Genomic DNA, 114,947 nt, shown 5'->3' with positions numbered 1-114,947 from the left:
AAAGTCACAGGCACACTGTGCGCAGAAAAGCAAGTGCTCTCAATGAGAAATTAGTTTTCCGAAAAAAAAAAGAAAACGGCGGGCATAAAAAATGCCGGCAGTCATGCCGGCATTTGAGAGTAAAAACAGAAAAGATTAATGTTTTAATGACTCAATCTTTTCCCGGGTCAGTCCGGTACATTGCATAATAATGTTCAGATCAACCCCCTGTTGTAATAATGAGCGGGCGACTTTTTCAACACCCAGGCCAATACCTTTTTCGATACCTTTTTCGATACCTTTTTCGATACCTTTTTGCTCAAGTTGTTCTGCAATCGTTGTCAGCATCGTTTTATACTCCGGTGACAGTGCAATCAATTGGCTGAAAAAGCGGGATTCATCCAGAATATACCCCTGATAGGCAATATATTCTATCACACTCCTCACCTGGTCAACCGTATTGTGTTGCGAGTTAATTATCTGCGCGATTATCGGCAATACCGCCATTAAACCGTCGCGGGTCCGAATATGTTTCTGAACCAGCTCCAGCAGGGCAATACCCTTGTGTGTCAGGATTTCCTCATCACTGAGCACACTCAAATCCACTAACGGAAACGACCGGGTATACAGCTGCTGAGCCAGCGCCGGATCGGCGAACCCGTCCAGCCAGTTCATGCTGTACGGATAAGGACAAACACTGCCCTGATAAAACAGAAACGGCACCACCAACGGCAGGGTCTTATCCGCCGGCGATTTTTTCAGATGATGCGCTATCGCTGACATCGCATAATGCATCAGACGAAAACCCATTAACCGATCCGGTTTTGACTGGTGCTCGATCAGGCAGTAGATATACCCTTCCCCTTCCGTCATCTGCACGGAATACAGCACATCCGAATGCAGCTGACGTAAACGGCGCTCCACAAAACTGGCCGGCTCCAGGCGCAGTGTACTTAAATCGCACAAAGGCAGGATGTTGGCTGGCAAATGCACCGAGAAAAAATCCCGGGCATTCTCAGGATGCGTTAAAAACTGCTTGAATAACGCATCATGTACCGGTTGTTGTGTATTTTTAGTCACAGCAAACTCCTTATTAATGACTAAAAAGAATCAGCCACATACTCTCTGGATACCGGCTGTTCAGTCTCTGGTGGTGTTGACTGGTGTTTCTCGGCTTTATATACCACTTCTTTACCGATTTTAATCCAGTCAATATTCAGCAGCCTGGCTTTCAGGCTGACCCGCTGTTCTCCGGCATGCTCACCTTTTGTCAGGGTGAAAATATCGGAAGCCAGGTTACTTAATGTAAACCCGGTTAGGACTTTTTTGTCCTCATCCACCGCTTTGATACACCGTCTGACCAGTGAGACCGTATTCTCCCCGACAACGGTCGTATCAAAACGAACATACACAGGGTTATCAGCCGGTCCACTGAGTGCATTAATCACTGCGGTTAAAAACTGCCCTTTAGGGCCGTTAACCTGACGGATATTCGATAAATACCCAATCCCGTTCACATGCAGATTAAAGTATTTATTTTCAGATGTTGTATTATTTTTGCTGGTCATGATGTTTCTCCATCGGATAAAAAAGGTAAAAAAATGAGAAACATCGTCTCGGCAGGAACGTGTTTCCCACCGGGGTCAGTAACAGGAACGCTCCCGAACTGACGACTTGCGTTGTATAAGATGATCCTGATGATAACGCTATTCTGTTATCACCCTCCGTCGATTTCAAGGACGAACGGAGTTCTGTCATCGCCCGTAGGCTCCCGTCTCAGATGACCCGAGGATTGGCAGTGGCAATCACCCGTAGGCGTTCCTCTCAGATTGCCGGAACATTGGCATCGTTGTCACCCGTAGGCGCTTCTCTCAGACAACTGAAGCATTGGCAATGTTGCATTAAGCAACGGTATAAGCAGAATAAGGATTAATCTGCTTTTTTTATTTGTCAAGTAAAAAAGCAGTTCAGAGAGAAAAGGATAAACACAGAAGAATAAAATGGATAACAGAAACAAACTGAAAGTCTGGTTACAGCAACATCATCTGACACAAAAAGACCTGGCTCAACTCATTCAGCAGACAACAGGCAGGCCCTGTTCTGTCAGGGCGGTAAAATCCTGGTTATGCCCACCGGAAAAAAACAGCGCCCGGCCCTGCCCGGACTGGGTGATTCAGGTACTCAGTCACATGGATGAATAACTTTTTTGTCAAATAAAAAAGGCGTTACGGTTAATAACGCCTGACAGTGCCGCCCACTCTGTGATGTTAAAAAGAACCTCAGGAGTTCAACCAGCTCCGGCGCGGTTTTCATGAGGTTGATGCGCCTTAAAGTCTGTCCTGCTGACAGACAGACTTTCTCATTGTCGCCACCGCAGTTGTTCCGCTACGGCTTTGCCGCAATGACGGGGGGCTTTTCCCTAGCGTCAGCTATGCTAACGGTAATTATCACTCAGGTAAAGAGTCCTGTTATGCTCTTCTTCACGGCCTTCTTTCTTTTATTCATCCCCCGGGTAACCCCCTGCATTTTTTCCGGTAATGGTACACTCCCTTAACAATCCGGATAACGCTGACAACTCCAGAAACGGCCTTTACTGCTCTCCCGTAAGACCATCTTTCCATGACACGACGGGCAGGATGGCATCGGTGGCAGATCCAGCGCCAGCGGCATTTCCCCGCCTTTTTTAATGAGATGTGCCAACCAGCTGATTTGCTTTTGCATAAACACATCCAGAGACAGATTTCCCTGTGCAACCTGCTCGAGTGATTGTTCCCATAACGCCGTCATTCCCGGATCTGTACAGGCTGCCGGCAGGGCATCAATCAGCTGACAACCGGTGTCTGTCGCCCGGAGTGTTTTTTTCTGCCTGACAATCAATTTCCTGTTTTCCAGCGTGGTGATGATCCCTGCCCGGGTTGCCTCTGTCCCCAGCCCCGCATTCTCTTTCAGGACTTTTTTTAATGTCGGATCGGTAATAAAGGAGGACGCATTCTTCATGGCCGCAATCAATGTACCATCCGTATACGGTTTCGGTGGTGAGGTCGCCAGTTGTACAACCTTTGCCTCCTGTACCACACAGAATTCACCTTCGTGAAGGGACGGCAATGTTTCTGTTCCGGCTTCCAGCCCGGTTTCTGCCTCTTCTTTTACTGGCGGATCGTCTTCATGTTTCACAAATAATACAGACCAGCCCTTCACTCTTTCGACTTTCCCTTTGGCAACAAATTGTTGTCCGCCTATATCTAAAAACACCTCTGTTGCATCCCATTCCTGATCCGGCAAAAACTGCGCCAGATAATGGGCACGGATAAGTTTATAGACATTCAGTTCAGCCTCATTCATGGCGTTCAAATCAGGTGTCTGCCGGGTCGGTATAATCGCATGGTGAGCCGTAATTTTTGCATCATTCCAGACCCGGGAAATTCGCGCCGGCTGCAATTGTGCCAGCACATTCTGTAAGGCCGGATCGCTTTGTGATAATGCATCTAAAACAACCGGTATGTCGGCACGCATGGACACCGGCAGATACCCGCAGTCCGTCCGGGGATACGTGGTGGCCTTATGTTTTTCATACAGACTTTGCGCGATTTCAAGCACTTTATCCGCAGAATACCCCCAACGCCTTGAGGCCGCCTGCTGAAGTGTCCCGAGATCAAACGGCAACGGCGGCAAGGCTTTTCCTTTCGTTTCATTCACTGTACACACCGTCGCTTTCCCTGCCTGCCGGCACAGTTGCTCTACGGCCTGAGCGGCCTGAACGTGAATACAACGATGTTCATCATCACAATACTGCGAGGCAGGTCGCCAGTGAGCCTGAAAAATGATCCCCTGATGCTGCAACGAGGCGGTCACCCGCCAGAAGGGTTTGGAAACAAAGTGCGTAATTTCTCTTTCCCGCCGGACAATCAGGGCCAGTGTCGGCGTCTGGACACGTCCGACCGACAATATCCCACCAAACCCCAGTTCCCGGGCTTTGAGGGTAAACAGACGCGTCATGTTCATACCGATAAGCCAGTCTGCTCTGGCCCGCCCTAATCCCGCTGAATATAAAGAGGCCGTTTTCTCGCCGGGTAACAGGTTATTTAATGCCTGCCTGATACTCGCCTCATCCAGTGCAGACAACCATAAACGTTGTACCTTTTTCCGGTAATGACAGGCCTCCAGTAATTCACGGGCAATCACTTCCCCTTCCCTGTCCGCATCCGTGGCAATCACCACTTCCGTCGCCTGACTGAGCAACTGTTTTATGGTCTGAAACAACGAAACCGCGTCTTTTTTAACCACCATTTTCCACTGTTCAGGAATAACGGGTAAGGCACTCTGCCGCCAGGGGGCCGCAAACTGTGCGCCATAAGCCTCCGGTTCAGCCTGCTCCAGCAGATGACCTCTTGCCCAGGCGACCTGAACGCCATTTCCCTGAAAAAAATTATCCCGCCGCTGATGAGCGCCGATCACCCGGGCAATATCTTTGGCCTGAGACGGCTTTTCGCACAGAAATAATTTCATTACCCTGTTCTACCTCCTTTTTCCGGCTGCAACGTCATTCGCGGTTTTAAATATTTCCTGAACAAACTCCGGAGTCAGGGTATCACTGTACGAAGCGCTGTAAGTGATATACATGTGTGTTCCCGAACCATTTTTTTCCAGTTCGATGACGATATGTGCCGGCGGGTTACGTTTTCCCATATCCGCCCCCATTTTATAATAACTTCCCGGCGTCACTTCCCATTCCCAGCCCCGGCTTTCTTCTGCAATAGCCGTGGCGGCCCATTGATCACTTTCTTTACCTGACTGACGCAGAGCACGGATTTTGGCATTCACATCCTCAAAACCATAATAACGGCGCAGACGGGCTGCGGCTGTATCAATATCAACAGGGATAACCACGTCATACTCCCGTTGTTCCCGTTTCTGCATACCACCATTCATGGTATGACTGACCTGATGCCCCAGGTCACTGATTTTCTGATTCCATTCTGCGATTTCCTGTGCAGAGCATCCGGTCAAAAGCCATAAAGAAAAGCATAAGGTAAGCAATCCGCTTTTTTTCATTGCAGCTCCTTATTATTAAATAATTAACCCAATATAAATAACATTCGTTATTTTTTTAAAGACGGTAAAAATGACGCACGTTTTCTTCCTGAAATGATATCCGGATCAATTTCACCTAAATAACGGGAAGCCTGTTGATAAGTTTCACTGTTTAAATCAAGGTTATGACGGGTGAGCTCATATTTCCGGTAGTTTACGGCCATCCCTGTCACATGACGAACCTGATAGCCCGCTAATTTAAGGACCTTGTCACGTTGCTGACGGGAAATAAAACCATAATGCTCTCCCTGCAATACACGCAAAGCAAGTTGATCAACCCCGACGAGTAACCAGACACATTTATAACCAACAGGAGATTTACTGAATATCGCCAGGTCAACAGGAGATGTTGATGAGATATCCGAAATAACCGCAACCGCAGGTAACTGAACTAATTGTTGTTCAACCTCTGAAAGTAATTTCTGAATAGTCCGAGTCCCTTGCTCCAGTGCCTGCTCAAGCTGATACAGCCACATTTCTGCATATAAGTATCCCTTCTTTGCATCATCAGTAATATGACCCGCCCGGGAAATAAACATCGGAAGACTGGGGATCATCCATTTACGCTTTTTTTCGTCACCGTCATTCTGAGAGTTGGGTACAACCCGCCCTTCCCATAGCCGGATTGCATAACTGGTATGGAGTTTCAGTGTTAATGTTGACTTTAAAGGGCCAGCCTGAAGTAACTGTTGAGAATGTTTATTTTGTTCCATAACAATACCCTTGCTTTGAGAAATTGACATACCGTACAAATGTCAACCCCCTATGCCAACGATAAATTCAAATTGAAAAAAATAATTTATTATAAAAACGTAGCGTTACTCGTCATCCTACTGAAATGCAGGTTAACCTTTGAGCATTGTTTCCACCGGAAACATCAGTAAATAGTTAAGGGTCTTCCTCTGTTGTAAGGGGAGTAGTACAGTACCTAATTGATTTATAAACACCATACAATGCATTTATGGTGTCTTATTTTAAATAAGAGGAAATTCTTCATGAGTGTGCCACAAACAAAAGCTGAGCTGCTTTTAGCTATTGATAAAAGTTTTAGTAAATTAATTAGTTACCTCAACGCAATCCCGCCAGAAATGACTTCAGATAACTCAATGGATGGACACGCCAAAGGAACGAAGATAAGTGTTCATGACCTTGTTTCATATCTGCTTGGATGGAATGCTCTTGTTGTAAAGTGGATCACTTTTGATGCTAAAGGTCTGCCTGTCGATTTTCCGGAAACTGGCTATAAATGGAATCAACTTAGTCTTCTTGCTCAAAAATTTTACTCAGATTACAGTGAGTTAAGTTATGAATTGTTAGTAGCTGAACTTCAGGCTGTAAAAAATGAAGTTGTGAAACTTATTGATGAGCGTACCGATGATATTTTGTATGGAAGACTATGGTACACAAAATGGACGATGGGGAGAATGATCTCATTTAACACATCTTCGCCTTACGCCAACGCTAATGGAAGATTAAGAAAGTGGGCAAAAAACAATAAGATCAGTTTAAAGTAAATATCAGAGTGAAATTATATGTACGAAAATATCTCTATGCCCATATCGTTAACCAGACTGCTCCATAGCTTGTTAAATTCTTTACTCTCGATGATGCAGATTTCGTTACGGAAAGCGAAATATCGCGTTCCGGACCTTCCTACCCGGATAAGAAAAACCCAATTTTTAAACACTGTTTCCAGTGGAAACACCGGTTAAGTTTTGAGCACTGTTTCCAGTGGAAACACGGGTGATTTATTGAATACGCCTTCATTGCTCATTGGATATCCCTATGAGCGTACGGCGAAAACGCTGAAGGTACTGACGTGCAATATCAGGGGCACCCATCCCCCCCTGAGACGCCTTACTTCTCTCCGTTCTCTCCGGTTTGGTTTGCGTGTGCTGTGATACATCCGGAGTACCTGACATTTTCTGTAAAGACGCACTTTTCATCCCCGTTTCTGCTGGGGAAACGGAGTGATATCGCCCTTCACGGGCTGCCTTTAATAGCTGCAAGGCATACCCCACCGGATTACGTACACTTCCTGTCCTCACCCCCTGTGTCAGTTGCTGCACAATCGATATTGCGGCTTCTTCCGGCAACGCCTGTAACTGTTTTTCCAGCATCTGCCGATCATTCTCATCAATCCACTGATGCAGCCCCTGCACCTGAGTACCCGATAAATATTGCTCTCCCTGATCTACGTACGTATTTTTTACACTCTGTGTAAAAGTATTACGTACGTAACAGTTCGATTTTCGTACCCCTGAATCAGACTGGGTTTGTGTACTCAGTTCGATTTTCGTACCCGGTTTTTTTTCATCATTTTTTTCCCTGAGTTCGATTTTCAAATCCGGTGTTTTACACTGGGCTCGATTTTTTTTATGTTTACCCGGATGAAGTTGTGCCGTCTGCCCATTGAGTATCCGGCGTTGCCTGTCTGCCAGCGCTTCCGGTGTCTGAAGACTTTCAAGCCGCTGCTCAATGAGTTGCATTCTGGTATGCTGATGTCGCATTGACGGCTCGGTTTTCAGGGCAGTCAGCGCAGCGCGGGCCACGCACCGCACACTCTTATTTTTGTGATAACAACTTTTTTCCAGTACATCCATCCAGCGTGGATCTAATGTCTCTGCATCAAATGCATTCACCGGCTCATCATGTAACATATAGATATTTCCTCTGATACGCCCCCGTTTATCCCTGACCCGATGGCATAAACTGAGCCAGCCCGTCAGCCTCAGCATTAACAGTGCCCTGCTGACCGTTTCCCGCGAGGCTTTATCGCTGTGGGGTGTGGCTAACTGGAGTTGTAAGTCATCATAGGTCGGAAATACGGCCCCCTCATTTTGCTGAGCATGAAGGCGGATCATCATCCAGGTCAGTTTATCAACCGGGGAAAGTCGGGATTCCAGCAATAATTGCCGGGGGATTGCATCATGAACATTGCCGGCGTAAATCAATCCACTGCGCAGTGCCGTGCCGGGCTGGCTGTGTTGCCGGTGATGCAGTTGCTGCCGCATTTTTTCTAATGAAAACTGAATAATACTGTCCGGAGGAAATTGCATCTTATGCCCCACACAAAAATAATTTCATGCCTGAATACACTTATAGCTGCCTCCTCCGGTGAAAATACCGCACCGTAAAGAGGCAGTCTCAATATACTGAGGATCATGATGTTGAATATTCTGCCCTTACCGGCTAATCATCTTGTTATAACGTTCATGGCTCATCAGCTTCCAGCTTTGCCCCTGGTCCATACTGAGCAGACGCCAGAATGCACCAATATCAATTTTCAATACCGGGTAAACACCGCCCTTTTTTCCACCGCATTTCACTTTTTTACAAAGTCGTTCTCCCGAAAAATAACGTAGCAATAACCCGTTTGCCTTCCGCTGAATATGCTCCGGAACAGGCGTGACACATTCCGGAAATATCCGGGCGGATTGATGATGACTGATATTCCTGTTATCCGGCATGATATTTCCCCCTGTCAGCTGAATTCAGTATGCCGTCCCGGTGCCATTCCTGAACCGAATTCCATACCGTGGTCAGAGAGACATTCATTTTTTCGGCACAGGACACCATGATCTGAAGACAATCCGGATCATCCGGCTCCGGCATGCCCTCCTCTTTCCAGCGATACCATAATTCCGTTTGCTGCACATCTGACAGCCGCTGTGAACGGCCAGCATTTCCCCGGATCCCGGACAAACGCCGACGGGCTGACACCTCCAGTGACGTCATGCCAAAATACTGATTCAGCAAATCGATGGATGCCCCCAGTCTCAGACAGCGTTCAATCATCTGATTTTGACGGTGAACTTCTTTTGCCCGGGTCAGTAATAACCGTAAATTCTCCCGGTGGATCTGGCAGGTAATAATGGAGACCGGACTTTGAGAAAGATAATGCAGATCTTCAATGGTTAAACTGTTCAGTAACCGGATCTCATTGTCCGTCAGTCCCAGCGCCTCACAACGCCGCAGATTTCCGCTTTTTATTTCCATCACCAGTTCTGTCAGCAGATGATTCCCTGCCTGTGCTAATTGAGTCGCCATTACAGCCTCCTGTATTATTGAAAGCCTGCCAGAGTGTAAGTATCCACTGTAACACGTAATTCCGGTGCCATAACTCACGGGCTTTATTTGAAAGCAATACTTCTGCCCCTGCTTTTTGTCTCATGGTGCGCATATATTTTCGCCACGCCCGGCGCCGGCTCTGATAATACCGGGACCATATAAATCCCAGTAATTCCGCAGACAATTCAGCCTGCCGGCCTTTACCGGTAAAACACACCTCAATATAAGGTTCTCCGGCGGTCCCGGTTTTCCGCAGTGCATAACGGCAACGGCAAATTTCCGCACTGAACAACACCAACCGCCACCAGTCCGCATCCTGATTTTCCGGTGGACGGACAGAAAACCGGAAAACCTTATCATGCTCATATTTCCGGCTCCCGGCCCGGAATAACCGGCAGATATCCATCAGGCGCTGTATCACTTCCTGCTCATAACCGGTCTTTGCCCGCCCCCGGTTCAGGGGCAGATAACACGCCAGCGCCTCCGGCGATAAGGCGGTGCTTTTATTCCCATTCCTCTTCATCATTCACATCCGGATCAACATCTCTTTGTTTGGCATACAAACAACGCAACAAGTACATCAGTTTCATCCATGTCATAAACTGGGTATCATTCAATACCGGCGACATACCGGGCTGATATCCCCCCGTCAGCAGGGCTCTGAGGGCATCCGGAATATCATCATGGGACTCATCAGGTTCTGAGAAAACCGTCATCACACGCCCCAGCACCGAATGTGCTGACAACGTAATAAATCCCGGAGAATGCACCCCGGAAGCCGCCATAAAGGCGGAAGATAAATCCAGCTCATTCCCTAATTCAAACAAAGTACGGTAAATTTGCGTCTGAAGATGTTCAATATCATCCAGATGTGATGCCACCGGCCAGAGATCCTGACACGTCAGTGCCGTCACCGCATGACCGGAGACGGGCGCCTCCACCGGTGTGACATGCTCCGGGTTATTCGTGACAAACAGACTTCCGCCATCGACAGGCTCAATATCCGCCTCGTCGGTATCCCCGCTCAGCACAGGTGCCCCGCCGTATAAATCCGTCTGGATCTCCACAACCGGACGGGATTTTTTCTTTTCAACGACAGGAGATACTGAAGCCTCCTGACCTGAACCAGAAGATAGGGGCTCCGTTAACAAATCCTCTGCCGAAAAACCGGAGGTCATACCGGTAGGTACGGTTTCTGAATGCGCGGTTGTTGTATCACCCTCACTCTCCACCGGCGCAGGCAATTCCGGCTTTGTGCTGCGTCTGCCTTTATTGACCTTCAATTCAAATACCCAACGTTCATAATCCACACCGGCAACAGAACACTCCCTCAGTAGCCGGCCAATCAGTTCATCCAGAAACACGTCATAATCAAAAACATCATGGTTATCTATTTCTGTGCATGTCCTTTCAAAACATCCCAGAAAATCACAGGCTGGATCCGGCCCGTCATACTGAAAAAGAAACGAATCCGCTACCCGTTTTAATGTCGAACGCACGGACAATAATTGCTCAATTTGGGGTCTTCCCAGCCCGTTTTCCAGTAAACGGGGCATATAAGGTAATAAAACAGAAACAGTATCTTCCATCTTACTGATGTGTGAAATGCTGACAGGTAATCCGTCCGCCGTCATGCGCTGAGCGAATGCCCGGAGTGATAATTTTTTCCCCAGCGTTTCCTCATACAGAGAACGCGCCACACAAATCCCTTGTGCTTTTTCCAGAAACGTTAACTCCCCTCTGACTTCATTCTCCGCCAGATGGCCAATCAAACACTGCAAACGCCCCGGCCAGGGTTTAAATAACACATGAAGGCGGAAGAAACGCTCATCCTGTGTCTCCTGCCACAACTCAGAGAGGATCTGATAGCGCGTATTTCCGCCGTCACTGAAGATATAAAACTCACTCCCCGGTGCTTTGGTGACTTTAGGGACACTGTCCAGTCCGCGTGCCCGAATGGAACTCTTGATTTCCTCATAACGCGGGTTTCTGCCCTGACGTGGGTTATCCGGATTTGGCTGAAGTTGCTCAAGTGTTAATATCATCGGCATTTCAGACACCGGATTGACGTGGGCATTATCGGATAACGGGGAACTGACAGGATTTCCTCTGAGAAGTGCCTGACTGAGTTTATGCTGTAAATCTGTTTTCATTCTTCGCCTCTCCCTTAAAAATAATATCCCTGAGGAAAATCACTGAACCGGGTATACATCCCGTTAAACTGCACTTTCACCGTCCCCAGCGGTCCCTGTCGTTGCTTACCGATGATAATTTCTGCCACACCTTTGTCCGGTGAGTGTTCGTGATACACCTCATCGCGGTACAAAAATAAAATCAAATCCGCATCCTGTTCCAGCGAGCCGGAATCCCGTAAATCCCCGTTTGTCGGGCGCTTATCTGCACGTTGCTCCAGTTGCCGGTTTAGCTGGGAAAGGGCCACCACCGGACACCCGAGTTCTTTCGCCAGTGCTTTCAGACTACGGGAAATTTCACTGATTTCCTGCGTCCGGTTTTCCTGTTCAGGACTGCGCATCAGTTGAAGGTAATCCACAATAATCAGTCCCGGCGTACCCACTTTACGGCGGTAACGCCGTGCCCGGGCACGTAACAGGGAAGGTGTCATATTACTGGTATCATCAATCACCAGACGCTCCCCCCATTCGGCAATCTGTGACATGGCACCACCAAGACACTCCCAGTCATTTTCTTCCAGAGACGCACTGCGGATAGCCGTCAGTGAGACATTGCCCAAATCACTGAGTAAGCGCTGCATGATTTGTTCCGCCGGCATTTCCAGACTGAAAAAAAAGACCGGTTTTTCTGCCAGACGCAGGGCATTCTGTGCAACGGTCAGCGCCAGTGCCGTTTTCCCCATCGATGGCCGTGCGCCCAGTAACACCAAATCGCCTGCCTGCAAACCACAGGTTTTTTCATCCAGCTCACTGAACCCCGTTGGCGTACCGGTTATCCCTTTTGCACTTAATGCCTCCTCCAGATGCTGAACAACATTATTTAAAATATCGAGCAACGACGGGGAATAAGCGGGCAGCCCTTTTTCTGACAGCTGAAACAGCCGCTGTTCAGCCTGCTCACATAACGCCGGTATATTTGCCTGAGCCGCCACACTCTGGGTGGCCAGCAGATTCCCGAGCATCATCAGACCACGGGCACGGCTGCGATCCACGACAATCTCCGCATAGCGGACAATATTGGCCGCACTGGGGGTGTTTTTGGATAATTCCGCCAGATAAGCAAAGCCCCCCACCCGCTCAAGCACGCCGTCTTTTTCCAGTACATCACTGAGGGTGATTAAATCTATCGGGCTGTTTATCTGACACAGGGCGGCCATTTTCTTCCAGATTTCCTGATGCGCTCTGGAACAAAAATCCTCCGCCTGTAATAACGGCGCCACTTCATCCCAGCGGTCATTATCCAGCATCAGCCCGCCCAGCACGCTCTGCTCCGCCTCCGGTGAGTACAGAGTTTCAGGTAATACAGCAGAAGAAGACTTTTTATGCATTGAAAAGCCCTCCGTTAATCCGAAATGCCCTGTTCCCACCGTGTAAATAAATTATTTTTTTTGGAATATGAATTGTTGGTGTCGGACGAACAGTCGTCAGAGATAAGCTCCCTGTGACTGCCCGACTATTTTCGGACCGGTAAGTTTGGCGACCCCGGTCTGAACGTACAGGCAGCCTATTTTTATCCATAACACACCTAAAGGAACATTTATGAATACAAACTATCAACTGCCGTCCGACATTGATTACATTGGCATTTTTGACAACAACACCGATACGGGCGAAGCCCGTTTTGACTTGTATGTCAAAACCTTCCGGAGTATGACCATGAAAATGACTGAAGAAAGCAATTCCCGCCAGAGTCTGTTCCGCCTGCAATGGCTGGGTGACTGGCTGGCTGAAATGTATGGCTGGAAAATGCTGAATCCCGATATCACTCCCCTGAATGCTATTCACAGCTATCTTATTCTTCGCGATAACCTGCCGGCAGCTCAGGTGGCAGGCATGACAACAGAACAGATACATCTGGCGCTGACTGAAGAGTGGGGCACATTCAAAGCTCGTAGAGGGGCAAAAGACTTTTTGCGCAGAGTCGAAAAACGCCCGGACTCTCTTGACGATCCTTTCCGGGAAATACATTAATTCTGATCGGGCTGGCAGTATCTGCTGCCAGTCCACGGTTAGACTGAACGGGAAAAAACAGGAGAATACCTTGATATTCATGGACGCACCTCCCGTTTCTGCACATCATCAAAACGGGTTTTCCATTCCGGAAACAGCTCTGAAACAAGATGATGCATAATGACTGCGGCTGCCGGTGTTTTACGCTGAGTCCGGTATTCCAGACGATGCACCGGTTGTCCCTGTGCATGACCATTTTTAAATATTTCCAGTTTGGGAACAGCGGTTTTCAGTAACGAAAGAGAAATCGACTCCGCAAAGGGGTACGCTTTTTGGTCAATAATCTGAGTTAATTCAGTCAGTGTTGCACGATCTAACACCGTATCTTCAACACAATTAGCAAGAATACGTATTGCCGGCAGGGGAATTCCGTAAGCCGTCAGCGGCACCAGCCCGCCGATTAATCCCAGTGTTCCCCGTAAAAATTCACGCGTATCCGGCAAAATAGGTTTGATTATCCCGACAGCATAATCGGTGGCAGCTAACAAAATGGTTTCCAGCATCACCGAAGCCGCGCCTTTTGAATCAATGATAATAACATCGTAAGAAGCGAATAACGGATGTTGCAGAATATTACGCAGACGCATTCTGCCGTCAGGTGCATGCAATATAGCCGCAGGGAGACGATCATGCGGATCGTTAGAAATGATGATATCCAGATTAGGGATAACGGAGCGTGATATGATGGTATCCGGCCGGGAAAGATCGGTCAGTTGCATTAACAACTCAAACAAGCCGTTTGGTGCTTCATATTCAAGTTTAAACAGACTGCTGGCTGTCGGCTGGGAATGATCGCCGTCGATCAACAGGGTTTTTAACCCTGCATCAGCACAAAAACCCGCAATATTGCTGGCTTTGGTTGACTTTCCGGCTCCGCCTTTTGTTGATATAATTGGAACAATTCTGGTCATTTTCTCACTCAGCATACTCTGGGTGAGAAGTCAAAAAAAATAATTACATTAGTGAATTACATCAAGCTTTTTAACTAGGGGATTGAAAATCCCCGTGTCCTTGGTTCGATTCCGAGTCCGGGCACCATTTTAAAACTTGTTAATCAGCAATTTAAATAGCTGAGAGAACAACTAAGGGTTAGAAAAATATATTTTGATATTATCATCTTATATTGAAACTCTTAAATAAAACAGGCTTGTTTTGCAAGGCTGTTTTTTTTATTTTTACTACTCTCTACCGCATTTACTTATATCGTAGTCAAATACTACTTCTAATATTCTCGCCCCATCAATTCCGCTTCAAGTATATCTCGCAAGTTATCAACACTTTCATCAATGTATTCTAATATCGATGTAATACTGGCATGCCCTAATAGCCTTTTCACAACATGCAGATTACGCTCTGGTGATTGCATCATAAGATAAAAATAGCGACATATTCCTCTACCAACTCCCTGAAGCGCCCCCACCACCACTCGAACCACCGCCACCACCGCTAGAAGAACTAGAAGAGCTGGATGAACTTGATGAACTTGATGAATAAGACGAACTCGAATAACCACCAGAGCCTGAATAACCACTACGTCTACGAATACGTTTTGAATATGGCAGTTGATTAAACGGTGAACCAAACGGACTAGCGACACAAATCGCTTTCCATTCTTTTCGTTGTTGCCGATAAATTGGAAATAACAGGTTGATAATACCAAATAAAACCACTAATACGATAAAATTACATAATAATGACAATATGACTATTATCACTAAAACAAAATTATCAATAATACCATCAAGAAAGACTTGTGTATAAAACATCGCCGCCGCAAAACAGAGTGTCATGGGGAAAAATAACGTTGAAAATGTAGGAAAATAGTACGAATATTGCAGATAATTTTTCAACTGTTTACGTTGCTTTATACTTAACTTACCTTTTTGGTCTGCTGGATTTTTCTTTTTTCTTCCTCTAGGCGCTAATAATTGATTAATTTTGTTTTTTATTTTTCGCGTCGAGAATATCAACTGAAACCAATAAACACCGCCTAATATTACCAAATAAATTAGGATAAAATGTGTGTGGAATATTTTAAGTGTATTAGTATTTATCTGTGAGTTAGTGAAACTTATTGGTTCATGATTAACGGCTTGAATAGCATTTTTAACCCCTTGTTCGATGCCTGCATAATAATTATTTGAACGAAAAAATGGCAACATTTCATTGCGAATAATTCGTCCTGCCAGTACATCAGTTAATGCTCCCTCATAGCCATACCCGACTTCAAAACGAACATTACGATCATTAATTGCCACCACGAGCAATAATCCATTATCTTTCCCTTTTCTGCCTATCTTCCATTGATTAAAAACACGAAAAGCAAAGGATTCGATGGTTTCTTTCCCTGTCGTTGGAACGATATAGACAACAAATTGTGATCCATCATTACGACTATTTTCGAAGTTAACCAATAAAGTATTTAACGCTTTGAATTGTTGTGCAGTCAATAAATTTGCACTATCAATCACTCTATCTGTTTTTAGTTGAGGAATATCATTCGCTGATGCACTCACTATCACGCTAAAGCTAAATAAGAACAATGAGAATAAGAATAAAACCTTACGTATCATGAGGCAAAGTCCACCACTGGTGTTACTTTTATTTCCTGTTCACTTTCAACAGTGAAATTGACTTTTTTATCATATCCCATAACGATAGCTATGAAGTTATAAGGAAACTGTCTAATCTGAGTATTATAATGACGAACTGCCTCGATATATCGCCCTCTAGCAACAGAGATACGATTTTCGGCTCCCTCTAATTGCACCATCAGATCTTGATATAATGTGTTAGCTTTCAAGTCAGGATATCTTTCTGAAATAGCTAAAAGACGTGATAAAGATTTGCCCAAATCATCCTGTGCTTTTTGATAACTCGTAGCAAGTGTAGAATTTTCAAATAAACGCGTATTGACATTAATTTGTCCAACAGACGCTCTTGCCTTTACAACATCTTGTAATACTTGGCTTTCATAATTTGAGTACCCTTTAACTGTATTGACTAGATTAGGGATCAAATCTAAACGACGTTGATATTGATTTAATAATTCTGATGCCGCCGCAGTAACTAACTCGTCATTCTTCTGGATTTTATTATAAGAATTAATCAATACAACAAAAATAATGATAAGAAGCAAAACCAAACCAACGACTAACTTACGCATAAAATATCCTTTTATTGGTGAGCTTTTAGTTCTATGACAGCAATAAATTTATCATTTTTATCAACTAAAAAAAATCATTTAATATTATTACCCATTTTTTATTGTGGTTACTATTTTTAGTCGATCTTTTCTTCAGTATTTTTCAACAATACCCCTATCTTCTTAATGAAATAGAATATTCACTCAATATATTTATTTTTTGCACAACAAAATAATTATTACCTTAAGATAAGGTATTGCCATCAGAGTAAAATCACTTTTATCTTTTTTAAAGAATGATCTGATTTTCTAATACAGAAGAATTAATACTATCTTATTGCTATCTCAGTCATTTATCTTAACTACCAATGAACATAAAAATAAATTAAGATAGACAAAATGTGTTCTCAACCACATGTTTTTGCAACCATTTAACATAGTATTATTAGTATTAACCTAAAAGAGACACGCTCATCTCGTTAATTTAAGAGAACGCTTTATGAACCTTTTTTTCCAAAATAGCTTAGCCTTTCCTAGCATTATCTTTAGTGCCTTACTTATTATTATCCTCTTTTATTGGCTATGTGCTGCTTTTGGACTATTAGATATCGATTTATTTAATATCGATAGCGAATTAGATGTCGATGCGACGGGCCTTGCGGGTTGGCTAACTAAATTAGGGCTTGCCGGCATTCCGGTAACCATTATATTAACCTTCTTCACTTTGTTCGGCTGGTTTATTAGTTACTTTTGCGTACATTGGTTTATTCGTTTTATTGAAACAGATTTATTGCGTTATGTTATCGGCTCTATTGCTTTTATTATCATCAGCTTTGTTTCTCTTAATTTAACAGCGCTATGCTTAAAACCAATCCGCAATAAGCTCATTTCTCGTAGCAAACCTAAATCAGTTCACCAACTAGTAGGAAAATTTGCTGTAGTACGCTCCGAATATGTCACAGAAAATAAAGGTGAAGCCCTATTAGAAGATGGTGGTGCCGGTTTAATTTTACAGATCAGAGCGCCAGCAACAGAAAATATTAAACGAGGGGATAGCGTAATTATTATTAGTTATGACGCGCCTACTCATAGTTATCAAGTCGTAACGGAAGATGAATTTCACCGCTAATGATAAATTCGGTGAAAGGAAAATAAGTTAACAGACACATTAAGATTAAAAATGACGACATCGTCTGAACCTATGGAGAAAAATGTATGGATTTGGCTTTCGTTATGCCTTTCTTAACAATTATTGGCTGTGTGATCTTAGTTATTTTAGGGCTCTTTGGTTTATTCAAAGCGTTTTATATTAAGGTTCCACAAGGTACAGCATTAATTGTTAACGACATGACATCACAACCTAAAGTTCATTTTACTGGGGCTTTAGTTTATCCGGTTATCTACAAAAAAGAGTTTATGCGTATTTCGCTTTTAACCTTAGAAGTCGATCGCCGTGGTAAAGATGGATTAATTTGCCAAGATAATTTACGTGCAGATATTACTGTCGCCTTCTACCTGCGTGTTAATGAAACGACGGAAGATGTATTAAAAGTCGCTAAAGCGATTGGTGTAGATAGAGCATCAGATCATCAAGCCGTGAGTACATTATTTAGTGCTAAATTCTCTGAAGCCTTAAAAACCGTCGGCAAACAATTTGAGTTATCGAAATTATTTGAAGATAGACAAAATTTCCGTGATCGTATTGTTGATGTGATTGGTAAAGATCTCAATGGTTATGCGTTAGAAGATGTGGCCATCGACTATTTAGAGCAAACACCTAAATCAGCCCTTGATCCAAATAATATTTTTGATTCAGAAGGTATTCGCAAAATTACCGAAATTACTGCAATACATAATATCGAAACGAATCAAAAAGAGCGTGACCAAGAGTTAGCGATTCAAAAGAAAAATGTTGAAACTCGCGAAGCAAGTCTGGCTTTAGAGCGCCAACAAGCAGATGCAGAAGCTCGCCAACAGCGTGAAATTGATAATATCCGTGCCCGTGAAAGTTCAGAAACCTTACGAGTACAAGAAGAAGAGCGTCTAAAAGCAGAGCAAGCTCGTATTCAAACTCAGCAAGAAATTGAAATACGAGAAGAAAACCGTATGCGTGAAGTCGAAGTCGCGCAACAAAACCGCACCAGAGCGGTAGCTATCGAGCAAGAGCGCGTTAATCGTGCCCGTGAATTAGAAATTGTCGCTCGTGAGCGAGAAGTTGAACTACAACGTATTGAAAAAGAAAAAGCGTTAGAAGAAGAGCGCAAAAATATTTCAAATGTGATCCGCGAGCGTGTTGCTGTTGAAAAAACGGTCGCACAAGAAGAAGAGCGTATTAAAGAAGTACGTGAAGTCTCAGAAGCTGAGCGTATGCGCCAAGTGACGGTGATTAATGCGCAAGCTGAAGCCGAAGAATCTTTAGTACGCCAAGTGAAAAAAGCCGAAGCGGATGAATCAAGTGCAAAACATAAAGCTGAAGAAATCAGCACCATGGCAAAAGCAGAATTAGAAGCCTCTGTGAAACAAGCTGAAGCGAAAAAACGCTTAGCTGAAGGGATCGAAGCTGAACACGCAGCATTAGGCCTTGCCGAAGCACGTGTTCGTCAAGCAACTGCCGAAGCAGAAGAAAAAGAAGGTTTAGTACAAGCCAATATCACAGCGGAACAGCTGTTGGCACAAGCGCGTGGCTTGAAAGAAAAAGGCTTAAGCGAAGCGCAAGTCATGGAAGCAAAAGCACAAGCGCAACAACAACAAGGTTTTGCTGAAGCGAAAATTCTTGAAGAGAAATTAGCAGCTCAAGCTCGCGGTGAAGAGCAACAAGCGAATGCCAAAGAAAAACTGGGTCTTGCTGATGCGAAAATTCTTGAAGAAAAACTGGCTGCTCAAGCGCGTGGTGAAGGTCAATTAGGTTCAGCACAAGCAGAAGTGATCCGCCAACGTCTGAAAGCAGAAGCTGACGGTTTAACAGATAAATTCAAGTCAATGGATCACCTCAGTGATACTGCTCGTGCTCATGAAGAGTTCCGTATGCGCCTTGAAAAACAATTTGAACAAGCCATGGCTTCTATTGAAGCAAATAAAGAGATTGCCCGTGAGCAAGCAGATGTATTAGCAGCTGCACTGAGCAAAACGAATATTGAAATTGTCGGTGGTGATGGCAACTTCTTTAATACCTTCTCTAAAGCACTGAGCTTAGGTAAAGCGGTTGATGGTTTTATGGATAAAAGTAGCTTTGCCAAAGAGAACGTTGAGAAATTGATTAATCGTACTCAACAAGATAAAAATTTAGATGTTGCTTCACTGCTAAAAAATCCAGAAGTTCAAGAATTAATTAATGGATTTATGGCGACTAAAGGTGCGGGCCAACTGATCAAAGAAGTCACAGCAAAATCAGACACCCCAAAAGAAGATTAATATCGCTCTAAAAGGAGAGGAAAAGACATAGAGAAATTCTCTATGTCTTTTCGATTGTTTCTATCGTTTAAGCCAAGGAAATCCGTTATACCATGTCTGATATTCATGATACGAATCGCGAACAGGAAATACTTGATAGCGCTGTTGCACAAGGTGGCGCATATGAAATATTGCGTAAACGCCTTACCGAGCAAGGTCAGCAGTTACATGTAAAAGCCACTGAACTCAATCAGCATCGATTAGCTGAATTTGGTCAAAGCCAAATGGACATCATTGGCCGTATTCGTATTCGAACAGAGAATAATTGCCAAGCAAGAGATATTGTTCGCGTTGGTGAATGGTTACTATTTGGTTATAACGTTTTCCTCGGTTTAAAACGAGAAACGCATCTTGAAGATGTTTTTTCACTTTATCGCTTAATTGATAATGATGGCGAGTTTGATGTTGAAGCGGTTGCTTATGAAGGCACTTTTTTAAATGATAATCGCTTTATCCAAGATTTTACCGAGTTATACACTTACTATAAAAATACGCAACTACTACAGCTAGTTGAGCGTGATGGTAAATTACTCGCTAGTTTTCAAATTGGCGATCGTATTACCGATGTACGCGTCTTCCGTTGGTCGATATCCAGTGACAAACAACGTATTGAATATATTGATAATCGTGGCGAACGCGATATAGCACTCCCCCCTGCTTACGATTTTGATTGGATAAAAACACAACGTGAAGATACGGTAAATGGACGTTTTCCTCATATCAACATTTTAGATACAGTCTTTGTAGAAACCACCGGTGGCGATCTGACTGTCAAATGTGAAAACAATACCGAAGATGGTTTAGGAATTTATCGTGAAGCGGTCTTAGATAAAAACCAGTCCCTTGATGATGCACAAATTGAATATGCACAAACTGGCAGTTTAATTTTATTAAAAGTGCTTCCTTACCGCGAAGAGAATTGGCGTTATTTAGTCTATAATACACTAACACAAAGTGTTCAGCGTATTGATGCCATTGGGCAAGCTTGTGTGCAACTTCCGGAAGATCACGGTATCATTTTCCCTGGTGGCTACTATCTACAAAATGGCGATTACAAAACCTTTGATCAACCAATGGAAGGTATGTATTTTCGTCGTTTACGTCGTTCACCTAACGGTGAAGATGTGCTGTATGTCTTCTATTCACCGACACAAGGTCGTCTCGCGCTATTTAATTACAATATGATTGAGCGTAAATTGGCGACACCATTGGTCGGTCATGGCTATGCCATGCTAGAAGATGGCAAAATGGTGCTATTTGAAGGGGAAGGCGAAGAAGCTACCCGTGTTCACCCGATGCAAGTTTGGCAAACGCCCTTCTATTCTGAAGAATTTGCCGATAAACAACCGCCACGAAACGGCTTTTATGGGCGTATTGGTAATGCCGATTTAGTTCGCGGGATCTCAGAAATTTTACATGTCGCCAAAGAAATTGAAGGTAGCCAAGTTTCCATCGCTCGTTATGAGCAACTTAGCCAACAACCAAAAAGCTTATTAGATCTCTATTACTGGTTTAATGATGAACACTGTCTAGGTATTGGCCCCTTACTAAAAGAAATCGCTCAAACAAGTGAATTAGTGCTTGATGAATATGAAAAAGTCGAAAGTATTCGTCAACAATCAGCGAAATCAATGCAAGAAGCGATCAACCGTCAGAAATCTCTGTTATCACTGACACTGCCTGATAGTTGGACCGATATTCAACAATTTGTTGATAGTTTAAATTCGCTCAATACACACCATGGACACCTTATTTCTTTGCGTGAATTCCGTTATATGGATTTAACGCAATTAAATAAAATGGAAACGGAAATAACCGAGGCACAGCAACGTGTTTCGCAAGCCACAGCCCAATTTCTTGCCAGCGACAAAGCGCTACAGCCTTTTAAAACACAGCTTACTACTTTTGAACAACAGATAGAAAAAGCACAAAACAGTGCTCAGCTTGATGTACCAATGAATGAGATGGCGCAGATGTCAGAAGATTTAGACATGCTGTCAAATCTGATGGCATCACTCACCTTTGAGGATGTGACGCAACAAACACAGATTATTGATGCCATCTCCCAAATTTATGCACAACTCAATCAATCACGAGCTCGCTTACAGCAAAAAAGAAAATCACAAAGTAGCGTAGAAACCATCGCTCAATTTGGTGCGCAATTCCGCCTATTTAGTCAGGGGATCACCAATGCTTTATCACTGGCAACAGATCCGGAACGTTGTGAAGAGCAGCTTTCACGATTGCTAGTACAGCTAGAAGAATTAGAAAGCCAATTTAGTCAGCATGATGAATTTCTTGATGATATCTTGTCAAAACGAGAAGAGTTATTAGAGACTTTTGAGGCGCATAAACAATCGTTACTTGATGATCGTCAACGTCGTTCACAAAGCTTATTAACTGCTGCTAATCGTCTCTTAGAAAATCTGCAACGTAGAACAACTCGGTTGCAATCACAAGATGAATTAAATGCTTTTTTTGCCTCTGATCCTTTAGCATTAAAAACACGTGAAATCATTGAAAAACTAAGAGAAATCAATGACAACGTTAAAGCAGATGATATTGATGCCCGTCTTAAATCGTCTCGTGATCAAGCCATCCGTATCTTACGTGATAAAACGGATATCTTTGAAGAGGGTGGCAATGTTATTAAATTGGGCCCTCGTCACCGTTTTAGTGTTAATACACAAGAGCTAGATCTTACTATTTTACCGAAAGAAGATAAGCTTTGGTTATATCTAACCGGTACCGATTTCCAAGAGCCAATCGACCATCCAGAGCTTGAAACACTGCGCCCTTACTGGAATGCGACATTAAGTTCAGAATCTGAAACGGTGTATCGTGCGGAATATCTCGCCTATTCAATTATCTATGCTGCATCAAAACGTCAAGATGGATTAACCCTAGAAATCTTAAAAGAAGCACTGAGTGTACCTGAAAAATTAGAAAAGTTAGTACGTGATTTCGCAACACCTCGCTATAAAGAAGGCTATGAAAAAGGGATCCACGATCATGATGCTATCGCCATTCTAAAGAAACTTCTACCTGTAGGTGAAAGTGCTGATCTGCTTCGTTATAACCCAACAGCACGGGCAATTGCTGCTATTTTCTGGGAAAAAGTACAAACTAATGAATACCCAGCATTATGGCCAGAGCGCGCACGAACGGCAGTGAATATTCAACAACTGTTTCATAATGATGATGCATTAATTGATTTACAGGCAGAAATAGAAGCGGATATCCGCCTATTCCTTACTGATAATCCGATTAAATGTGGATCTTATGTTCCGATCCAAGCCGCTGAATATTTAAGTTTTGCACTAGCAAGAACACCAATAGAATTGGTTTACAGTAAATATGCCAAAGAGCTCGTTGTTGCCTTACAAAACCGATTAGAAGCCGCTCATATGTGGATTGATTTTAATCGTTCACAACAAAATTTAGCCTCACGTTATGCACAACGTTGGGCATTGATCCAAAATTGGCTACAAGGATTGTGCTCTCAAGCTGATTATGCTCATCTAACCCCTTATATTCCGGGGGCAATTGCCATTATTATGTTAGATAAAATCGCCTCTGCACGTTATAGCGAGGTTGATTTATACTTTAAGGTAAACGGATTATTAGGTGAGCATCCTACTATTGAAAATCAAACACTTTCATTGAGTTTAGATGATTATTTCAGTCGTATGCGCGGACAGCGTAAAACCTTTATTCCCGCCTTTAATCATTATCTGACTTTACGACAAAAAATTGTTCTTGAAGAGCGCCAGCGTTTAAAACTGGGTGAGTTTAAAGCAAAACCTCTCAGTTCATTTGTGCGTAATAAACTGATTAACGATGTCTATTTGCCAATTATTGGTGACAATATGGCAAAACAGATTGGTGCATTAGGTGAAGGGAAACGCACTGACTTGATGGGATTATTATTAATGATCTCCCCACCAGGTTACGGTAAAACGACCTTAATGGAATATGTAGCCGATCGTTTGGGAATGATCTTTATGAAAATAAATGGTCCTGCTTTAGGTCATAATGTTTTGTCATTAGATCCCGAACAAGCGCCAAACGCAACAGCAAAACAAGAGCTAGAAAAACTCAATCTTGCCCTTGAGATGGGCAATAATGTGATGTTGTATGTTGATGATATTCAGCATACACACCCTGAATTCCTACAAAAATTTATCTCGCTATGTGATGGCACACGCCGTATTGAAGGGGTTTGGAAAGGGAAAACCCGAACCTATGATATGCGCGGTAAAAAATTCTGTGTGGTGATGGCGGGTAACCCTTATACCGAGTCTGGTGAACTATTTAAGATCCCTGATATGTTAGCTAACCGTGCTGATATCTATAATCTTGGTGAGGTATTAGGAGGAATGGATGACGCCTTTGCACTCAGTTATATTGAAAATAGCTTAACCTCTAACTCAGTTCTTGCTCCCCTTGCTTTACGTGATCTAAACGATCTCTATCTTTTTGTTGATAAAGCCATGGGTAAATCAGTTTCAACCAATTCCCTCAGTTATCCTTATTCGGATGCGGAAATTAATGAAATTGTGATGGTATTAAAACATCTAATTACTTTGCGTGATGTGATTTTAAAAGTAAATCAACAATATATAGCAAGTGCCGCACAATCCGATAAATATCGTACTGAGCCTGCATTCCGCTTACAAGGCAGTTATCGCAATATGAACAAATTAAGCGAAAAAGTCTCTGCGGTTATGAATGAGAAAGAAATTGAACGCTTACTCGACGATCACTATCTTGGCGAAGCCCAATTACTCACAACGGGTGCTGAAGAGAACTTATTAAAACTGGCGGAAATACGTGGCACATTAACCGAACAAGATGCTATTCGTTGGCAGCAAATCAAAAAAGATTTTATGCGCAACAAAGCATTAGGTGGCGATAATGCTGATATTGGCGATCGCGTAGTGTCACAGTTGGCGAATTTAGTAGAAAGTGTGCAGAGCTTACGCTAAAAGAGATAAATTAACCTTATTTAGTTCACTTATTTTAGTGGGCTAAATAGGGTATAGATAATGGTTTATAAATTGAGCAACCCACTCCAAAAATCATTGATTAATTGGAATACTACAACCCATGTACAATCATTACTAACAATCTTTCTCATGTTTCCATGTTCACGATATACATCTGTTCAAGATTAGTGAACAAGGGAATATCGTGAACAGAATATGGTTAAATATTTTTACAATTAATATTGTATGGTCTTAAAAATAAAAATGTATACATAATATAAACATTATTAATGTTAATTTTATTTGCTACATAATAAATGCCTTTATTATTAACAATAAATAAAAATTTAATTTAACAATCCATTGCATTAAATACATAAAATACATATCTACTCATATATTGAAATAAAAGAAACAACTTAAATATCAATATGGATTTACTATTTATAAATTTATGAGATCTCTATCTAAAGATAAATAGTTAGCTTAGAACAAGGTATTTAAAAATGATATAATTAAAAATCGCTATAAACCAACCATATAGATTATAATAATTTCCATTTAATAAATTGGAAATAAATAAAAATATATTAGCTTTATTTTATTAACACTCTTGGCAATATAAATATTTTATTTAAAATAAGATTATTATAAAAATTATTCTATTCTTATCTGGTTTAACCTCGTTTTTATACCAGATAAGTAGCAACACAACAAAAATATATCAATAAAGTGGGCGTACTATGAAAAGCATGTTTACGACTCGAGAGCTCCCTGACGTAGATCGGTTTTCCGTATTCAGGGATACCATAAAAGACCGCTTTTTATCGTCTTATGAATGCAATGAAGTCGAATTACCGCCTCATTCTCGATTTTATGCCAACATTGTCGAGCAGAAGGTGGCTGATATTCGCTTTATTCAGCTAGAATCTAACGGTCATTGGGCAAGTAGCCGTCCTTTAAGAAACAAATTGAGTCTAGAAGAGCATTTTCAAATAGAACTCCAACGCTCAGGTACAAGTCATCTGACTCAAGATGGCAGAACGGCCTTTCTACGACAAGGCGATTTCTGTATTTTTGATATGGCAAGACCCGTTTCTTGGTCGTTCGATAACGACTATTCGTTATTTAAGCTTTTGATCCCAAGAGAAAAATTGGCACCACGTTTAGGTAATACACAGAACCTAACAGCAAGAGCAATACGAGGTAATAGTATTACAGGCTCCCTCGTTTATAGCTTTGTGATGCGTTATATCCCTTTCTTAGATTCTATGCCCACTCAACATGCTCAGCAACTAGCTGATATTTTATTGAATTTAATTACGTCAGCTTTCAGTGAATACAGTATTGCAACTCCACCTCAAAGCTTAGGAAGATCAACACTGTTTTATTTTGCTCAACACTATCTTGAGCAACATCTGTCTGATCCAGATCTCAGCGTGAATGAATGTGCAAATGCTTGTGGGATCTCCGTGCGCTATTTACAGATGTTATTTAAAGAACAAAATACATCTGTACTTCGTTGGATCTACCAAAAACGTCTTGAGAATTATAAAACGGCTTTAGTAAATCCTCTTTTAGCAGAGAAAAATATTACACAATTAGCTTATGAATGTGGATTTAGCGATATTTCTAATTTAAGTCGAAAATTTAAATCTGAATTTTTTATGACCCCATCAGAGTATCGGAAAATACATTCATTAAGATAAATAAACTTATTATCTCCCCCTCTAGTTAAATTTTTGGAGGTTATTCTAGAAGGGGGATAAAAGTTATCATATCAGCCGTAACGAAACTCAATCCCTAATGTGCCACACGGATATTCCCATTTTTTTAAAATCGTTTCGCCACATAAAATACGGCAAGTACCACACTCTAAACATCCGGCATAATCAAAAAGATATTGCCCTTTTTCATCTTTCTTATATAAACCAGCAGGGCAGGCTTTCATTAAGATTTCAAATTGAGCCGGATCAATATCATCCTTTAAGACGATATGTGGATTTTCTTCATCCACATTAAATTTATTGACCCCTAATTTAACGTCTACGTTTACCTGACTCATAAAGAACGTACCCCCTTAAATCCATCTTTAATTAAGTTCATCACACCGACTTTCTTAACCTGAGACAGTATTTTCTTACGCACTGGTTTTTCTGGACCATTAATCACGAATAAGTCATGCATGACATTGGCCGCCATTTGCGGATAATCCGTAAAGAATCTTGTATTATCGAGGAAAGAAGGTAAATCTTTGTATAACTTCATATCTTTTATGACGAAACTATCATTTAATAAAGATTGATAGCAACTTAGTTCTTTCTGGCTATAGCTGTTTTGCTCTTTCGCCATTAATACCGCTTTTGCAGCCGCTTCACCTGAAGCAATGGCTAAATCCATTCCTCTTACGGTATAGCCAACGTTAAGGCAAAATCCAGCAGCATCTCCCGCAACTAGTACACCATCTTTGACTAACTCAGACACCATATTCATACCCCCTTCAGGTACCATATGTGCTGAATATTCTAATAATTTTCCGTCTTTGATAAGTGGAGCAACAACCGGATGTTGTTTAAAATCTTCTAATAATTGAGGAACCGTTTTTTCGAATTTGTCGACATTATGTAGTCCCAATACAAGACCTAAAGAAACTGTATTTTTATTGGTATATAAAAATCCACCACCTAAATACCCACCTGAAGGTGCGCCAGCAAAAAGCCAAGCTAAACCTTCATCATTAGTACAACCAAATCGGTCTTCCATTTGTTGTGGTGTAAACTCGAGTAGCTCTTTAACGCCCACAGCTACGGTGTGAGGATCCACCTTTTGTGTCATACCTAATTGCTTTGCTAACAGTGAATTCACACCATCTGCTAAGATCACCACATGAGCTTCAATTTCATCATCACCCGCTTTAACACCACAAACTTTTCCGTCTTTCACTAACACTTCATCAACGCGAACACCGGTGATCACTTGTGCGCCTGCGTCTTCTGCTTTCTCCATTAGCCATTGATCAAAAGAAGAACGTAATACGGTATAAGAGCGAGCGGCTTCCTCTTCTTGTTGAGTATGCTGATAATCTAAAGTGACCCCATCTGTTTCCGTTAGCATGGAAATTTTTTCACGCATTACAAGGCGCTCAACTGGCGCTTCTTGAGCAAAATTGGGAATGATTTTTTCAAGACTGTGCGCGTATAAACGTCCCCCCGTCATATTTTTACTGCCAGCGAAATTACCTCGCTCTACAACTAAAACATCACACCCTGCTTGTGCTAATACATAGGCAGCAGTACCACCAGCAAGTCCACCACCCACAATAATGGCGTCAAAAATATCGTCTGACATACTTTCCTATCCTTTTATTATGTGTGGTCGCTTAGTACATTATCACTAAGCGACCTACGGTGATTAGTCGCCGAGCTTCGCGGTTAATGCAGGTAACACTTTGTAGAGGTCGCCAACAATACCGTAATCTACCATATTGAAAATAGGGGCATTTTTATCTTTGTTGATCCCAACAATGATTTTTGCTCTATCCACACCCACCATATGCTGGATTTGCCCTGAAATACCGACAGCGACATAAACATCTGCACCTAAGGTCACCCCTGAAACACCAATGTAGCGATCGTGTTCCATCCAGCCTTCACCTTCAGCAATTGGACGAGAACAACCCACTTCGCCTTGGAGGGCTTTCGCTAATGCTGACGCTAATGCAATATCATCAGCCTTACCAAAACCGCGTCCGACACCCACAACACAATGCGCTTTACCTAAATCAACAGTACTACCTTGTTTTGGCTTACGTGCTAATACTTTTAATGTATGTGCGGGAGCGATAAAGATACTTTGCACCACTTGTGCATTGGGTGCATCTTTAATGGCTTCCACATCTAATGCACTGCCCACAGTAGCAATAGCATAAGGTGAACGAATTTCTGCTTTCGCATGCGCTAAACCACCGTAGACTTGATGTGTGGCAATCACAGTATTATTTTCAATAGCAAGACTTAAAGCATCGCTGACAACACCAGCTTTTAAAATCACACCAAGACGAGCCGCAATCGCTTTTGCGCGTTTTGATGCAGCAAGTAAAACCAATGCATTTGCCCCCGCTTCTTTAATAATTTCGGCAAAAGAAGCTGCATAATCTTCAGCAATCACACCGTCTTGCGGGGCAAAACAATAAACACAGTCAGCTCCTAAGTTGACACATTCGCGCGTGCTTTCATCATCACCAATAAACAGCACATTAACCTTTTCACCAAGGTCACGAGCAAACGCAATCAGCTTTGCTAAATCATCCGCTTTTTCGGCATAAACAAAGGTAGTAGGTAGTAAACTAGCCATTTTTAATCTCCTTATTGATTAACCGCTTGGCGTAAATGTTCAGCAAAAGTGGCAATATTTTCATCTGAATCACCGTCTAAAATAATCCCAAGGCGATCAGACTGCTCAGGGGCACTCACTTGTGTTTGCACAACCGTCAGAGCAGAAATATCAACACCGATATCGCCTAATCCCAGTTTTTCGACCGGCTTTTTATTCGCCGCTAAAATCGCTTTCATTGAAGGGAGTTTTGGGGTGTTAATGCTTGAAGTGACACACACAATGGCAGGTAATGTCAGTTCAAGTTCTTCTGTGATATTTTCTAAATCACGCTCAACAATAATTCTGTCACCTTCAACAGTGATTTTGTTTACGGCGTTTACACAAGGTAGACCTAAATATTCACCTACCGCTAAACCCGTTTGTTGAGCGTATAAATCGCCAGAACCTTCACCGAAAACCAATAAATCAAAACCCACTTTCTGTGCTGCTTGCGCAATAATATTGGCAGTATCCATTGAATAAAGCGCATGACATGCATCATCCGCCACCAGAGTTAATGCATCAGGACCACGCGATAAAATATCTTTTTTAATTTTCGCGTTTTCAACCATGGCACGTGTTCCTACACTTAATGCAGTGACTGTGCTATCGCCAAGGGTAGAGGCAATTTCTACGGCGGTTTCAATTGCATTCAAGTCATACAAACTAATTTTTAAACCCGCATTATCGGTTGCGAGTGTACGATCAGGCCGTGTTGTGATGTCTTGTTCGTCATGAACAACCTTACAGCAGGCAATAAGTTTCATAATTCACATTCTCCGTTTTGCACAATGCAACAAATTAATCTCATTACGCTAAAATATGCTTAGCGATGACCATACGTTGTACTTCATTTGTGCCTTCAAAAATCTCAGTGAGTTTTGCTTCACGCATTAAACGTTCAACAGGATAGGATTTGGTGTAACCCATACCGCCATGTAATTGGACGGCTTTTTGAGTCACATAAGTGGCAGCTTCTGCGGCATAAAGTTTGGCTTGAGCAGATTCACGCGTGTAAGGAAGACCCGCCATTTTGGCGGCAGCAGCGCGATAAACCAGCATACGGGCGCAATCAACACGCGTTGCCATATCCACTAATACCCATTGAATACCTTGATTAGCTGCAATGGGTTTACCAAATTGAATACGCTCTTTGGTGTAAGCAATCGTGGCATCTAAGGCACTTTGTGCGATCCCTAATGCAAGTGCAGAACAACTTAAACGCCCGCCATCTAAGGTTTCCATTGCGATATTAAAGCCTTTACCTTCTTTACCTAGCATTGCACTAGCAGGAACAACACAATCACTGAAACTCACAGAGCAAGTTTCAGAGCCATTCATCCCCATTTTGTCTTCAGGTAAACCAATGCTAATACCTGGGTTATCACGCTCAACTAAGAATGCCGTGATCCCTTTTACGCCTTTGCTTTTATTTGTCATGGCAAACACGATAAAGAAAGCACCCTGAGGTGCCGCCGTGATCCACAGTTTAGAACCATTGATCACATAGTTATCACCTTGGCGAACGGCTGTTGTCTCTTGAGCCGCTGCATCACAACCCGCACTAGGTTCTGACAAACAGAAACACCCTAATTTTTCACCCGAAACCACCCCCGGCAAAATACGTGCTTTAGTCTCTTCATCAGCATATTTTTGAATAATGGGTCCGGTTAAAGAACATTGTGATCCCATGATCATTGCGTGAGAGGCACTCACTTTTGCCATCTCTTCGGTGGCTAATACATAACTAATAGCATCTGCTTCTGTACCGCCATAAGTTTCATCAATATTGAAACCAAAGAGTCCTAATTCAGCCATAGGTGCAATACTTTCACTTGGAAAGCGGTGCTCTTTATCAATTGCACCTGCAATTGGTTTGATGTCGTTTTCAACGAACTCTCTGACCGTATCGCGGATCAGGACTTGCTCTTCTGTTAGCTGAAAATCCATGTTTATTTTCCTCTGAGAATATTTAGGGTTATCTCTACGGTGTGCGATTTCACGTTTGTCGTCTTATCGCACGCATTAATGGGTTAACGTTATTTCTACATCGTCGCGATAGATGCAGGTAAAAAGGTGTACAGCAGCAACATAAACATCATGGCTAACAGTGGGATAGCGAGGGTTAATGTCCCCACAGGACCGTATCCCTCTTTATGGCTGACACCACAGACGCTAAAGACAGTAATAATCAATCCGTTAAATGGCGGTGTTGTACTCATAGATGCCATTGTGGCGACACGGTGTAATGAACCTTGATCAACCACGGTGGCAGGGAACATCGCAGCAATCATTGGCATGGCGATACTTAACGCCCCAGAGCCTGAACCACTGATAAACACCAGAGCACCGACGGAAATCGCCGTGACGACAAGGGGATTAAGTCCCGATTGCGCAATCGCTTGGAATGATTCTTTGAACGCAGGTAATGTCATGACTAACGCACCAAATCCGACAATCACCGCGGTATTAAAGAGGGAGGTCACCCCTTCCATTGTCCCTGCGGCTAAATTAGGGACGAGTTTTTTCCAATCGAGATAACGCAAGTACACAAGCAAGGCGGCAATAATGGCGCAGAACAGCGCAATAGCCGGATCCCATTTCAGGATATTCAGCACGACAAGCAGAATAAGCATCGGCAGTAATGCAACGAGCACATTAGGTAATTGACGATCTTTTTTACCTTCCTCTGCTTTCGCTGTTTTTTCGTCTTCAACCCAGCCTTCACCTTTTGCTTTTACACGCTTAAATAACCAAGTGAGATAAATAATCACTAAAGTGACTTGAAACAACGCGGTCAACATACCCGGTACTAAACCCGCTGTTGCTGAGGTACCTAAGAATTTCATTGGGATAAGATTTTGGATCTGAGGCGATCCTGGCATTATCATCACAAAGGTACCCGCACCTGCAAAATAGACAGCCGGAATAAGTCTGCGAGGAAGATTCGCTTTGCGGAATAAACTCACCATCATTGAATAAACGGTAAACAGTGCAACAAACACTGAAACACCGCCGTAGGCTAAAATGGCACAAGCCGCAACTAATGAAGGAATAACGGCTCTTTCACCAAATTTACCAATAATAAAAGAGGCAACACTATCAGCAGCGCCACTGATAGCGGTTAATTTGCCAAAAATCGCACCAAGTACGAAAATGAAGAAGAAGCTACCGAAATAACCACCTAATCCGCCGGTATACACTTGCAATAGTGCATCGACAGGATTAAGCATATCTGGTGATACAAGCCATGCGGTCACAGCAAGAAACAGGCTGGTGGTAAAGACAGAAATAAAAATATGTATGCCTTTCATACACATAATCATTAATATCGCAAGCCCGATGATTAAACAAATAATACCCATGATTGCCCCACTTATAGGTGTTAGGGTTCAATTGACCTGCGTAAAGCACACAGGCCTTTTGTGACTATTAATTAACGTTGTTAAGCAGAAAGCACATCTGCAAAAGTTTGCAGCGCCGTTCTTGCCTGCTCATATGTTTTAGTTTGCTGATCAATTTCGATAATGATGGAAGGAATACCTTCTCTATCGAGGAATTTCTTCACAATAGGGGCATCAAATTCTTCAGGATCGCAAAACTTCGTCAGCAAATAGACGACACCATCAGCGCCTGTGTTTTTCACCATATCGGCAATTAAACGACCACGTTTTTTCTCTGGGTCATACAGCAATGAGCACCCTTCTAGCTGGGCCATTTGCTCTGCCATCGCTTCATAAGGTGAGTTATTTTCAGGAATGTCTTGGCGAAACTGACGAGATTCATGCGCGACTTCATCCGCTACAATCGCCATTTTGTTATCAGCCAAAATTTGTAGAATAGAAGGGCTATCGGCAATAATGCCTGTGACAACAATCTTGTGCCCTTTCCAAGGTTCTGGAGACAAGGTTTTGCATTGTGTGACAATAGCTTCAACAGCTTTTGTATGTTCAACGACATCCATAAGATAGCCACTTTTGATCACGGTATTACGACGTTGTGGTGTGACTAAATTTGGATGGAGTGCTGCTATTTGAGAGAATTCACGTAATATAGCACGACGCTGATTAAAAAGACGGATGGCATTTTTCAGTGCATCGTCAGTCACCGTTTGGCCTGAAATTTCCCCTAATTGCAACGCTATTTTCTTATATTGTTCAGTTAAAAATGCAATACCTGCTGGCGTTTTACGGTTCTGTGGATGTACCAATTGAATAAAAGGCACTTGTGGTACACCCGCTTTCCAGTTTTGCCCTAAGCATTTTAAGGTGTCACAAAGAGAAGGAATTAATGCCGCAGACAACTTATTTAATGCCCCATCTAATCCCATCTCAAGAGAAGAAAGCACTAACGCACAATAGAAAGGAGGAAAATATTTCTTTGCTTCTGAGATCTCACGTCCTTCTGCGCCCCAAATACCAAAAGGCACCATACCCGCAGCATAGACGATTTCATTTGGCGTATATTCAGGGAAACAGCCAACAACCTTTTTACCGCTACGAATAAAACCATCTAATTGAGCAACTGGGTTATCCACCACGGCTTGTAACTCATCAAACAATTGCGTTAATGTCTTCATCAGAAGTCTCCCTTTTTCATTTCTGCTTTGTTAGCAGCCATAATTTCAGTCAATGCTTCAACACGGGTGACATACTGCGCTTCAGAGAAAACTCGAGGATCAGCTTGGTCGCCATCAAAAGTCACAGTTGGGATCTTAAGTTCATGACGAATACGGCGCTCAATTTCAGGCATAATGCCACTCCAGAGCTTGCAACTACGATTAACATGAATAATCGCACCATCAACTTTATTCTGACGGCTCACGTTAATACGCATATCAGCAGCACGCTCAACAGAGACACAGTTAGGGACATAAGAGTAAGCACGCATCATCTCGTTACTGTTTTGATAAATCACACCAAATGCAGTGGCGTAAACAGTTGCAGTCACGTTGATACCCTGCTCTTTTAACGGGGTCGATGTGGCTCGTAAGTAAGGCCAGCACGCAATACCTTCAAAGAGAACACGGTATTTTTCTTCACCGCGGTAAGTCGATTTTTTCTCTTTGATATTTTGTTCCATCTCTTCACACAGTTGCTCAAAAGCCAGAGCAGCTTCTAATTTACCGCGAGCACAAACAGCAACAGCCATGTGATTAAAGAGATCAAAACCATTCATTGGAGACGGCTCATATTGGCAATATTCAGCCGCTTTTAACCATGCACGCCCTGTACGTTGCGAAATTTCACAGACTTCTTTAAATTTCTCTTCGGAGAACACTTTGCCTGTAACTTTTTCGAGCTGTTTGATGGCATCATCAAATTGAGCTTGAACGTATTTCACCGTGACATCATCGGTGTCATAGTCATTTTTATAAGGAATATCGATAAGGATCATCGGAATATTCAGCTCATAAGCGATATTTTCATACCACTTGATCATACAGTTACAGATATTGTTACAACACAGTAAGAAGTCTGGCTGTGGCATATCCATCTCTTCACACTGTTTAATATCCATGTAAGAGAGGCTGATACGAGCATAAGCACAGATATCGTTGGAATATCCCATGCTTTCTGCATGCTCACACATTTTTAAACCCGCACCTTTCGCTGCAATTGCAGCGGCTTGGTTTTCAGGGTAAACCACACATAAACCTAATGTTTCAGCAATTTCTTGAGGGAAGTTAGAGGCACACCACCCTATTTTTTCACCGCTGTTTTTTGCATCCCACGCACGTTGATAAGCATCAGCAGCGATTTTTTGCAGTCGTTTTTTCGCAGGAATGTAATCCGGCGCATTCATATCTATATTGCTCATTTTAATGTTCCTATTGTTAACGCATCGTCTTCCAGTTGATGGCGATACGCTTCAAAGGCATAAATGGCTGCACCTATTGCCCCGTTGTATTGTGATAATGGTGAAGTGGCGATAGGGACGTTCAGCTCTTCGCTAACATAACGAACAACTTCAAAATTACTGGCTACACCGCCTGTCATGACAACAGGAGCTTCCACACCGACTCGTTTGGCAAGACCGGCAATACGACTAGCCACTGAGCGATGAATACCATTAATGACGTCGGGTATTGTTTCGTTATTCGCGAGATGGGAGATAACTTCAGATTCAGAGAACACAGTACAGGTTGAGCTAATAGTGACTTTTTTAGTGGACTTAGCGCCCTCTTGAGCGAGATCGGAAATCTTGGTTTCTAATACTCGCGACATCACATCTAAAAAACGTCCTGTACCCGCAGCGCACTTGTCATTCATCACAAAGTTTAATAAACGGCCTGTACCATCCATATGAAGTGCTTTAACGTCTTGGCCACCGATATCAATCACCGTTTTCACACCCGGAAAAAGAAAGTGCGCACCTTTCGCATGGCAGCTAAGTTCACTCACCTCTTTGTTGGCTTCTTTCAGAGAATTACGGCCATATCCGGTTGCACAGATCCAGCTGATCTGACTGAGATCGCCACCAAATTGATGTAATACTTCATTGATTGCTTTTTCAGGCCCAGAGGTTCCAGCTCCTACTGATGCCAACGACTTCGCGACAATAGTGTCACCATTTTTCATGATGATGCATTTTGATGCAGACGATCCGATATCAACGCCCATTGTGAAAATGTCTTGTTGCATGCCTTTGCTCTCCTGAAAATTAAAAAAATCAGTGGATTATTCTTTCCACGTCATCACGTCTTTATTGGCTTCAAGGTTTGCTATCTCTTCAGCGCTATACCCTAATTCAGCTAATACAGACGGTGTGTCTTCGCCTAACAAAGGACCACGACGGTATTCAGGTAAACCACTTTCCAAGAAATCAATCGGTGGACGAACCAAGGCTTTTTCACTGCCATTTTTGTATTTCATGTGGTAGAAGGTGTTAATTGCCCAAGCTTGTTTATCTTCCAACACTTCTTCCCAAGTTTGAGCAATGCTGAATGGGATATCGTTTTTGGTGAAAATATCAGCCCACTCTGACGCTGTTTTTTGCTCGACTTGTTGCCAAATCAGATCATACAGTTCAGGAGATCGATTATTTTTTGCCACTTCTTGTAGACGTGTATAACGAGCATCCTCTGCTAAATCTGGACGACCAATACACGAAATAAAGGTTGGATAATAAGCATCGTAAACAGGCATACAGACTTGAATAAAACGATCGTCTTTCGTTTTATAAGCCAAAATAAATGGGCTGGTAGTTGTACGGCGATCGATAGGATAAGCTTGGCCATAATCTGGATATTGCGCCGCTTGGATCATAATCGCTTGAGTGTAAATAGAGGTATGCAGTAAGTTTGTTGAAACGTACTCACCTTGACCGATGTTTTTAGCACGAATATAAGCGGCTAACACACCTGAAACCAAGCCTAATGCACACTGGTGATCGCCAAGACCGGGGATCACATTCATCGGTACTGTGCCTTTTTGGTACAGAGAACCTAAGATACCACCACGGGCAAAGAATGCAGTATAATCAAAGCCCGGTAAGTCTTTATCTGGACCTTCATCGCCATACCCCGTCACACTGGCGTACACTAATTTTGGAAAACGTTGTTTTAATGTTTCATAATCTAAACCTGCACGCTCTCTTGCGCCGGGACGCCAGTTAGTTAAGAAAATGTCCGCCTTTTCTAATAGTTCAAACAGGATTTTTTTCCCTGCTTCTGTTTTCGTATTTAACACAATCCCACGTTTATTCGCATTTTCTAAATCAAAACTGGTGTTTTCATGTTGATCTAATGGACGGCCTTCTGTTGGTGCTGTATAGCGTAAGTTATCGCCACTTGGAGATTCGATTTTAATTACGTTCGCACCCATATCAGCTAAAATACGCCCCGCTGCAGGTACTGCGATAAAGGTCGCCAATTCAACTACGGTGACACCTTCCAGTGCTTTATGACTTGTCATTTCTTCTCCTAATTATTTTTAGACTTCATACTGCTGTTGTCAGAATGTGGATAAATCCGTTGCCACTTAACCCGCTACCATGTTTTTTTCATCCTTGATTGAAACGCCATAACCCAATTGCAATTTCAGCGCCTGCACATCAATTTTTCCGCAAGGGGTATGAGGAAATTCTGTAAAGAAATGGAGTTCTTTGGGGATTTTGTAGCGAGCTAGTCGCTCTTGTAGAAATTCACGTAATTCACTTTCACCAATGCTGTAGCCTTTTTGCACACAAATAGCGACAATCACTTCTTCACCTAAATCGGCAGAGGGGATCCCAAATGCTTTTGTTGCATCAACACCCACATATTCAGCAATGGCTTCTTCTATTTCACACAGGCTGATATTTTCACCACCGCGTACCACAATCTCTTTTATACGATAGGCATAGTGATAATTTCCTTGTTCATCGATATAGCCAATATCCCCCGTGTGCAACCAACCCTCTTCGTCTAACGCTTCTTTGGTTTTGTCTGGCGCATTGTCATAACCCATCATCACATGAAAGCCACGGGTGCAAATTTCACCTAAAATGCCTACTGGCACAGGTTTACCTGTTTTCAGATTAATAATTTTCATTTCAACAAAAGGTAAAGGCTTACCAATAGAATGACGTTTTATCTCTAAAGCATCATTAGGGAGAGTTTGCGTGCAACACGGTGAGGCTTCTGTTTGACCATAAGAGATAGTGATCCCTTTCATGCCGAGGATAGTTTCAATGTCATCAATTAACGCAGGAGGGAAACTTGCTCCTGCGATAATGCCTTTATCAAGACTCGATAAATCATAGTGAGAAAATTGTTCATGCTTCATTAAACGACTAAAAATGGTCGGTACACCATGCATAATGGTGCAACGATGATGTTGAATGGCTTTTAATACATCTTCAGCGTTGTAATTATCAAGAAGAACAAGTTGGCACCCTGTTGTTAACGCAAAAAAGAGACAAGAAGAGAGTCCAAAGCAGTGGAATAGCGGAACCGCAAGACAAATCACATCATCATGCGTAACACCTAAGCGCTGTGCTGACAGCATGGCATTATTAATAACATTATATTGGCTTAACATGACACCTTTCGGCATTGCTGTACTGCCAGAGGTCATTTGAATAGTTAGTAAATCTTTTACGCTAACTTGTTCAATAGCATGTTGATATGCTTTGTCTGATATTTTTTGGCTAATTTCTTTTAATTGAGATAAAGAGACGCTTTTTTCTGCCTGTTGATTTCCCATGCTAATAAATAATTGAGGTAATGCGTCTTTATTTTTTGATGCTTTTTTAGAAAGATAATTAATAACCTCAATAAAATGATTACTTTTAAAACCATCAGAAAAACAGAGTGCTTTAATTCCAGTTAATCGGCATAAATCTAATAACTCTCTTTTTTTTAAATGAAAGTTAATACAGACAACCGGAATACCAATTTGAGCAGCTGCAAGAAAACAAATTATCCATTCTTTACTATTAGCAGACCAGATACCTAAACGATCGCCTTTTGTTAACCCCATGGATAAAAAGCCACGCGCAACACTCTCGACTTCTTGTTGTAATTGTTGCCAAGACAGTGTTTTTTTACTTTGGTTTTCAATTAAGGCCGTTTGTGACGCATATTGCTTCACTACATTGTTTAGACATTCTTTAACTGTCGTTTCTAATAAGGTCATAAATACCTACTTAACCGCTTCTTTTCTGATGTTTACATCTGTAATGACCTTATTCTGGGTAGGGGAAATAATTCATTCTTGGTAAATAACGAACTGTTTTTCGTCATTTGAATAATCTGAGAGAGATTTGTGATTGAGGTCTATATTTGGTGAGTTAAATATAATTTGTAATTGAAGTATAATTAATAACAATAAGATAAAATTGAAATCAAGGCGTTATAAAGGTGTTATTATTAATAAAAAAAGAGAGCGGTATTTTATTTAAATAAGAAAACAACACCACTCTCTTTTTCAATATAAAAACACACAAATCATTTAAGAATATAAAAAAATCTTATCAATAAACATTAACGTAATCATTAAAATCAAAATAATATAAAAACAATAACAATTAATTTTTATAACATCTAAATAAAAAATTATTTAAAGCACTTAACTTATTTTATTAATGATCAATTAAAGGGATTTTTTACCACGTCGCATAGGCATCTTTGATGTCTGCTTTAACGTTAATCCCTTCGTTTCTGGCGCAAACAGTACTGATACCATCATCCCAAACAGAGAAATAGCCGCCCCCACCAGCATTGTGGTATTGATCCCATAAGTGGCAATAAAAGCGGGAAGCGCACAGGTGGAAATAACCGTCCCAATACGGCTTATCGACATAATAACCCCCACCGCCGATGCTCGGATATCGGTTGGAAATAATTCATTCGGATAAAGCCACTGTAAAATGCCAGGTCCTCCCGAGAAAAAAGCGTAGGTAGCAAACGCTAAGATAACGAATAAAATCGGTAAATTCGGGAATATCCCCAGCGTGAATAATGCTAAAGTCATCATCGCAAAACTACCAATTAACAGTGGGCGCCGCCCCGTTTGGTTTAACCAAAACATCGCAGGAATACAACCCAACATAAAAAATAGACTGATCACGACATTGCCTAATGCCGCACTTCTTCCTGTATCCCATCCTAATAAACCGACGATTTGAGGGCCAAAGGTATAAATGGCAAACATCGGGATCACTTGGCAGGTCCAAATTACGGCAACAAAGAGCACAAATGAGAAGTGGCGTTTATTAAATAATTCGATAAAACGGGTCGTTTTAGCATCTTCTGCTTCAAAGACCACAGGCTCGCCAAAGAGTTTGATCATCATTTTATTACACTCTTTAATACGCCCTTGGCGTATTAACCAAAGCGGTGATTCAGGGAGATCAAAGCGACCAATTAGAATAATAACGCAAGGAATAAAAGCACTGCCTAACATCCAACGCCAGCCATCTTGGACATCATATAAAAGATAACCCACTAAATTGGCACATGTCGCACCGATATACCACATAGCAGCAATAAATCCGACGGCAAAGGCACGTTGCTTTTTATTGGAAAATTCGGTGATCATCGAAGTTGCAATAGGATAGTCAGCGCCAATCACAATCCCAATAAGGAAGCGCATCACTAACAACCCTATTGGTGTTGAAACAAACATGGTCGCAATAGAAATCACCGCAATAGCCACAATATCAACGAGGAACATTTTACGGCGCCCTACTTTGTCACAAATATAGCCAAAAAGTGAGGTACCAATAAAAAGCCCTGCTAATGTTGCCGCACCAAGCAAACCAATCCATCGCGTATCAAGCTGTAATATAGGTGTTAATTGTTCGAGCGCCACACCAATAATGACTAATACATAACCATCAAGAAAAGGGCCGCCACTTCCCCATAACATCACTCGACGATGTACTGAGGTAAAACGAATATCATCAAAGTTTCTGGGCTGCATGACTGCGTCCTAGTCTATTTTTTTAACCAAAGAAAGAAAAGCTCCCAGGCCGGAGACAGCGCTGGGAGAAAAGTAGCGATACATCATCCGTAACGATATTCCACGCCAAACGTTCCGCGTGGGTATTCCCATTTTTCAAGCGCACTGTCTAAACCGAGAATTCGACACGTTCCACACTCTAAGCACCCTGCATAATCAAAGCTGACGCTACCATCTTGTTGTTTTTTATAAAGACCCGCAGGACAAGCTTTTACCAGTGTGTCTAATACTTGCATATCAGGTTGCTGTTTAATGACGATATGTGGATTTTCTTCATCGACATTAAATTTATTGATGCCCAATTTGACATCGACATTTACAGGAGAACTCATATTGCTTTTACTCCTTTGATCCCATCTTTTATTAAATTCATCCACCCCACTTTTTTGCTATGACGCATGATGGTTTTACGCATCGGTACAGGGGCATCATCGGTGACAGTAAAGAGATCTTTTGCAATACCAACCACCATGTCAGGATAAGCAGTAAACATACGTGGATTATCTAGTAAATCAGGCATACGTTGATATGCTTTCATATCGCGCAAAGGCCCCTGTGCTAAATGATCGAGATACTCATTAAGGGTTTGTTTACTAAAATCATTTTTTGCCATTGCTGAAAGCACCGTTTTTGCAGCAGCTTCCCCTGATGCCATGGCTAAATCCATCCCTCTAATGGTAAAGCCTAGATTCATACACATGCCTGCCGCATCTCCTGCTATCAAAACACCATCGCGAACAAGTTCGTGTTGCATTCGCAACCCTGCCTCAGGTACCACATGGGCGCTATATTCCACCATTTTTCCATCAGCAATTAGCGGTGCTACAACGGGGTGTTGTTTAAAATCTTCTAGCATTTGTGGAACCGATTTTTTGGCATCTTTAATATGGTGAAGCCCACAGACAAGCCCCAAAGAAAGCGTCGTTTTATTGGTATATAAAAAACCGCCCCCCATTAACCCATCGGTAGGAGAGCCGGCAAATAACCAAGCTACACCTTCGTTATCTTTTAGGTTAAAACGATCTTTAATGACACTTTCAGGCAGTTCGATGATCTCTTTTACGCCCACGGCAACATTTTCAGCTGCAACTCGTTTTGTCATGCCTAACTGTTCAGCCAAAAGTGAGTTCACACCATCAGCCAAAATCACCGCTTTGGCTTCTAATACATCACCATCTGCTTCTACACCGACAATTTTACCGTCACGCTCAACTAACTTATCAACACGAATGCCCGTGATACATTGGGCGCCTGCATCTTCGGCTTGCGCCATTAGCCATTGATCAAATTCACCACGTAATACAGACCAAGAGGCATGATTAGGGTTATGCGTTTCAGCGTTTTGATAGTCGATAGTCATAGCCCCTGTTTGTGTCATAAATGACAGTTTTTCATGGGTGATCACCCGCTCAACCGGAGCCTGTTGCGCAAATTCAGGAATGATGCGCTCAAGGGTATGGGCATATAGACGACCACCCGTTACATTTTTTCCGCCGGCGTAGTTCCCTCTTTCTATTAGCAATACCTGCGCACCTTCTCTGGCTAAAACAAGTGCAGCCACAGAGCCCGCTAATCCTGCGCCAACAATAATGGCATCGAAAATATCTTCGGAATCGGACATAACATCTCCAGAACTTGCAAATAAAGCAGAGAAGTTATCTTCTCTGCTGACTAAATCAGTTAGATAGTTGACGGGTAAGTGCAGGCAAAATCTTCATTAAATCACCGACAATGCCGTAGTCAGCAAATTGGAAGATAGGTGCATTTTTATCTTTGTTGATCGCCATAATGGTTTGTGATCCATTTGCACCAACCATATGTTGGATTTGCCCTGAAATACCCACCGCCAAATACAGATCTGGCTTAAGCATCAGGTTAGAAATGCCAACATAACGCTCATGCTCCATCCATTTTTCATTTTCAGCCACAGGGCGAGAGCAGGCAATTTCAGCCCCAATCTCTTTTGCTAACTCTTCTGCAATAGCAATATTTTCTTTACTGCCAATACCTCGACCAACACTGACCACAAAACGGGCTTTATCCAGATCGACGGCATTGATTTTTCTTGGCTGAATAGACTGGCAAATAATGCTTTGTGAAGGGGCAATCCATGCTACTTTTTGTGCCGTACCCGTAGCCTGTGTTTCTGATGCAACGTCAAAAGCGCCAGTGCTTGCGGTAACAACACAATAAGGTGTTGTTAATGTTTCATCACCAAAGGCAAGTCCACCGTAAACCATATGTTTTGCCACTAATGCATCATTTTGGGTACTTAATGATTGTGCATCATTTGATACTACCGCGGCTAAACGGTGACCTAAACGAGCGGCAAATAATTTGCCACGACGCGTATTCGGCAGTAAGACCAAGCCGGCATCGCTATGTGATTTAATGGTTTCAACGATACTTTGTGCATAATCTTCCATAATGCGATCATCAGGTTTACCTTCTAATTGGAAAACCGCTGTCGCCCCTAATTTAAAGGCAGCGATGCTTTGCTCATCATTAAAGGTAAAGACATTGATTGATTGACCTAATGAAGAAGCACCTCCCATTAATTCTGGTAAAGGGGAAAGTACATCACTCAACACCCAAACAGTTGAAAACTGGCTCATAACTCCCCCTATTACTTAATAATTTTTCGTAAATATTCTGCAAATTCAGCAATTTGATCATCGCCATCACCTTCAATAATAATGCGCTGACGTACTTTTTGTTTCGGTGCTAACACGGTTTGCTCTGAACGTGGTGTTATGGGCTCTAAACCAAGATCGGCCACACTCCATTGTTGAACCGGCTTTTTAGCGGCACCTAAAATGGCTTTCATAGATGGAATTTGCGGAGAGTTGATATCGGTAGAAACGGCAATCACCGCAGGTAAGGTGATAGTAAGCGTTTCAATTTCGTTTTCTAATTCGCGTTCAACGGTGATGGAATCAGTTGTAATAGAAACAATTTTATTAACCCCATTAATGGCAGGAATATTCAAGATCTCCCCCACCAGCAAACTCACTTGTTGTGAACTTAGATCTGCCGAGCCATCACCACATAAGATAAGATCGTACCCTTGCTTAGTTGCAGCGGCAGCAAGCACTGTCGCCGTTTGATAAGGAAGAGAAGCTTCCAATTGCTCATCAACCACCACCACGAGATCATCAGCACCACGAGATAACACATCTTTACGTGCTTTAGCGTTAGTCAGCGCGTTACCACCTACGCTCATTGCCGTGATTTGAATACCATCAAGTTGTGTTTTTAACTGATTTGCCGCTTCAATCGCATTTAAATCATATTGGCTAATTTTGTTATTGGCGCGCGAAAAATCGAGTGAACCATCGGCATTATTGACCACAATATCCTGTTCGTCGGGAACACTCTTGTAACATGTAATAATCTTCATTACATCTCCTGAAATTAATAAATATGTCATTTACTCTGGCAATGTAATATACAATTAACACAATTAAATGATTAAGAAATTAAATCTAGATCACCAATATTGAAGATTATTAAATAAGAGATGGATAGCGTTCAATATTGCTAAATACATCACCAATATTGAAATTAAATTTAATTAAAGTGATTAACTTTCAATATTGTTATCTGGATCAACAATATTGAACATAATAAGAAATGATTTATTTAATATTCAATATTGCCACAAAGATCAACAATATTGAAAGAGCGAATATAACACATTTATTACAAACCTAAATATAGCCTTATTTATCAATTAATTAAAATGAAAATAAAAGGTTATAAAACGTAACATAAAATCGACAAAAAGAATAGTGTGAAGTGAATAACAGAATGGAACATTAATAATATCCATTATTCTTCTTCATTAATGATTTTATAAATTAGCCAATCGACTTGTTTTTTGATTATGATAAAAACCAATTAATGGAATATATAGGATCTAACTAAAAGAGTTTATTCGAAATTAGGAATTTACACTTATTAAACTTCTGCGCTAAATATATTTGGAAAATTTACCTATGAGCAAAGATAATAAAAAGGCAGGAATAGAACCGAAGGTTTTTTTTCCGCCATTAATCATTGTTGGTATTTTATGCTGGTTAACGGTACGCGATCTTGATGCTTCAAATGAAGTGATCAATGCCGTTTTCAGCTATGTTACCAATGTCTGGGGTTGGGCCTTCGAATGGTATATGGTGATCATGTTCGGGGGCTGGTTCTGGTTGGTTTTTGGACGTTATGCCAAAAAACGCCTGGGCGATGAGAAACCAGAATTTAGTACGGCAAGCTGGATCTTTATGATGTTTGCTTCTTGTACATCAGCGGCTGTACTGTTTTGGGGCTCAATTGAAATATACTACTACATTTCAAGTCCTCCTTTCGGTATGGAAGGTTACTCCGCGCCAGCCAAAGAGATAGGGTTAGCTTACAGCTTATTCCACTGGGGCCCGCTACCTTGGGCAACCTATAGTTTCCTGTCTGTCGCCTTCGCTTACTTCTTTTTTGTACGCAAAATGGAAGTGATCCGCCCAAGTAGCACTTTAACGCCATTAGTGGGTGAAAAACACGTTAATGGTTTATTTGGTACTGTCGTCGACAATTTCTATTTGGTCGCCTTGATCCTAGCAATGGGCACCAGCCTTGGGCTTGCAACGCCTTTGGTAACTGAATGTATTCAATACTTATTTGGTATTCCTCACACTCTACAATTAGATGCCATTATTATCTCTTGCTGGATCTTACTCAACGCTATTTGCGTGGCATTTGGTCTACAAAAAGGGGTAAAAATCGCCAGTGATGTGCGTACTTACCTGAGCTTCTTAATGTTAGGTTGGGTATTTATCGTGGGTGGTGCCAGCTTTATTGTCAATTACTTCACAGATTCTGTGGGTACATTGCTGATGTATATGCCACGTATGTTGTTTTACACCGATCCTATTGGTAAAGGGGGTTTTCCTCAGGCTTGGACTGTCTTCTATTGGGCTTGGTGGGTTATTTACGCCATTCAAATGAGTATCTTCTTAGCGCGTATTTCTAAAGGTCGTACTGTTCGTGAATTATGTTTAGGAATGGTATCAGGTTTAACCGCAGGAACTTGGCTGATTTGGACTATTCTGGGGGGTAACACTTTACAACTGATTGACCAAAATATCCTTAATATTCCGCAACTGATTGATCAATATGGTGTGCCACGCGCCATTATCGAAACATGGGCCGCTTTACCCCTCAGTACAGCAACCATGTGGGGCTTCTTTATTCTCTGCTTTATCGCCACCGTCACTTTAATCAATGCCTGCTCTTACACACTAGCAATGTCAACTTGTCGCTCCATGAAAGAAGGGGCTGAACCACCATTATTGGTACGCATCGGCTGGTCTGTATTAGTCGGTATTATCGGCATTATTTTACTAGCATTAGGCGGCTTAAAACCGATCCAAACCGCCATTATTGCCGGAGGATGCCCACTATTTTTCGTCAATATCATGGTCACCTTGTCCTTTATAAAAGATGCCAAAGTGCACTGGAAAGATTGATCTCCCTATACGCAAAAAATGACACATTAAGAGGTTATTAACATGGATTTTAGATTGAATGATGAGCAGGAACTGTTTGTTGACGGTGTCCGCGAATTAATGGCCAGTGAAAACTGGGAAGCTTATTTCGCACAGTGTGATCGCGAAAGTAAATACCCAGAGCGTTTTGTTAAGGCCTTAGCGGATATGGAAATTGACAATCTGCTTATCCCTGAAGAGCACGGTGGCTTAAATGCCGGATTTGTTACTGTTGCCGCAATTTGGATGGAATTAGGTCGTTTAGGTGCGCCAACCTATGTGCTCTATCAATTACCGGGGGGATTTAACACCGTATTGCGTGAAGGGACTCAAGAACAAATCGACAAAATCATGGCGTTTCGTGGTACAGGCAAACAGATGTGGAACTCAGCGATCACTGAACCGGGGGCCGGTTCTGATGTGGGCAGCTTACAAACCACTTATACCCGTAAAAATGGCAAAGTTTACCTCAACGGTAGCAAATGCTTTATCACCAGTAGTGCTTATACCCCTTATATCGTCGTGATGAGTCGTGATGCGGCTTCCCCTGATAAACCCATCTTTACCGAATGGTTTGTCGATATGAGTAAACCCGGCATTAAAGTCACTAAGCTAGAAAAACTGGGTTTACGTATGGATAGCTGCTGTGAAATCACCTTCGACAACGTTGAACTTGAAGAAAAAGATATGTTTGGTCGCGAAGGTAACGGCTTTAACCGTGTGAAAGAAGAGTTTGATCATGAGCGTTTCTTAGTGGCACTGACTAACTATGGTACCGCCATGTGTGCGTTTGAAGATGCGGCGCGCTACGCCAACCAACGGGTTCAATTTGGTGAGACTATCGGTCGTTTCCAACTTATTCAAGAAAAATTCGCCCATATGGCGATCAAACTCAATTCAATGCGCAACATGTTATATGAAACTGCATGGAAAAGTGACAATGGCTTAATTACCTCCGGTGATGCTGCAATGTGTAAATACTTCTGTGCGAATGCAGCCTTTGAAGTGGTTGATAGTGCGATGCAAGTGCTGGGTGGTGTGGGGATCGCAGGTGAACACCGTATTGCACGTTTTTGGCGTGATCTACGCGTTGACCGTGTATCTGGTGGCTCTGATGAAATGCAGATCCTGACATTAGGACGCGCTGTACTGAAACAGTATCGTTAATTAATCGCAGAGCACTCTCTTAACATCAAGTGAGGGAGTGTTCAAACAGTCCACTGACGAGGTGACATTATGACAGAACATTTACCCATGCCACAATTTGGGCCACTAGCTGGAGTTCGTGTGGTGTTTTCAGGTATTGAGATTGCCGGGCCATTTGCAGGACAGATGTTTGCAGAGTGGGGTGCAGAGGTCATTTGGATTGAAAACGTTGCATGGGCGGATACCATTCGTGTTCAACCCCATTATCCACAGCTTTCCCGTCGCAATCTACATGCGTTATCGTTAAATATTTTCAAAGACGAAGGCCGTGATGCTTTCCTAAAATTAATGGAAACCACGGATATTTTTATCGAAGCCAGCAAAGGTCCTGCCTTTGCCCGTCGCGGTATTACCGATGAGGTTTTATGGGAGCATAACCCTAAATTGGTTATCGCGCACTTATCCGGCTTTGGTCAATATGGCGATCCGCAATATACCAACCTTCCAGCCTACAACACTATTGCTCAAGCATTTAGTGGCTATCTCATTCAAAACGGCGATAAAGACCAACCTATGCCCGCTTTTCCTTATACCGCTGACTATTTCTCTGGTATGACGGCAACCACCTCAGCATTAGCGGCACTGTACAAAGTGCAACAAACAGGCAAAGGGGAAAGTATTGATATTGCAATGTATGAAGTGATGTTGCGAATGGGGCAATACTTCATGATGGACTATTTTAATGGCGGAGAAATCTGTCCACGAATGACCAAAGGCAAAGATCCATACTATGCCGGCTGTGGCTTATACCGTTGCCAAGATGGTTATATCGTGATGGAAGTGGTCGGCATCACTCAAATTGAAGAAATTTTTAAAGATATTGGTCTTGCTCATCTATTAGGTACTCCTGAAGTCCCCAAAGGGACACAACTGATCCACCGTATTAATTGCCCTCATGGTCAACTCTTTGAAGATAAATTAGATGAATGGCTAGCCAACCAGCCGATTACCGCCGTACTAAAACGCCTATCTGAACTCAATATTGCCAGTGCAAAAGTGTTAACCATTCCTGAATTAGAAGGCAATCCACAATACGTGGCTCGAGAGTCAATTACTCAATGGAAAACGATGAGTGGTGAAACCTGTAAGGGACCAAATATCATGCCGAAATTCAAAAATAATCCAGGAAAAATCTGGCGTGGTATGCCTGCTCACGGCATGGATACCAATGCGATTTTGAAAAATATCGGTTATAGCGACGAACAAATTAGGGAGCTAGTCGATAAAGGGCTAGCTAAAATCGTAGAGTAAATACCGTTAGACTCAGGTACAAGTGGCACTATCCCACAATACCTGAGCTTACGGCAAAAGCATGGGATAACAGTTTAATGGATGTGATTGGCAGACAACACTTACGGCAAATGTGGGATGATTTAGCTGAAGTTTATGATAAAAAAACAGCGCTAATTTTTGAATCTGCACAAGGGAAAGTCAGACAATTTAGCTACAGTGAATTAAATGAAGAGATCAACAGAGCCGCAAATCTTTTTCATGCCTGTGGTATAAAAAAAGGCGACCATGTTGCCTTACATCTTGATAACTGCCCAGAATTTTTCTTTTGCTGGTTTGGACTGGCAAAAATTGGCGCTGTTATGGTGCCCATTAATGCCCGCTTTATGTATGAAGAGAGTGCTTGGATCATTAACCATTGCCAAGCACACTTTGTGGTAACAAGTGATAATTTCTCTCCAATTTACCAACCGATGTTGCACGATAAGCACTCTCCTTTAACGCAACTGTTTTTAATAACAGAAAACGGTCTCCCTACTGAAAAAGGGGTTGTTGATTTTTTAAGTGAAAAAGCCAAGCATCCCGTTACGCTTAATCATCACACCCCATTAAGTGTGGATGACACGGCTGAAATCCTTTTTACCTCAGGAACTACTTCACAACCCAAAGGAGTAGTTATTACGCATTATAATTTACGTTTTGCTGGCTACTACTCATCATGGCAGAACGCCTTACGGGAAGATGATATCTATCTTACCGTCATGCCTGCTTTTCATATCGATTGTCAGTGTACTGCATCACTTCCTGCTTTTTCTGTCGGTGCCACATTTGTACTACTGGAAAAATACAGTGCAAGAGCCTTCTGGAAGCAAATTCTCAAATACCAAGCAACGGTAACAGAATGCATACCCATGATGATGCGCACCTTAATGGCACAACCAGTCTCACCAGATGAAAAGCAACATAAACTGCGCGAAGTGATGTTTTACCTCAATCTTGCAGATGAGGAGAAAGATGCCTTTATTGAACGCTTTAATGTGCGATTACTCACCTCTTACGGCATGACAGAAACCATTGTTGGCTTAATCGGTGACAGACCTGGCGATAAACGCCGCTGGCCATCTATTGGTAGACCGGGATTTTGTTATCAAGCGCAAATTCGCGACAAACAAAATCAGCAAGTTCCTAACGGTGTAGTCGGTGAGATCTGCGTCAAAGGTGAACCGGGAAAAACCTTATTTAAAGAGTATTACAATCGCCCCGATGCAACAGAAAAAGCGCTAGAGCCTGATGGTTGGTTACACACGGGTGACTATGGTTATCGAGATGACGAAGGCTTTTTCTATTTTGTTGATCGCAGTTGCAACATGATCAAACGCGGTGGTGAAAACGTCTCTTGTATTGAAATTGAAAATATCATCGCATCACATCCTAAAATCCAAGATGTAGCAGTAATTGGTGTACCTGATGATATTCGCGATGAAGCCATTAAAGCCTTTGTGGTACTGGTTGACGGTGAAACGTTAAGTGAAGAAGCCTTTTTCGCCTTTTGTGAACAGAATATGGCGAAATTTAAAGTGCCTTCCGCCGTTGAGTTTAAACAGGGGTTACCACGTAATTGCTCAGGCAAAGTGATCAAAAAGCATTTGAAATAGGCCATAAGTGGGTTTTCGTGACAGTTAATTATAACTGCTTATTTTTATTGAAAAAGGAATATGACATGAGCCAATCATTACATCTAACAACACGTGGTTCAGTGCTTGAAATTATATTAGATAGACCGAAAGCCAATGCAATTGATGCCAAAACCAGTCATGAAATGGGTGAGGTATTTATGCGTTTTCGTGATGATCCTAGTTTACGCGTTGCCATTATTACAGGTGCTGGTGAACGATTCTTTTGTGCCGGCTGGGATTTGAAAGCCGCAGCTGAAGGAGAAGCCCCTGATGCAGACTTTGGTGCTGGTGGCTTTGCGGGCTTAACGGAATTATTTGATCTTAATAAACCTGTCATTGCTGCCATTAACGGCTATGCTTTTGGGGGTGGCTTTGAATTAGCACTGGCAGCCGACATGATAATTTGTTCAGACAATGCTTCTTTTGCCTTGCCAGAAGCACAATTAGGTATTGTTCCTGACAGTGGCGGTGTTTTACGTTTACCTAAACGCTTACCTCCTGCAATTGTCAATGAAATGCTCATGACTGGCCGTCGTATGAATGCACAAGAGGCGCTACGCTGGGGCATTGCTAACCGCGTTGTCAGTGCGACTGAACTGATGGATAGCGCCCGTGAATTAGCCGATCAAATCGCCAACAGTGCGCCACTTGCAGTCGCTGCATTAAAAGAGATCTACCGTGCCACTAGCGAGCTTTCGATTGAAGAAGGCTACAAATTAATGCGCAGTGGTGTTCTAAAATATTACCCACGTGTTTTACATTCAGAAGATGCACTCGAAGGCCCGCTAGCCTTTGCCGAAAAACGCTCACCTGAATGGAAAGGACGATAATTATCACTTGAATTGATAATACAACTAAGAGGAAAACTGATGAGTATCTATGCATTTGAAGGTGTTATTCCTGTTGTTCATCCAACAGCTTACATTCACCCATCAGCAGTACTAATTGGCGATGTCATTATTGGTGCTGGTGTTTATATTGGCCCTTTGGCTTCATTACGGGGTGATTATGGCCGTTTAATTGTTGAAGCAGGTGCAAATCTTCAAGATGGCTGTGTTATGCATGGTTATACGGATATGGATACCATTGTGCAAGAAAATGGTCATATTGGTCATGGTGCTATTCTTCACAGTTGTATTATCGGTCGTGATAGCCTAGTCGGCATGAATAGCGTGATTATGGATGGTGCGATCATTGGTGAGGAAAGTATTGTTGCCGCCATGAGCTTTGTGAAAGCGGGCTTTCAAGGGCAGGCGAGACAAATGTTAATGGGAAGCCCAGCAAAACATGTACGTGATATTAGCGACCAAGATATGCAGTGGAAACGTATGAACACTCGTGAATATCAAGATCTCACTGTTCGTTGTCGTCAAAGCTTAGTAGAAACGACACCATTAACAGCCCCTGAAGCTAATCGTCCTCGTTTAAGGGGCACGACAGAGGTAAAACCCAAAGGTCAATAAACCAACAGCGACAGGCACAACAAACGCCTGTCGTATTGCTTTATTTTAACACTCGGCTATCAATTAACGCCGTTGTGATTTTGACAACATCCATTGCCATTTTTGTTGGTGATTCAGCCCATGAGGGATCATAGCTGCTAATTTCTCTGGGGCGCTTAAACGACTTTTACTTTGCGTATGACCTTTTAAACGAGAATAAAGAGCAGGATCAATATGACTGACTTTGATCATCCGTTGGCATTGGCACCCTCTTCCTTCCAATTGATTAGGAACGCTTTTGGTTTCACACTCAATCTCTTTTACATCAGAAAGAATATAAGAAACGATATTAATCGCATTACATTGGGGGATATCAAAATTTTTAGCGATCTCTTTCGCACTCACCCAGCGTTGTTGCTCTTGAACCCAGTCTGCAATTAACAAATAGAGTGGTTTATTTATGTCTTCTTCACACATATTTACTCCAACAATATTACAAATCAAAGTTTATTTATCTCTAAATAAAGATAATAACTATATGTTAATTTTATTTAACCGCGGAGTATCGGCTTTCCCTGTTAATTCATTCAGTTAGTTATTTAAAAATAAATAATATTTTGTATATCATTAACAACCAAACTCTTTAATTAACACATTAATTACAATTTATTTTGTTGTTATTAAATATAAAATAACACTAATAAAAATAAATAAAATCAACTTACTGAGTTTACAGTAAGAACGGACAAAAAGAATAAAAGAACATGATAAAAGTGTTTATAAACAACAAAATAGCATAAAAATATTATATTATTAATCCATTAAAATGCTAAGGTTATAGTAATAGATTTATTTTTAGATTACCACAAAGGCAACTTATTGTTAGATATAAATCAATAATTGATTAAATTACACCTTATCCGCGTATACGATAATTTAGCAGAGAATAATCTTACTTTAAAAACACAAGTCGATATAATAAATTATTATTGCGCAATTTAATCAGATAATATTTCTACAATATAGTACAATGCTCAGCATTCTATTCTTTTTAAATAGTCTAATTCATCAGTAGAGTTTTTATTTAATATAGACAGAAAAATTGAATAAGAATAATATTTATTTTACCTATGATTATTATTTTATTGGCGCCATTAACATTAAATAGCGCCAAATAACAAACACAATAAAATCATTACAATGATTGGCGATTAAAGGCTAATGACCAATCATCAGTAAATTTATTAATCGCATCATCGACTACGGGTGAACGGATAATAGAGTAGGCAAGCTCTATCGGAAGTGTTACTGCCGAAGCGCCAGACAACAGACAATCAACCACTTGGCGTGGTGTTTTAAAACTAGCTGCCAGTATTTTAGTGGGTAAATTATGCATGGAAATCAGCGTTTGCAACTCTCTTACTACTCTCACACCATCAGAGCCTTGTCTATCCATACGATGCACATAAGGAGCGATATAATCAGCCCCTGCTAACGCCGCCATCAACCCTTGAGACACACTGTAAATAGCAGTCCCCAATACCAACATATTTTTTTGCTTTAATTGTTTAATAGCAACCAAGCCAGCTTCAGTGACGGGAATTTTAATCACAGTATTATCGGCAATATTACCAATGCGCAATGCTTCTTCAATCATGGTATCGATATCACGGGCAATTACCTGCGCAAATACCCGCCCCTTACCGCCCATAGCGGCTTTTAATTCAGGTAATAGCGTTTCAATGGGCTGCGCTGATTGAGCAATAATAGAAGGATTGGTAGTGACACCAGCAATAGGAAGCACTTGTGAAAGTTTTCTCACTTCTTCAATATCTGCGGTATCTAAATAGATTTCCATAATCGCGCCTCAATGATGTTGGTTTTAAGCTAAATAATTATAGGTATAGATTAGAAAGTAGCATTGTGAGCGAAGAATTTCTAGTAGAACAGATGAAAATAGCGCCATTTTCACGGCGCTAACAATTAAACAAAAAATAACCGTTATATTTATTTAATCCTTATCATTAATATAATTTTTTGCTATTAAGTATAGCCTCGATCTTAATAGTATTAAGATTAATAGCATGACTAAAATAATTATTTAAATAAAATATAGCGAGTTATTTTTTAAATTCAGCATCAATAACTTGATAAAAAGCATTACCCGTATCAGCAATATCCCAAACACCTAAAATAATTTGATAACCAGAACGTTCTGGTATATTACAATTTAATGTTACGGTTTCTGTGGGTATTTTCCCATTATCATTTCGTTGGCAAAAAGGTGTTAAATCAAAATCAGCACGGGTCAATGGTTTATTAACATCCCACCCTGGTTTTGTAATAAAGAAGCGCCATGATTCAGTGCTATGTTTTGCAGTTAATGTCCACTTAAAAGTATTTTCGCCACTTTTCATTGCCACTTTATGCCAGCGATCTGCACTTTGTGCATTTAAAGCAGAAAAAGTTGCCTTTCCACCACTGGCAATTTCACCATCTGCAGGACCACCTTTAGGGAATCCTTTATCCCCTTCAATGGATTGCGGTTCATACTGTATCGGACCACAATTTTTATTTAAATTCCCCCCTTTGGATGAACAAAGAAAAGCTCTGCTGGGTGGACTATCAATATAGCCATGCTTTAATGTCACCTCAGCTGATGCTGTTGAAATAATACCTGCAGATGATAATAATAATGTTGCAGTAAATAGCATAAGTTTATTTTTCTTCATAATAAATCCTCAATAATAATTGAATCTTTTAAAATATAATGATTATGTCAATCACATTAGATATTAGTCAAAAATAGATAATTAAATATATATTTATTAAAATCTGTGAGCAATATCGTCATTTAATTTAATATTAAAAGGAGACTAAAACAGTCATTTAATATTTATTAGATGATGATTAACTATTGAAATAATAAAAATATAAACAAGAGTATATAAAATAAGTTTATTATTAAAGAATAGTTTTAAATTAACATTTCACTTAAATTAACTATTCTTTATAAAAATTAGTTTGATGATAAATATGCCATGGCACTTCGTTAATCAATTAAAATAACGCATTGATATAATCAGAAGTAAACCCTCGATATTGGAGATAGCGAATTTGTTTGGCTCTCTCTTTAAAATCTTTGGGTTTACCTGTACCAAATTTTTTCTCTTTAAGATCTTGGCAGAGTGCATACCAATCAGTTTCTGTTTCTTCTAGTACCCGTGCAATAATTTCACTGGGAAAGCCTTTTTGCTGTAACTCTTGGCGAATACGCAGCGGGCCATAAGATTTACTTAAATAACGACGAAAAAAAGCATATACCGTGCGATTATCATCCAGATATTGGCCTTCTAATAATCGCTCGATCACTTGCTCTAAGCATCTTTCATCGGTTGTGCTCTGTTTAGCTTTATCGACTTCGTTGATCCTACGTGCTAAACGGCGTTTCAGCTCAGTGGTGCCATAATCACGACGCGACAACATAAATATAGCGTATTGGTATAATTCATCATAAGTCATCGCAACTCCTTAATGTTATTGCACCCCAGTTTGGTATCCTACATATCTTATCGCAGTTACTTATCAATGCGACCAATTAATCGGAACTTATCAATAGCTGTACAAAAATAGTACAATCACGCTTGGTAAACCCCGTTATTTATCACCATAAAATCATCTGCTTTTATTAAGAATAACTGAAGATAAAGATGATTATTAGTTAAAAACACTTAGATAATACCGTGATAATACATATTGCTAAGCATTTTTATCTGCAATTAGCACTTATAGCTGGTGACCATATATAAGAAAAAGACTAAAATTTCGCGCTACTCTTTTACTTACTATTTGGTTATTTTTTATTTTTGTGGGTTATATATGAACTTTTCTCATTTTAATAAGGTAATGTTTGCTGCCTCTCTTCTTGCTACTGGCTTTTCTTATGCGGATAGCGATCGCCCTCTGCTCTCTTTAAGTGTAAGCCAATCCGGCGGCACTGCGTTAAATAGCGAAGGTTCGTTAGATACCCGTACTCCTGCAAGTCAATCGCGCGTATTACCTATTTGGGGCGATGCCGCTCGCGCTCGTGGTTATGATTTACCAGAGCCATTTGGTGCAAGCTATAGCTATATGAATCTACGTCAAGATATTGTTGTGGATAAAATTGGTTTTGATTCCAGTGAATGGGATGCAATGAGTGATGTTATTAAGATTGATGTAGGTCATACCCGTGAAAAAAGTGAAACCCATATGCTAAAACTCGATAGTTGGGTTTTCCCTTTTATGAATGTATACGGTTTATATGGCTATACAAAAGGAACGTCAAAGACAATTTTGAACGATGTATCTATGGATTTTGGATTTCCAGGAGTACCGCCATCTTCTATTACTCAAAACGAGATATTTGAACTTGATTTTAAGGGTAGAACCTATGGTGCTGGTTTTACTTTAGCAGGTGGTTATAACCAATTTTTTGGCACTTTTGATTTAAACTACACTAAAACAAGCTTAGATATCTTAGATGGTGATATTAAAGCCTTAGTGATTTCACCACGTGTGGGCTATGAATTTGTTTTCTCGCCACTGATTTCAGGCCAAGGTAATACCAAATTGCAGGTGTGGACAGGTGCTATGTATCAAGATATTACTCAACGCTTTAAAGGCGATGTAAGTAAATTACATCTACCAGGTAAACTAAATGACATGATGAATAACCCTGATTTTCTAGAAGGAATTGGGAACGTCAAATTCGACGTTGAACAACATCTTGCTCATAAATGGAACCAAACGGTAGGGGCTCGTTTAGAAGTCACCCGTAACTTTAATGTGATCACCGAAGTGGGCTTTAATAATCGTAATAGTTTCTTTGTTTCTGGTGAGTTCCGTTTTTAATGGTTAAAACATCTTTTATTTATGGGCTGGCCTTTGCCAGCCTATTTATTTCACACACAGCGAATGCCCAACTCTTTCCTGATAGACAACAAATCGACCAATGGTTAAATCAACTAGGAGGGAGCAATAATTTTGATCGCAGTAAAACCATCGACTGGGGCGTTTTACCCGGGCCTTTCTATACCCCTGAATTAGAGTTGGGGCTTGGGATCGCCGTTGTTGGGCTTTATCAAGCAGATAGTCGTCCCGACAGTAAAATTTCATCACTGTCATTAAGTGGCTTTGGTTCATCAACTGGGGCTTTTGGTATGACTTTTAGTAACTATACTTACCTTGCTGATGATACATGGCGCTTTTACCTTACTGGGGCATTAAATAATGTGCCGACCAACTTTTGGGGACAAGGCTATCATGAAGGACGAGTTAAAAAGAACTTTGCACAATATCGTTCACAAGAGCTACATTTAACGCCGACATTGCTACGTCAAATTACCAAAAACACCTATATTGGCTTAGGTTGGGATTACGCTAACTTACAAGCAGCAGCACCTGATGATGAGTTTAAAGCCTATATGAGCAAACGTCATTTGCCATTACGCTCTACCAGTTCAGGATTAAGTGTGCGCTTTACCTACGACAGTCGCGATTTTTTGCCTAACGCTCGCCAAGGCCAAGCCTTTGATATTAGCTATACTCATTATTCATCGGATACCGGCAGTAATAACCGTTCTAATGCAACTCAAATGCAGTACAACTATTATTATCCATTAACCGAAGATGCGGTACTCGCCTTTGATAGCTATGCTCGCTTTACCTCAGGAGATGTACCATGGACGCAACTGTCTAAATTAAGTAACGGCCATCAGATGCGTGGCTATTATGAAGGGCGTTATCAAGATAATCATGTTTTTTCTAGCCAGATAGAGTATCGGCAAAAACTCAATTGGCGTCATGGTATTGCATTATGGGCCGGAGGTGGCACATTGAGTAATCAAGCACGTGATCTCGGTAAAGGACATTGGCTACCCAGTGTTGGTATTGGTTATCGTTTTGAATTTAAACCACGCATGAATGTACGCCTCGATTTTGGTGTCGGTAAAGAGAGCACGGGATTTTATTTCCAAGTGGGTGAGGCATTTTGATGTTAACGCGTTTGGCTGTTTTTAATATCATCTTCATATTGGTCATTTCAGGATGTACTACCTCATCTGTATCTGAAACCATTGCCGCTCATCTGGAAAGTGAAACTCAAGAAGAAGCCTCACAAGTTTGGCAAACGCCCCCCGCACTTGATGCGCCTAATGGATTAAGGCCTTGCTGTGCTTTTGGCTATAATTTAAAAGTTAAAGCATGGGGAATACCTATCCCCTTTTATCGTATCGATAATATTGTTGAAGCTTCTACTTTAGGTGATCATCGCTATAACGATAACTTTTGGCTGGGAACTGCCGCAGTATTAGGCATAGGCAGTGAAAAGTCGGGCATAGTCTATTCACATAAAGGGGGCTTTCTTGATATCGCCCATATTCGTGATACCGCAGATTATACTTATTATCTCTTTAGCCATATCTATCCCAAATTAGGCCAAGAGTGGACGCTAACACTCAGTGACGAATTAGCACAGCGTAAAATTCACTTTAACCGCTTTACTCCTCCTAGTAGTGATCGACAACGTTATACCTTAAGTGCTTATCTTGCCGCGCGTTTAGCTTATCGCCTTGCCGTATGGCATGAGATTGCACAGTGGTACGGTTATCGCTCTGTAGCGGGATTTTCAGAAGGGATCTCCGCATTGTCACCAGAAGATCTCTACTCTAACCTAATGGGGGCGCGCTTATCACTTACCCTGATCCTCAATGGTGATGCCACAAACCTTGAGCACTATAATCAATCAATGCAGCGTATTATTCCCTCAGCACTCACTCAACTAGAGGCGCAACCTCGTCAGGTCACCCAGCAGTGGTTTGATTTAATTGATGGTCAATGGTGGAATAGCCAAGAGCGGGTACCCGATAAATTTTTAGTATTAAAGCGTGATTATCATCTTGCTGATAAACGCTATCCGGTATTGCCTTTTGGGGAGACAACTCCACCTCATTACCTGACATTACCCGATGTTTACGCAGGCTATTCTTTAAAACAATTAGCAGAATTTCAGCTTTGGCCTACTAAACAGATGGCAAATTTACCCATCCCTAAAACTTATTGGAAAGAAGCGGATTTTGCTGATTTAGCAGAAAAAGCTCGCCAAATTGATCAAAAAACTCGACCAAAAACAACAAAAAATGACTAAACATTGAACAAAATTGACATATTAAAAACGCTAAATTATGATAAATTTGAGTTAAATAGCATTAATTTATATAAGAATAACTGAACAATAATCAAAAATCACATTTTTTGTTAAAAGAAAAAAGCGATTATAAAACGAGGTGTTCCAGTAAATAAGATACATTTTATTAACAATGCACTCGTAGTTATCCTAATGTAAGGCGATATTTTGTAGCTATAGAAAAAGTAATTTGCTAGTATTCGTTCGATTTTTATCCAGTTAAACGAGGAGAAGCAATGCCCTCTCAATTGATGAGGACAAGTGCCGTCTTCGCTTTCTTGATTTCACTACTCTTTACTGGTGTGAGTTTTGCCTCTACCAGTACCGGCAGTTCCCGAATGCTGCAGGCGGATACATTCAAAAGCACGACAACCTCGTTGCCAGATTTGAAAAAATATCCCTCGGGAACTCAGCGTAAGAAAGCGTTTTTAAATGTCATAGTTCCTATTATTGATAACATTAATAATAAGATATTGAGAGATCGTGAGTGGTTAACCGCTCAACGTAAAGTCCAACACTGGGGCAGCGCAGATTTGAAAAAACTGCGTGAAATCTGTCAATACTATGGCGTAACATGTACCAGCCCCAAAAAAGTGAATTGGGATTCGTTACTGGCTCGCGTTGATATTATTCCGACTCATTTTGTCGCAACGCAAGCCGCAACAGAATCAGGTTGGGGAACATCAAAATTGGCACAGCAAAACAATAACTTATTCGGTATGCGATGTGGTAACCGGTCTTGCAATAATGTCCCTGGGAAAACCAAAGGCTATGCAGCCTACCCGGATATTGAAGGCTCAGTGATTGCTTATATGCGTAATCTCAATACGCACCGCGCCTATAATTCATTGCGCTCATCAAGAGCACAGCAAAGAATGACGCAACAGCAACTCGATCCACGCCAGTTAATCACCGACTTGAAAGGCTATTCAGAATTAGGTTCAAGTTACAATGATTATCTGACCGAAATGTTCGACTCAAATAAAAAGCTGATCACGCAAGTTCAGTTACAGTCGAAACGAGAAAGTTAGTCCTAAATAGCTATTCATAGCAAACAAAAGCCACTTTTCATTTATCTGAAAAGTGGCTTTTATTTATCACAAGATAATCTTTTGATTGAAAGCAAGCTAATAATTCATAATATAGGGAGTAACACATTTGGTATGACTGTTAAATCACACCCTTAGAGCCATTTATGAATTTTTTTTCATTCGAGTTTCTCGGAGCCTTTACGAGCTTTTTTATTATCTATTGGCTCTTCCAAAAGCAGGTTAAGATCCAAAATATCTTACTCATCATAGTAAGTTATGCTTTTCTATTCTATGTCGACTACCGTCCTGCTGTTATCTTATTAAGCTATACGCTTTTGATTTACTCATTAGCCAATATACTCACCCGCTATACATCAACGAAAGTGATCTATTGGTTACTGGGGCTGTTAGTTGCCCTCTATTTTACTGCCTTTAAATATTACTCATTTTTCCAAGAATCATTGACACAACTATTCTCACAGTGGGGATTAAGTGTTGAATTGCCAATTATTGAACTACTGGCACCATTAGGGTTATCGTTTTATATCTTCCACTCTGTTAGCTATGTCGTTTCAGTGTGTCGCAAAGAGATCCCTAAAGCCCCTTTTCTTGATGTCGTGCTCTACTTATGCTTTTTCCCAAGCATTGTGGCGGGACCGATTAATCGTGCCAAACAATTTTTACCACAAATTCAAGCACCAACCCGTAAAATTATCGACTATAAAGGGGCTATCATGCTGATTGTATTAGCAATCGCTAAGCTCTTTTGGTTAAGTGGTTGGTTGTCGACAAATTATGTCGATCCTATTTTTAATGCCCCTGATTTAGCCACTAGCGGACAAGTACTGGTGGCGACCTATGCTTATGCATGGCATATCTATTTTAACTTCTCGGGTTATACCAATTTAGTGACAGGTATTGCGCTATTACTGGGTTTTGTTGTCCCTCGTAACTTTAATGCACCTTATTTAGCCATCAATCTTGCTGATTTTTGGCGTCGTTGGCATATAAGTTTATCAACGTTTATTCGCGATTATGTTTATATCCCTTTGGGGGGAAATCGTAAGGGCGTTATTCGACAAAATGTGAATGCCTTTGCCGCGATGGTTATCTCTGGTTTATGGCATGGCGCAGCTATGACGTTTATTATCTGGGGAGCCATTCATGGTATTGGTGTGGTGATATTAAATATCAAACACCGCCTTTTCCCCGCCGCCAAACATGACGCCAATAGCATGCTAGCATCATTAAAAATGTTGTTATCTTGGATAATTACCTTCCATTTTGTGTGCTTTGCGTGGATCTTTTTTCGCAGCCAAACCGTCAATGATGCTTGGATATTAATTCAACAACTCTTTAGTGCAGGTGCTTGGCAGTCTCTACAAGCCGAAGGGCTAACCCTGTTTATGTTCTGGGGACTGTTCTTACTGTATCCTTGTTTTGTCACTTTAAGGGCAATTATTGCGCGACTTGAGAAAAAAGTGCCTTGGTATGTTTATCCACTACCATTAGCGTTGATCCTTACAATTATATTTATGTTGTCTCCTGATGGGGTTCCGGGATTTATTTATGCCAGCTTTTGATTTCAGTTCAAATTTAAAAAAGACCGTAAAAGTGGCTTTAATGGTGCTCTTCAGCACACTATTTCTTATTTGGCTAAACCAAACATCATTAGAGCGCTTTTGGCAACAACAATACCATCGCCCAGCCCCTTGGTCGGGCTTATCACAATATTATGCTTGGCAAGTAGGAGGTCAGTTGCGAGATGGCGTATTTGTCGCAGTAACAAGCTATAGTGATTATTTGCGAGTTAATCACCCGGATAATCAGGCCAAACCAATAACGCCTCGTCAAGAACAAACCGCCTTTCCAGAAGGATTTGCAGTAGGGCTACATTTTATCAATGGCTATACTCGCCCCGCTTCGCAATTAACACAACAGTTTCCACAACTCCTACAACGTCAATATGCACAAGGTACATTAGCAAATACATCAACTATTGATCTGACAAAAGCCGCTGCTGAAGCCCAAAAACCTATTGTGCAAAAAACAGATGTCATATTATCTCCCAAAGACAAAGTGCTGTTTGCTGGAGATTCAATGATGCAAGGCGTTGCCCCCTTATTAAAACGCCAATTGCAAACAGATTATAATATAAGCAGTATTGATTTGAGCAAACAGAGCACAGGATTAGCCTATCCTAAGTTTTTTAATTGGCCTCAAACTATTGCTAATCGGTTAGCTAGCGATGATTCCATTAAGTTACTGGTTGTTTTTTTAGGGCCTAATGATCCTTGGGACATGCCCCCAGATGGTGGCGGACGTTATTTAAAATTTGCCAGTGAAGCGTGGGGCGCCTTATATCGCGCTCGTATTACCAGCATTATCGATAATGCACGCCAACATAATGTGAGCGTGATTTGGATTGGCCCTCCGAATATGCGTAAGCAAAAATTATCTCAAGGTATGGCTTATCTAAATCAACTTTACCGGGAAGAAGCAGAAAAAACGGGAGAAATTTACCTTTCTGTCAATGATATGTTTAAATATGAAAAAGATATTTATTCTGATTATATCGGTGATGGTAGCAGCCGCGTGAAACTAAGAGCAGGCGACGGTATTCACTTTAGTTTAAAAGGGCAACAAATCATTGCTCAGCAGGTATTCTCGCGTATCCATCTGCAAAAAGTTGATGATGTGCCAGATGATGTAACAGACAAAAATATGGTCACGCCAAATGAAACAATTAACGCACATCCTTAAACCTCGAACCTTAGTCAGTCGTTCTATTATACTGGCTTTGGTTTCGCTGTTAGTCGCTTGTAACCAAGAGAAAGATAAATCTCTTACGCTATCAACACCTAGCGTGTTACCTGCAGATGGTTCAAGACAACTCTACAACTACCATGATCCCAACTTTGCCGCTTTTGCACAAAAGTTAAAGCAACGGCGCCAAAGGGTACATATCGTACAGTTGGGTGATTCACATACCGCTGCAGATTTTTTCAGTGGTAAACTACGTGAACGTTTTCAAGCTGATTATGGCAATGGTGGTATAGGTTTTATTCCCCCCACCGCTATTGCGGGTCAACGTATTGCCAATATCCAATATCAAAGCAGTAAAAAAGCGTGGGATTTACTTTCCAGTCGCAAAGAAAGCGATCCTGATTTTCCCTTAGGGGGATTTATCGCTGAGCCAGTCGCGAAATGGTCAGCATTGCAACTAAATGAAAATCCCACAACAGGTCAGCGTTACCAATTACAAGCGTTATATAAGGCGCCTACGGCTTCACAAATCCATTTACAATCCGCTGGCAGTAAAACACTTTCACTTTCACAGACACAAGGTGAATGGCAATTTTCTAAACCCACAACGATCACCTTCCCAATCAATATTACGATTAGTAAAAACCAACCGATAAAATTAGGCGGTTGGTTAATTAGTAACCAAAAGCCAGGGGTGATGTTATCCGCATTAGGTATTAACGGCGCAACCATTAATATGATGGATAAATGGGGAGCACAGTGGAGTAAAACATTAGGCCAATTACATCCCGATATGGTGATTTTAGCTTATGGCACTAATGAAGCCTTTAATGATACGTTTGATTTAGTGGCTTACCGACAACTGCTTGTTGAAAAAATTCGTCAAATCCGCCAGCAAGCCCCGAATAGTGCCATTTTATTAATTGGTCCGTCGGATTCTATTAAGAATAAAGACGCATCAGATTGTCGCTCTCAGCAACCCCAATGGTTAACCGATATTATTCGTATCCAAAAGGAAGTCGCTCAACAAGAGCGTACATTATTCTGGGATTGGCGCGATTATATGGGAGGAGAGTGCTCAATTAAAGCATGGTCTATTTATGATCTTGCAAGGCCGGATGGTGTCCATCTTTCTCGTGAAGGGTATGAAAGTAGTGCGAATACTCTCTATAGCCAATTATCAGCGCTGATTAATAAAAGTTAGATATTATTATAACGAAAAGGAGCCTCAGCTCCTTTCTCGTTATGTAGACTCTCTGTCATCGCATTATTAATTATGTAAAGCATCAATATATTTAATGACATCAACACTCGCTTGTTCCATTTGCTGAATATACTTCACTACCGCATCCTGATCACCGGCCATATTCGCCGCCAATGCAAGACGCCCACTTTGATGAACCAATTTATGAGGCTCTTCTAAACGACGAAAAGCTTCACTACCGGCAAATTTGCGTCCTTCACCTTGGTAGTACCATTTTCCTAAACGACATTCAGTATGCTGATTAACACAATTTTCATCATCATTATTTAATAAGTGAATATAAATCGCTTCTTTCCATAAAACATGATCTATTTTCACAGTATTAAAAAATTGTTGTATCGACATAAACTGAAAGATATTTTTTAAATCATTGGCTTGTTGAGCAAGCGCAGATAAATTAGCATGACCTTCCGTAACAAGATTTTTTATTTGCTTCAGTTGTTCTTGATTTTTCTGAGTATTTTGTTTTATTGGTGTAAAGCGGGCACTTACATTATTGTTGATAGACGCTATTTCTGAGGCCTGATTTTGGATCTTTTGTGAAAGGCTTTTCATCTCTTGTGCTAATACAGAAAATCCTGCACCTGCATGACCTATATGTCCTGCCTCTATTGCTGAATTAATTGATAATATATTGGCTTGATTTGACAGTTTATCAATATTATTAGCGCTATCTTTTATTTTATTTAGCCATTTAGCAAAATTCTCAATTTCTTCATTACTATGAGTAAAATGCTCATCAATTTCATTAAAAAAGACCACTAATGATTCTGCATTGATAAGCATATCATTAAAGAGATGTTCCATTTCTTCCAGCAATGCTAGCTTTTCTTGTAATTTCTGACTAGATGCCAAAATGGAATCACGAATAAGTGTAATAGTATGAATATTACACTCCGTATGCTGTTTAAACAGTGAATTATAATCACCCATAAAAATATCAGCCTCACCATGTTCACAAAACAATAAGACCTGTAGATTAATCAGTTGTTAACTATTTTCTATCAGATTTAATGGTGATTTATAGCAATGAAAAATGGCGCACCTATTGATGCGCCATTTGTTAAAAAGGAACAGCTCATTTTTATAAAAATGCAAAGAAAATCATTCCAACCACTGCGCCTGTAGTACCTAAAATGGTTTCCATTAATGACCATGTTTTTAAGGTTTGTCCTTCTGTCGCACCAGTAAATTTACCGTATAACCAGAAGCCAGAGTCATTAACATGGCTTAAAATAATAGAGCCACCGGCAATACAAACCGATAACGCCGCCATTTGTGCACCGCTATAACCTAATTCACTGATCACCGGTAACACTAAACCAACCGCAGTTAAACAAGCCACAGTCGCAGAGCCTTGAATAACACGTACTGCACCTGCAAGAATAAAACAAGCCACAGCAATCGGCATACCTGCACCAATTAATGCATTCCCTAATGCTGGCCCCACACCTGAATCCACCAGCACCTGTTTAAATACGCCACCAGCCCCCGTGACTAATAAGATGATCCCCGCAGGTTGGATAGCCGCAGAGCATACTTCCATGACTTTTTCTTTGCTCATTCCACGGCGAATAGCCAAGCCATAAATAGCCACTAAACACGCCACAAGGATGGCAATAAAGGGGTGACCAATAAACTCAAGAATATTGAATAGCTGAGAGTCAGGCTCAACAAAACGCGCACCAATGGTTTTACATCCAACCAAGACTAATGGTAATAAGACCAATGCAAGACTGAAGCCAAAAGAAGGCATTTTACTTTGTCCTAAGCTTGGCTCATCAAAATCTTTCGGTAATTCTAAGGTCACATAACGGCTAATAAAGTTACCAAAAATAGGCCCCGCTAATAACATACCTGGAATGGCTGCACATAAACCAATTAAGATCATCCAACCAAAATCAGCATTCATCTGGTCAGCAAGCAACATAGGCGTTGGCCCCGGTAATAAGAAGGCAGCGGCCCCTGCAACACCGGCAAAGAGAGGGATCGCCATTTTAACAACATTCCCCCCCGTACGACGGGCAACAGCAAATACCACCCCGATCAGTAAAACCACCGCAACATCGAAAAACAGAGGTAATGCGCAAACTAAACCCGCAATACCCAGTGCATAGTTAGCCCGTTTTTCACCAAAGGATTTCAGTAGCCGTACCGCAATTTGGTCTAATGCCCCCGTTTCATGCAGAATTTTACCAAACATTGCCCCCAAGGCGACCACGATGGAGAGAAAACCCAGTGTTCCCCCCATTCCGTTTTGCATGGTTTGCGTGATTTTTTCTAACGGCATACCAGAGAAAATGCCAGCACCAATAGCAACAATCATTAACGCAATAAAGGCGTGTAAACGCGCATACATTACAAAGAAGAGCAATAATAGGACGGAGCCAACTGCAGTTAGCACCAGTGTTAATGTACTCATACCGCACTCTCCTCAGTAATAGGTTTAGTAACAGATTCTATAGTGTTGATGACATTTTCAATCACGTTATCAAGAGATGGCGAAATATCTATTTCATAAACATCAGGTTCGTCATTCGTTGGCTCTTCTAATGTTTCAAATTGAGTAATCAACATCTGTGGTTTAAAGAAGTGACCTTTACGCTCTTTTAAACGACTTTCAATTAGCGCGTAATCCCCTTTTAAATAGAGAAAATGTAAGCAATGATTACCTTCTCTTAACATATCGCGATACTGTTTTTTTAATGCGGAACAAACGATTAATGACACTTTATTGGTTCTTTGCATTGCAAAAGCAGCATCATTGAGAGCGTGTAACCAAGGTTTGCGATCTTCATCATTTAAAGCATGACCTGAAGCCATTTTAGTGATGTTTGCACGAGGATGAAGGAAATCGCCATCTAAAAATGCCGCACCGATACGTTGTGCTACACCATTTGCAACCGCTGATTTACCGCTGCCTGATACCCCCATTAAGATAAAGACATGGTGTAGGGATTGGGTATCTTTCATATATTGCTCCTTTAGGCAGTTATTAACTTTTTTGTAATGTTACCCGTAACTGTTACGGGTAACATTACTCGATCCAGAAAGATAAAAACAACCTACAAAACAAACTATGAAATGAAAGTGTGAAGCGTCTCGCAAATAGATTGTGGAAAAACAACAAAGTTACAACAAAATCATAAGTAATTGATAAGTTAACGACTGATTTTTACAAAGCAAAAAAACGTCAGGATATATCACTCTATAATCCCAAATAGGGTCAATAAAAAAACCCTACCAAAGAAAAAAATAATTTAATAATCAAATAAATAACTAAATACTTTCACCGGTGATGATACGGAATCCCACATCAATCACTTGCCCACGAGCAATTTTACCCTTCATTCTTTTTAGTAATAAATCCGCCGCTTGTTGTCCCATTTCATCACGTGGCGTAAAAATACTGGCTAACCGTGGAGTCATGACTTGTCCCACATCATGACCGTGGAAACCAGAAATAGCAATTTGCTCAGGTACCGCAATCCCCATACGCTGACATTCGAAAATAGCCCCTATCGCAATATCATCATTGGTGCAATAGAGCCCATCTAAGTCAGGATATTGCTTGCGTGCCTCATGTAAAAGTTCTGTACCTAACGAATAAGAAGAGCTTTTAGGTGTCATCACATGACCTATGGGTAAGCCTGCTTCTTGCATCGCTTGTTCATACCCTTGTAAACGCATTAATGTTCGCTCATCTTGTCTTGCCCCAAGATAGATAATTCGTTTACAACCACGGTGGATCATTTCACTGACCATTTTTCGCGAGGCTTCAATATTGTCTAACCCTACCGCCGAATCAAAACAAGGTGAAACACTATCCATAATTTCCACCACCGGAATACCCGCCGTTTCCAGCATTTTGACCGTTTTGGGTGTGTGTGTTCTTTCCGCTAAGATCAAGCCATCAATATTATAAGAAAGCAGAGAAATAAGACGCTCTTCTTCTTTTTCTGCTTGATAGCCATAGTGCGCCAACATGGTTTGATAACCATATTTATCCGTCACAGATTCAATACCACGAATAACTTGAGCAAACACTTGGTTAGTAAGAGAAGGCAATAATACGCCAATCGCATGGCTGGTCGCATTCGACAAAATATCAGGTGCACGATTAGGAATATAATTCAGGCTGTCTAATTCACGAGCGATTTTGACTCGTAATGCTTCGGAAACTTGTTCTGGATTACGCAAAAAACGACTAACTGTCATTTTTGTGACACCAACACGGTCGGCAACATCCTGTAATGAGGGGCGTTTTTTTTTCATTTTATATCGTAACTATCCAAAATATCAGTATTAATACGCACTTGAGGTTTATTTAACAAACCTGATTATATCCTTAGGTTATACACTATTTCGAATAAAGTTTATCGGATGTCTTCTTAGATTTAATTTTGAATGCCTCTCCCTTGACTTAAGCCAAAGGAAATATAGCATGCATCGTTATATAATTTATGAAATAACGATTATTAATATAAAACAACACTACAGTGTGAACCTATGGCTATCCACAGACGACAATTTCTGAGTTATTTAACGACGCTTGCAGCATTATCAGCACTGCCACGTTGTGCAAGAGCGGCAATCACTTCACGTATCGCTGCTCAATTTGGTGTGCTTCCTACACCAGAAAATATTCATCGCGTTATTAGCGCAGGCCCACCAACCGACCAACTGTTGTTGGCTTTAGTACCAGAAAAATTATTAGGTTTCTCCTCGCTTAATCTAGGAAAAAGTAGCTTATTTGCTGACAAGTTGCGTAAATTGCCCCATTTAGGCCGTCTGTCTGGCCGTGGTAGTACACTCTCCTTAGAAACATTAATGGCACTAGAGCCAGATATCATTATTGATAGTGGTAATGTTGATGAAACCTATCGTTCATTAGCTAAACGTGTTAGTACGCAAACAGGTGTACCTTATGTGTTAATTGACGGCAGCTTAAAAGACAGCCCCACTCAGTTACGCCAAACGGGGGCTTTATTAGGTGTGGCAGAAAAAGCAGAAACATTAGCACTTATTGCAGAGCAGTATCTTAGTGATGCGACCTTGTTTGCTTCTACTCTAAAAATAAGATCTCGTTTTTACCTTGCTCGTGGTGCAAAAGGCCTACAAACAGGCTCAACAGGATCTATTCATACTGAAGCTATTGAACTATTAGGGTTCGAAAATGTCGCTGATATTGCTGGTTTTACCGGTCTTACTGATGTTTCCCCTGAACAACTCCTTATGTGGAACCCTGAGGTTATCATCACACAAGATGAAAATGCCTATCAGCAAATCAGGCAAGACTCTATATGGAAAAATATCCAAGCTGTTAAAAATAATAAAGTGTTATTATTTAAAGGCTTACCATTTGGCTGGTTAGATGGCCCTCCTGGTATCAACCGTTTAATGGGAATGCGTCGCTTACAGAGCCATTTTGACCATCGAATAGCAAAACAAGCCACGCAAGATCTGCAAAATTACTTTGCTTATTTTTACCATACATCGTTAAGTGCTGAGCAATGCCAGCTGTTGATGAGGTCTTCATGAGCCAATCAGCACGTATCACTCTGTTGTTGCTGTTATTCTCAGCGGCTGTAGTTATTGCTATCACTAGTGGTAAGTATTCACTTACAGTCAATGAACTGTGGACAGTCGTCAGTAGCAAATTAACCGGGCATATTGAAGAGAGTCGAGCAGCAACTGTGTTCTGGCAAATACGCTTGCCTCGAGTACTTGCTGCCATTTTAATTGGAGGTGGACTTGCTATTGCGGGGGCGGCTTATCAAGGTATGTTCCGTAACCCACTAGTATCACCTGATATTCTCGGAGTGTCAGCAGGGGCTGGAGTCGGTGCTGTATTGGGTATTTTTCTTGGTCACTCCATGTTGTCAATTCAGCTTTTTGCTTTTGTCGGAGGGCTTATCACTGTTGCTTTAGTCTATTTTATTGCCAAATTGGCGAAACAACAGGATCCGGTCCTTTCTCTTGTTTTAGTTGGTATTGCGATTAGCGCCTTATGTGGCTCAGCTATTTCATTAATGAAAATTTTAGCTGATCCTTATACTCAGCTACCTTCCATCACTTTTTGGCTGTTAGGGGGGCTATCAACTATCACTGCGCCTGATTTACTCTCTGTTGCACCTTTAATGCTACTCGGGTTTATTCCACTGATTTTATTACGCTGGCGAATGAATATTCTCAGCCTTTCTGATGAAGAAGCGCGCTCCTTAGGCCTTAATGTAGAAATTACCAGACTTATCTTTATTTTATCGGCCACATTAATCACCGCGAGTGCAGTTTCTATTGCGGGCATTATTGGCTGGTTAGGTTTAATTGTTCCGCATATCGCAAGATTGTTAGTTGGTGCTAACTTCGGATATCAACTGCCTATTTCCTTACTTGTGGGCGCAACAATGTTATTAATAACGGATACACTAGCACGAACTATTGCGAATATTGAGTTGCCTTTAGGCATTTTAACCTCAGCTATTGGTGCGCCTTTCTTTCTGATGTTATTACTCAAAACAAGGCGGGATAGATGATCATCACTGCAGCTAAACAACTCACAATTGGCTATAAAACAACACCCTTGATCCAAAACCTCTCTTTTTATATTAAACAAGGGCAAATTGTCTGTTTATTAGGCGCAAATGGCTGTGGTAAAACCACGTTGATGCGTACCTTACTTGGTTTGTTACCCAGTCTTGCAGGCCATATTATCATTGAAGGCAAAGAAATAAGTAAGTGGTCACCAACTGATTTAGCCAAAGTGATTGCCTATGTTCCTCAAGCAACCCACCTCCCTTTTTCTTTTAAAGTGATTGATATGGTGATTATGGGGCGTGGAGCACATATCTCTTTTTTCTCGATGCCTAGCTCACAAGATAAAGCAATGGCAATGGAAACCTTAGAAATGCTCTCTCTTTCGCATCTTGCTCACCGCACTTTTGATACGTTAAGTGGTGGTGAAAAACAGTTGGTATTGATTGCACGGGCTTTGGTGCAACAACCTAAATTACTGATTATGGATGAACCTGCTGCCAGCCTTGATTTTGGTAACCAAATCAAGCTAATTAACCAAATTAAGACACTAAAAGCCTTGGGTATAAGTGTGTTTATGTCTACACATCATCCACAACATGCCGCTTTACTGGCAGATGAGGTGATTTTACTCACCCCTCATCGCCACGTTTTACAAGATAAACCTGAGCTTTTGCTCACCCCCGAACATTTAGCTCAGCTTTATAATGTGAAACCCACTGATATTCAGGCGCACTTTTACGCCTACCCTGATAATAACAATCCATATAGGCAAGAATATGAACACCATTGAAACCACAGATTTTGCTGAACTTTATAAAAACCATATGCAACAGGCACAAAGAACCAAAAAAGAGCCTGAACATTGGGATAAACGCGCTGAAAAAATGGCAGAAAACTGTGCGAATCCCAACGATCCCTATTTGATCAAGTTTCGTGAAATGATGGATTTTTCCGATGCTGAAACACTATTGGATGTCGGCTGTGGACCTGGCTCTATTAGTATTCATGTTGCTGACAAGTTTAAAAAAATAATCGGGATAGATTATAGTACCGGCATGCTAACTGTTGCCAAACGTAGAGCCGCACAAGCGGGTATTCATCATGCTGATTTTCTTCATTATTCATGGGAAGATAATTGGGATGCGCTTCCACCTTGTGATATTGCGGTCGCTTCACGCTCCACATTGGTGATGGATTTAAAAGCTGCGCTGTTAAAACTAAATCGCCAAGCTAAATTACGGGTTTATACCACTCACACCGTATCACCCACTTTTGTTGATCAACGTATTCTTCGCTTATTAGGTCGCAATGTTCCCACATTGCCGACCTATATTTACGCAGTCAATATCCTTAACCAAATGGGGATCCACCCTAAAGTAGATTATATCCGTAGCCGTAATTGCCAAAATAATTTTAATAGCCTTGAGCAGTTTATTGACAGTATTAACTTCTCTGTAGGGCCTTTAAACGAAAATGAAATTGCACACTTAACCACTTATTATCATGAAAGTATGAAAAATGATGTGGCCCTTATATCGCCAACGCGTGATTGGGCGATGGTTTCTTGGGATGTCGTTCCTGAAAGCGAGCTAACCTTATGATTTATTATCCCGATGCTTTTCTTGATAATTTATTGCTGGAAGATATTCAATATGGCGATTTGACTTGTCGCGCACTCAATATTAACCATCAATTAGGCACAATAACTTTTACATGTCGTGAAGCCGGCTGCGTCAGTGGAATCACCCTAGGCTGCCGTTTATTAGAAAAATTAGGACTGACTGTCACCGCACATCTACAAGAAGGTGATTTTGCCAAGCAAGGTGATTGTTTAATTAGTGCAGAAGGTCGAGCAGATGCACTACACCAAGGCTGGAAAGTGGTGCAAAACGTGCTGGAATGGAGTTGTGGTATGAGTGACTATATGGCAAAAATGCTCGAAATCTATCATCGCTACCAACCTAAAGGGCAAATTGCCTGTACACGTAAAAATATCCCTAATACAAAATTACTGGCCACTCAAGCGGTACTTGCGGGTGGTGGTATTATTCATCGCCAAGGCTGTTCTGAAACTATTTTACTCTTTGCTAACCATCGTCATTTTTTATCCGAGCCAGATAATTGGTTACAACAGGTTACACAGTTACGCCAAGCAGCACCTGAAAAATGCATTGTTGTGGAAGCAGATAACTTACAACAAGCAAGAGAAGCGTTAAAAGCGCAGCCAGATATCTTACAACTGGATAAATTTTCTATTGAAGATATTACCTTACTACAACAAGAGGCTCCGCAGATTGCCCCACGCTGTCATCTTTCTGTCGCTGGGGGAATTAATCTAAATACTATTGAAAAATATGCCCAAACAGGGATCGGCTTAATGGTGACATCAGCACCTTATTACGCACCACCTAGTGATATCAAAGTTCGCCTTTACCCTAAAAATTAAATCAAAACACAGATAAAAATATTAGTTTATTGACTGATAAAGATGAGTGCCTACATTAGGTAAGCACTCACTTTGTAACTTTAACTTGCGTCTATCGTTATATAAATAATTATATATTGAGATTAAAATAATGAAACTAACACCTCTATGCTGTTTATTCCTTGTTCTACTGCCTTGCAGTGTAATAGCCAAGACAACTTACCAGCAATCAATCCCTGATGTATTAACCGTTTGGAGCAGTCCCATTGCGGCAAATCCCGATGTATTAACCCAACAACAAATGCTCGAACAAAATAAAGTCAATGCGGCACAAGCACTGGCAACATTACCTGGTATTGTGATGCAAAAATCAGGTAATCGTAACGAATATACCCTTAAAGTACGTGGTTTTGATAGTCGCCAAGTTCCGGTGTTCTTTGACGGTATTCCAACCTATGTGCCTTATGATGGCAATCTCGACTTAGCGCGTTTTACCACTAACGATCTCGCCAGTATCGAAGTTAACAAAGGTTATACCTCATTACTGCAAGGCCCTAATCTGATGGGAGGTGCAATTAATATCACCACCGCAACGCCTCGCAAACCATTAGAAGGTCATATTGCTTATTCGCAAGGTTTTGCTCGTGGTGCTGATTATGCTCATAACATGAGTGCTCGTTTAGGAGCACGTACTGAATATGGTTTTATCCAAATTAGTGGCAGTCAACTCCAGCAACGTTTTACCCCCATACCTAATGCAGATGAAAATAATAACACAGTGGGGACACATGGACGTCGTAGTCATTCAGCAACAGATGATAAACGAGGAATGATCAAAGTGGGTTGGACACCACGCGCTTCTGACGAATATACCCTCACCTATGTAAAACAAGATGGTAATAAAAATAGTCCACCGAATAGTGATCCTAATGCCAAAGGTCGATATAAATATTGGGCATGGCCAGATTATAATAAAGAGAGTTACTACTATAGTGGTGTGACACAACTTACGGATAGCATAAATCTACAAAGTCGTGCTTATCATGATAAGTTTGAAAATACTCTTTATATGTATCCTAAAAAAGGTAATAGGGTCGATTATAGCCATTATGATGATCACAGCACAGGCGCTGCATTACAATTCGGTATCGATACGAATGAAAGTGATCTACTCTCTTTTGCCGTACATTGGAAAGATGACGTTCACCGTGCCCAAAAAGAAAAAAATGGTGATTGGGTACGTTTTAAAGATAGAACTTGGTCATTAGCCACAGAATATCAATGGGTAGTGAGTAACGATCTTGATGTCGTTGGCGCCATAAGTTACGACTGGCGCAAAAGTATCGATACAGATAAAAAGGCTGATAACAACAAACAAAATGCCATTAACTGGGAAATCATGGCTAAATATTCATTAGCCAATGACGATAATATACGTTTTACAATCTCTGATCGCAGTCGCTTCCCTACCCAAAAAGAGCGCTATACCACCGAAAAACCCAAAGATGGATCAAGGGGGATTATTAACCCCAATTTAGATCCAGAACGCGCATTATCCTTTGATATGACCTACGAAGGTTATCTCAATGAGAAATGGGGCTACCAAACTAGCCTATATTACAATCGTGTAAGTGATGCCATTATGGCGCATACGCTTTATCGTCACGGTGAAGCGCTATTTCAAAACCAAAACAGTGGACGTGTTGATTATCTAGGCTTGGATATTGGTACTAAAGGGAAAATGACCGATTGGCTAGAACTTGGCCTAAATTATAGCTATATCCATAGTGATCCAAAGCAAGTTGACCATATTGAAGGTTTACCAAAACATAAAGCCTATATGTGGTTAACCTTTATTCCTGTTGAACAAGTGCGCTTTACTATTATGGAAGAAGCACAAAGTTGGACTTATAACCGTATAGATGAGAATAATAAACTGGCTGGCTATACAAAAACCGATCTACGGTTAGATTATGATGTTGGATATGGTATTTCAGTTAATGCTTCCATTAATAATCTTTTTGATAAATCTTATCAATATACACAAGGTTATATAGAAGATGGCCGTAATTATTGGTTAGGCGCTGAATATAAATTCTAATCAGCTCACTCAATTATAAGTAAAAGCGCTATTAAAAAATAATAGCGCTTATTTTTCAATATTCATAAATCCATATTATATGCAAAAAATAATCTATTAATAAAATATCAGAAACGTAAAAATCCTTTTGCCATTTCTAATAAAGTGTTCATTGTACTACTGACAATCTTAACAAAATTATCATAATTACTATTTGCTGTACTGTATTTTTTGGAAAGTTCATCTAAATTAGTGTTAATTTTCTTATCTAATGCGTCGATGGTTTTTCTGAATAACTCAAATTCTGTTTGATTAATATCATCCGTGTTAGATACCTTCTTAGATAGATCATTTAGCAATTTTTCTAGGTCAGTACAATCAATTCTACCTCGACAATCAATGTCAACATCAGGCTCCCCCCCACGCCTTTGTATTGATACGCTTATTCCATTTATACCTTTTAATAGTTTTTCTAACGCATCTGCCGCATTATTTACCTGTTGTAGATCGCTATAATGAACTTCTTGGCCATCAATGGTGCGTAAATATGTCCCATCCTTTTGATGTTGAAAAAACAAACGAGATTTAAAAACAAAAGGATCGTCGACAGTACCTGTTGGATTTTTATATTTATCTCTAATGTTAGATAAGTCATTAAAAAAAGATTTAAAATCAAAATTCACCGTACCTTCTTTACTTCCTGCTTTCTGATATTTATTTAAATTAGATATGGTTTGCCTTAGTTCATTGACAAAATTCATGTAGTTAGAAAAGATATCCTTTAATACATCTAGATAATCCGCTTTGCCTGAAACAATAGATTGTTTAACATTATTAAAAAGATCACTTAACGAATCAGTCTCATAACTATTATCTTTTTTTCTAAGATCATTTAGATCATTAGAAAATTGATTTAAAAAATTATTTTTATCATTAATGGTTTTATTATAATCATCATCTAAATAATAATATTTATCTGTATCAGGTAACTTCTCTATAAATTTATTCTTTCTATTATTATCATAATTCATATCTTGATATTCCCGATTAGGTTCCCAAGATAAAAAATCCTCATCTTCTAGCAGGTTTTCGAAATAATTATCAGTATTTACTCTAGTATTTAAATGAGGTAAATCGTTAATCCCCTCAGTATAAACTGAAATATCATTAGACATAATCTTAACCTTTTATATTAATAAAAGTTTATAAAAAAATATGATTTTATCTTTTAAATTAAGCTCTTACATTTGAAGAAATCGTAGAAGCTGCATCCTGCTGAGCATGAATTATCGCCTCTATTGCTTGTAATAATGCTCTTATGACTTCAGTCACTTCTCGCTGTATCTCATTGTTATTATTAATCACATTATTATTAATACTTCCTCTCGCATCCAATACTTTTTGTTCACCTTCAATTGTGCTACTTTCAGATTGCATAGTTTGGTCTGCAACCCTTGCTAATGGATCTGCCAAAGATGAAATAGTATTTCCCATCACTATGGTTGGATTGGAATGCCCAATAAGCTCTTTCCCCATCCCTTTAATAGAAAAAGTGGCTCCCATACCATGTATAGCCATAGAAATACCAGCACTAGTAATTGCAGAACCAATCATAATATTGGCTTTTTTATTAAGATTATCTTTTACTTTATCGGCTATATCCAATTCAATGTTCATTAGCATCACACCCATTTCTCTGGATGCTTCAAATTTTTTTATCATTGTTTCTAAATATTTAACAATGAGATCTATTAATTTTATCATATCGTCTGAAACAAAATTAAAAATTCCCGTTTTTTCTATTTTAGCATGATCGTAAATATCATTATCATTATCTACTTCTAATGAATCTAATATCTGTTTAAGATCTGGTTTGGTTATATGTTCTGGTTCAGATAAAACAGGCTTTAGATTAATTCTTTCTATTCCTGTTAATTTACTTAAGCTAGGTTCTACCTCTTTATATAACTTATTTCTATCAATAATACCTTCACCTTCATCAGAATTATTGATTGTAGTTTTATAGTGATTAGATACATTATCACTATTAATCTTCATACTCATATTTATACCTCACTAATTTTTTATTTAAATAGATATATTTCTTATCATGTCTGATTTTAATTTATTACTTACTGAAGATTTATCGCTGAGGTTTTTTAAAATATCTGTTATAGAATCAATATTCTCATGATAAGTTTCCATTATCTTATCCATTAATTTTTGAATAATATCTAAAACTGCAGTTAATTTTTTACTACCGGCAATAGACTGGATTATTTTTGACGCGATAACAGAACCATAAATATTAACAGTATTTGTTGCTGCTGAATTGGTTAACTTAGAAGCAACCACCGTTCTATTCAACATAATACTTGCTTTTTTAGAAATCTCTTTAGCTAACTGCTTATCAATTTTTTCCAGTGCTTCTTCAAGCGCTTTAATAATGATATCTTTGATCATTTTCCCCAATACCGCTTCAAGTCCATCATTGAGCACTTTTTTTAGTATTTGTCTAATTTGCTGATTCGATATTTTATTAACCGCATCTGAAATACCTTTCATGGCAGGCCCAATAACAAAACTCAATGCCGTAGCGGCAACAAATAAAACGACTGTGACAAGTATTTTAGTTGCCATTTTCAATTTGTCTTGTATTGAATTTTTCATCTCTTCGATGATTTTTTTATCTAGCCCTAATTCTTTGAGTCCATCCAAAGAACTATTAACTAAACTCACTAAGAAATCACTAACCTTATCGATAGCTTCCATAACCGCATCTGATATGGGTTGCATAATCTCATCCATAAAAGATTTATTATGAATAGATTGATACACCTCATCAGCAATAGTCAACCCAGTATCAGCAACAAATAAGGTTGTTGCGACTCCTACTAATATCATTGAAGAGCCAGCGGTAAAAATAGAAGAAACACCTGCAACAAGCGTTAATAATCCGCCTAATATTTTTAAACCAATACCAGCCCAAAACTGAATTTCTTCTTGTTTTTTGATTAATGATTTTTGCTCTTCAACTTTATCTTTAAGTGATTTTTCAGTCACCTCTTGCATTTCATTAAAAAGTTTCTGTTCACTTTCCGAACGATGTAACATGACCTTTAACGTCAACTCACGTGTCTTAGATAACAGAAATGTCAGTAATGACATGCCGGATAAAGAGTTAGATGCAATTTCAAGCTCCAAGGAACTTTGTGAAATAGTCAGTTCTTTAAATAGACCTCTTATTTCTGCTAATTGTTTTTTTATTGATTCACTTTCTTTTTTGTTGATCAATGCCTTTAATTCATCAGCATGTGAAGTAATTTTATTGATTTTATCTTCATTTAAAGAAATATTTGGTAGGTAATTAAAAGAATCATCAAAAAAACCATCCAATTTTTTAGATAAATTATCTAGTTCATCTAATGAAAGCTTAGAAAAATCACTAGGAAAGTTTAAGAAAGGGAAAACATCTTCAAGGGCTTTTTCCATATCCGCTTTAGAGTGAATATTTCCTAATAATAACTGTTGAATTAATGAATCAGGAATATTGCAATTATTTAAAAAACTTTTAACTTCAGACTCTTTTTTGAAATTCTTTTCTTTTATTTGGCTATAAACTTCCATCCAGTAATCAACAAAAGCACCTTTGGTTTTATCAAGCTCATTGAAGCCAGATTTAAAAAGTTCTTTTAAATCATCTATGCCATTAGATAGCTTTTGTAATTTATCTCTGTAATAATCAAATTTCTCTGGATCTTTAATTTTATTCAAAATATCTTCATGTATAACATGCTGATAAGATAATTGTAAAAATAAAAAATCATAATCTTTGTTGGATTTTTTATTTTCTAAATGATCGGGACCGGAAGTAGGTAATGATGAATTTTGTTGTGCAGATACGTCAAGATGATCATCTTTTTTTTTATTATTCTTCGGTTCTTCTTCTGCTAAGGAAGGCTTAGTATTGTCTTCATCATTTTCTAGTGAAAATGTCGTCATTTTATATTGTGGATCATCTTGAATATTAATTCTTTTCTCATTCCTCTCCTGTTCATGAGGAGCTCTAAGAAGTGGTATATCAAACTTACTTTGATTCTCCTTCTGTTGTTGAGTAGTCACATAATTACTTATATTATTAATTGCATTTGCTTGCTTAGTAGTATTTTTAATAACATTTTTTACTTCTTCAGAAACAAAAGGCGAAGCTAATCTACTATGTTCATTACTTTGATTAATCTTATTCATACTATTATTCCTTTTCTTCCTTTTCTTCCTCTTTATTAAGGACAACAAGAGGAATATCTTTTAATAGCTCTAAATAGCTATTAGCCTTCTCTTTTATCGTTTGATCATTAATATTTTGAGCCACCTGATGAAAACAATATTTAGCTTTTTCTTTTTCACCAATTGATAAATTACATTGTCCAGCATAAAAAACAGGTCGATAATCATTTTTAGCATTTAGATAAGCTAAAGCATAAAGATCGATAGCTGCTTGATATTGCTTTTTTAATTGATTAACTGCAGCAAGTCCCATAATGTAATCAACATTATAAAAATCATAGAGACATAAAAACTTAAAAATCGCCTCAGCTTCATCTAACTTCCCTTTCTGATAAAAATCATACGCAAATGAATAAATCCCTTCCATAAATCCATCTGGAATTTCACTTTCATCTTTGATAGATGCGCCATTTTGTACAATAGAAACAATGTAGTTTGCGAGCTGATCTAATTCTTTTTCTGACATTTTTTCATATGCTGACATTATGATAATCCTTTCATCTATGATGAATAATTAATAATAATATTCTAACTTAATTATTAATTACCCACTTTAATAAAACACACGTCTATATTCATAATTATAAATATTTCGACTAAATTTATTAATTATTGATATAGTCCATTTCTTCTCGAGATAACCCTTCAATTTCTACTCTTTTTAGCCAAATAAGAACATCCATAACATCTAATAAATCTTGATCTATTATCACTTCAAATAAATGATATTTATGATGTAACTTCCTTGCTAATTCAGGATAACGAATAACGGGTGTACCAACTTTTTTGGCATAGGCCTTTACCGCTAATGCTTTAGCATTAGTACAACTCAATGAAACTATTGGCATTATGCCATTATCAGGATCGAAGTAGATACCTACCGCGACATGTGTGGGATTGACAATAACAGCTGATGAGTCGCGGATCACACGTTTCATTGGCTCATCGAGTAATTCTTGATGAAGTTGTCTACGTACCGATTTTATTTCTGGATTTCCTTCCATATTTTTATGTTCTTGCTTAACTTCATGTTTTTCCATCATCATATCTTTTATGAATAAAAAGAAATCAGCAATAATATTTAAAATAAGAATAGGTATCGATAAAATAAAAAATATAAATATAAAACTAACAACTAATGAGCACCATTTATCAATCACCCCCTCTAAATCAGCGCGATATAGTATAACGACTTCCCCCATATGTAAAATCATGAAAACATAACAAGTTATTAAAAATATAATAATAAATAATAGTGTTTTTAAAAAATCTTTTATTGTTCTTATGCTAAATATTTTTTTAAATCCAGAAATGGGGTTAATATGATTAAAATCAATTTTAATTGCTTCAGTGGCAAGTTTAAAATGGGAGCTAAATAGAGAAGGGATTGCGCCAGATAAAAAAGTCACAATAATGATCGGTAGTACAATATCAAAGAATAATTTTGATATAACTTCAACATAGCTCTTTAAAGAAATACCTGTTGGATGCAGTAAAAGTGATTGATAAAATTGATTAAATTCATCCAACTTCACTTGATTAAATAAATATATAACACCAATGAAATAGACTAAACCAGAAACCAGTTCTTTACTTTTAAACGATTGTCCTTTTTTTGCTGAATCATCAAGCTTTTTCTGTGTTGGCTTTTCTGTTTTCTCAGCCATGATAAATACTCATAAAAATAGAATAAAAGTATCTACTGTTAAAAAAATGATATAATTCATTCGTCATTGCTGAGGTAAAAAAGAGCAGTAATACTAAAAAAGCGATAATACCTTTGATACAAAGAGAGAGAGAAAATGCATTTAGTTGAGGACAAAATAATGAATAAACCCCTAATGCAACTTCACTTAAAAACATAATAATTAATACAGGAGAAACCAAAATAATTGCCACTTTAACCATATCATTTAGCCAATGACCGATAAAATCGTAACCGATATTTTTATTAACATACCCAATAGGAAAAACATCGTAACTCTCTTTTATGGTACTCATTAAAACAACGAGCCCACCTGTAGCTAAAAAATAGGCCATACAAAACAATCCGGTTAATGACGCAAATTCTGACGATTCAATACCTGTAGTAGGATTAATTGTATCTCCTATGCTTGCTCCTCTTTGATTATCAACGAATTCTCCAAACGCAGAAGCTATCCAAAATGGCGTGGCAAGTAGCAAGCCGATAACTAGACCTATAATTAACTCACTAATTAGAACAATAGCCCAAGTCTCTCTTAAAACCCCTGTTATCGTGATGCTAGGTTTTATTCCTAATGCTATATAAAAAATAATAATATATTTTAATAATTGACTATTGAGAACTCGACTATTGAGGAATGGAATAAACATAAAAATAGGAAATAATCTAGCAATGAGCAAAAAAATATCGATTAAATAAGATTGTATATATTGCAACAGTACTAGCATGATCGTTACCCAGCTAACCCAATCGTCAACATCTCTTTAGCATAAATTAGTAACTTATCTCCCATCCATCCCATCATCATAAGTAAACAAACAAAAACCCCCACAAGCTTGACACCAAAAGGTAAAGTTTGCTCTTGTATCTGTGTGATCGTTTGCAATAGCCCAATAAGCAATCCAATAAAGGTCGCGATAGCAATAGGCGCAGCTGAAAGCAATATAATCAAATAAATAGCTTTATTAGCCGCATAAACCATATCCACTAGTTCACCGCCATCAAATCAAGATATTGATTAATGAGTCCCTTAGATAACAGTCCCCAACCATCCATAGCGATAAATAAAATAAGTTTTAAAGGTACAGATAATGTAATAGGGCTCATCATCATCATACCTAATGCTAATAAAATGCATGAGACAACTAAGTCAATAACAATAAAAGGCAAATAAAGATAGAAACCTATAATAAAAGCAGATTTTATCTCACTAAGTGCATATGCCGGTAATAATGATAAGAGTGAATTTTCTATGTTTTCTTTATCACCATCATTATTTGGTCTATTCTCTTGCGCTTGTTCAAAAAAAGCTAATAAATCAGGATCTGAGTAATGATATAGGTATTTTTTATAATCGCCTAACGCCTCATTTGAAAATGACTCGATCGCATCTGGAGATGACATATCCACTTTATTTTCAATAACATAGTAACAAATATTTTTAGTAATTGGTGTCATAACAAAAAGCGCCATCATTAAAGCGATAGCATTAAGTACCATATTAGAAGGAACTTGCTGCACACCTAATGCATTACGAGTCATGACTAAAACGATAGAAAACTTTAAATAACAAGTTCCTGCAGCAATAATAAAAGGAGCCAATGTGGCAAGAGCTAGGATCAAGATTAATTGTGTTGAGCTTTCCATATGTTATTCGCATTTTATAGATAATTTATTAATTTCTACCGCTAACATATCTTTAATTTTGATTAATTCTCCTTGGGCAATAGCTTTACCATTTGCTAAAATATTGATATGACGAATGGCATTATCAGGTAAAATAAATTTCTTCCCTGGTGTTAATTCTTCAAGTTGATCAATTGATAATGTTTTATTGGCTAAAAGAAAAGATATTGTAATCGGAATAGCGCCAATTGAATTTAAATCAAGTGATTGAGCTAAATCAATGCTGTCTTCTATTATGGCATCGTTTTGCTCATCCTCTTCATTTTCTTCACTATTTTCAACAATAGCATCTAATGTCACACAATTACCCTCATCCCATGAAAAATAAAAATATTTTTTATCACCAACATTAAAAGAAAAATGGATATCATCTATTAATAAAACATCCCCTGGTAATATTGTTTTTAATAATGAAAGTGATATTTTACTGTAACCTAAAATAAAACTTGTTATAAAACCTATTTTATTTTTTGGAAATACTGTCAATTCATATTTCCATTTAATATCGCAAATAAAAACATGACCTAATGTGGTATCTACACAAGGATAGCAAGATCCTTTTTCAGCACCTAAACAGATATTATCAACACATGATGACATTGGCTCTTTAGAAAAAGGAAATAATAATGTTGATAAAGATTGTGAAAAAAGAGCAATTAAATAGTTTTCAGGTACTAATTCCCAATCAATTTTTTTTTCAGGATATAAGTTATCCATGACTTGACTAACTGAAATTAACGCCGTTAAGGTTCCTAATTTATTCTCACATCTCAATACAAAATATAGCTGTTTTTCTGTTATTTTTTTTGTACCAAAGATAGAAGATAATATTACCATGTCATTAATTTTATTTGTTTCTTTATGGTTATTATCTACCTCTACGTTAATACTCATTCATTTTCATCCTCTCTTCCATAAATAGCATTAATAGAGTTGATATACCACGATTTATTTTTATGGCTATTAGTTAGATCTATGGATAATCCCCCATCATATTGCTTCAAATTCTCTAATGCTGTTTGATAAACGCGTCCTGAGGAGGCAATTAACTGAACTTGTTTATCAATAAAATGAATTTTAGCCTGATGATAACGACTCTTCCATTTTGTAAATGTATAAGTAATGCTTGGTGGTAGAGTCAACATAGATATTTTTTTATCTATTACTTGCCAAGCAGGTAGCTGTGAAACCATTTTGGCTACTTTTGGTAATGCAATTACCGTTTTTATTGGTGTAACTTGCGAAGAAAAAGGAACAACTTTATTAGTTTCAGTGATATTTTCTTGATAAATTTCCGGTTCTTCTTTTGTATCAACTTTTGATACGTTATTTAGCGGCATTGCCATACTAGACTCAATATTTTTGTATGCACTGTTATTCTCTTTCTGATGAATTTGAGCCTGTTTTTCCTGCTTAGTTGCACAGCTAACTAAATCAACATTATCATTATTAACGGGTTCTTTTTTAATTATTTTTTCTACTAACTTAATATACCGTTGTTGATTTATTTTTTTATCTACGAAAATAGGAAATACTGAACTCTTTTTTGCCGATAAGAATTCATTAACCATCGTTTTAACATTGTTTTTTCTTATTATGTCTTTAATGACAGTTTTTTCTTCTATTCCTACATGGGGTTGTAGTTTGTATTTATCTATCTTAGATGTTTTTTTATTTATTCTCTGATCAGTGAGCTGTGCTTTTTTTTCTTCTCTTCCTATATATAAAGAGTTAAATCCTTTTTTTATATTTATATCTAAAGATATTTTTTTAGTTTTAGAACCACCAGATGATAATAAATACCGATGACTTAATAGCAAACCTTCATAATTTTCTGGCGTTTTATCTTCCTGAAGATCTTGCTCATCGTTATGACTGGCAATATTGTCTTTTAAACTCGCTATTTTTTTAAGTATATCTAATTTTTCTGCTAATTTTTTTATACTTTCAGGTGTAAGCTGACATTTATTCAAATACCTATTTACGCTATAAGACTCAGTTGGAATATCACTTTCCGTTTTTTCACTAGATAGCGTCATCTTATTTGAGTTAGATATTCCCTGAACCATATAATGCTATCTCCTGTATTTCATTCTGCTCTAACCTTTCAATATATAGCTCTTTCTCTAATGCTTTTCTTTCAAAATAAAGTGTCATTTTATTTTGTTTTTTGACGGCCTTTTGTCGTTGTTTTTTTAGCGCCTCACTCTGTTTTTCTAAATCATTCAGTTTATCCTTTATTTCTTCAACTTGAGCGACATAAAAATTTATTGAATGTAAAACAATAGCTTGCTTCCTTCTTTGTTGATGAAACGAATGAATTGAATAAATACCGGCTTTTTCATAAGCGGGTACTTCACTCTTTAAAGCACTAATTAATTGCTCTTGCTCTTTTTTCTTCTGTTCAGCTTCTGTAATAAGTTTTTTATATTTTAATTGTTCTTTTTCTATTTTTTTTTGCCGTTGGGCAATGGCACTAATCAATGCTTGATGTTTAAGCGGTAATCTCATACATTTGTTCTAATGTTTGTTGAAAATCGGCTTTTTCTTTAAAGGATTGAGTAAGAAAGCTTTCTATCTTGGCTTGTTTTCTTACCGCGATATCATTTAATTCGTTATCTCCTTCATGATATTCTCCTAACTCTTGCAATAACTTAACATCTTGTAATCGCATCAATATTTGTCTTATTTTTAAAGCAGATTTTTGTTGTTTACTATCAGTGACTTGTTGAAAAACCCGACTCACACTACCTAATACATCAATAGCAGGATAGTGCCCTGATGCTGCTATTTTTCGAGATAAATAAATATGTCCATCTAAAATAGAACGAATTTCTTCACCGATCGCATCTGGCTCATCATCACTCTCTAATAAAACAGTATAAAATGCCGTAATGGAGCCTGTTTTTGTTACCCCTGGACGCTCTAAAATAGCGGGAAGTTTATCAAATACAGATGCTGGATATCCTTTACGTACGGGCAACTCACCCGCTGTTAATGCGATATCCCTTAACGCTCGACAATAACGAGTCATAGAATCAATAAATAAAACGGCATTTTTTCCTTGTTGACGAAAATATTCGGCAACCGTTGTTGCCACTAAAGCCGCATTACACCTTTCTACCGCTGATTGTTCTGAAGTTGAGCAAATTAAAACCGTATTTTCACATCGCTTATGTTGCTTTAATTCTTCAATAAACTCTGTAACTTCTCTTCCTCGTTCACCAATCAAGCCAATAACAAAAACATCGGCCTGTGCAAAACGGATAATCATATTCATTAACATCGTTTTACCCGTTCCTGCACTAGCAAAAATCCCCATTCGTTGCCCCAATCCACAACTTAATAATCCATCAATAGCACGTATACCTGACTTAAATAGTGTTGTAATAGGCAGCCTATCACTAAACAAAGGTGGCCGACCTTCGATAGGACATAAGGTATTAAAGGTCTTCTCTGCTATTTCTGTATTAAATCGTAATAAGCAATTTCCTTTACTATCAATCATGCTGCCTAATATATGTGGGCCTAGGGCAACTGAAAATGTTTTTCCTGTTGGCTCAACTATAATTTGTAAAGAGTAACCTTGAGCGCTTCCCATCATACTTAATATTGCTATGTTATTATGAAACCCAATAACAATAGCTTCACCGAGAATATTTTCACTGAAAATATTCTCTTTTAGTTGGCAGACCTCCCCAATAAAAACATCACGTAACATCACTTCTAAAATATTTCCTTGTATTCGTAAAGGATGCGCTGCGTTATGAAACATTAGAAATCGGGCGTTCATTATTTAGCCAATAAACCGTTGATGTATACTATTCATAATTTGAAAATAGTCATCAATGGCTCTTGCCATGCTTTCTCCATTTTGCAATGCAATTGGCATAAATGATGCTCTTAATTCTAAAGAGTCCTCAATTCTCACCAAGGCCGGTTGTCCCGGGTAAAAACTTTCTGTTTGATTATTGATGCTATCTAATAATAATTCGGCACTAATTTGTGTAAGTAATTTTTCATCATAATCACAAAGCACCGACCAAATCATAGGAACCTCGTCAACAACCAATAAATTAATATCTGGCATATCACCTAAACTAATGGTAATGGTTGAATGGTTATCGATTGATTTCCCCCCTGAAAATAAATCATTCCGACCAATAACATTCATTGCATCCATAAGTAAGCTAGCAAGATCAAAAGACATAATCACTCCTAAATAGATTGTAATACATTAATTTCAATATCAGATGTTATCTCATCATAAGATAATACCGGTATTTGAGGATATTGAGTTTCTATTAGTTTTTTTACAAAACGCCTTATATCTATTGATGTTAAAAATATATAATCCTGAATATATTTAATATCATCAATAACCATAGATATTTTTTCTATTATCATATCTAATTCAGCAGGTTCTAAATTCAATAATGTGCCAGAAGAACTTTGTCTTATTCCACTACGAATTATCTCTTCCATATCGTTAGATAAGATAATTGCATTAAACTTCCCATCGGTTGAAAAAAAATAACTAATATAACGAGCAAGAAGCGTTCTAATGTGTTCAGTAAGTAGCACGGGATCTTTTTCTTTGCTCCCCCATTGAACTAAGCCCCCTATAATAGTCTTTATGTTTCTAATAGGAATTTTTTCTTGTACTAATCGTTGCAAAACATCATTTATCCTCTGAATAGAAACTTGCCTATAACACTCTTTTAAAAGCTCAGGGGCACTCTTTTCTAATTTATCAAGGATATCTTTTGTTTCTTGAATACCAAGAAACTCTGTAATATTTAATGTGATCAGATCAGAGAATTTTCTATAAAAGTAACTTTCTGAACGTTCCGCTTTGTAACCTAATGGAGCTAATTTAGATTCATCATCACGCTCAATCCAATAATGGGTTTTATTATCATCTTCAATACTTATTAAGTTAAAGCCTAAAGAGAGCAATTCATCATTAGGATTTTCTATATGAAAAAGAGGAAAAGGACAATTAAGTTCTTTTGCTTTAACTTCGTTAATTAAAATAATAATTTCATCGTCATCTATTTTATCTGAATAGTGAATCACAATATCTGGTAATAATATACCATATTGTAAAATAAATTCTTTTTGTAACCATTTTTCAAAAACTATTTTTGTTAAATATGGTTTTTTCTTAGTAGAAAGAGTGATGATTAATGGCAAAGTTTCAGCTTGTGATAAGGTAATATTTTCTGTTAATAAACTATTATCTACTTCTTCCCCATGTTTACCAGAAAATAAATTTGACATAAGTCCTTTTTTACTGTCGGCATTAGTAGCATTATGATTATCTTTTTCATCTTCTGTTTTATATTCTTTTTTACTACTCTTCCATTTTATTTTAAAAAAGTAAACGCCAAGCATTACAGATAAAATAAGAAAAACAGGTGTGGGAAATCCTGGTAAAAAACCGATACCAAAAGCCAAAATAGCTGTAACAAGCAAAGCAAAATCTTGTGCCAATAGCTCATTCATAATGCTATAGCCCAAATTATTATTTTCACCACCGACACGTGTTACAATAAATCCGGCACTAATAGAGATAAGTAAAGCAGGAATTTGTGCAACTAATCCATCCCCTATCGTTAAAAGTGTATATGTATGTAATGCCTCTGTAATAGATAACCCCATTTGAGCCATACCTACCGATATGCCACCAATTAAGTTCACGAAGATAATGACAATGCCGGCTATCGCATCCCCTTTTATAAATTTCATGGCACCATCGAATGAACCATATAATTGACTCTCTTGTCCTAACTCTTTCCTTCTGATCTGAACTTCTTCATTCGTAATGATCCCTGATTTTAAATCAGCATCAATACTCATTTGTTTTCCAGGCATACCATCCAAAGAAAAACGAGCCGCGACCTCCGCTACTCGTTCAGATCCTTTAGTAATCACGAGAAATTGCACTATGGTCACAATGGAAAAGACAACAAAACCTACAACAAGATTTTCACCAATGACAAACTCACCAAATGAGGTAATGATCTCTCCTGCATCGGCATCTAATAATATAAGACGGCTAGTGCTTATTGATAAAGCAAGCCGGAAAAGAGTTGTTATAAGCAATAATGCAGGAAATGTCATAAAGTTCAGTATACGTTTAATATAAAATGAACTCATAAAGATAAGAATTGCAATAGTAATATTTAAACCTATAAGAAAGTCGACCAAATAAGTTGGCAAAGGTATAATTAACATCATTATAACCAGTATCATCACTGATAGTACGATAAGTTCTGGTTTGTTTTTTATTGCTAATAGAAACTTATAAATCATAAACTTTGCCAATAATTAATTGTTTTTTATTTTCTTAATTGATATTGCTCTTGCTTAATATAATTATCTATAATTTTTTGTATCATTATTTGGCATTCATTTCTAAAATCATCAGATAAGTATAATAATTCAGGATATTTATTGAACATTGTCTTTAACTGTTGTAGCAACCTCATTTTTATTTTAATAAAATAACCTTTCCATTGATTATCCATAAGTGATATTAAATATTTTTCCATTTGTTCTGGAGATATCATTCCATTAATAGTTAGTTGATAAAAATCATCTTCTTTTATAAAACTCTTTAAATCTTCTTTAACTAAATTTTCTATATTCATTTCTATAAAGCTATATAATAATCGTAATTTATTTACCTTTTCCAAAAGATAACCAAACTCTGAACTTTGGGAGCAACTTGGCATTAACGATTTCATATCACAAATCAAGCTCTGTGTTAGAAAATTCAAAATAATTGAACATTTTTTTATATCATATTTTTCTATCCACATTTTGAAAAAATAAATAGGTTCAATATCCAGAATAATGTAACTACGGTAAAGGTCTCTTAATACTGATGCATCTAAACAAAGTAATTTAGCAAAGGCTTTAGCTTGGAGAGCAATATTAATGCCCGCCTTAATTTGCTTACCCTCCTCACCTGCAAGTAACCTATTGATCTCATTTTCAATACCTGCATCTAATTGTGCACCTAATTTTTTTTTCCTAAGTAATTCTCGTAAAACCATAACGAGATCACTAGGATCAGGGAACATTTTACGTAAATATTGCAATAATTCCTGTAAACTTCTCCCCGATTTTCTAAATTGAAGCATCACCTTATCAAGTTTCTCATCAGCACCATCTTCTGCAATATATAAAGCTTCTTGCCCTTTATTGGCTTTTTTGTCTAATAATTTTCCTAATCGCTGAGAGAAAAGAGTTGCCACCATAGACATATCATCAGATATTTCTATTAATTGATTTTGATAATTTTCACTTTCGTTTATTTGTGGTTGCTTATATTCTATGTCTTGCTGACTTTCTTTACTAATACTGTTGCTGGCACCATTTGTCGAAGTTGCAGTATTAATTGGTCCGATCATAATATCACCTCATAAATGCCTGAATTTGTTTTAGCGCTTGAGATGTTTTTTTATCCATCGGTAAAAATGGGTGTTCAGTTAAAGAGTCCAATCCGTGCGTATCAGTTTTATCTAATAAACGCGGTTGTAACATAAAAATACGCACCATTTTTTTATTATTATCTGACTGATAGCTAAATGCTCGGCCAACTAAAGGTATAGCACTTAAAAAAGGAATTTTGTTTTCTGCTTTTATGTTATCTTCTCGTGTATATCCACCAATTAATAAACTACCGCCTTCAGAAACTCGGGCCACGGTGCTGATATTTGTGCGATTAATAACAGGTAATTTTTCAATCCCTTCTTCTCTATCTTCATCATCACTTTTTTTCTCGGCGCCATCTTCAAGATTGATAATCATCTCAATCTCTTGGTTAGTATTACTAATACGAGGCAATACACTGATCATAGTGCCGAATGTTGTAGATTCTAATGAAGCAACTCGCTCACCTTTAATTTGTGTATAAAAGGTGGTGTTATTATCAAATATGGCGGGGGTATTTTCTTGAGTTAACAAAATAGGACGAGAAACCATTTTAGCTTCCCCTTCCTCACTGAGTGCTTTGATTTTACTTAAAAAACTAAAACCAGATACAGCACTTAAACTAGCGGTATTAAAGAAAAATGTATTTTTACCCGAGCCATAACTCCCCTGCCAATTCACCCCCAAACTATCGGCTTTACTTTTAGAAATATCAATTATCCATAATGACAATTCAACTTGTCTTTTCGGTTTATCTAATTGTGAAATAAGTGAGCTAACTAAAGCTAAACCTTCTCGACTCGTTTTAACCAACAGGCTATTTGATCCAGGTAAAGGAACGAGTTCAACATTATATTTGCCCATTTGAGTGATAATCGGTGAATGAGTATCTTGTATATCGTTGGTAATTTTATCATCCTGATATTTATCATTATCTTCGATAATCTCACGCGCTCTTCTGACTGTTTTTTCTTTCTCTCCCGATGGCATAAATAGCTGTTGCAAAACCGTTGTTATACCTGGTAAAACCACTTTTTCATCACGTAATATATAGGTTCTATCTTGTACAAAAGTGTTTTTTAATGGAAATATCTGCACAAACTCATCGCCATAACGAGAGCTTCCGGTTGGAACTTGATTATTGATATTTTCATTAATTTGTTCTTGTACATCATTATCCAAAAGCTCAGCAGCAGCCTTAACTAGGCTAATATAAATAGGAGGACCTGAGAGATAAAAAGTACGCTGATCGTGACCTGCACGTAATGGGTAGCGGAGATCATATAATCCAACATCTTGTAGATACTCTTTCAGTTTACTCAAGCTGATATTTTTCACTTGAAATAGCTGTTGCTGTATCTCATTATCGCGATAAATATAAATAGATTCTCCGTCATTAAAATAAAGTAATGACAAACGCTTTACCATTAATTCAAAGGCGTCTTCAGGTGAAGAAATATCAAATTTTCCACTGATCCGCTCTTTTTTTACTGCGCTGCTTAGAATAAAAGGTTTATTTAATTTATCTGATAGCACTAGGAAAAACTGTTCAATATGTGTATTTACCGCAACAAAAACATCAGGTTTTTTAACCTGATGTGTATAAATAACCTTTCCTTCTGCCGCTTGAGTTGGCAAAAAGAAGCTATAAAAAATGATAATTCCAATGATACAGTAAATTTTATTTTTTATGTTCATAAAGATATTGGCCAATTCGCCGAAATTCAGTTGGTGTAATACCAAATAATGTCTTAATTTCATTAGAAAAATGAGATGCTGAACTAAAACCATTATCGACTGCAATCTGAGTCAATGATTCATCTGTTGATAGCGTTGTCAAAATAGAAGATGCCGCACGCCATGAACGTAATTGACTTTTACCACAATTACCTAAATAACGTTTACACAGCCGTCTAAAATGTGTCCCAGATACACCATATCGTTCACCTATTTGTGCAATATTGCTTTTTTTCTCATCCAAATAACTAATCAGATGTAATATAAGCCAGTAACTTTCACTGTGTCTTATTGTCACAAAAAGAGGTTCTAATTGGCTTTCATCTTTCAGTGCCTCATTAATAATCAGATGTTCTAATGTTCCACTCCCCTCTTTTATATAAAAAATTTGTTGATTAATATCAAAATTAGTGCCAACTGCTGTCATTTTTGAAAAATCTCTAGCATAATCAATAAATGCCAATAATCTGGCACAAATAAAAAATGATCTCTTTTCAATACGCCATGACTGATTTTCTGATTGAAAAATAACATTTTCATTTTTTGAATTATAAATAAAAGCCTTTCCCTTTATAATTTTAGTCGTTTTATCATCGTATATTCTTATTGGATATTCATCATTTAAAGGAATGCACATGAATAATAAATTCCCTGATAAAATATTTTTATCGCCACTTATTTTTATATCATTTATTAACATGGTAAATACCTCAGCCTATACTTATAATCTATTAAGGGTTCAAAAAAACAAACTATTTTTCAAAATGTTATTATAGCCATAATTTATAGAACACTATAATAATATAGCCTAGAATTAACTTTAAAAATAAATAACAATTCTCATTGATTATTATTAAAAAAACAACAGTAATATATCAACATTTATTTTCAAATAAAACACCTATGTTTTTTTAAAGAATTTTATTGTTTATATGACTAAAATATATTTATAACATGAATTAATTAATATTTATTATTGGGTTAACTCTATGCTGTATTATATTTATGTTCTCAGTGGTCCTTTAAAAGGGATAATAACGCCTTTGCTACCTAATCAATACTCATTAATTCTACATAGTAAAGAACATATTGAAAATAAAATAGAAAATGAGAAATTAACACTTTACATTCCTTGCAACAAGAAAGAACATGAAAAGATAATTACGATTATGCTTGATGAGCATAATACAAAAAATAATAAATATAAAATAGAAGATGGTTTAATTTCTAAAGAAATTAGCAAAGAACTACCATTAGAACTCGATAAGCCTATATATATCAATAATTTTCCTATTTTCTTAATTAGTCATAAAGATGATTTGTCTATAACATCTTTTGATTTAAATTCAAAAAAATGGACAATTAATAGAAAAATCATTGTATCATTTATATTTGTTATTGCATTTTTTATAGTATCATTTACTTTTATGAATGTATCAAAACCATTAGAAAATAAACCAAAGGAATTGGCTTTTAAAAGTTCATATTCAAATGAATTCAAAGGAGAAAATGGTTATTTATGTATTTACACTGAACCTTACTCTTCTAAAAATTTAATAAAAGATAGTGATTCAAAAACAAAAATTTCATTTTTGAACAAAGAAAAAATTATCAAATTAGCAACTAATAATAAAATTCACGTTACTTTAAAAGACAACACTAAACCTATAGTGAGTTTTTTTTATTATAATAAAAATGAAAAGTTAAAAATCATTCAAGCCATCAATGACAATTTTCCCAAAAATTGTCAGCCAATCATAAAAGAATTATCAATTGCTAAAATTGTTGAAGAGATAAACAAGCTAAATTTCACTAAAACAATAGGATATACTATTGAAGAAAAAAATAACGGCTTAATTTTTATCTTTGATGATAAGCTAAGCGTAAATGACAAAGAAAAATTTAATGCTTATATAAAAAAACAGGCAGCTTTTTTTGGAAGAAAATTTATTTTTTATCGTGAAAATAAAGTTAATATCAACTTGAAAAATAAAGCAATGCTACAAGAAGATAATGGATATATTTTTCTTGATAATCAGCATCGTTATTTTCCTCAAGGATAATCAAGATATGATGAGTAACATAACAAATTTAAGCACAAAGGAGTAATTTATGGCTGCGAGTCTTGTTGAAACAGATGTAAGTTCAATTAGTAAAGTTGACCAATATTTTCATAAACCTGTGAAAACCCAAAGCTATGAGTTATCTGAAGCCTTAGAAGCATTAAAAGCTGATACATCTAATGCCGCGGCATTAGCCGAATATCAAGCCAAACTTGCCGAATATAATATTACACGTAATGCCCAATCTACATCAATCAAAGTCATTAAAGATCTAGCAATGAGTATTATTGGTAATATGCGTTAACATGAGTTTTACGGAGGTTATGTATGGCTATTGCACCTATTATTCCCGTTAATTTAACCAAAGAACTACAAGATACAAGTGATGATAGTTTATCGACTATCATGGTAAATGGCATTATTAGTAGTATGCAATATGAAAAAAAGATACAAGAAAAGTTAACAACATTAAGCCAATTAGGTGATGCCCAAAGTTATACGAATTTACAAATAGAACTTAGCGATTATTCAATTACGATGAGCTTAGCGAGTACGTTAGCAAGAAAATCTCTCAATATTGTGGAAACACTACTTAAGGCTCAATAGTAATGAATAGACGGTATTTGTTATTACTATTTTTATGTTGCTTACTTCCTTTATTAAACGGTTGTAAGGATCAATCACTGCTCACTAATTTAAGTCAAAGGCAAGCAACTGAAATTCAAGCGGTGTTACAGAAACACCAAATAACAAGTACTCGTACTGCGTTAGGAAAAGGATTATTTGAGATCTCAGTTAAAAAGGAAAATATAGGGATTGCTATTCAAATATTAGAAGAATATCAATTACCAACAATTTCTCGTATTGAAATTACACAATTATTTCCATCAGATGCATTAGTTTCATCGCCTCAAGCTGAAAAAGCACGTTTAATTTCAGCCATTGAGCAACGGTTAGAACAATCATTATTAACCATTGATCATCTTATCGATGCGAGAGTACATGTCAGTTATCCACTATCATCAAATGATCGTATAACGCCAACACCTCATGCTTCTGCTTTAGTTTTCTATGAAGATGGCATGATAGATAGTGATCAGCTAAGTGACGATGTTCGTGCTTTTATCCATAATGCTTTTAATGATATGGATGAGAGTAATATTACTGTTTTATTATATCCACGGAATATCAATAAATTTACGATATTAAATAATCAACTTCACCAAGATAATACGACATCATTGAGTAATTCTTGGTTACTCATAGGGTTATCAGTAATTAGTTTAATTATAATAATTATGGTCATATTGATTATTTATCGTCGTAAACAAGTCAATAAAATGGTAAGCGAGAATGAGTAATCTGACTGCTGAACAATTTAAATTGATCTCTAATGTAATGTATGAACCGTTAAGTTATATCCATTCAGACTACGATGTATTAGCATCGCCAAAAGAAAATACTCTATGGCAAAAAATAGCTAATCGTCATTTAATTCAGCAATATCAACTTATACTGCATATTGATTGTGAGATTGATACTACCGTAGAAAAAATATTTACTCATTGGCACACTCTTCCTCGTTGTGCTTTATTTTTAGGTTATTTTTATTCTCGTCATACACTATTAGCACAAAATTATTATCATTTAGAACCTTCATTAAAAGCATTTTTAGCTCTCTATCCTATGTTAAATAGGACTATCGATAGCAAAATATTACTGTCACTAAAAGTTATTTCCCCCATAGATATTGGCTATCAATTACTATTTAATTTTATTAAGCTAATATCGAACGCACTAGCTCAACGTTTTAAATTACTTTTTTCACCAAAATCTTTATCAATTAATATTGAATTTCCTAAATCACTTGTTTTATCTCCTACACTTTTTTTACTGGTATTAAATTATGCTACGCTTGTTACCTGACAACCTTTTAAAATATACCTGTGAAGGTGTATTAATACGAGCTCACTATATACGACAGCTCGATAATATTCATAAAACAACATTAGCGACCAAGCAGGCAGCAAAAAAAATGCTGCATCACTTTAATCATAAACTAGATAAACTTCGTAATAAGGTAGCTAACGAAGCTTATGCTAAAGGATTACAGGTTTTATTAGCTGATATAATAAGATTCTCAATTGAATATCAAGAAAAATTTGTACAATATGAATTTCAGCAACGAGAACAACTCGTCGCAACGATTGGAGAATTCTTAGATTCACCTGAAATACAAGTTAAACTCACTCAATATCTGATGTCATCTGTTCCTCTTGAGCAAAAAGTAACACTCGATATTCCCACAACACTACAGCGCTATTTTGAGAGTGAACTCGACAATAGCAATATTAAGTTAAACTGCCATAACAACAAGACCATTGCTATTCATACCGGTGATCAAATTACTTTTTTTGATCCTGCCATATTTCTCAACGATCTAAGAGCACAATTTCATCGGCCTTTTTCTGAAACTTATCAACCGATTTTTGAGCAAAACATCAAACAACTGCTATTAAACTTTATCAATACATTTACCCCCTCAGACGATCTTTCTTCAAGAAAGCCAATTTTAAACGAGGATAACAATGAAAATTGATCCTTTCCGCGCACAGCAGGTATATAACTCTCCTTCGACTTTATCTAGTGCTAACAATATTTCGAGAAAAGGATCAGATCCTATTATCGAAAATTTGAAACTGACTTTTTATCAAGATTTAAGCAAGGCGGATCTTAGCCATGCTAATGATATTCTTACTTTATTAGACCAATTTGATGTCAAAGATGGAGGTAATCAAACGTTAAAAGAGAAGCGACAAATAGCCTTATTAGTTTATGCACACCAACAAAGTGAATTAGAGCATCATGAAAATAAAAACTTAATTAATCAAGCACTAATTTCACGGCTATCTTATCAAGGTTTTTACCATCAAGTCACCCAAGAATTATTAGGTATGATCGATAACAATGATGAATTCGAAGGTTTTTTTAAGCCTGATAGGGTGACATTTTCATTGTGATCATAACATTTGAGCACCAGGCCCTTTTTCTCCTAAAATATCATCAGGGTTACGTAATGGGCAATCATTTAATGATAGGCATCCACAGCCAATACAGTGATCAAGTCCATTACGTAATCGCTTAAGACGCCGAATACGCTCATCGAGCCGTATTTTCCAATCCGTTGATATTTCATGCCATTGTTCTGCAGTTAATTTACTATTTGGTGGATATTTCCCTAATATTTCCTGAATTTCTTTTAATGGAATACCTGTACTCTGCGCTGCTTTAATAATTGCCACATAACGGAGTACCACTGACGGGTAACGGCGCTGATTTCCAGGGCTCCGAGAACTTTTTATCAATCCTTTTTCTTCATAAAAATGCAGTGTAGAGATGGGTACACCACTGCGTTTTGCCACTTCGCCAACCGTGAGCGCTCGATTAAAATCTATTTTCTCTTTACTCATTTGCTACCTTTTTTATTTTTCACTTGACCTCAAGTTAACTTGAGGTTTTATAGTCTTGTCCCAATACAAAGTCAAGTCAGCCAATTGCCTGATTTTTATTTTTAAGTTTATTGAGGACTGATACATGCCTAACTCAATTGCACGTATTCTTGAAAGCCAAACATTATGGATTGTCGCAAGAGTGCTAATTCTATTGTTATTTTTATCATCGGGCTTTGCCAAGGTATTTGATTATGAGAATAGTTTGGCTGAGATGCGTGCAGCAGGATTAAACCCTGATTGGTTTTTTAATCTTGCCAGCGCCATTGTTTTATTCGCCGGATCGATTTTAGTCCTTTTTGATCGTTACCTATGGTTAGGTGCTGGCGCATTAGCCACTTTCTTATTTTTAACCATTGTGATTGTACATACGTTTTGGAATATGACCGGCGATAAAGCGATGTTATCCATGTATTTTGCGATAGAGCATACCTCTGTGATTGGAGGACTAATGGCAACCGCAATGGCTAGCCACTTCAGAGCATTATGGAAAAAATTCAACTCATAACACCCTAAAAATAGATAAAAACTTCACTATGGGATCGGCGGTAAAATGAATAAGAAATTGACGTTAACTTTATGTGCCTCACTATTTTTATTAAGTGCAGGGGCAATGGTTTATGCAACAATGGGATCTGATGAAGATGAAACACAGCCATTTGCTTATCCACCAACAAAAGTGGCATTAGCAACCGCGCAATCCGCTGAATTACCCAATACCATGCATGGTGTTGGAGAATTGGAAGCTGCTAGACAAGTCTATTTAGCGGCAGAAACAAATGGGCGCATCGCCACTATCCACTTTGCATCAGGACAGACCGTCACCGCGGGACAAATCTTAGTAAAATTAAATGATGAGCCAGAGCAAGCGGAATTATTACGCCTACAAGCACAACTAACTAATGCAGAAAAACTTTATTCAAGAACTCGCCAACTTTATAGTAAAAATGTGGCTGCAGCAGCACAATTAGATAGTACGTTATCAGAGCGCGATATGATTGTAGCCTCTATCCGTGAAGTGAAAGCGCGCATTGCACAAAAAACAATTAAAGCTCCCTTTGATGGTATTGTCGGCATAAAACTCGTGCATGAAGGACAGTATCTAAATGCTGGGGAACGTGTTGCCTCATTAGTGGATGCAAGCCACTTAAAACTTAACTTTTCACTCGATGAGCAAGTGGCGCCACAGCTTTCAACTCATCAACCTATTAATATTGCAGTTGATGCTTATCCTAATCAAACATTTACCGGCTCACTTAATGCCATAGACCCTCTTATTGGCCCTTCTCGCACTGTGCAAGTACAAGCCATTTTACCGAATACCGATAACAAATTAAAAGCGGGCATGTTTGCTCGTGTTCAAGTTACCTCCCCTACTCGTCATCAGGCATTAACCGTACCAGAGACAGCGGTTACTTATACTGCCTATGGGGATACCGTGTTTGTAGCGCAATCTGACAATCAAAAAAACCTTATCGCTAAGCGTGTCTCTGTGAAAGTTGGATTGCGCTACAACGGCCTTATCGAGATCAAAGAAGGCTTAAATCAGGGAGATCAAGTTGTTACCTCAGGGCAAATCAAACTTAGTGATGGCACCTCAATAGCCCCCATAGAGCAAGATACGTTAACACTGGCCCAATCTACTACTCGTCAACCATAACAGGAGTGTTTCATGAAATTCACTGATATTTTTGTGCGACGACCTGTTTTAGCGTTAGTAGTTAGCACCTTGATTTTTTTACTGGGCGCATTTGCGTTCAGTAAACTACCTATTCGCCAGTACCCCATGTTACAAAACTCAACGATTACCATTGCAACAGACTACCCTGGCGCATCGTCTGAACTGATGCAAGGTTTTGTGACTCAACCTATTACACAAGCCGTTTCCTCGGTGGAAGGCGTTGATTATATTTCTTCATCTTCAGTACAAGGAAAAAGTTTTGTCACGGTAAGAATGGAGTTAAACCGCGATCCGACACAAGCATTAACGCAAGTGATGGCCAAGGTCAATCAAGTACGTTATAAATTGCCAGAACAAGCTTATGATCCTGTGATTGAACTTTCTTCTGGTGAATCAACCGCAGTCGCTTATGTTGGCTTTTCCAGTGAGCAAATTTCTATTCCAGAATTAACTGACTATCTATCTCGTGTGGTTGAACCGATGTTTTCCTCCATTAATGGGGTCGCCAAAGTACAAGTCTTTGGCGGACAACAACTGGCCATGCGCGTATGGCTAGATACTGATAAATTAGCGGGGCGAAACTTAACTGCTAGTGATGTCGCTGATGCCATTCGCCGTAATAATTACCAAGCAGCTCCCGGGAAGGTCGAAGGTGAGTTTGTTATTGCGAATGTTTATGTCAATACCGATTTAACCAATGTGGAAGAATTTAAAGATATGGTGATCCACAATGATGGCCATAATCTTATACGTCTACGTGATATTGGCACCGTCGAGCTAGGTGCGGCTGCTACTGAAACCAGTGGCATCATGAATGGCAAAAAAGCCGTCTTCTTAGGCCTATTTCCAACACCAACAGGTAACCCGTTAATCATTGTTGATGGTATTCGCGAAAACCTTACTGATATAGAAAAAACACTCCCACCAGGTGTAAATGTGGAGCTGGCCTTTGAAACTTCACGTTTTATTAAAGCTTCTATTGATCAGGTGGTGCAAACATTAATTGAAGCCATTTTAATTGTTATTGCTGTTATTTATCTCTGCTTAGGCTCATTACGTTCTGTAATTATTCCTGTGCTTGCTATCCCTTTATCTATGTTGGGGGCAGCCGGATTAATGTTGGCATTTGGTTTTAGTATTAATTTGCTTACTTTGCTAGCTATGGTTTTAGCCATTGGATTAGTTGTCGATGATGCGATAGTGGTGGTTGAAAACGTACATCGTCATATTGAAGAGGGATTATCACCAGTGCAGGCCGCATTAGTGGGGGCACGAGAGGTCGCGGGGCCGGTTATCGCCATGACCATCACTTTAGCTGCCGTTTACGCGCCAATCGGCCTCATGTCAGGATTAACTGGTGCACTGTTTAAAGAATTTGCCATAACGCTTGCTGGTAGTGTCATTGTATCGGGTATTGTGGCATTAACCTTATCTCCGGTCATGAGCTCATTAATGCTCAAACCGAAAGAAAATGAAGGCAGGATGGCTAAAATAGCCGAATATACCTTTGATAAATTGACATATTACTATAGCTATTTGCTTAATTTTTCTTTAACCCATCGCTGGTTAACCGTCGTTTTCGCCTTAGCCGTGTTTGTTAGCTTGCCGTTTTTATATAGCCAGACAAAACAAGAGTTAGCACCTTTAGAAGATCAAGCGAGCGTTTTAACCGCGGTAAAAGCACCACAACATGCAAATCTTGCCTATGCGGAACATTTCAATCAGAAACTTGATGATATTTATATGAGCCTACCAGAAACAGACAGCACATGGATCATCAATGGTACTGATGGCCCTTCAGCAAGCTTTGGTGGGATTAATTTTGATGGTTGGAAAGGTCGTGATCGTAATGCCAATCAAATTCAGGCAGACCTACAAAATCGTGTTGCGGATGTTGAAGGAAGCAGTATTTTTGCTTTTCAATTAGCATCATTACCTGGCTCTGTCGGCGGATTACCTGTCCAAATGGTGTTACGTAGCCCATTAGGTTATCCCGTTTTATTTGACACGATGGAAGAGATCAAACAGCAAGCACGAGAAAGTGGTCTATTTGTCGTAGTGGATAGTGATCTTGATTACAACAACCCTGTTGTGCAGATCACTATTGATCGTGCCAAAGCCAATACCCTTGGTATTCGCATGCAAGATATTGGCGAATCACTATCCTTATTAGTGGGTGAACACTATATCAATCGCTTTGGTATGGATGGTCGCTCTTATGATGTGATCCCCCAAAGTATACGTCAACAACGTTTAACTCCGGCAGCACTTGCAGGGCACTATATTCGTACTCAAGATAACCTGTTAATTCCATTATCAACCGTGGTCAATATTACCACTCAAGTTGAACCCAATAAATTAACGCAATTTAATCAACAAAATGCCGCTATATTTCAAGCTATTCCAGCACCGGGTGTCACCATGGGGCAAGCTGTTGCGTTTCTTGAACATGTGGCAAATTCCTTACCCGCTGGCTTTAGCCATGATTGGCAATCTGATGCTCGCCAATTTACCCAAGAAGGAAATACCTTAGTCTTTGCATTTATTGCCGCCCTTATCGTTATTTATTTGGTATTAGCCGCACAATATGAAAGCTTGGTTGATCCATTGATTATTTTAATTACGGTACCACTCTCAATTTGTGGTGCATTAGTGCCATTAGCTTTAGGTATGGTGACATTAAATATCTACACTCAAATTGGTTTAGTCACCTTGATAGGACTTATCAGTAAGCACGGTATTTTAATGGTGGAGTTCGCTAATGAATTACAAGTTCATAAAAATCTAAATCGACGTGAGGCGATTGTTGAAGCAGCAAAAATCCGCTTACGCCCTGTCTTAATGACTACGGCAGCAATGGTTATCGGGCTTATTCCTCTGCTATTTGCCAGTGGTGCTGGAGCGAATAGTCGCTATGGATTAGGGTTGATTATTGTATCAGGTATGTTAGTTGGCACGCTATTTACGCTATTTGTATTACCCACAATGTACAGCTTCTTAGCTCGAAACCATCAAGTCAGCGCTCAGACTGAGCGTCAAAAACAATTACAGCAAATCAGTGAGCAATAAAAATAACAAGCGGTAATGTCGTAAAACCCATCCCCATTGTAAATACAATGGGGATGGTTATAGTTATTTTTTGAATAAATATTATTTTATTTTAATATGATCATTGACTAAAGGAATGTTATTATTTATTGCAAACTTAATCAGCTCATTAACTTGTACTTTCATTTTAAGTAGCTGCCAACTGCGATTTTTCCTTAAGTGAACGAGAATACTTTCTAAGCTTTTTGTTTTTGTATTTCTTGCCTCTATCATTTTCATCATCTCCATTAAAGCAATAAACTCTCCTGTTCTTCCTAATCCCGCAAGACAATGGACAGCTATATTTTCTTTTGTTGGGTTTATTGTTAATTGTTTGCCAATCAAATCAATTGTATTTTTTAATTTTGTCGCATCTATTTCTGTATGATCTTCCCAATTATAAATATGTACAAAGTTTATATCTTTATTTTCATCACAACCTTTTTTAGTCAATTTCTTAGTATATACTTTGCAATCTAAAGTTCTTTCATTTCCTAAAATTTCATTATCCCCATTTTTACCTTTTATTTTAAAACGACTGAAATCCCACTTATTAAAGTGGCGAGATTCTATATTATCTGAATAAAAATCCTCTCTAAAGTATTTAAACCCTTTCTGCTGAGAATTGCTTTTATCATATTCAATATCAGGTTTTGAGAGGTCGCATTCAATATCCTTATTCGAGGCTAAAACATAAACTGTCTTTATATCATTATCAAATAACATATTAAAATAATGTTTTAAACTCTCTTTATCATTAAGAGGATATTGGCTTGCAAAAGTCACATAAGGAGAGTTCTTAACACTCACATTATTAGTAGGTAATAATACCCCATTAGATTCTATTAAAGTTTTTTTACAATATGGTATTCTATATCTAGAATTAGGTACACATTGATAGTTATTTTCATCATATTGAGGTGAGTTTTCATCATAATATAATTTGTTAAGAACTTCTGTAGATACTAATCTTTGGATATTATTTACGTTATTGATATTTTGTCGCATATAGAGAACAGGTGCTTTTTTTTCAGATAAAATTTCTGTATACCATATAGCACTAGTATTCTTAACACTACTGAAATTAGGATTTCCCGTGGTATCTTTTATTCCTAAAGCATTTTTTACGCTATTAAATTTTGTACTTATATAAGAAACTATTTTTGGCATATATCACCCTTTTATAACTTAATTTTACATAACCGTCTCCCAACTTTATATTGATAAAAACTTTAAAATATAAAAAAAACATCTTTTCTCACTCATGTTCATTTTAAGAAATGAATATAAGTGAATATAAAAATGCCGATATTGTTGAATAACATATCGGCATTTAAAATTAAAAGACAATTTAGTCTCTTGTTTATAAACTTATCTTACATCGTTGAAAAGGTATTCATAATTATCCCACCAGAGATAATCAATGCCATTGAGAATATAGCGGGTAGATCGGGTTTTTGTTTATATAAAATCATGGCAACTAATGTTACCCCAACAATACCAAATCCACACCACAAGGAATATGCCACACCAACAGGGATATAGCCCATTGCACGTGTTAAAGCGAAATAGCAAATACAGTAAGCGGCAATCACTAAAACAGAGGGAGCTAATTTACTAAAGCCATTGGTCTTTTTAATCATTGAAGTGCCCGTGATTTCAGAACCAATAGACAGCGCCAGCCATAAGAATCCGGTAAACATAATGGTTATCCTTATTTATTTTAATAAAGTACTTATTTATTAAAAAATAGTTTTATTAAATATAGATTATTAAGAAATAGATTTATTTATTCACTGACGATACAGTCTGTTTTATATTTGATAACTCCGTCGTTTCTTCTGACTCTTCTTCGGAACCCATTTTCGAAAACAGATTCATAATGACGATCCCGCTAGCAATAACTGCCATACCAATAATAGCAGCCGTATCAGGATGTTGACCGTAAAATGCCATACCTAAAGTAGATACAACTAAGATACCGGTTCCGGACCAGGTGGCATAAGCTAAGCCTACTGGGATATTTTTAACTGCACGAGATAATGAATAATAACAAACAATATAAAGAACAATAATTAATCCTAATAATAATGTCTTTGTTATTCCTTCACTATTATCAAACATTTTTAAGGTCGAGGTTGCTGAGGTTTCTGAAATAATAACCGCCAGCATCCAAAGCCATGATTTTGCTTTTGGGGACATAATAAGACTCCTAAATTTTTAGATATGTATATTTTAATCTTTCAAACTTTTTAAATATTCAATAGCAGAATCGGTTAATTTATCTTGTGATAATTGGTATTTTTCAGGGTTACTCATTACTTGTTTCAAAGTAATATAGCGATTATTATTCAGTTGTTTTGTTTCCGTTTTATTAATAAATTTTAACTTGTGATCAAAAGCATTCTTTTTTAAATTATCTTCAACTTCATTTATTGAGCAAAAAGTAATACCCATTGATATTAATCGTTCAATATTCTGTTTTAGCACTAAGTTATAGTGTTCATTTTGGTTTAAACCTAAAATTTCATTAATTTCACTGTTTGGCTGACAAAAGTAAGGTAATGCAATAATAGGAATATTTTTAGCCAATGCGGAATGAATAAGTGTTCCTTCTTCACTAATCATTAACCCATTAATAATTTCCCCCACCAGCTTTTTGTCAAAATAGGGAATAAATAATGCCTGATAAGCGGATAACCTATGGGGATCAAACTCATCGGCTTTAGTGATATCCCCTACATGGCACCACTGCGATAAATCATGGCATTGCTGTGCCTGTGTGGTAACAAAAATAGAGGCCCGTACAGTGGAAAAATGGCTAATGCGTTGATAGATTTCATCACGATATCCCGGCGCCGGTGTTAAAACTAACAACACCGGCTTTTTTATACGCTTTTCTATTTCTGCAACAATCCGTTCAATTAATTGATTGTCCATTACCTCACCTCATTGTCTTAGCTGACAATAAACACGCTGTCGTTATTTCTAAGTCCTGCCGCATTTGCCTCATCGGTATCAATATGAAATTCCAATGCAAATTTCTCACTGACACGCACAATCACTTCATCAAAAATCAGGCTACGTTCACCCTCTGTTTTTACATGCACTTTCTGACCATTGGTCACATTTAACGCTCTAGCATCAATATTATTCATATGAATATGACGCTGAGCACAAATGACTTGCTGTTTTAATTCCACATATCCCGCAGGCCCCATTAAAACCGCATTACCGGAGCCTGCTAAATCACCGGAACCACGCACGGGTGCCTTTATACCTAATGCAAAACAATCTGCTTTTGAAATCTCTAATTGGCTTTGTGGACGAACCGGCCCTAAAACACGAACTTTACTGATAGAGCCTTTAGGCCCGACTACCATCACACACTCTTTGGCGGCAAATTGTCCCGGTTGTTTTAGATCTTTAAACGGGGTGATCTGATAGCCGTGACCAAATAACGCATCTACATCTTGTTGTGAAAGATGTACATGTCGATTAGAAATACCAACAGGAATAGCGATCCCTTGATTTATGCCCATTCCCACATTGGGGATATTTAAACGAGTGAGAATTTTTCCCATTAGTTGTTGATTAATCATTATTTTTTACCTTTACGGCTTTCAGGTTTACTCTCTTTTTTACTGCTTGGTGCTTTATCTGCTGTCATTGCTTTAGTTTCAGGGGCACTATTTTGAGCCTGTCGTTCTGCAACTTCTTTTGTCGCGTCACTATCGCCACTTTCGAGTTTTATGACAGTTTCAACCCTGTTTTCAGCCAGCGTTTTGAGTGCATTCTGTTGTGTTTCTTCACTAATAACAGCGCTTTTTTTCTTACCTTTTATTGTTAGCAATTTGGTGATAACACTTGGCTCAGGTCTTGCTATGACGAGTGATCCGATAACCAACTCTTTTTGGCTCACCACATCTACACCATGCTCAACCGCTGTTTTTACCGCACTGATCTCACCTTGAAAACAGACAGAAACTAACCCTGATCCAATTTTTCTATAACCGATAATTTCAACACTGGCAGCTTTACAAGCCGCATCAGCAGCTTGGATCGCAGCGGTTAATCCGCGTGTTTCAATCACACCTAAACTGTTCATCTTTCTCTCCTACTGATTAGTGGCGGACAAGACGGATCTCAAAATCAAATTGTTTAAAGAAGGCTTCTAAGCGATCGAGCTCTTCTGGCGTATATCCCGGATCGTTTTTAATGGGGTAGATCATCTCCAATTTTTGGTATTTATTACGGCCAAATTGGTGATAAGGTAGAATATCGATGCGCTGAAGATTACCGCGTTTTGACAACGCCATGGCGTAGTTAATCGCACCAGTAATCGCATCATAAGAGTCGTTATAACCTCGCACTAAAGGCATACGGATAACCACATTTGCACCGAGATCCATCAAACGCTCTAAATTACGGCGGACATTCTCATTACCAATGCCAAATAATGCTTTATGCTGAGTAGTATCAATGTGTTTGATATCAATTAGAAACTGATCAACGACTTGCGCTAATTTTTCATAATTAGCCACATTAGTGGTTGCTTGTGTTTCCACCGCGGTATTGATCATCATCTTTTTACATTCACGTAACAGAGCTACAGCAAAATCCGTTTGTAAACTCATTTCGCCGCCACCGATTGTGACACCACCGCCGGAAGAGATATAGAAGTCGTAATCTTGCATGATAATGTCCATCAATTCAGATACAGAGACATCTTTACCCATAATATCCAGTGCATCAGAAAGACACACTTCTTCACATTGACGACATCCAATACAATCAACTGCGCGATCAACGCGATGAACTTGCTGCCCTTGCTCATTGGTTGTCATGTAATGCACACCAGCCGGACACACATCAACACATTTACCGCAATCTACGCATTTATCGCGAGAGTACATCACCTGAAATTCACTGCTAAGACCTTCTGGGTTTGAACACCAAGGGCAGCGGATATTACAGCCTTTTAAGAAAACCAGAGTACGAATACCATCACCATCATAAATAGAGTATTTTTGGATATTAAATATCCGCCCTCTTATTTCTGCTGCCGTCTCCATCTTTACGCCTCCAAATCTGCATCAAACATCCTTGTTCGATAAATTTACATCTTGTCTTGTCGCGATTAATAGGGAGGACTCTTAGCCCTCCTTGGGTCTATGATCAGAATTTCTCAATCACTGTACGACTAATAATTTCATCCTGAACTTCTTTACATAATTCAACGAAGTACGCACTGTAGCCAGCAACCCGGACAATTAAATCGCGGTACTTTTCAGGCTCTAATTGGGCTTTTTTCAGTACTTCATTATCGACATAGCTAAATTGCATCTGACCATTACCCAAAATAGAGGCAGTTCTTAATAAGGTAATTAATCCTTGGCGTCCTTCATTGGTATCTAGCAAGCCTTTGAGGAATTTAAAGTTATGAACCATACCGATATTCATGGTTTCAACATTCATCTTGCTGATGGATTTAATGATGGCAGTTGGGCCATGTTTATCGGCACCCTGTGTAGGGCTGATCCCATCTGATAATGGTTTCCATGCTAAACGGCCGTTTGGTGTTGCTGCGGTTAATTCACCAATTGGCGTGTTATTAGAGATAGATAACGTACCGTGACTAAATGTGGAGTAGAGCATTTTATATTTACGGCATTCACGTTCAGTCCATTCGGTAATGTCTAACGCATATTGGTCAACAACATCATCGTCGTTACCAAATTTCGGTGCATTTAAACAGTCACGCAGTAACTCTTCGTGCCCTTCAAAATTAGCTAATAAGCCGTCACGTATTTGCTCTAAGGTATATTTTTTGTCTTCATAAACCAGTTTGCGAATTGCCGCCATAGAATCGACATAAGTGGCTAAACCAGAGAAGATCAGACCCGGTCCGTGGTTAACCATCGCACCACCCGCTGTCACGTCTTTACCTTGCTCCATACACCCCTCAACCAATAGCGACATGAGTGGTTTTGGGGCAATGTCACGGTGAACGCGCTGGCTGATAACCGTACCAATTGCTGATAAACGAATAATATGTGCGACTTGCTCTTTAACCGCGCGATCGAAATCCTCATAAGTACGTAAATCACGTAAATCGCCGGTGTCTAAGCCTTGGTAGCTATCAAACAGCACCATACGACCACGATTTAATACAAATTCAATGGCAATTGGCCACTGGGTATAACCCGTTGATGTCCATTGATAGATACGACCTGATTTTTGTGGTTCAACACAGCCCATCAAGCAGTAATCGCGTGCATCTTCAAAGTCGAAGCCTTTGCGCAACATCATCTTGATATGAGAATCATCGAAGTGACAGGCAGGGAAGCCCATTCCCGCTTTGACCACATCAACGATTTTTTCCATATATTGCTGTGGCGATTGGTTATGGATACGACAAGCCAGTGAAGGTTGATACACTTTCACAAAGCGTACTGCGTCCATAATCAAGTAAGTTAAATCGTTACAAGCATCGCCACCTGAGCGTTTTTGTCCCCCCACCGTTAAGTTGATAAAGGGTTGATAGCCGGCAAAATATTTTGCGCCAAGTTCACTAGACATCCACATTAATTCGGCACATTTGATGATAAAGGCCTGCATCATTTCCAGTGCTTGTTCACGCGTTAAACGACCTGTTTTAATGTCGTTTTCATACATTGGGAAACAGTATTGATCTAAGCGACCTAAAGAAAGTCCCGTTTGGTTCTCTTCAACTTCAAACAATGATTCTACAGTCCAGATACTTTGCAGTGCTTCTTGCAATGTTTTTGGTGGATTAGCAGGAACATTTTCATTGACTTGAGCAATGGTCAATAACTCTTCACGACGTTGTGGATCACTCTCTTTAGAGGCTAATTCACGGGCATGCTCGGCAATACGATGAGCATAAGCGATAACCCCTTCACAACTTTCAATCGACGCTTTATAGAAATAGATACGGTCAATATCAGCAGGATTTTCCATGCTTAATTCAGCCAATTTCGCTTGTGCATCAGCTTTAATACCGTTCATCCCTTTGGTGAATAACAGCACGTCATAACCGGGGCAAGTATCACCACCACCATTAATTTGATGATAAGAGAGATCGCTGACAAAGGTTTCACCACTGAACTCCCATACACCCGCTTCACGGTATTGCGCTTCACAAATTTCATCTAAAGAGCGACCTTCCCAAAATGGCACTATCTCTTCACGAATGACTTTTTTGTCTTCTTCTGAAATTTGGAATGGATCTTGTGGGCGCGTGCTCATGGTGTCGAGTTCATCACGTACCCAACGCCATGCGATATCAGGAGAGAAAGCGCCAGCACGCGGTTTCCCACAAGGATGTCCCACAATAAGCTCTTCATCTTGAATTAAGATAGGTGCGGTTTCACAAGCACGGCGGAAAGCTTTAGCACGCAATAAAATAGGCGGTAAACCAGGATTATTGCGAGCAATTTCAGTAAAGGCTAATGCTCTATAAATTGAAACACTAGGGCGAGCCTCTAAATAACGATTACGCAGGCGCTGTAGACGGGGAGTTAAGCCTTCCATTACAGTCAACTCACCATTTGCTGTCGCCGGTGTAACAACATTGGCTGAAGGTGAAGCATATTGCGGTGGTGTATTCATACGACCGTTATATAAACGGACTTGTAGTGAACTGTGTAATGCTGATAGATTAGCGCGCGCTGATAACAACATTTCTGAAAGTTCGTTAATACTGACGCGAGGATCGTTAATATCGATACCTTGGGTCATGGCATCAAACATTGGATAGCCATCGACTTCTTTCGTTGCGCGCACTTCGGATAGCTCAGCCAGTTTTAGCCAAAGACTTTCAACAATCTCATAAGCTTGTGCTGGCGTTAAACGGCCTTGGTCAATATCACGTTGATAGAATGGGTATAGTGCTTTATCAAAGCCCATTGGGTTGATAGCGTAGCTACCATTCTCCAGATGAAGAATAAGCTGTAATAAATAGAAAACTTGTACCGCTTCTTTAAAGGTTTCTGCTGGCTTGGCGGGTACTTTACGTAAAATAGCCGCACTTTCTAATAATTCAGCTTTACGGTATGGATTACCTTCCATTGCGGCTAAATTTTCTGCTTTAGCTGACAGTAGTTGTGCAAAATAAAGTGCCGCATCACATGCATAAATCGCCGATTTGCAGAAATTGGCTTCATCCATACTGCTACGATTTACCGCACTACCAATGCTTCTCATTCTATCTTCAAGTTGTGCTTTGATGGCTAAGAAACCTTGATTCACCACCAGCATATAATCAGGTGATGCAACGCTATTATTGATACTTAAAAAGCGATAAATAGAGTCACTACGCACTTCTTCTTCGCTGTGGAAAATCGCACCACGTGGTGTTGAGGATTGGCTACCGATAATAAGCTCATCTTGAGCGATATAGCTTGGAAAATGACGAATAAACTGATAAAAGCGTTGTGCAGGTTTAATCGCTTGGGGCACACCGGCAATATTGTTATCTAATGAATCAAAAATCGTCGCACGCTCTGTGCTAATAGAACTGTTACGTGAAACTAAACGTTCTGCCAGCATTTTTACGCGTGGCGTCAAAGAATATTTGGCCATGTGAGGCTCTCCTGATGTTCTTTACTAGACCTAATCGGTATTAATTGAGCATTAACTGTGTGATACACCGGCAAATGCCTGACGATACAATGTTTCTAATTGGTGTGTGTTTACGTCACGCGGATTTGTCGGCGTACAGCTATCGCGTAAAGCCTGTCCGACCATTTCCGTTAAACGGGCATAAAAGTCCGCTTCACTGACACCGGTATCGCGAATACTCTTCGGCATACCCATTTCATCTTTCAATACATTAATGGCGACAATAAGGCTGATAACGCCTTCTTTTACCGTCTGCGCAGGTAATCCTAAACTTTGGGCAAGGTAGGCATAGCGCTTCGCTGCTTCGCTATTACAATCACCATGAAGATTGGCATTAAAGGCAATAACATGTGTCATCAATAACGCATTCGCACGGCCATGAGGGACATGAAAAACACCGCCTAATGCATGGGCAAGACTGTGTGTAATACCTAACGACGCATTAGTAAATGCCATACCTGCGATGCAAGATGCATTGTGCATTTTTTCGCGAGCAAGTAAGTTATCCCCTTGATGATGACAATCAAGCAGATGGCTAAACACTAATTTGACTGCTTTTTCTGCCATCGCATCAGAAAAATCAGATGCAGCTTTAGACACATAAGCTTCTAATGCATGGCAAAGGACATCCATACCCGTATCAGCGGTAATTGCAGGAGGTACAGATTTCACAAGTTCAGGATCGAGGATCGCGATATCAGGCAACATAAACTCATCGACCAATACCAGTTTTTCACTGCGTGATTTGATCACTGAAAAAGAGGTCACTTCAGAGCCAGTACCACTGGTCGTGGGGATCGCAATAAACTGCGGTTTACTTCTACTGTGCTCTTTACGGGTATGCCAAAGGGAGTACATAACGGCTTTAGCAGCATCGATAACAGATCCACCGCCGAGTGCGATAACCAAATCAGGATAATGGGCATCCATTATTTTCATACCACTGACAATGGCAGAAATATCAGGATCTGATGCAACATCATCATAGATTTGAAACTCAATACCTCGTTGCATTAATTTTTCAGTGACTTTATCTGCAAAGCCAAACTTCACCATTGCTTTATCTGTCACCACAAATGCGCGGCGGGCAGTTAACCCAGAGAGAAAATTCAGTGCATTGGTGCCAAACTGAATTTTGGGTTTTATCAGAAACTCACTCATGTCGTTATTACTCCTTACTGTCCCGATAAACCTTCTCAACAATGGCAACCACGGACATCGCCTTGTAACGATCTTTGTTTAGTGCGAAGTATTCTTCAGCCAACACCACATCGTTGATACCTGCACCCACACTATCCACTGCAACATAGGTTTTATTTTTCAGTGGATTAAGCTCATCATCTAAGGTCGCTATCATTAATAAATTGCTTCCTTTCAGTTCAGGGCTTTTTTGTGTCGCGACTACGTGTCCGATTACCTTTGCGAGGATCATGGTTTATATCGCCTTCTATCAATGAGTTATTTACCCAGACGTCCGAGAACTTCTTTGATAATGCGCTCCACGTTCTCTTCGGTGATCTCACCTTGCTCAATCACTTGTTGTGCACACGCACTGACTGTCGTTGTATAAGGGGACGCGCCAAAGCGATCATCACCTTGTGTTTGACGTTGTGCTGTTGCACATTCCGCATGAACAGGGGTTAAAGAAGGTGAACGAAAACGATCATCATCAAGAATGCTGGTGTGGTAATTTGCGCTAGAAACAGCAGGTTGAGCAGCTTCTTGTGCTAATGGACAAGGTTGTTTTAACTCTTCAACACTACGTACCCCATAACCGACTTTACGAATATTCAGTAAATTCATCGGGCCGACGTTATCTGAGCTAGAACCACCACCTACCGCACCACAACCTAGGGTTAACGCAGGAGTAATATTGGTTGTTGCGCCAATACCACCTAATGCCGCCGGAGTATTAATTAAAATACGATTAACGGGTTTTTCTAAAGAGAACTGACGAATAACATCTTCATTTTGGGTATGGATCACTAAGGTATGACCTAAGCCTTCGTTAGTGAGCAATTGCACCACACGATGACAGGCTGATTGCCAATCTTCTTCAATATACATACCTAAGATTGGGCACAGTTTTTCCCGTGAATAGGGATTCTTCGGTGAAACAGTATCTTGTAGTGCAATCAAGACGCGGGTATTAGCAGGTACAGTAAAACCGGCGCGCTGGCTTAAATAGATAGCATCTTTACCAACCACCGCAGGATTTATCGTGCCATTAGCGCGCAATAACATAGAAGCGACTTTCGCTGCTTCTTCATCATTCATAAAATAAGCACCTTGCGCTAATAGCTCACGGTGAACTTCGTTATAAATGCAACGTTCTACGATGATGGATTGTTCTGAAGCGCAGATCACGCCATTATCAAATGTTTTACTGGTGATGATATCGCTCACTGCTTTTTTGATATCCGCACTACGCTCGATAAAGGCAGGGCCATTACCTGGACCACCACTGATAGTTGGTGTGCCTGATGCATAAGCCGCACGCACCATTCCTTCACCGCCAGTAGCTAAGATTAATGACACATCTTTGCTGTGCATTAATTCTTTTGTCGCTTCCAATGTCAGCAATGTCACACCATCGACAATTCCCTCAGGTGCTCCCGCTTCTAGTGCGGCTTTTTTGACAATTTCTAGCGCGCGGAAACTACACTGTTTCGCATTAGGGTGCGGTGAAAAAATAATCGCATTACCTGCTTTCAGTGCAATTAGGGTTTTATAGATAATGGTTGACGTTGGGTTAGTGGAAGGCACTAACGCTGTAATAACCCCTAAAGGTACCCCCACATCCATGACTTTTTTCACTTTATCGTCATTGATAATGCCAATGGTCTTTAGGTCTTTCATATGTTCATACACACGCAATGACGCAAAGGTATTTTTCAGTACTTTGTCTTGCCATTTACCAAAGCCGGTCTCTTCGCTGGCCATTTTTGCCAACTCTTCTGCGTGACGAGCAGCTTCAAATGCAATGTGTTTGACTATATTGTCGATTTTTTCCTGCGAAAATTTCGCATATTGTTGTTGTGCATTTTTCGCGTTACGAACTAGCTCGCGAGCCAGTTGTCGGGATTGCAAATCTTTATCTAATGCAACCATGTTTTCCCCCATACAGGAGTTAAAAATTTAGCTGAATAACGTTTTTTGCTTGGCAGCACCTGAATAATCAGGCTTTATGTTGCTCTGCAATCTTCTCGATATCGTTATGTGGTCTTGCAATAACACGAGAAGTCACTACTGTGCCGATACGTTTTGCCGCCTCAACACCAGACTCAACCGCTGCATTAACTGCACCGACATCGCCTTTCACCATCGCAGTCACGAGACCTGAACCAACGTTTTCATAACCAATCAGTTCCACATTAGCTGCTTTACACATTGCGTCAGCAGCTTCAATGCAAGCGACTAGACCTTTGGTTTCCACTAGACCGAGTGCTTCTTTCATATTTATTTCCTTCGTTATTCAGTCACTTTGTACTGGGCAACGATTTTTTGAATATCGTTATGTGGACGAGCGATGACTAATGAAGTGACCACCGTACCTACACGTTGAGCCGCTTCTAAGCCAGAATCTACAGCGGCTTTAACGGCACCCACATCGCCTTTTACCATTGCAGTGACTAAACCTGAGCCAACATTTTCATAACCAATCAATTCAACATTGGCGGCTTTGCACATCGCATCAGCGGCTTCAATACATGCCACTAGCCCTTGAGTTTCAATAAGTCCTAATGCATCACCCATACGTTCTCCTAAGGCAAAGACTATGCCTTGTGTTTGATAACAATTTTGTTGATGTCATTGTGAGGACGAGCAATCACAAGTGATGTGACGACTTCACCCACCCGTTGCGCTGATTCCACACCTGAATCTACCGCAGCTTTCACTGCCCCTACGTCGCCTTTCACCATCGCAGTCACGAGACCTGAAC

General features: G+C 39.1%; 104 protein-coding genes and 1 pseudogene. 35 read left to right on the top strand and 70 right to left on the bottom strand.

The genetic code is table 11. The annotated features are described in order from the left end of the window. Positions 1-135 precede the first annotated feature (135 nt). The 5 genes and pseudogenes from HMPREF3129_RS06565 to HMPREF3129_RS06545 all read right to left on the bottom strand — a co-directional run bounded on the left by HMPREF3129_RS06565 (position 136) and on the right by HMPREF3129_RS06545 (position 5,783). Complete coding sequence (locus tag HMPREF3129_RS06565; RefSeq protein ID WP_017827827.1) at positions 136-1,059, bottom strand: Rpn family recombination-promoting nuclease/putative transposase; 924 nt, start codon at positions 1,057-1,059, stop codon at positions 136-138. A gap of 20 nt (positions 1,060-1,079) precedes the next feature. Continuing rightward, complete coding sequence (locus HMPREF3129_RS06560) at positions 1,080-1,547, bottom strand: STY4534 family ICE replication protein (RefSeq protein ID WP_000202155.1); 468 nt, start codon at positions 1,545-1,547, stop codon at positions 1,080-1,082. Positions 1,548-2,430: 883 nt separating this feature from the next. Continuing rightward, a pseudogene (locus HMPREF3129_RS06555) lies at positions 2,431-4,485 on the bottom strand (DNA topoisomerase III). 9 nt (positions 4,486-4,494) lie between these two features. Then, positions 4,495-5,031, bottom strand: a complete 537-nt coding sequence (locus HMPREF3129_RS06550; protein ID WP_000748138.1) for a hypothetical protein — start codon at positions 5,029-5,031, stop codon at positions 4,495-4,497. A gap of 47 nt (positions 5,032-5,078) precedes the next feature. After that, a complete protein-coding gene (locus tag HMPREF3129_RS06545) occupies positions 5,079-5,783 on the bottom strand; it encodes a PFL_4669 family integrating conjugative element protein (protein WP_000437242.1) in 705 nt (234 codons plus the stop codon). A gap of 282 nt (positions 5,784-6,065) precedes the next feature. On the opposite strand from HMPREF3129_RS06545, the gene HMPREF3129_RS06540 reads away from it, so the two are divergent. Continuing rightward, positions 6,066-6,584, top strand: a complete 519-nt coding sequence (locus HMPREF3129_RS06540) for a ClbS/DfsB family four-helix bundle protein (protein ID WP_000115888.1) — start codon at positions 6,066-6,068, stop codon at positions 6,582-6,584. 249 nt (positions 6,585-6,833) lie between these two features. On the opposite strand, the gene HMPREF3129_RS06535 is transcribed toward HMPREF3129_RS06540, so the two are convergent. The 5 genes from HMPREF3129_RS06535 to dnaB-PI form a co-directional block, all read right to left on the bottom strand. Next, entirely contained in the window at positions 6,834-8,129 is a 1,296-nt protein-coding gene (locus HMPREF3129_RS06535; protein WP_004239736.1) for an STY4528 family pathogenicity island replication protein, read from the bottom strand. A 126-nt stretch (positions 8,130-8,255) separates the two neighbouring features. Beyond that, positions 8,256-8,540, bottom strand: coding sequence for a ParE family toxin-like protein (locus HMPREF3129_RS06530; protein ID WP_004239737.1), 285 nt, complete (start codon positions 8,538-8,540; stop codon positions 8,256-8,258). Continuing rightward, the gene (locus HMPREF3129_RS06525) at positions 8,530-9,120 is read right to left on the bottom strand and encodes a DUF2857 domain-containing protein (RefSeq protein WP_000235333.1); all 591 of its coding nucleotides are present in this window, start codon (positions 9,118-9,120) and stop codon (positions 8,530-8,532) included. The genes HMPREF3129_RS06530 and HMPREF3129_RS06525 overlap by 11 nt, the downstream gene beginning before the upstream one ends. A gap of 524 nt (positions 9,121-9,644) precedes the next feature. Next, positions 9,645-11,294: a ParB family protein gene (locus HMPREF3129_RS06515; RefSeq protein WP_000845359.1), complete on the bottom strand. Its 1,650-nt coding sequence runs from the start codon at positions 11,292-11,294 to the stop codon at positions 9,645-9,647. Between the two features lie 14 nt (positions 11,295-11,308). Then, positions 11,309-12,661, bottom strand: a complete 1,353-nt coding sequence (gene dnaB-PI / locus HMPREF3129_RS06510) for an SPI-7-type island replicative DNA helicase (protein ID WP_000549132.1) — start codon at positions 12,659-12,661, stop codon at positions 11,309-11,311. 211 nt (positions 12,662-12,872) lie between these two features. Between dnaB-PI and HMPREF3129_RS06505 the strand changes: the two genes are divergently transcribed. Further along, complete coding sequence (locus tag HMPREF3129_RS06505; RefSeq protein WP_001095747.1) at positions 12,873-13,304, top strand: hypothetical protein; 432 nt, start codon at positions 12,873-12,875, stop codon at positions 13,302-13,304. Between the two features lie 77 nt (positions 13,305-13,381). On the opposite strand, the gene HMPREF3129_RS06500 is transcribed toward HMPREF3129_RS06505, so the two are convergent. The 4 genes from HMPREF3129_RS06500 to HMPREF3129_RS06485 form a co-directional block, all read right to left on the bottom strand. Beyond that, complete coding sequence (locus HMPREF3129_RS06500) at positions 13,382-14,254, bottom strand: ParA family protein (protein WP_175080307.1); 873 nt, start codon at positions 14,252-14,254, stop codon at positions 13,382-13,384. 311 nt (positions 14,255-14,565) lie between these two features. Next, the gene (locus HMPREF3129_RS06495; RefSeq protein ID WP_226895325.1) at positions 14,566-14,778 is read right to left on the bottom strand and encodes a hypothetical protein; all 213 of its coding nucleotides are present in this window, start codon (positions 14,776-14,778) and stop codon (positions 14,566-14,568) included. Next, positions 14,738-15,916 carry a TPM domain-containing protein gene (locus tag HMPREF3129_RS06490; RefSeq protein ID WP_036919101.1) on the bottom strand — a complete coding sequence of 393 codons (1,179 nt, stop codon included), beginning with the start codon at positions 15,914-15,916 and terminating at the stop codon, positions 14,738-14,740. Before HMPREF3129_RS06490 ends, HMPREF3129_RS06495 begins: the two co-directional genes overlap by 41 nt. Next, complete coding sequence (locus tag HMPREF3129_RS06485) at positions 15,913-16,509, bottom strand: LemA family protein (RefSeq protein ID WP_004245783.1); 597 nt, start codon at positions 16,507-16,509, stop codon at positions 15,913-15,915. Before HMPREF3129_RS06485 ends, HMPREF3129_RS06490 begins: the two co-directional genes overlap by 4 nt. A gap of 478 nt (positions 16,510-16,987) precedes the next feature. Here HMPREF3129_RS06485 and HMPREF3129_RS06480 point away from each other — a divergent pair, with 478 nt between their 5' ends. From HMPREF3129_RS06480 to HMPREF3129_RS06465, 4 genes are all read left to right on the top strand, one after another. Beyond that, positions 16,988-17,617 (top strand): OB-fold-containig protein, encoded by a 630-nt coding sequence (locus HMPREF3129_RS06480; RefSeq protein WP_036919105.1) that lies wholly within the window; start codon positions 16,988-16,990, stop codon positions 17,615-17,617. 86 nt (positions 17,618-17,703) lie between these two features. Next, entirely contained in the window at positions 17,704-19,899 is a 2,196-nt protein-coding gene (locus HMPREF3129_RS06475; protein ID WP_004250158.1) for a hypothetical protein, read from the top strand. A 92-nt stretch (positions 19,900-19,991) separates the two neighbouring features. Then, positions 19,992-24,926: a DNA repair ATPase gene (locus HMPREF3129_RS06470; RefSeq protein WP_070486899.1), complete on the top strand. Its 4,935-nt coding sequence runs from the start codon at positions 19,992-19,994 to the stop codon at positions 24,924-24,926. 743 nt (positions 24,927-25,669) lie between these two features. Next, positions 25,670-26,635, top strand: coding sequence for a helix-turn-helix domain-containing protein (locus HMPREF3129_RS06465; RefSeq protein WP_004249253.1), 966 nt, complete (start codon positions 25,670-25,672; stop codon positions 26,633-26,635). 71 nt (positions 26,636-26,706) lie between these two features. Here the strand turns inward: HMPREF3129_RS06465 and HMPREF3129_RS06460 are convergent, their stop codons facing one another. The 16 genes from HMPREF3129_RS06460 to HMPREF3129_RS06385 all read right to left on the bottom strand — a co-directional run bounded on the left by HMPREF3129_RS06460 (position 26,707) and on the right by HMPREF3129_RS06385 (position 44,147). After that, a complete protein-coding gene (locus tag HMPREF3129_RS06460) occupies positions 26,707-26,991 on the bottom strand; it encodes a ferredoxin family protein (RefSeq protein WP_004249251.1) in 285 nt (94 codons plus the stop codon). After that, the gene (locus HMPREF3129_RS06455; RefSeq protein ID WP_004249250.1) at positions 26,988-28,274 is read right to left on the bottom strand and encodes an FAD-dependent oxidoreductase; all 1,287 of its coding nucleotides are present in this window, start codon (positions 28,272-28,274) and stop codon (positions 26,988-26,990) included. The genes HMPREF3129_RS06460 and HMPREF3129_RS06455 overlap by 4 nt, the downstream gene beginning before the upstream one ends. 63 nt (positions 28,275-28,337) lie before the next feature. Continuing rightward, complete coding sequence (locus HMPREF3129_RS06450) at positions 28,338-29,279, bottom strand: FAD-binding protein (RefSeq protein ID WP_004249249.1); 942 nt, start codon at positions 29,277-29,279, stop codon at positions 28,338-28,340. A gap of 11 nt (positions 29,280-29,290) precedes the next feature. Continuing rightward, on the bottom strand, positions 29,291-30,067 hold the full coding sequence (gene fixA / locus HMPREF3129_RS06445; RefSeq protein WP_036919111.1) for a putative electron transfer flavoprotein FixA: 777 nt from the start codon (positions 30,065-30,067) through the stop codon (positions 29,291-29,293). A 43-nt stretch (positions 30,068-30,110) separates the two neighbouring features. Further along, complete coding sequence (locus tag HMPREF3129_RS06440) at positions 30,111-31,250, bottom strand: acyl-CoA dehydrogenase family protein (protein ID WP_004249246.1); 1,140 nt, start codon at positions 31,248-31,250, stop codon at positions 30,111-30,113. A 95-nt stretch (positions 31,251-31,345) separates the two neighbouring features. Then, complete coding sequence (locus tag HMPREF3129_RS06435; RefSeq protein ID WP_004249245.1) at positions 31,346-32,665, bottom strand: GntP family permease; 1,320 nt, start codon at positions 32,663-32,665, stop codon at positions 31,346-31,348. An 80-nt stretch (positions 32,666-32,745) separates the two neighbouring features. After that, on the bottom strand, positions 32,746-33,879 hold the full coding sequence (locus HMPREF3129_RS06430; RefSeq protein WP_004249244.1) for a 2-hydroxyacyl-CoA dehydratase subunit D: 1,134 nt from the start codon (positions 33,877-33,879) through the stop codon (positions 32,746-32,748). Beyond that, positions 33,879-35,120: a 2-hydroxyacyl-CoA dehydratase subunit D gene (locus HMPREF3129_RS06425; protein WP_004249243.1), complete on the bottom strand. Its 1,242-nt coding sequence runs from the start codon at positions 35,118-35,120 to the stop codon at positions 33,879-33,881. Before HMPREF3129_RS06425 ends, HMPREF3129_RS06430 begins: the two co-directional genes overlap by 1 nt. After that, entirely contained in the window at positions 35,117-35,944 is an 828-nt protein-coding gene (locus HMPREF3129_RS06420) for an acyl-CoA dehydratase activase (RefSeq protein ID WP_004249241.1), read from the bottom strand. Before HMPREF3129_RS06420 ends, HMPREF3129_RS06425 begins: the two co-directional genes overlap by 4 nt. A 36-nt stretch (positions 35,945-35,980) precedes the next feature. Next, positions 35,981-37,216, bottom strand: coding sequence for a CaiB/BaiF CoA transferase family protein (locus HMPREF3129_RS06415; RefSeq protein ID WP_004249239.1), 1,236 nt, complete (start codon positions 37,214-37,216; stop codon positions 35,981-35,983). Positions 37,217-37,282: 66 nt separating this feature from the next. Then, entirely contained in the window at positions 37,283-38,920 is a 1,638-nt protein-coding gene (locus HMPREF3129_RS06410) for an AMP-binding protein (RefSeq protein WP_004249237.1), read from the bottom strand. 456 nt (positions 38,921-39,376) lie between these two features. Then, positions 39,377-40,708, bottom strand: coding sequence for an MFS transporter (locus HMPREF3129_RS06405; protein ID WP_036919117.1), 1,332 nt, complete (start codon positions 40,706-40,708; stop codon positions 39,377-39,379). Between the two features lie 83 nt (positions 40,709-40,791). Beyond that, positions 40,792-41,079, bottom strand: a complete 288-nt coding sequence (gene fixX / locus HMPREF3129_RS06400; protein ID WP_017827370.1) for a ferredoxin-like protein FixX — start codon at positions 41,077-41,079, stop codon at positions 40,792-40,794. Then, complete coding sequence (locus HMPREF3129_RS06395; protein ID WP_004249235.1) at positions 41,076-42,368, bottom strand: FAD-dependent oxidoreductase; 1,293 nt, start codon at positions 42,366-42,368, stop codon at positions 41,076-41,078. The genes fixX and HMPREF3129_RS06395 overlap by 4 nt, the downstream gene beginning before the upstream one ends. A 55-nt stretch (positions 42,369-42,423) precedes the next feature. Beyond that, positions 42,424-43,362 carry an FAD-binding protein gene (locus HMPREF3129_RS06390; RefSeq protein WP_004249234.1) on the bottom strand — a complete coding sequence of 313 codons (939 nt, stop codon included), beginning with the start codon at positions 43,360-43,362 and terminating at the stop codon, positions 42,424-42,426. An 11-nt stretch (positions 43,363-43,373) separates the two neighbouring features. Next, positions 43,374-44,147, bottom strand: a complete 774-nt coding sequence (locus HMPREF3129_RS06385) for an electron transfer flavoprotein FixA (protein ID WP_004249233.1) — start codon at positions 44,145-44,147, stop codon at positions 43,374-43,376. A gap of 598 nt (positions 44,148-44,745) precedes the next feature. Here HMPREF3129_RS06385 and caiT point away from each other — a divergent pair. The 6 genes from caiT (at position 44,746) to caiE (ending at position 51,853) form a co-directional block, all read left to right on the top strand. Beyond that, positions 44,746-46,260, top strand: a complete 1,515-nt coding sequence (gene caiT / locus HMPREF3129_RS06380) for an L-carnitine/gamma-butyrobetaine antiporter (RefSeq protein WP_004245792.1) — start codon at positions 44,746-44,748, stop codon at positions 46,258-46,260. A gap of 42 nt (positions 46,261-46,302) precedes the next feature. Continuing rightward, the gene (caiA, locus tag HMPREF3129_RS06375; RefSeq protein ID WP_004245793.1) at positions 46,303-47,445 is read left to right on the top strand and encodes a crotonobetainyl-CoA dehydrogenase; all 1,143 of its coding nucleotides are present in this window, start codon (positions 46,303-46,305) and stop codon (positions 47,443-47,445) included. A 69-nt stretch (positions 47,446-47,514) separates the two neighbouring features. Beyond that, positions 47,515-48,735 (top strand): L-carnitine CoA-transferase, encoded by a 1,221-nt coding sequence (caiB, locus tag HMPREF3129_RS06370; RefSeq protein WP_004245794.1) that lies wholly within the window; start codon positions 47,515-47,517, stop codon positions 48,733-48,735. A gap of 77 nt (positions 48,736-48,812) precedes the next feature. Next, positions 48,813-50,369: a crotonobetaine/carnitine-CoA ligase gene (gene caiC / locus HMPREF3129_RS06365; RefSeq protein ID WP_036905017.1), complete on the top strand. Its 1,557-nt coding sequence runs from the start codon at positions 48,813-48,815 to the stop codon at positions 50,367-50,369. A gap of 65 nt (positions 50,370-50,434) precedes the next feature. Beyond that, positions 50,435-51,220, top strand: a complete 786-nt coding sequence (gene caiD, locus HMPREF3129_RS06360) for a crotonobetainyl-CoA hydratase (protein ID WP_012368456.1) — start codon at positions 50,435-50,437, stop codon at positions 51,218-51,220. Positions 51,221-51,259: 39 nt separating this feature from the next. Beyond that, a complete protein-coding gene (caiE, locus tag HMPREF3129_RS06355) occupies positions 51,260-51,853 on the top strand; it encodes a carnitine operon protein CaiE (protein ID WP_017827367.1) in 594 nt (197 codons plus the stop codon). A 63-nt stretch (positions 51,854-51,916) separates the two neighbouring features. Here the strand turns inward: caiE and caiF are convergent, their stop codons facing one another. From caiF to HMPREF3129_RS06335, 4 genes are all read right to left on the bottom strand, one after another. Then, positions 51,917-52,309 carry a carnitine metabolism transcriptional regulator CaiF gene (caiF, locus tag HMPREF3129_RS06350; protein ID WP_004250151.1) on the bottom strand — a complete coding sequence of 131 codons (393 nt, stop codon included), beginning with the start codon at positions 52,307-52,309 and terminating at the stop codon, positions 51,917-51,919. A gap of 718 nt (positions 52,310-53,027) precedes the next feature. Next, positions 53,028-53,690, bottom strand: a complete 663-nt coding sequence (fsa, locus tag HMPREF3129_RS06345; RefSeq protein ID WP_004245799.1) for a fructose-6-phosphate aldolase — start codon at positions 53,688-53,690, stop codon at positions 53,028-53,030. Positions 53,691-53,952: 262 nt separating this feature from the next. Then, a complete protein-coding gene (locus HMPREF3129_RS06340) occupies positions 53,953-54,564 on the bottom strand; it encodes a lytic polysaccharide monooxygenase (RefSeq protein WP_017628514.1) in 612 nt (203 codons plus the stop codon). Between the two features lie 328 nt (positions 54,565-54,892). Continuing rightward, a complete protein-coding gene (locus HMPREF3129_RS06335; protein ID WP_036919119.1) occupies positions 54,893-55,354 on the bottom strand; it encodes a regulatory protein RecX in 462 nt (153 codons plus the stop codon). A gap of 357 nt (positions 55,355-55,711) precedes the next feature. On the opposite strand from HMPREF3129_RS06335, the gene HMPREF3129_RS06330 reads away from it, so the two are divergent. From HMPREF3129_RS06330 to HMPREF3129_RS06300, 7 genes are all read left to right on the top strand, one after another. Then, positions 55,712-56,725 carry a hypothetical protein gene (locus HMPREF3129_RS06330; RefSeq protein ID WP_036919121.1) on the top strand — a complete coding sequence of 338 codons (1,014 nt, stop codon included), beginning with the start codon at positions 55,712-55,714 and terminating at the stop codon, positions 56,723-56,725. Continuing rightward, on the top strand, positions 56,725-57,867 hold the full coding sequence (locus tag HMPREF3129_RS06325) for a BamA/TamA family outer membrane protein (protein WP_070486897.1): 1,143 nt from the start codon (positions 56,725-56,727) through the stop codon (positions 57,865-57,867). The genes HMPREF3129_RS06330 and HMPREF3129_RS06325 overlap by 1 nt, the downstream gene beginning before the upstream one ends. Further along, positions 57,867-59,018 carry a DUF4056 domain-containing protein gene (locus HMPREF3129_RS06320; protein ID WP_036919123.1) on the top strand — a complete coding sequence of 384 codons (1,152 nt, stop codon included), beginning with the start codon at positions 57,867-57,869 and terminating at the stop codon, positions 59,016-59,018. The genes HMPREF3129_RS06325 and HMPREF3129_RS06320 overlap by 1 nt, the downstream gene beginning before the upstream one ends. A gap of 275 nt (positions 59,019-59,293) precedes the next feature. Continuing rightward, positions 59,294-60,088, top strand: coding sequence for a protein bax (locus HMPREF3129_RS06315; RefSeq protein WP_070486895.1), 795 nt, complete (start codon positions 59,294-59,296; stop codon positions 60,086-60,088). Positions 60,089-60,252: 164 nt separating this feature from the next. After that, positions 60,253-61,671 (top strand): MBOAT family O-acyltransferase, encoded by a 1,419-nt coding sequence (locus HMPREF3129_RS06310; RefSeq protein WP_004245806.1) that lies wholly within the window; start codon positions 60,253-60,255, stop codon positions 61,669-61,671. Then, a complete protein-coding gene (locus HMPREF3129_RS06305; RefSeq protein ID WP_036919126.1) occupies positions 61,658-62,851 on the top strand; it encodes an SGNH/GDSL hydrolase family protein in 1,194 nt (397 codons plus the stop codon). Before HMPREF3129_RS06310 ends, HMPREF3129_RS06305 begins: the two co-directional genes overlap by 14 nt. Next, complete coding sequence (locus HMPREF3129_RS06300; protein ID WP_004249223.1) at positions 62,826-64,058, top strand: SGNH/GDSL hydrolase family protein; 1,233 nt, start codon at positions 62,826-62,828, stop codon at positions 64,056-64,058. The genes HMPREF3129_RS06305 and HMPREF3129_RS06300 overlap by 26 nt, the downstream gene beginning before the upstream one ends. 66 nt (positions 64,059-64,124) lie before the next feature. On the opposite strand, the gene HMPREF3129_RS06295 is transcribed toward HMPREF3129_RS06300, so the two are convergent. From HMPREF3129_RS06295 to gntR, 4 genes are all read right to left on the bottom strand, one after another. Then, positions 64,125-65,051: a methyl-accepting chemotaxis protein gene (locus HMPREF3129_RS06295; protein ID WP_004249221.1), complete on the bottom strand. Its 927-nt coding sequence runs from the start codon at positions 65,049-65,051 to the stop codon at positions 64,125-64,127. Positions 65,052-65,202: 151 nt separating this feature from the next. Then, on the bottom strand, positions 65,203-66,540 hold the full coding sequence (gntU, locus tag HMPREF3129_RS06290) for a gluconate transporter (RefSeq protein ID WP_004245814.1): 1,338 nt from the start codon (positions 66,538-66,540) through the stop codon (positions 65,203-65,205). Further along, positions 66,537-67,091: a gluconokinase gene (gene gntK, locus HMPREF3129_RS06285; protein ID WP_004245815.1), complete on the bottom strand. Its 555-nt coding sequence runs from the start codon at positions 67,089-67,091 to the stop codon at positions 66,537-66,539. Before gntK ends, gntU begins: the two co-directional genes overlap by 4 nt. A 306-nt stretch (positions 67,092-67,397) precedes the next feature. Then, complete coding sequence (gene gntR, locus HMPREF3129_RS06280; protein WP_004250141.1) at positions 67,398-68,393, bottom strand: gluconate operon transcriptional repressor GntR; 996 nt, start codon at positions 68,391-68,393, stop codon at positions 67,398-67,400. A gap of 234 nt (positions 68,394-68,627) precedes the next feature. Between gntR and HMPREF3129_RS06275 the strand changes: the two genes are divergently transcribed. The 6 genes from HMPREF3129_RS06275 to HMPREF3129_RS06250 all read left to right on the top strand — a co-directional run bounded on the left by HMPREF3129_RS06275 (position 68,628) and on the right by HMPREF3129_RS06250 (position 75,181). After that, positions 68,628-69,659, top strand: coding sequence for an iron ABC transporter substrate-binding protein (locus tag HMPREF3129_RS06275; protein WP_070486893.1), 1,032 nt, complete (start codon positions 68,628-68,630; stop codon positions 69,657-69,659). Further along, positions 69,656-70,654 (top strand): FecCD family ABC transporter permease, encoded by a 999-nt coding sequence (locus HMPREF3129_RS06270; RefSeq protein WP_036919129.1) that lies wholly within the window; start codon positions 69,656-69,658, stop codon positions 70,652-70,654. Before HMPREF3129_RS06275 ends, HMPREF3129_RS06270 begins: the two co-directional genes overlap by 4 nt. Beyond that, positions 70,651-71,445 (top strand): ABC transporter ATP-binding protein, encoded by a 795-nt coding sequence (locus HMPREF3129_RS06265; protein WP_004245819.1) that lies wholly within the window; start codon positions 70,651-70,653, stop codon positions 71,443-71,445. The genes HMPREF3129_RS06270 and HMPREF3129_RS06265 overlap by 4 nt, the downstream gene beginning before the upstream one ends. After that, the gene (locus HMPREF3129_RS06260; RefSeq protein WP_020946294.1) at positions 71,432-72,256 is read left to right on the top strand and encodes a class I SAM-dependent methyltransferase; all 825 of its coding nucleotides are present in this window, start codon (positions 71,432-71,434) and stop codon (positions 72,254-72,256) included. Before HMPREF3129_RS06265 ends, HMPREF3129_RS06260 begins: the two co-directional genes overlap by 14 nt. After that, positions 72,253-73,101, top strand: coding sequence for a ModD protein (modD, locus tag HMPREF3129_RS06255; RefSeq protein WP_036919131.1), 849 nt, complete (start codon positions 72,253-72,255; stop codon positions 73,099-73,101). Before HMPREF3129_RS06260 ends, modD begins: the two co-directional genes overlap by 4 nt. A gap of 130 nt (positions 73,102-73,231) precedes the next feature. Beyond that, positions 73,232-75,181, top strand: coding sequence for a TonB-dependent receptor plug domain-containing protein (locus HMPREF3129_RS06250; protein ID WP_036919134.1), 1,950 nt, complete (start codon positions 73,232-73,234; stop codon positions 75,179-75,181). A 107-nt stretch (positions 75,182-75,288) separates the two neighbouring features. Here the strand turns inward: HMPREF3129_RS06250 and HMPREF3129_RS06245 are convergent, their stop codons facing one another. The 17 genes from HMPREF3129_RS06245 to HMPREF3129_RS06165 all read right to left on the bottom strand — a co-directional run bounded on the left by HMPREF3129_RS06245 (position 75,289) and on the right by HMPREF3129_RS06165 (position 92,718). Continuing rightward, a complete protein-coding gene (locus HMPREF3129_RS06245) occupies positions 75,289-76,335 on the bottom strand; it encodes an IpaD/SipD/SspD family type III secretion system needle tip protein (protein ID WP_017827364.1) in 1,047 nt (348 codons plus the stop codon). Positions 76,336-76,393: 58 nt separating this feature from the next. Next, the gene (locus HMPREF3129_RS06240; RefSeq protein WP_036919137.1) at positions 76,394-77,224 is read right to left on the bottom strand and encodes a hypothetical protein; all 831 of its coding nucleotides are present in this window, start codon (positions 77,222-77,224) and stop codon (positions 76,394-76,396) included. A gap of 24 nt (positions 77,225-77,248) precedes the next feature. Then, positions 77,249-79,408: a type III secretion system translocon subunit SseC family protein gene (gene sctE / locus HMPREF3129_RS06235; protein ID WP_036919140.1), complete on the bottom strand. Its 2,160-nt coding sequence runs from the start codon at positions 79,406-79,408 to the stop codon at positions 77,249-77,251. 4 nt (positions 79,409-79,412) lie between these two features. Next, positions 79,413-79,931, bottom strand: coding sequence for a type III secretion system translocator chaperone SicA (sicA, locus tag HMPREF3129_RS06230; protein ID WP_004245829.1), 519 nt, complete (start codon positions 79,929-79,931; stop codon positions 79,413-79,415). Between the two features lie 121 nt (positions 79,932-80,052). Beyond that, the gene (locus HMPREF3129_RS06225) at positions 80,053-81,114 is read right to left on the bottom strand and encodes an EscU/YscU/HrcU family type III secretion system export apparatus switch protein (RefSeq protein ID WP_004250135.1); all 1,062 of its coding nucleotides are present in this window, start codon (positions 81,112-81,114) and stop codon (positions 80,053-80,055) included. Next, positions 81,107-81,880, bottom strand: coding sequence for a type III secretion system export apparatus subunit SctT (gene sctT, locus HMPREF3129_RS06220; protein ID WP_020946301.1), 774 nt, complete (start codon positions 81,878-81,880; stop codon positions 81,107-81,109). The genes HMPREF3129_RS06225 and sctT overlap by 8 nt, the downstream gene beginning before the upstream one ends. A gap of 5 nt (positions 81,881-81,885) precedes the next feature. Beyond that, positions 81,886-82,134 (bottom strand): type III secretion system export apparatus subunit SctS, encoded by a 249-nt coding sequence (gene sctS / locus HMPREF3129_RS06215; RefSeq protein ID WP_004249210.1) that lies wholly within the window; start codon positions 82,132-82,134, stop codon positions 81,886-81,888. Positions 82,135-82,139: 5 nt separating this feature from the next. Beyond that, positions 82,140-82,799 (bottom strand): EscR/YscR/HrcR family type III secretion system export apparatus protein, encoded by a 660-nt coding sequence (locus tag HMPREF3129_RS06210; RefSeq protein ID WP_036919144.1) that lies wholly within the window; start codon positions 82,797-82,799, stop codon positions 82,140-82,142. 3 nt (positions 82,800-82,802) lie between these two features. Further along, entirely contained in the window at positions 82,803-83,732 is a 930-nt protein-coding gene (locus tag HMPREF3129_RS06205; RefSeq protein WP_036919145.1) for a FliM/FliN family flagellar motor switch protein, read from the bottom strand. Continuing rightward, positions 83,729-84,907 (bottom strand): hypothetical protein, encoded by a 1,179-nt coding sequence (locus HMPREF3129_RS06200; protein ID WP_036919148.1) that lies wholly within the window; start codon positions 84,905-84,907, stop codon positions 83,729-83,731. Before HMPREF3129_RS06200 ends, HMPREF3129_RS06205 begins: the two co-directional genes overlap by 4 nt. Then, complete coding sequence (locus tag HMPREF3129_RS06195; RefSeq protein ID WP_004245836.1) at positions 84,888-85,349, bottom strand: hypothetical protein; 462 nt, start codon at positions 85,347-85,349, stop codon at positions 84,888-84,890. The genes HMPREF3129_RS06200 and HMPREF3129_RS06195 overlap by 20 nt, the downstream gene beginning before the upstream one ends. After that, positions 85,333-86,631 carry a type III secretion system ATPase SctN gene (gene sctN / locus HMPREF3129_RS06190; protein WP_036900336.1) on the bottom strand — a complete coding sequence of 433 codons (1,299 nt, stop codon included), beginning with the start codon at positions 86,629-86,631 and terminating at the stop codon, positions 85,333-85,335. The genes HMPREF3129_RS06195 and sctN overlap by 17 nt, the downstream gene beginning before the upstream one ends. Before the next feature lie 3 nt (positions 86,632-86,634). Continuing rightward, positions 86,635-87,048 (bottom strand): InvB/SpaK family type III secretion system chaperone, encoded by a 414-nt coding sequence (locus tag HMPREF3129_RS06185; RefSeq protein ID WP_004245838.1) that lies wholly within the window; start codon positions 87,046-87,048, stop codon positions 86,635-86,637. A gap of 8 nt (positions 87,049-87,056) precedes the next feature. Next, positions 87,057-89,156, bottom strand: coding sequence for an EscV/YscV/HrcV family type III secretion system export apparatus protein (locus HMPREF3129_RS06180; protein WP_036919151.1), 2,100 nt, complete (start codon positions 89,154-89,156; stop codon positions 87,057-87,059). Between the two features lie 26 nt (positions 89,157-89,182). Continuing rightward, on the bottom strand, positions 89,183-90,259 hold the full coding sequence (gene sctW, locus HMPREF3129_RS06175; protein WP_004245840.1) for a type III secretion system gatekeeper subunit SctW: 1,077 nt from the start codon (positions 90,257-90,259) through the stop codon (positions 89,183-89,185). A gap of 4 nt (positions 90,260-90,263) precedes the next feature. Beyond that, positions 90,264-91,979, bottom strand: a complete 1,716-nt coding sequence (gene sctC / locus HMPREF3129_RS06170; protein ID WP_004249201.1) for a type III secretion system outer membrane ring subunit SctC — start codon at positions 91,977-91,979, stop codon at positions 90,264-90,266. Continuing rightward, complete coding sequence (locus HMPREF3129_RS06165; protein ID WP_004245842.1) at positions 91,963-92,718, bottom strand: helix-turn-helix domain-containing protein; 756 nt, start codon at positions 92,716-92,718, stop codon at positions 91,963-91,965. The genes sctC and HMPREF3129_RS06165 overlap by 17 nt, the downstream gene beginning before the upstream one ends. A 289-nt stretch (positions 92,719-93,007) precedes the next feature. On the opposite strand from HMPREF3129_RS06165, the gene HMPREF3129_RS06160 reads away from it, so the two are divergent. Genes HMPREF3129_RS06160 through HMPREF3129_RS06130 form a run of 7 tightly spaced genes read left to right on the top strand, consistent with a single transcriptional unit; the run spans position 93,008 to position 97,101 of the window. Continuing rightward, the gene (locus tag HMPREF3129_RS06160; protein ID WP_012368476.1) at positions 93,008-94,081 is read left to right on the top strand and encodes a hypothetical protein; all 1,074 of its coding nucleotides are present in this window, start codon (positions 93,008-93,010) and stop codon (positions 94,079-94,081) included. Between the two features lie 49 nt (positions 94,082-94,130). Further along, complete coding sequence (sctF, locus tag HMPREF3129_RS06155; protein ID WP_012368477.1) at positions 94,131-94,385, top strand: type III secretion system needle filament subunit SctF; 255 nt, start codon at positions 94,131-94,133, stop codon at positions 94,383-94,385. Positions 94,386-94,408: 23 nt separating this feature from the next. Beyond that, positions 94,409-94,687: a type III secretion system inner rod subunit SctI gene (gene sctI, locus HMPREF3129_RS06150; RefSeq protein WP_004245846.1), complete on the top strand. Its 279-nt coding sequence runs from the start codon at positions 94,409-94,411 to the stop codon at positions 94,685-94,687. Positions 94,688-94,689: 2 nt separating this feature from the next. Continuing rightward, positions 94,690-95,442, top strand: coding sequence for a type III secretion system inner membrane ring lipoprotein SctJ (gene sctJ, locus HMPREF3129_RS06145; protein ID WP_004245847.1), 753 nt, complete (start codon positions 94,690-94,692; stop codon positions 95,440-95,442). Further along, complete coding sequence (locus tag HMPREF3129_RS06140) at positions 95,435-96,007, top strand: type III secretion protein (protein ID WP_036919153.1); 573 nt, start codon at positions 95,435-95,437, stop codon at positions 96,005-96,007. The genes sctJ and HMPREF3129_RS06140 overlap by 8 nt, the downstream gene beginning before the upstream one ends. After that, positions 95,988-96,680, top strand: a complete 693-nt coding sequence (locus HMPREF3129_RS06135) for a hypothetical protein (protein ID WP_036919155.1) — start codon at positions 95,988-95,990, stop codon at positions 96,678-96,680. Before HMPREF3129_RS06140 ends, HMPREF3129_RS06135 begins: the two co-directional genes overlap by 20 nt. Then, on the top strand, positions 96,670-97,101 hold the full coding sequence (locus HMPREF3129_RS06130; protein ID WP_004249195.1) for a hypothetical protein: 432 nt from the start codon (positions 96,670-96,672) through the stop codon (positions 97,099-97,101). Before HMPREF3129_RS06135 ends, HMPREF3129_RS06130 begins: the two co-directional genes overlap by 11 nt. Here the strand turns inward: HMPREF3129_RS06130 and soxR are convergent, their stop codons facing one another. Continuing rightward, positions 97,102-97,551, bottom strand: a complete 450-nt coding sequence (gene soxR, locus HMPREF3129_RS06125) for a redox-sensitive transcriptional activator SoxR (protein WP_004245851.1) — start codon at positions 97,549-97,551, stop codon at positions 97,102-97,104. Positions 97,552-97,675: 124 nt separating this feature from the next. Here soxR and HMPREF3129_RS06120 point away from each other — a divergent pair, with 124 nt between their 5' ends. From HMPREF3129_RS06120 to HMPREF3129_RS06110, 3 genes are read left to right on the top strand one after another with little or no spacing between them, the layout of a single operon-like run. Then, positions 97,676-98,098, top strand: a complete 423-nt coding sequence (locus HMPREF3129_RS06120; protein WP_004245852.1) for a DoxX family protein — start codon at positions 97,676-97,678, stop codon at positions 98,096-98,098. Between the two features lie 45 nt (positions 98,099-98,143). Continuing rightward, the gene (locus HMPREF3129_RS06115; protein ID WP_004249194.1) at positions 98,144-99,250 is read left to right on the top strand and encodes an efflux RND transporter periplasmic adaptor subunit; all 1,107 of its coding nucleotides are present in this window, start codon (positions 98,144-98,146) and stop codon (positions 99,248-99,250) included. Between the two features lie 12 nt (positions 99,251-99,262). Then, positions 99,263-102,340 (top strand): MexW/MexI family multidrug efflux RND transporter permease subunit, encoded by a 3,078-nt coding sequence (locus HMPREF3129_RS06110; RefSeq protein WP_036919158.1) that lies wholly within the window; start codon positions 99,263-99,265, stop codon positions 102,338-102,340. Positions 102,341-102,421: 81 nt separating this feature from the next. Here HMPREF3129_RS06110 and HMPREF3129_RS06105 read toward each other — a convergent pair whose 3' ends face one another. The 14 genes from HMPREF3129_RS06105 to HMPREF3129_RS18870 all read right to left on the bottom strand — a co-directional run. Beyond that, complete coding sequence (locus HMPREF3129_RS06105) at positions 102,422-103,528, bottom strand: protein-tyrosine phosphatase family protein (protein WP_036919162.1); 1,107 nt, start codon at positions 103,526-103,528, stop codon at positions 102,422-102,424. 206 nt (positions 103,529-103,734) lie between these two features. Then, positions 103,735-104,061, bottom strand: a complete 327-nt coding sequence (locus HMPREF3129_RS06100) for a DMT family transporter (RefSeq protein WP_004245856.1) — start codon at positions 104,059-104,061, stop codon at positions 103,735-103,737. Positions 104,062-104,143: 82 nt separating this feature from the next. Next, on the bottom strand, positions 104,144-104,560 hold the full coding sequence (locus HMPREF3129_RS06095; protein WP_004249190.1) for a DMT family transporter: 417 nt from the start codon (positions 104,558-104,560) through the stop codon (positions 104,144-104,146). Between the two features lie 33 nt (positions 104,561-104,593). Beyond that, positions 104,594-105,298: a hypothetical protein gene (locus HMPREF3129_RS06090; protein WP_017628498.1), complete on the bottom strand. Its 705-nt coding sequence runs from the start codon at positions 105,296-105,298 to the stop codon at positions 104,594-104,596. Between the two features lie 17 nt (positions 105,299-105,315). After that, complete coding sequence (locus HMPREF3129_RS06085; RefSeq protein WP_004249187.1) at positions 105,316-105,960, bottom strand: phosphate propanoyltransferase; 645 nt, start codon at positions 105,958-105,960, stop codon at positions 105,316-105,318. Beyond that, on the bottom strand, positions 105,960-106,466 hold the full coding sequence (locus HMPREF3129_RS06080; RefSeq protein ID WP_036919165.1) for a BMC domain-containing protein: 507 nt from the start codon (positions 106,464-106,466) through the stop codon (positions 105,960-105,962). The genes HMPREF3129_RS06085 and HMPREF3129_RS06080 overlap by 1 nt, the downstream gene beginning before the upstream one ends. A 16-nt stretch (positions 106,467-106,482) precedes the next feature. Next, positions 106,483-107,433 carry a choline TMA-lyase-activating enzyme gene (gene cutD / locus HMPREF3129_RS06075; RefSeq protein ID WP_004245863.1) on the bottom strand — a complete coding sequence of 317 codons (951 nt, stop codon included), beginning with the start codon at positions 107,431-107,433 and terminating at the stop codon, positions 106,483-106,485. Between the two features lie 103 nt (positions 107,434-107,536). Beyond that, the gene (gene cutC / locus HMPREF3129_RS06070; RefSeq protein ID WP_004249184.1) at positions 107,537-110,965 is read right to left on the bottom strand and encodes a choline trimethylamine-lyase; all 3,429 of its coding nucleotides are present in this window, start codon (positions 110,963-110,965) and stop codon (positions 107,537-107,539) included. A 51-nt stretch (positions 110,966-111,016) separates the two neighbouring features. Beyond that, entirely contained in the window at positions 111,017-112,165 is a 1,149-nt protein-coding gene (locus HMPREF3129_RS06065; protein ID WP_004245865.1) for a 1-propanol dehydrogenase PduQ, read from the bottom strand. A 7-nt stretch (positions 112,166-112,172) separates the two neighbouring features. After that, positions 112,173-112,436, bottom strand: coding sequence for a EutN/CcmL family microcompartment protein (locus HMPREF3129_RS06060; RefSeq protein WP_004245867.1), 264 nt, complete (start codon positions 112,434-112,436; stop codon positions 112,173-112,175). 26 nt (positions 112,437-112,462) lie between these two features. Beyond that, the gene (locus HMPREF3129_RS06055) at positions 112,463-114,115 is read right to left on the bottom strand and encodes an acetaldehyde dehydrogenase (acetylating) (protein WP_004249183.1); all 1,653 of its coding nucleotides are present in this window, start codon (positions 114,113-114,115) and stop codon (positions 112,463-112,465) included. Between the two features lie 67 nt (positions 114,116-114,182). Further along, the gene (locus tag HMPREF3129_RS06050; RefSeq protein ID WP_004245869.1) at positions 114,183-114,461 is read right to left on the bottom strand and encodes a BMC domain-containing protein; all 279 of its coding nucleotides are present in this window, start codon (positions 114,459-114,461) and stop codon (positions 114,183-114,185) included. A 14-nt stretch (positions 114,462-114,475) separates the two neighbouring features. Next, positions 114,476-114,760 (bottom strand): BMC domain-containing protein, encoded by a 285-nt coding sequence (locus tag HMPREF3129_RS06045; RefSeq protein WP_004245870.1) that lies wholly within the window; start codon positions 114,758-114,760, stop codon positions 114,476-114,478. Between the two features lie 20 nt (positions 114,761-114,780). Then, the coding region (locus HMPREF3129_RS18870) for a BMC domain-containing protein (protein ID WP_254668237.1) at positions 114,781-114,947 on the bottom strand (167 nt) is incomplete at its 5' end.

This window comes from Proteus sp. HMSC14B05 (assembly GCF_001808035.1).
Classification (GTDB): domain Bacteria; phylum Pseudomonadota; class Gammaproteobacteria; order Enterobacterales; family Enterobacteriaceae; genus Proteus; species Proteus mirabilis.
The sequence above is the reverse complement of the archived record's forward strand: the minus strand, read 5'-3'. Positions and strand labels throughout refer to the sequence as shown.

Coding starts and splice junctions, on each gene's coding strand:
- HMPREF3129_RS06245 (WP_017827364.1), bottom strand. CDS start 76,335: ATGTCTAATGATATTTCAGTTTATACTGAGGGGATTAACGATTTACCT.
- sctS (WP_004249210.1), bottom strand. CDS start 82,134: ATGGTTTATGCGGCTAATAAAGCTATTTATTTGATTATATTGCTTTCA.
- HMPREF3129_RS06080 (WP_036919165.1), bottom strand. CDS start 106,466: ATGAACAGTTTAGGTGTGATTGAAACACGCGGATTAACCGCTGCGATC.
- HMPREF3129_RS06420 (WP_004249241.1), bottom strand. CDS start 35,944: ATGCAACAAGACATTTTCACAATGGGCGTTGATATCGGATCGTCTGCA.
- HMPREF3129_RS06500 (WP_175080307.1), bottom strand. CDS start 14,254: ATGACCAGAATTGTTCCAATTATATCAACAAAAGGCGGAGCCGGAAAG.
- sctW (WP_004245840.1), bottom strand. CDS start 90,259: ATGATCGGACCAATTAATACTGCAACTTCGACAAATGGTGCCAGCAAC.
- HMPREF3129_RS06045 (WP_004245870.1), bottom strand. CDS start 114,760: ATGGGTGATGCATTAGGACTTATTGAAACTCAAGGGCTAGTGGCATGT.
- HMPREF3129_RS06415 (WP_004249239.1), bottom strand. CDS start 37,216: ATGACAAGTCATAAAGCACTGGAAGGTGTCACCGTAGTTGAATTGGCG.
- HMPREF3129_RS06260 (WP_020946294.1), top strand. CDS start 71,432: ATGAACACCATTGAAACCACAGATTTTGCTGAACTTTATAAAAACCAT.
- HMPREF3129_RS06050 (WP_004245869.1), bottom strand. CDS start 114,461: ATGAAAGAAGCACTCGGTCTAGTGGAAACCAAAGGTCTAGTCGCTTGC.
- sicA (WP_004245829.1), bottom strand. CDS start 79,931: ATGTCAGCATATGAAAAAATGTCAGAAAAAGAATTAGATCAGCTCGCA.
- HMPREF3129_RS06055 (WP_004249183.1), bottom strand. CDS start 114,115: ATGGTTGCATTAGATAAAGATTTGCAATCCCGACAACTGGCTCGCGAG.
- HMPREF3129_RS06405 (WP_036919117.1), bottom strand. CDS start 40,708: ATGCAGCCCAGAAACTTTGATGATATTCGTTTTACCTCAGTACATCGT.
- sctT (WP_020946301.1), bottom strand. CDS start 81,880: ATGCTAGTACTGTTGCAATATATACAATCTTATTTAATCGATATTTTT.
- HMPREF3129_RS06275 (WP_070486893.1), top strand. CDS start 68,628: ATGGCTATCCACAGACGACAATTTCTGAGTTATTTAACGACGCTTGCA.
- HMPREF3129_RS06205 (WP_036919145.1), bottom strand. CDS start 83,732: ATGAGTATTAACGTAGAGGTAGATAATAACCATAAAGAAACAAATAAA.
- caiA (WP_004245793.1), top strand. CDS start 46,303: ATGGATTTTAGATTGAATGATGAGCAGGAACTGTTTGTTGACGGTGTC.
- HMPREF3129_RS06485 (WP_004245783.1), bottom strand. CDS start 16,509: ATGCGTAAGTTAGTCGTTGGTTTGGTTTTGCTTCTTATCATTATTTTT.
- cutD (WP_004245863.1), bottom strand. CDS start 107,433: ATGGAGACGGCAGCAGAAATAAGAGGGCGGATATTTAATATCCAAAAA.
- HMPREF3129_RS06490 (WP_036919101.1), bottom strand. CDS start 15,916: ATGATACGTAAGGTTTTATTCTTATTCTCATTGTTCTTATTTAGCTTT.
- gntR (WP_004250141.1), bottom strand. CDS start 68,393: ATGAAAAAAAAACGCCCCTCATTACAGGATGTTGCCGACCGTGTTGGT.
- soxR (WP_004245851.1), bottom strand. CDS start 97,551: ATGAGTAAAGAGAAAATAGATTTTAATCGAGCGCTCACGGTTGGCGAA.
- HMPREF3129_RS06135 (WP_036919155.1), top strand. CDS start 95,988: ATGCTACGCTTGTTACCTGACAACCTTTTAAAATATACCTGTGAAGGT.
- gntK (WP_004245815.1), bottom strand. CDS start 67,091: ATGAAAGATACCCAATCCCTACACCATGTCTTTATCTTAATGGGGGTA.
- HMPREF3129_RS06550 (WP_000748138.1), bottom strand. CDS start 5,031: ATGAAAAAAAGCGGATTGCTTACCTTATGCTTTTCTTTATGGCTTTTG.
- caiC (WP_036905017.1), top strand. CDS start 48,813: ATGGATGTGATTGGCAGACAACACTTACGGCAAATGTGGGATGATTTA.
- HMPREF3129_RS06115 (WP_004249194.1), top strand. CDS start 98,144: ATGAATAAGAAATTGACGTTAACTTTATGTGCCTCACTATTTTTATTA.
- HMPREF3129_RS06270 (WP_036919129.1), top strand. CDS start 69,656: ATGAGCCAATCAGCACGTATCACTCTGTTGTTGCTGTTATTCTCAGCG.
- HMPREF3129_RS06305 (WP_036919126.1), top strand. CDS start 61,658: ATGCCAGCTTTTGATTTCAGTTCAAATTTAAAAAAGACCGTAAAAGTG.
- HMPREF3129_RS06560 (WP_000202155.1), bottom strand. CDS start 1,547: ATGACCAGCAAAAATAATACAACATCTGAAAATAAATACTTTAATCTG.
- HMPREF3129_RS06540 (WP_000115888.1), top strand. CDS start 6,066: ATGAGTGTGCCACAAACAAAAGCTGAGCTGCTTTTAGCTATTGATAAA.
- HMPREF3129_RS06430 (WP_004249244.1), bottom strand. CDS start 33,879: ATGAAGACATTAACGCAATTGTTTGATGAGTTACAAGCCGTGGTGGAT.
- HMPREF3129_RS06340 (WP_017628514.1), bottom strand. CDS start 54,564: ATGAAGAAAAATAAACTTATGCTATTTACTGCAACATTATTATTATCA.
- fixA (WP_036919111.1), bottom strand. CDS start 30,067: ATGAAACTTATTGCCTGCTGTAAGGTTGTTCATGACGAACAAGACATC.
- HMPREF3129_RS06475 (WP_004250158.1), top strand. CDS start 17,704: ATGGATTTGGCTTTCGTTATGCCTTTCTTAACAATTATTGGCTGTGTG.
- HMPREF3129_RS06065 (WP_004245865.1), bottom strand. CDS start 112,165: ATGAGTGAGTTTCTGATAAAACCCAAAATTCAGTTTGGCACCAATGCA.
- caiE (WP_017827367.1), top strand. CDS start 51,260: ATGAGTATCTATGCATTTGAAGGTGTTATTCCTGTTGTTCATCCAACA.
- HMPREF3129_RS06240 (WP_036919137.1), bottom strand. CDS start 77,224: ATGAGTATGAAGATTAATAGTGATAATGTATCTAATCACTATAAAACT.
- dnaB-PI (WP_000549132.1), bottom strand. CDS start 12,661: ATGCATAAAAAGTCTTCTTCTGCTGTATTACCTGAAACTCTGTACTCA.
- HMPREF3129_RS06250 (WP_036919134.1), top strand. CDS start 73,232: ATGAAACTAACACCTCTATGCTGTTTATTCCTTGTTCTACTGCCTTGC.
- HMPREF3129_RS06085 (WP_004249187.1), bottom strand. CDS start 105,960: ATGATTAATCAACAACTAATGGGAAAAATTCTCACTCGTTTAAATATC.
- HMPREF3129_RS06300 (WP_004249223.1), top strand. CDS start 62,826: ATGAAACAATTAACGCACATCCTTAAACCTCGAACCTTAGTCAGTCGT.
- HMPREF3129_RS06505 (WP_001095747.1), top strand. CDS start 12,873: ATGAATACAAACTATCAACTGCCGTCCGACATTGATTACATTGGCATT.
- fsa (WP_004245799.1), bottom strand. CDS start 53,690: ATGGAAATCTATTTAGATACCGCAGATATTGAAGAAGTGAGAAAACTT.
- HMPREF3129_RS06525 (WP_000235333.1), bottom strand. CDS start 9,120: ATGGCGACTCAATTAGCACAGGCAGGGAATCATCTGCTGACAGAACTG.
- HMPREF3129_RS06435 (WP_004249245.1), bottom strand. CDS start 32,665: ATGGGTATTATTTGTTTAATCATCGGGCTTGCGATATTAATGATTATG.
- HMPREF3129_RS06460 (WP_004249251.1), bottom strand. CDS start 26,991: ATGAGTCAGGTAAACGTAGACGTTAAATTAGGGGTCAATAAATTTAAT.
- HMPREF3129_RS06310 (WP_004245806.1), top strand. CDS start 60,253: ATGAATTTTTTTTCATTCGAGTTTCTCGGAGCCTTTACGAGCTTTTTT.
- caiD (WP_012368456.1), top strand. CDS start 50,435: ATGAGCCAATCATTACATCTAACAACACGTGGTTCAGTGCTTGAAATT.
- HMPREF3129_RS06180 (WP_036919151.1), bottom strand. CDS start 89,156: ATGATTTATAAGTTTCTATTAGCAATAAAAAACAAACCAGAACTTATC.
- HMPREF3129_RS06545 (WP_000437242.1), bottom strand. CDS start 5,783: ATGGAACAAAATAAACATTCTCAACAGTTACTTCAGGCTGGCCCTTTA.
- HMPREF3129_RS06325 (WP_070486897.1), top strand. CDS start 56,725: ATGGTTAAAACATCTTTTATTTATGGGCTGGCCTTTGCCAGCCTATTT.
- sctE (WP_036919140.1), bottom strand. CDS start 79,408: ATGAATAAGATTAATCAAAGTAATGAACATAGTAGATTAGCTTCGCCT.
- fixX (WP_017827370.1), bottom strand. CDS start 41,079: ATGAGTTCTCCTGTAAATGTCGATGTCAAATTGGGCATCAATAAATTT.
- HMPREF3129_RS06535 (WP_004239736.1), bottom strand. CDS start 8,129: ATGCAATTTCCTCCGGACAGTATTATTCAGTTTTCATTAGAAAAAATG.
- caiF (WP_004250151.1), bottom strand. CDS start 52,309: ATGTGTGAAGAAGACATAAATAAACCACTCTATTTGTTAATTGCAGAC.
- HMPREF3129_RS06385 (WP_004249233.1), bottom strand. CDS start 44,147: ATGAAGATTATTACATGTTACAAGAGTGTTCCCGACGAACAGGATATT.
- HMPREF3129_RS06185 (WP_004245838.1), bottom strand. CDS start 87,048: ATGTCTTTTGATCTTGCTAGCTTACTTATGGATGCAATGAATGTTATT.
- HMPREF3129_RS06160 (WP_012368476.1), top strand. CDS start 93,008: ATGCTGTATTATATTTATGTTCTCAGTGGTCCTTTAAAAGGGATAATA.
- HMPREF3129_RS06200 (WP_036919148.1), bottom strand. CDS start 84,907: ATGGTTCAGGGAATATCTAACTCAAATAAGATGACGCTATCTAGTGAA.
- HMPREF3129_RS06225 (WP_004250135.1), bottom strand. CDS start 81,114: ATGGCTGAGAAAACAGAAAAGCCAACACAGAAAAAGCTTGATGATTCA.
- HMPREF3129_RS06410 (WP_004249237.1), bottom strand. CDS start 38,920: ATGACCTTATTAGAAACGACAGTTAAAGAATGTCTAAACAATGTAGTG.
- sctF (WP_012368477.1), top strand. CDS start 94,131: ATGGCTGCGAGTCTTGTTGAAACAGATGTAAGTTCAATTAGTAAAGTT.
- HMPREF3129_RS06210 (WP_036919144.1), bottom strand. CDS start 82,799: ATGGAAAGCTCAACACAATTAATCTTGATCCTAGCTCTTGCCACATTG.
- HMPREF3129_RS06335 (WP_036919119.1), bottom strand. CDS start 55,354: ATGACTTATGATGAATTATACCAATACGCTATATTTATGTTGTCGCGT.
- HMPREF3129_RS06295 (WP_004249221.1), bottom strand. CDS start 65,051: ATGGGTGATTATAATTCACTGTTTAAACAGCATACGGAGTGTAATATT.
- HMPREF3129_RS06440 (WP_004249246.1), bottom strand. CDS start 31,250: ATGGATTTTCAGCTAACAGAAGAGCAAGTCCTGATCCGCGATACGGTC.
- sctJ (WP_004245847.1), top strand. CDS start 94,690: ATGAATAGACGGTATTTGTTATTACTATTTTTATGTTGCTTACTTCCT.
- HMPREF3129_RS06320 (WP_036919123.1), top strand. CDS start 57,867: ATGTTAACGCGTTTGGCTGTTTTTAATATCATCTTCATATTGGTCATT.
- HMPREF3129_RS06105 (WP_036919162.1), bottom strand. CDS start 103,528: ATGCCAAAAATAGTTTCTTATATAAGTACAAAATTTAATAGCGTAAAA.
- HMPREF3129_RS06120 (WP_004245852.1), top strand. CDS start 97,676: ATGCCTAACTCAATTGCACGTATTCTTGAAAGCCAAACATTATGGATT.
- HMPREF3129_RS06450 (WP_004249249.1), bottom strand. CDS start 29,279: ATGGCTAGTTTACTACCTACTACCTTTGTTTATGCCGAAAAAGCGGAT.
- caiB (WP_004245794.1), top strand. CDS start 47,515: ATGACAGAACATTTACCCATGCCACAATTTGGGCCACTAGCTGGAGTT.
- gntU (WP_004245814.1), bottom strand. CDS start 66,540: ATGAGTACATTAACACTGGTGCTAACTGCAGTTGGCTCCGTCCTATTA.
- HMPREF3129_RS06265 (WP_004245819.1), top strand. CDS start 70,651: ATGATCATCACTGCAGCTAAACAACTCACAATTGGCTATAAAACAACA.
- HMPREF3129_RS06515 (WP_000845359.1), bottom strand. CDS start 11,294: ATGAAAACAGATTTACAGCATAAACTCAGTCAGGCACTTCTCAGAGGA.
- HMPREF3129_RS06455 (WP_004249250.1), bottom strand. CDS start 28,274: ATGTCAGACGATATTTTTGACGCCATTATTGTGGGTGGTGGACTTGCT.
- cutC (WP_004249184.1), bottom strand. CDS start 110,965: ATGGCCAAATATTCTTTGACGCCACGCGTAAAAATGCTGGCAGAACGT.
- sctN (WP_036900336.1), bottom strand. CDS start 86,631: ATGAACGCCCGATTTCTAATGTTTCATAACGCAGCGCATCCTTTACGA.
- sctC (WP_004249201.1), bottom strand. CDS start 91,979: ATGAACATAAAAAATAAAATTTACTGTATCATTGGAATTATCATTTTT.
- HMPREF3129_RS06060 (WP_004245867.1), bottom strand. CDS start 112,436: ATGATCCTCGCAAAGGTAATCGGACACGTAGTCGCGACACAAAAAAGC.
- HMPREF3129_RS06110 (WP_036919158.1), top strand. CDS start 99,263: ATGAAATTCACTGATATTTTTGTGCGACGACCTGTTTTAGCGTTAGTA.
- HMPREF3129_RS06130 (WP_004249195.1), top strand. CDS start 96,670: ATGAAAATTGATCCTTTCCGCGCACAGCAGGTATATAACTCTCCTTCG.
- HMPREF3129_RS06315 (WP_070486895.1), top strand. CDS start 59,294: ATGCCCTCTCAATTGATGAGGACAAGTGCCGTCTTCGCTTTCTTGATT.
- HMPREF3129_RS06330 (WP_036919121.1), top strand. CDS start 55,712: ATGAACTTTTCTCATTTTAATAAGGTAATGTTTGCTGCCTCTCTTCTT.
- HMPREF3129_RS06195 (WP_004245836.1), bottom strand. CDS start 85,349: ATGAGATTACCGCTTAAACATCAAGCATTGATTAGTGCCATTGCCCAA.
- HMPREF3129_RS06395 (WP_004249235.1), bottom strand. CDS start 42,368: ATGTCCGATTCCGAAGATATTTTCGATGCCATTATTGTTGGCGCAGGA.
- sctI (WP_004245846.1), top strand. CDS start 94,409: ATGGCTATTGCACCTATTATTCCCGTTAATTTAACCAAAGAACTACAA.
- HMPREF3129_RS06095 (WP_004249190.1), bottom strand. CDS start 104,560: ATGTCCCCAAAAGCAAAATCATGGCTTTGGATGCTGGCGGTTATTATT.
- HMPREF3129_RS06090 (WP_017628498.1), bottom strand. CDS start 105,298: ATGGACAATCAATTAATTGAACGGATTGTTGCAGAAATAGAAAAGCGT.
- HMPREF3129_RS06470 (WP_070486899.1), top strand. CDS start 19,992: ATGTCTGATATTCATGATACGAATCGCGAACAGGAAATACTTGATAGC.
- HMPREF3129_RS06425 (WP_004249243.1), bottom strand. CDS start 35,120: ATGAGCAATATAGATATGAATGCGCCGGATTACATTCCTGCGAAAAAA.
- HMPREF3129_RS06530 (WP_004239737.1), bottom strand. CDS start 8,540: ATGCCGGATAACAGGAATATCAGTCATCATCAATCCGCCCGGATATTT.
- HMPREF3129_RS06480 (WP_036919105.1), top strand. CDS start 16,988: ATGAACCTTTTTTTCCAAAATAGCTTAGCCTTTCCTAGCATTATCTTT.
- HMPREF3129_RS06100 (WP_004245856.1), bottom strand. CDS start 104,061: ATGTTTACCGGATTCTTATGGCTGGCGCTGTCTATTGGTTCTGAAATC.
- HMPREF3129_RS06390 (WP_004249234.1), bottom strand. CDS start 43,362: ATGAGCCAGTTTTCAACTGTTTGGGTGTTGAGTGATGTACTTTCCCCT.
- caiT (WP_004245792.1), top strand. CDS start 44,746: ATGAGCAAAGATAATAAAAAGGCAGGAATAGAACCGAAGGTTTTTTTT.
- modD (WP_036919131.1), top strand. CDS start 72,253: ATGATTTATTATCCCGATGCTTTTCTTGATAATTTATTGCTGGAAGAT.
- HMPREF3129_RS06165 (WP_004245842.1), bottom strand. CDS start 92,718: ATGTTAATAAATGATATAAAAATAAGTGGCGATAAAAATATTTTATCA.
- HMPREF3129_RS06140 (WP_036919153.1), top strand. CDS start 95,435: ATGAGTAATCTGACTGCTGAACAATTTAAATTGATCTCTAATGTAATG.
- HMPREF3129_RS06465 (WP_004249253.1), top strand. CDS start 25,670: ATGAAAAGCATGTTTACGACTCGAGAGCTCCCTGACGTAGATCGGTTT.